The sequence below is a fragment of the Paraeggerthella hongkongensis genome (genome assembly GCF_003726035.1).
GTDB classification, from domain to species: Bacteria; Actinomycetota; Coriobacteriia; order Coriobacteriales; family Eggerthellaceae; genus Paraeggerthella; species Paraeggerthella hongkongensis.
Genome location: NZ_QICD01000009.1, coordinates 1 through 91,131 on the forward strand (window position 1 = coordinate 1; position 91,131 = coordinate 91,131).

Consider the following 91,131-nt stretch of genomic DNA (forward strand, 5'->3'; position numbering starts at 1 on the left):
GGGAATGCCGGCGGCGCCGGGCGCGGACGACGCGATCGCCGGCATTCCCTTGGCCATGACGTCGATGCCGCCGTCGTGGCCACCGCCGCCCGACAGCAGCAGTACTCCACCGGCGAGCAACGTCACGCCAGCAGCCGCTGCCACAACGCCGGCACCCAGCACCGCAGCACCGGCGCCAGCCACGAGCGCACCCGCGCCGAACGCAAGCGCACCGGCACCTGCCAACAGCAGCGCAGGTGCGAGCATGAGCATGGCAGCCGACAGCACCATTATGCCGGCAGCTGCCATCAGCCCCGAAGCCGCGACCGCGGGCAGCGACGCGGCCATGAGCGCGAAGCCGAAGGAAAGCCCCAGCACGCCGACGGCGAGCACGGCGACGCCCGCCGCCAGCACGAGCACGGCGGCGGCGAACATAAGCGCGCCGACTGCGGCCACGACGACCCCCGCGCCGAGAACGATCAGCCCCGCGCCGGCGAGCACAAGGGCGGGGGCGAGCAGGACCATCGAGCCGGCCAAGGCGACGATACTGACCGAAGCGGAAAGCCCGTGCTCGGACACAACCGGCAGCTGGGTCGCCAGGAGCGCGAACCCGGCGCATACGAGAGCGACACCGAGACCGACGAGCGCGATCGCGCCGCCGAACGCCACGAAACCGATGGTGCCTGCGGTGAGCGCGGGGCCGAGCGCCGATGCGCCGAGCGCCAGCAGGGCCACTGCCGCGACCATGCCGACCATCACGCCGATGGCGAGCGGTCCGGAAGAGGCGAGCTGCACGGCGGCCATGGCGAGCAGCGCCAATCCACCGCACGCAAGAGCAATGCCGCCGCCGAGGGCCACCATCGCGACCGCAGAAGCCATGATGCTCTTTGCGCTCGGACCCGCAGCCGCTCCCGCAGCGCGCTCGCCGACTGCCGTGGCCATGAGCCCGGCTCCTGCCGCCGCGCCGCGCCCCGCAATGGACGCGACGCTCGAAGCGATCCCCGAGAGCCCCTTCGCTGCGCCAGCTGCGCTCGAGGCGATCTTGGACACCGCGAAAGCCGTGCCTATGCCGGATATTCCGCCGATGACGGCTTGAGCTTGCGGCGGAAGCGCGACGAATGCCGAAGTCAGCGCCTCGATGGGCGATTTCCCAGCCGCGATCTCGTCCGAGAAAACGCCAACGGCCTCGTTCGCCACCTCGAATGCGGGAGCCAGCACGTCGTTCAATGCGTTCGCGCCCGCCGTGATGGCGGGCTGCGCCGTCCCCAGCAGCTCGGAGATGCCGCCGACCACCGTGGCCTTGAGGTTGCCGAAAGCGCCCTCGAAGGTGGCCGTCGACGTCGCCGCCTCCTTGGCGGCGTCGGTCATGCCGAGATCCATGATCGCCGCGTTGAACTCTTCGGCGGTTACCTCGCCCTTCTCCATCGCCTCGCGGAAGTTGCCCGTGTACGCTCCGTTCTTGAGCATCGCCTCTTGAAGCTTCCCGGAAGCACCGGGGATCGCGTCGGCGAGCTGGTTCCAGTTCTCCGTGGTCAGCTTGCCGGCGCCTGCCGTCTGAGTGAGGACCATGCCGACGCTCTTGAACGTATCGGCGTTTCCGCCCGCAACGGCGTTCAGGTTGCCCGCGGCCTCGGCGAGCTTGTCGTAGTTCGGGACGGCATTGGCGGCGAGCTGGGCGGTTACGTTCTGGATGTCGGACAGCTCGTAGACGGTCAGGTCGGCGTACTCCTTGGTCGACGCGGTAAGCGCGTCGATCTGCGACGTGTCAAGGTCGGCGAAGCCGAGGGTCTGCTTGAACTTGACGACGCTGTCGGTCGCCTGACCGGCTTCCGAGACGAGACCGGCGAAACCGATCGCCGCCAGGACCCCGGAGGCCGCGCCGACCATGCCTTTGAGCGTGGAGCCGATGGCGGACGATGCGCCTTTGAGGCCTGCGCCCACCCCGGATCCGAGCGCCTTGCCGCCCTTCCTCCCCGCCCCGTCGTAGTCGGCCCCTTCCACTTCCTTCTCGATGCGGCCCTTCATGTTGTCGAACCTGGGCAACAGCGTCACGTACGCCTTCGCGAGCTCAGTTCCCGCCATGGGCGACCTCCTCGATCTTCAGCTTCCTCGCGATCTCGCGCATATCGGTGCGGTCGAGCTTCTTTCGGACGCGCGCCTCGTCGGCCGGCGTCGGCATGGGCCTGGGCCGCTTTCTGTCGTGCTGGGCGTCCTTCGTCCGCTGCCACGCGAGCACGCGCATGCCGTACTCGATGCGGTTGAGCATGTACTCGGACTCCGACCATGCGCACTCGGGCGACGCCATGCGCGCCAGCCTGCTCTCCCGCGGCAGCTGGGCGCAGAGCGCGGCGGCGTGCTCATGGGAGAACTCGGCCCCCATGCCGTCGACGTTCAGCCCGTAGAACTGCTGGAAGTCCGCCCGCAGCTCGTCCGGATGCGAGTCGGCGGCGATGGCGAGCGTCAGGAGTTTTTTGCCGACGCCACCGCCTTCGCGGCTGCGGCGTACAGGCCCTCCATCTCGGATGCGCCTCCGCCCAGCTCAGCCATGTACTCCTCGTCGCGCCCCATGAATACGGCCTCGAGAGAATCGAAGTACCCGGCCGGGTCCTTCTCCACCCGCGCGATGCCCTTGATGACCCCGTAGTCGCGCAGGGCCCTCCCGTCCGCTTCGAACCTCTTGCCCTTGTGCTCGAACTCGATGATGTCCGGGTTTTTCGCAGCCATTCCCTACCTTCTTTCTAAACGGAAGTCTTCGCCGTCTCGGTGGATTCGATGAAATCGGTGTAGTAGTCGCCGGTCTCGGCGTCCTTGTAGGAGGTGAACGTCGCCTCCCGCCCGACGAGTTCGCCGCTCGCCACCTTCAGGTCGCTCAGCTCGGTCACGTTCGCCTCGTGCACTATGCGACGCCACTTGCGGCCGTTCTTGAGCAGGAGCTCGAACACGTAAACGTAGCGATCCGTTTCGGACCCGTTGATGTGCACGGTGATCATGCCGCCCGCGTCGGTCACGTTCTTCTCGCCGTACATGATCTCCTGGGTCATCGCCTTCATCTCAGCGAGCACCGTCGTGAACTTCTCGCTGTTGGACGTCTTGGAGGCGTCCATGACGTCGCCGTTCATGTCGCGAAGCTCCTCGACGTCCGATTCGCTGGCGAACGAGACCCCGTCCTCCGACACGAACCCGCAGCATTTGAAGGCCGCGTTGAGAGCCGTGCTGAAGTCCGTCGGCTTCGCCGTTCCGAGCGGCGCGCGGAACATGTACCCTCCCGCGACGCCCTTCCCTGCGCTGACGTTCTCGTTGCTGTTCTTCACTGCATCAGCCATAACCATCTCCTTAGGTCGAAAGCCCGCCTCGACGGGCTATTCGCTAACGTACAATTCGACGAGCAGGCATCGCCTGTGCGCGCCGCTGTCTGCGTCGCGGTCGCGGTACTCCGACGTGATCCGCGACCCGAACACGCCGTCGCGCTCCGACACGGTGCGCAGGACGGCCTTCGCGCGCTCGGCGGTCTCCGCCGCGCCCTTCCTCGATCCCGCCCAGCACTGCACGAGCACGCTCTTGACGCCGATCCCGAGCGAATCGGTCGAGCCGCCGACCAGCTCGACCGTCGCGAACTCGGGCGGTCGGTCGCCGGGGACGTCGTAATGCACCGGCACGCCGATCATGCCATGCAGGTGCGTGCAGACGGTCCTCTCCGCATCCATGCGCTACCTCCCCGCATCCAGGCTCTTCAGGAGCACTGCGTTCTTGTTCGAAGCCCGCGCCCCATGGGGCGTCGCGGCGAACGCGCGGGCTTTCGCCGCGACGGGGCCGACGTCGGCCTTCGCCATGAACGGGTCGAGGGACATGCCGTCCGAGGACGTCCTGGCGCACGCCGCCGACGCGATGGCCTCTGCTCGCGACAGCAGGTCCGACCGGACACCTCCGGACTTGAGGACGGCCCGCGCCGCCGACTGGCTCATCCTCACCTTCGCCCTACCCATCGCACGCCTCCACCTCGACGGCCATCCACCACTTGGTCGGGCAGTTCTCGCGGCAGGGGCGCGGGTCTCCGACGACCGCGTACTCTCCCGGCTCCCCGGCTATCGACACCCTGCATCCTCGCAGGCTCCTGTCGTAGCCTTTCGGGAACGCCAGAGTGAAAGCGACCTTCGTCCCGTCGGGGCGCGCCGATCCCGCGACGTCCGACGTCGCGCCGGGAGCGACGAGCACCCCTTCCACGGACTCGCTTGACAGCGACGGCACGGGGTCGCGGTCCTCGTCGTATGCGGTCTCGACGCGATGGACGACCACGCTCCTCCCTTTAAGCATTCTCGATCCTCCCGTACGGCCAGACGCAGGCGGCCTTCTGCCTGTCGAGTCCGAGCAGCTTGCGCTCAGCTTTCGAGACGTAAACCTCTCCGTAGGGGTTCCCGAGCGAGTAGGATTCGGTCATGCCAGCGGCCCCTTGGCTGTACTGGGTCGCCCCGAACGGCACGTTCGGCTCCCCAGCCCCCATCGCCCGGTACGCCATGGAGCGGCACGCCTGCATGAGCCGATCAGCGAACTCAACGCCAGGGCTCGCGTAGGATATGCCCTCGCGGTCGAGCTCGGCGGCTATCTCGCGAGTGGCGTCCATGAGCACCTCCGCGAGTGCTTTATGGTCGTCCGCGGCTCCGTAACGGGCCTCGTACTGCTCGACCGTCGCGAACGGCTCCATGTCCTACTCCTCGAAAGCGGCGACGATGGCGTTCACGATCTGCCCCTTGTTGGCCGGCTTGGGCAGCTCGACCTTCCTCACGGCTGCGAACGCGCGCAGCTCGGCGATCTCGCGGCCCTTCAGGAACTCCTTGGTCGGCTCCCACCCGTCGAACTCGGCGGTCTCCGGCAGGTCAGGTCCCCGCACAGAGTCTCCCGCATCGGCGTCGGCGGCATCGTCGCTTTCATCCTCGGCGTCGACGCTCGCGGCGCCCCCGTCGTGCAGCAGCCCGCCGGGGGCGGTGAACCCGCGACCCTCGAGAGCTTCGGCGACTTCGGGCGCGGCGTCCAATTCGATGCCGGTCGCATCGCATACGATCTTCATGCGGGCCCCTCCCTAGGAAGTCTTCTTCGGCGTCTTGCCGACGAGCTTGGCGAATCGGGCGATGTCCTTCACGATGAATCCGACCTCGAACATCACCTTCACGGCGAACATGTCGTGCTCCCAGAGGTTGAACGGCTGCCCGTCCAAGGTGATCGTCGATTGCTCGGAGATGGAGATGCGCACGCCTTCGACCGCGCCCCACATCGCGCTCGCCCACTCGCCTGCGAAGCCGAGCTGCGCCGGAGTGCCGTCGGCGGTCGAGGTCGCGGCGGTCCCGGGCTTGTACACTCCCTTCTTCACGTGCGCCGGATGCCCGAGCAGCGCGGGCACGGAGCCGTCGGCGAGCACCGAGTTGACGAAGAGCGGACGGCCCATGCCGTCCTTCTCGGTCAGCAGGATGGTCTTCGCGGCGGGGGCAAGCGCCCAGCCGTCCAGCATGCCGTCGGAGGCGGAAACGGCGGCGTCCGCAGTCACGAGGCCGAGCCAAGGATCGGTCTCGATGTCCACGGCGGCGGCGTCGGCCAGAGTGTCGAAGCTCGCGCCGGGAGCGGCTCCCGCAAGGCCGAACACGGTCTTGTCGAACTTCACGCCGATGGACTTGGGCAGGCGGTTCACGCACGCCTCGTAGAGCGCGGCCTTGTCGCGCTTGAACTCCATGCTGAACGGCTCGATCACGCCGAGCTTGTAGCCCTTCATGGACTTCGTCCCGAACGTGTGCTTGCCGGTCGCGATTTTCTCCGTCTCGGAAACCCAGCTTGCCTCGGGGTCTCCCGTGATGGTCTGGAACTCTTTTCCCTGGCCGAGCAGCGGGATCTTCGTCGCCAGCTGCATGATTGCCGATTCGTCGATGGCCTTCGCCCAGATCTCCTTGCTCACCTCGGCTGGCAGAAGGATGCCGGAGGTTTCGCGGTTGACGTCTTCTTTCGCCATGTTCTACTCCTATTCGTCAGATGATTCCCTCTATCGCGCTCGCGAAGAGGTCCTTGCTCGATTTCTCCGAGCCCGGATCGGGCGCGAATCCGTCGCTTTGAACTTCGGGGGCCGCATCGGTCGAGAAATGCTCCTTGAGGGACTCCGCATGCTCCATCACTTCCTCTTCCGTGGAGCCGCGCAGGAGGCTCGCCGGAACGCCCGTCGCCTTCGATGCGGCCGACTTCCAGCTTTCGACCCGCTCCTTCGACTCGTACTGCGCCAGCTTGGCCTCGGCATTTTCCGCGCGCTCGTTCGCCTTTTCGAGGTCGGTCTTCCGAGAGGCTTCCAGATCGTCGTACTTGTCCGCCTTCGCCTTGATCTCCGAATAGCCCTTGTACTTGGCCTTCTCCTTTGCGATGAGGCGGTTGACGTCTTCTTGCGTGAACGTCTTCGAAGCGTTTTCGCGCGCTTTTCCGGTGGCTTCCTGCGAATGGTTCTCGCCGTTCTCGTTCTCGGACACGAAATGCCCCTTTCCCCGGCCCTAGCCGGTGTCGGTGCAGGCGTTTTCCGCCGCCTGCTCATGCGTGGAGCGCGATTCGCCGCTCGCGCTGGAGCGTTGGCCCGTTTCCGGGCATGAAAAAAGCGCCCGCAGGCGCTGAATTCCTGATGTGGTATAATCAATGCATCGAAGTGAGGTACGCCCCGACGGAAACGACGGGACACGGCCTCACTTCTTCACTCGCGCTATCTTTCCATCTTGCAGAACGACCACCTCGCTATATCCTTCTCTGCGTTTTATCGCCTCAACAACATCATCGATAGAGTCAGAGCATCCATCCATAGTGACCACGATGCGGACAGGTTCATCCAGTTCAAGCTTCCGCCACTTCGCCCTAGCCCTAGCTATCTGATTGTTGACCGAGCTTCCAGCGTTCGTGACATTCTTCATCTCCCAAGGCTGCCCGTGTATCTCGAAGTCGATGTTCGCCATCGCCCTCGGATCCTCCTGCTTTACGGTCGGGCGGATGCCGTTCTTGACGAGCCAGTCAACGCCCTTCTTCTCATGGTCCTCAAGGGAGGCCCTCGGCTTCTCGTAGATCGCGCCGAATCCTTGGTCATCGAGCTGCGCCCGCTTGACCATGACCGTCCGCCTGAGCTCGCCCCACTTGTCTTTGCTGAGGGTGGTTTTCGACCATTTCGATGAGGCGATCTCGCACCTTCGTTGCAATTCCTCGATGCTATCGGCTTCTTTCACATACCGCGTAAAGTCGCCATAGCTTTCGAATTCCGTGCTGTCCCACTTGCGCTTCTTGGGCTTCCCGCCTCCAGTCTTGCAGCGCACCGTCTGTCCTTCGACATTGTCTAGGTACTTCTGGTACAGTTCGGCGGTGTCGTACCCCTCGACATCCATGCCGTTGAAACCAGGCACGATGCGGCAGTCGCAGCCAGCATGCCCGTGGTACTTTCCCTCGGCGCTCTTCTGGGAGTGATACGCGAATCCGCGAGAAGCGAGCATGATGCAGAAAGAGCACGTTTCAGCGCCCGACGGGACGCGCGCCCACTTCGGCTTGACAGGGTCGCGCAGGGCGTTGAACACGACGCAATCGCTTGCCGCCTTCTTCACCTCGTAGTCCACGCGGTCGCCCAATTCGCGAGCGAACCTCTCGGTCGACCCAGTTTCAACGACGCTCTGCACAAGCGCCCGCACGGCTCCTTCGGTCGCTGCGGCCTTGCGCCCCGACTCCGCTAGCGCACCGAGCCTGCTGCCCACGGACATCTGACGAACACCGTCGTAGAACTCCGCCGAGCGCGCAGCAGTCAGGTCGGTCATTTCTCCGCAGACCATCTCCATGACCTCGACCATGGCGGTCCGCAGTTCGGCGACGTCGTTCCATTCGACGTTGGCAAGCGCGTTCAGCACCATCTGGCGGCCAGCGGCGGAAAAGGCGTTAAGCTCCTCCGTCAGTTGGTCCAGCAGCTTGCGCGGTATCTCCAACTGGCTTCTCCTTCGGGGCTACGAGCGCCGACACCGCAGCGTTCGCCTGGGATTTCTTCTTGTCGCTCATGAGGCGGTCTATCTGCTCCTCGCTGAACCCGAGCTCCTCCAGCACCACCTCGGAATCGGCCATCCATGGGATGGCTCCCACGATCTTGATGATGGCGTCCGCCTGGCTGACGAACGAGGGGAACGCCGGGTTCTTGAACCGAGCCGTGATGGTCCGCTCCTCGTCGGTCAGAGCGTCGAGAGGCTTGTTCTGGCTCGCAGCGAGGGCCATCATCCCTATCTCGCGCAGCGCGGCGCCGTTCGTCTCGTTCAGGCTCTCGGCCTCTATGACGAGGCTTTCCTTCGCGGCGTAGATCGCCTCCGCCGAAGACGGGTTGTCGTGGACGACCCCTAGCTCCGACACGGGGATCGACGTCTCGCCCGAGAAGCGGGAGGCAAGGCTCCGCATGTACTCCGTGTGCGGCTGCATGGTGGACTGCGACAGCTGTCCGTACTTGGGCACCTCGCCGTCCTCGTTGGCCGTGACCGCGAAGATGCTGCCGATGTACGCCTCCCATTTCGACAGGTTGTCGAACACCGAGTCGTCGGCGCCGAGAAGGTACTTCTGAGGGCTGGTGAAGAACTCGGCTGACACCTCAGAGCGCAGCGATTCGCGCACCGCCGAATCCGTGATGGCCATGACCGCGCGGCTGATGCGCGACTTGCCGAACGGGCGGTCGAGGGTCGGACGGTACACGAGCGGCTCCATCATGGGACGGCCCATCTCGTGCGGGTTTCGTCGGCTGGTCCAACGGGAGCCGACCTTCTTGATCTCCCATACGTCGGTGTCGGTGTACAGGTTCACCCAGACAGGCTCCGGCTCTCCGTCGGCGACGTTGCGCTTGACGTCGACAACCGTCAGCCCGCACTTGATGCGCTTCAGGCGGTGGTCCCAAAGCGCGGCGGCGTTCGCAGCCGAGTACGCCGATATGATCGCGGCAGGCTCGCCGGCGCCGCCGCGGGACACCGTCATGAACGCGCACGAGCTCGCGAGCTCGCTGGCCGTCGCCTGCGAGTAGACGATCTTGAGCTTGTTCGCGGCAACGACGTCGGCGAGCGCGCCGACGTCGCGCCTGCCGGTCTTGAACGCGAAGCCGTCGAAGCGGCTCCTGACGGCGAGGGCGTCGACGGCCTTCGCCGGCCATCCGACTACCGCGTTGACGTGCTCGAGGGGAGGCGGTATGGCGATGCCGAGCGTGAGCAGGCGGTTGTGCGCCCGATAGTACTCGTCTCGCTTGCGGTTGCGGGAGAGCTTGTCGTTTCGCACCTTGACGAGCTTGACGAGCATCTCGGTCTCGTTCACGGGCAGGCCGTGCACGGATTGCAGCTGGTCGAGGTTCACAGCGCCTTCGACCTCCTTCCGGGACTTCTCTTCGTTGTCTTGACGCCGTAGAGGGCGAGGCTCGCAGCTTCGACGGGCGTCGGATCGTCGCCTCCCCATCCCCAGTTGCCTCCGGCGCCTATCCGGCGCTTCTTAGCGTTGACCACCGATTCGGTGAGCTGCAGCTGCCCGAAGTGGGTCACTGCTTCGTCCGCTATGTCGTCGAGCAGCCAGGCCGCAGCCGCCGATACGTCCTTCGGGGCAGCCACCTGCACGGCCTTCGGCGCGAGCGGCATGCCCTCGTATTCCTCGTCCTTGCTCATGAGCATGTTCGACAGGCTGATGGCGTTTCCGACGCCGTCGATCACGACCACGGCGACTTTATCGCGGCGCTTCCTGATCCAGTTCGCAAGCCATTTTGCTCCCGAGCTCGTCGGCGCGCGGTGAACCAGCTCGACGTGGCACGGCCCGGCCTTGGGCTTCACGGCTACGGCGAGGGAGACGGTCGCCCCGTCGATGCCGAACTTCACGCCGTAGGCGATCTTGCCGTCAGGCGGGGAGTCGGTCTCGAGCATCGCCCAATCGTCGGCGTCCACCAGCTTCTCCGCCGCATCGTCGGGCGACCACCAGCCGAACCGCTCTCGAGCGAGCGTGTCGCGCTCCATCTGCTCCACCTCGGTGGCGATGGTCGACGGCTGTATGGTGATCCCCAAAGACGGGTTCGTGGCAGCCCATATCCTCCGGTCGTTCGGATCGTCCGGTATGTCGGGGACGCTCCATTCGTCCCACGACGTCTTCTTGGACTTTCCGCAGACGGCGTCGCGCCGTATCCTCTTGAACACCGTGCCAGCGGCGTTCTCGTCCGGCGGCGTTCCCACATAGATCGTCTGCGGGTTGCTCGAAGCCGATATCGCAGGCAGAAACGAGCTCTGCTGCGCGTCGTCGAGCTCCTGGGCCTCGTCGAACACGAGGAGGTCTCCATGCTGGCCTCGGCCGCCGCTGCGCGTGCGCGCCAGGAACTTGATCCTGCCCCCGTTCTTGAGGATTATCTGCTCGCGCCCGAGCGCGGCCTTGATGTCCTTCACGTGCCGGCTCATCTTCTTCGATTCGAAGAACGCGGCCATGGACTCGAACGTCTCAGTCGCGGTCTTCTGCAGATGGGCCGTGTAGATGACCTTCTCGGAAAGCGCGATCATCCCGTAGTTGGAGCGCGCCTGCACCGTTCCGAGGGACTTTCCGTTTTGACGGGGAACCGAAAGCCCGCCGGTCGGCGAAGACCATTTCCCCAGCTCGTCCCGACCGAGCCAGGAATCGACGACGCCGACCTGCCAGTCGAACATGACCAGGCCGCCAAGCTCGCATATCTCGTCGCAGTACTCGATCTCGCTGCGCACGTAAGCGGGATGGACGGACACCGTAGGATCAGGGCTTCCCAGAACGGAGTCGGAGGACGACCTCGTTGACCTCGTCGCCATCGTCTTCACCGCCCTCCAATTCCCGTATGTCGCGCAGCGTCTCCCGATACTGCCTCGCGAGCCCCGGCACTTCCCTGCTTTCAGCCGCATCGATGTCCGACGCGAGCAGGAGCGCGAGCGTCTTCAACTGCGACAGCTGGTCGCCATCGCCCGCCGCATCCGCCAACGACCCTTCTCTAGCCATTCCGACCTCCTGAAAGGCTCGAAAAACATCCTTGTGTGTAAATAGGCACTATGCCTCCGGGGTAGCCTTGACCGGTGGGGAGGGGATGCCGCCCCCTCTGAACCAGCACGACGGCCAGCGAGGCCCGGCAGCGCACTCCGACGTCACCATTCTCTCGAATGCCTTATAGGCGCTTTAGAGCAAGCCGCAATGCTCCTGAGCGCGCTCATCGGCTTGTTCCCTCGCCTCTGGTTGCATATCCTATGGGCGGCTGCGACGTTGCCCCTGTCTATAGGGCTTCCGCCTTTCGAAACCGGGATCAGCTCGTCGACCTCGAAGCTCATGGGATTTCCAGGAGGCAGCGAGTAGTCTATGGGCTGGCCGCATATATGACATGGGTTTCCCAGGCTCCGGAGCCATGCCCTCAACTTTCGCCGGGCATGCCCGTTCTTGGTGCGGACGTTGCCCACATCATCGCCCGTCCATCGGGCTGCCATGGTTCGCGAAGCACTCGCCCAGCCCGTCGTAAGCATCGATCTCGACGATAGAGCCGATGCGCGGACGGGCATGCGGAACCGGTACGCCGCATGCCCGCAGCATGGCGCGGCTCATTGCGGTGTCGTGTCTCAGCGCAGCGCGGATCATGTAGTCGGCGGATACCATGGCTGCCTCCCTGTCTCGGCAATAAAAAAGCCGCCCATAAAGGACGGCTGTTCGGTTGTGTCTCGCTTATATAAGATTACATTAATCGAACGATCATGGACGATCATCTTACAACGGAGCGGCATTGGGGAACTCGTCGCGACGGAACGTCTCCGGGATCAAGCGGTAGAGGTCGCGCACGCCTCCGTCGCCTATCCTCCTCGCCTGGACTTCGCTGTAGCCTATAACGCGCCCGACGTAGGCCCACGTTCGCCCCTCGACCACGTGCATCCACATGGCCCACCTGCCCACGTGGTGCGGATCGCACATGTCCTGGGCGGCGGCTATCTCCGCATAGCATGCCGACACGCGGTCCGACCACTCCGTCTCCAGCTCCATTATGCGCACCACTCCCTCGCCGATCCTGTCACCGCATCCGCCGGATCGGGAGCCTTCGAACGACGCCCCCATGGACACGAGCCGCGACCGCACGTCCCTTATCCTCGACTCGATCTCGCGTATCTCGTCGTCCATCGTCTTTATATGCCGCAAGTAAGACGCGACGCATGCCCGCATGACGAATATGTCGTGGTCCAAATCTGCCTCCGGAATCCGATCGAACAAGTGTGCTTGATATTTTATCGCATAAATTATCACTGTCGACGAACATGCGAAAAACGTCGCCTCCCCTTGACGAAATTCGATAGGCGGGTATCATCATCCCCCTCTCCCGGAAAACGGACGAGCTCATCGATGCAAAGCAGTCAGAAGGAGGCGGCCTTGACGCTCATTCGCAAAACGAAAAAGGAGAAAGTTCGCTATCTCGAGTGGTTCGATATCCTCTCGCTCACCGTTATCCTATTCGGCTGGGCGATTCTCTCGTCCACTATGTCGCTCTTGGGCCTTTCGCAAGGGACGGCGACGGTCGAAGGCAACATCTCGTTCTCCGTCGCGGACAACTACAACGCCATCGCCGTCCAATCGGGGTTGCTGGCGATCGCCCTGCTGTACCTGCGAGCCAGGAACTTCGATTTCAAGGCATGGCGCATCAAGCTCGATCTCAGAGCGGTCCTCTGCGCTGCGTTCGTGTTTCTAATCGGCTCGCTCGCCTTCGATGCCTACATGGTCGTTGCGGGGTCGATCCGCGAGGCGATCCAGTTCCCGAACCCGATCGGATCTTTTTTCTGGAGCGAACCCGTTTCCAGGGTCTTGCACGCCGCGCTCAACGGAGCGTACGAAGAGCTGTACTTCCTAGGCATCTGCCTCGCGGTGAGGCCCAGGCACCTGAAGTGGGCCGTGCCGTTCTCGTTGCTCGTGCGCGCAAGCTTCCATACCTACCAAGGGTTAATGCCTGCATCGGGAATCGGCCTCGTGTTCGGAGGAGCCGTCTACCTGATCTACAGGCGGTCGAAAGACAAGAACCTAGCGCCGTTTTTCATCGCGCATTCGGCGGCAGACGTGTTCGGACTGGGAATCCTGTCGCATTTCATCGGGTAGAGCGCCGCCTCCCTTGACGTGCTCCACGCGCCACCTCGGCGAGCGCCGGGGATCGGCCGCGTACGCCTGGACCGTGCGCGGCTTGAGGCCCGCGGCCGCCGCGCACTCGCTCGCGGTCCCCTCGGCTATCAAGGCCCCGCGGTCGAACACCCTGTAACGCTGCCTCTCGCGAACCATGGCGCGGCTCCTCCCCTGCGTCGGTCGTTTTGCAGATGATACGGCACGGACGTCGGCGAGTCCAGCGCGCCCGCGCGAAGCAAGCTCGTGCCAGTTGCATTAAAGAATCAGATCCGCAACGGTTTCCCGCCCGTCTCGCTCCGCCCATCGCCCCTGCCGTTACAATGCCGGACAAGGCAGATCGACTCGAGAGGAGAGCCAATGGAAGACGTCAAGGAAAAGCTGGGAGAAGCGGCCGACAAGGCGAAGGAAGCCGTGAGCGAGGCGGCCCACGACGCGAAGAACGCCGTGAAGGACGCCGCCCACGACGTGAAGAACGCCGCCAAGGACGTCGCCGCCGACGCGAAGAACGCCGTGAAGGACATCGAGGCGGAGGTGAAGCGCAAGTAGCCGACCGCGCTCTCGCTTAAAGGAAGAGGGCCCGCAGCCTTGGATCGGCTGCGGGCCCTCTTCCTTCGTCAGCTGTACTGCCTTGTAACCCTCATCTTCACGTCTTCGACGGGAACTTTGCTCTCCCTTAGCAGGATGCGCAGGTCGTCCAGGTCGGGCAACGTCCCCTCGCCGGCGATCTCGACGACCACCGCGCCGCCCGACGCGTCGACGGAGACCGGCTCGTAGGACGATTCCCGCAGCCACTCCCTCACGGACTGAGCGGCGCCGCGCTCGAAGGAGTACTGCTCGATGACCTCGTTGCTCGCAGCGGCGAGGGGCACGGCGAGCAGGACGGTCCCGACGACCGCGGTGGCGTACCACAAAAGCCTCGCCTTCGCGCTGCTTCCGTCCTGCGCGTGCCCGGCAAATCCCATCAGGAAGAACACGGCATTGCACGAAAGCTGGATGGCGAAGAAGTTCACGGTGAATAGGAGCAGGGCCCCTGACGCGACCGCTTGGGCCCCCTGGGCGAGAGCCGCGCCCGCCACGCAGAGGGGAGGCACGATCGACACCGAGATAGCGACGCCCGGGATGGCGTCGAACACGTCGTCGCGGCCGACGGCCAAGGCTCCGACGGCCCCGGACGCAACGGCCACGACGAGGTCGACGAGGCGCGGGGAAACCCGCGACGACACTTCGCCGTTGCCGACCAGCGGGACGCCGGCCGGTATGGCGAGCGACGTAACACCGGCGACGGCGACGACCGCAGCCGCTCCCGAGAGGGCGACCAGAAGGCCCCTCGCCGCCTGGCGCCGCTTGCCCGTCGCGATGGCGAACGACGTGCCGATCATGGGCGACATGAGCGGGGCTATGAGCATCGCCCCTATCACTATGGCAGACGACTCGGCGGCGATCCCGCAGGTGGCGATCACCGCCGACAGCACGAGGCAGAGAAGGAACGCGGAGTACTGCTTGACGGGATTATCGACGCGCACCAACGTGATGCGCTCGATCTCGGGGATCCTCTCGGCGTTGGTTTTCCCTCCCGCGAATATCCTGGACACGACGCTCATCGAATGGCCTTTCGCTCGGCGGTGGATTCCTGGAAGAGAATGCTACCACACCGGCCACGGCGGCAGGCTCTCTGCGCTCATTCCGCGCCTCCGATCGGATGGCTGCAAAACGTCCTGCTGGTTGAGTGCGCCGTGTTCTTTAGAGAAGGGCGACGGGCAGCCGGGGCATACGCTCCTATATCATCGGCGATCCTCCTTCCTCCTCATTAACTCGGCGGCGAGCATCCTCGCGATCCCTGCCAGCACCCACACGCAGAACGCCGCCATGAGCGCGATGGACGCGACGAACAGCCACGCCGCCATCACATGCCCCATTCGTCCAGCTGCTCGTCGGAAGGATCCCAGTTGCTCTCGTCGGCATGCCGCTCTTCCAGCCCGCAGTACGGGCAAGCGAATGATGGCTTTCGCATGCGAGCATGGAGGCGCATATTCTTCGTTAACAGGAACTCGTGCCCGCATTGGGTGCTTACGGCAAACTTACCTTTCGCTAGCCAGCACATCCGCCATAAGCACGTCTCGCGTCCGCTCATTCGTCCACCACCTTCGCGCCGCATCCGCCGCAAAACCTATACGGATCGTGCAGCTCGCTCCCGCATACGTCGCACGATACGCTCGTGCCTTTGCGGATGGGCTTGCACGTGCGCTCCCAGCGGGTGTTCCAGGTTTCGGCTGCGTCTGCGAACGCTCGCAGCTTCTCGATCCCGCTCGTTTCATCGGCCATCATCGGCCTCCTTTCGTCTTGATGTAGTGCAGATGCCCTGCGCGTCGGCAGCTTTTGCACCGGCACCCGTAGCGGTTGTAGCCGGCGTACGTGCCATGCGACGGATGGCCGGGATCGGCGGACATCTCGGCGAGCACTTCTGCTCGGCGCTCGCGCTCCCTCTCGGCTCCCTTCTTGCGGGCTTCGCGAGAAGCGGCGCGGCATCTCTCGCATCGGCATCCGTACTTGTAGCCTGTAGCCGTCCCGTGCCTTCGGTCGCTCGGATCGGCAACCATGTCCTCCAGGTGCTTCTCGGTGCCGCGCCGCTTCGGGAGCGGCGCGGCGGGCTGCTCGACCGCCTTCTGATCGCTTCGATGCCGAAACCCCCGCACCTGCCCGTAGTGCTCCGCCATCAGGCCCCCTCGCGGCAGAATCCCGTCACCGGACCGTAGAGCGTTTTCATGCATCCCTTTTTCCCGAACTCGCCGTGCTCCGAATCGTCGGCATCGTGCTTTTCACCTGCGCCGATGCCGTAGCCGATGCGGGCATGGCCGGAGGCGTCGCTGCACGGCCGTTCCATCATGCCAGGCCCTTCCCCGCCCTCGGTCGGAACGAACCCCGTCCGAGCCTCCCCGCGCATCTCGGCGAGGGCCGCGCGCGCCTCCTCGGCCTGCAGCTCGCCGATCAGCTTGTCAAGATACCAACGGGCCTTGAACAGGTCTTCCAGGCCGTTCTTGCGGTCGTAGCGCCACAGGTACTTGAGCGCCGTGCAGCGCAGGTGGGCGGCGAACCCCTCTCCCGCCATCGAGCGCATGGCGTCGATGCACTCGATCCCTCCCTGCGTGTAGTGGTCGGGGTGGTTCACGTTATCGGTCATTTCGCAGCCTCCTGTCCGGGCCGTCGAACGCGACGACCGCGTTTCTCCTGTCGCCGAGGCGGCTCACTATCGCCTTGGCGGTCTCCGCGTTGCCGTCCGACGCCATCCGCGACGTCAGATCGATCGAGTTGTACTGCGTCGTGACGATAGTCGGCTTGCCGGTCCTGATGCGGGCGTCGAGCACGTCGAACAGCTTCGACAGCGCCCAGTCGGTCGGACGCTCCTTGCCCAGGTCGTCGACGGCGAGCAGCCCGACGTTGCGGTACCGCCCCATCACGTCGGCCTCGCGAGCCGCCCCGTCGAACACGCTGCGGAAGTCGCGCAGCAGGTCGAGCGATGTGGCGAAGAGCACCGTGCGCTCGGATGCGCTGGCGATCAGGACGGCGCATGCGGCGTGCGTCTTGCCGCGCCCGACGTCTCCCCGGAGCAGCAGCACGCCGGACGGCGAAGCCGCCCAGTCGGCGATCCTCCGGTCGCACCCGTCGAGCGACGCCGATCGGTAGCGCGAGGGCACGCTGGATCGGGCGAGCCGCTCATCGACCTTGAGCCGGAGCTGCTGCTCCTTCCAGGCGGCTGCGGCGGCCTCCTGCTCCGGCGTGTTCCTCGGCGCCTCAAAACGCCCCAGCGTACTCGCCAAGCTCATCATGGCCGACCCCCTTCCCGGCAGCGTCGCGGCGGGCCCAGTTGCGCGCCGCCGCCCTCCAGTCCCTCATCTTCGCCTTGCCGACCGTCCAGCCCTTCGAGGCGTAGAAGTCGCAGAACCGCTCCGCGTCGAGGCTCAGCCCGGCCTCCTCTGCGAAGGCTCGGACCTCGTCGGGGGTCGGGGCGCGGAACCTCGCGCGCGCCCCTCCCTCTTTTTCTGGTCTGGTTTGGATTGGTTTATCTTGGCTTGGTTTATATAGGAGGGGTTCCGAGGTTTCCAAACCCCCGTTTTCGATATTGGAAACGGGGGTTTCGCTTTCGTTCGATCCCTGTTCTTTTTCGGCTTCGTTTTCCGCTTCCCGAGCGTTTTCCGGCTCGGCTTCGGCTTCTCTAGCGTCCTTCTGAACGTCGTTCCTGCGCTTCCTCGGACGGCCTCCGGCGTTGCCTTCCCGCGCGCTCACGGAGTTGTCGACGTCCTCGCGGATCGATTCGAACAGGGCGTCGAGAGGGTATTCGAGGGAAGGCTCCGCGCCCTCGGTGCCGTAGCGCATGACGGCGAGCGCGAACGTTCCGCGCTGGTCCTCGGACGGTATCCGCTCGACGACGCGCGTGATCTTCGGGAACCATGTGAACTTGCTCGGCATCTGCGCCTCCTAGAACGGTATGTCTTCGTCGTAAACCGCCGAGCTGGCATCGACGACCGGCACGGCGCTTGCGACCGCCTGATAGCCTTCCTGGCGCTTCTGCATCAGCTCGATATCGTCCACGATCACCTCGATCTTGCTGCGCTTCTGGCCGTCGCGCTCCCACTGGCTCCAGTGCAGCTTGCCCTCGACGCACACCTTGGCGCCCTTGCTCAGGAGTCGCGACACGCTCTCTGCCCGGTTGCCGAACATGGTGCAGTCGATGAAGTTCGGGTAATCCTCCCATTCGCCGGTCTGCTGGTTCTTGCGGCGGTCGTTGACCGCCACGCCGAAGCCGAGGACCTGCATGCCTCCCGCGGTCGACCTCAGCTCCGGTTCGCGGGTCAGGTGCCCGCTGACGATCGCTCTGTTTATGCTCATTCGCATCTCCTATTCATGCATTGCTTTTTCCCGATGGATTGTAGAACCTCGCGCACGTTTCCCCAGACAGCGGGCACTTCGGCGCGTACGAGACGATGGGCGCGGAACACGCCCGCTCCACCATCGACTTGGAAAGGGCGCCGAAGCTCTCCGCCGCCCGCGCATCGCGCCCCGGAAGCACGTGGCCGTAGATTCCCAGCGTCACGTCGATCTTCGAGTGCCCGAGCCGCTCCTGTACGACCTTTATCGCCTCGCCGTGCGACAGCAGGTAGGTCGCATGCGTGTGCCGGAGCGTGTGCAGGTGGACGTGCTTGGCGAGCTTGAGCGACTTCGCGAGGGCGCGGAACTCCGCCGTGAACTCCGACGGAAGTATCCACGTCCCGTCCGGATGCGAGAACAAGGGCGTCTCGTCCGTCCGCCGGCAGCCGCGCTCGGCCATGACGGCCTGCTGCAGCGCGATCTGCGAGCGGATCGCGCCGGCGGTCTCGTCGTCGACCGTCAAGACGCGCTTGCCGCGCTCGGACTTCGGCTCCTTGTACTCGGCGGGGGCCGACATGCCGGGGACCTGCGCGACCGAGCGGGAAACCCTCACGCCCGGATGCCACGACGCCTCGCCGCCTGGGGCCATGTCCATGCCGATCCGCTCCGACCAGTCGCCGACCTGGAACCCGGCGAGCTCGCCGCGCCTGACCCCGGTGTGCAGGCACGTCCACCATGCCGCCGCGAACGTGCGCTCCATGTAGCCCTCGTCGTCCTCGACCGGCTTCGCCAGCGCGCCCGACAGGTGCGCCGCAAGAGCCGCGAAGTCGCGCTCCGATAGCGGCTTCGCCTCCGGGGACGACCCGCGCGGGACCTTGACGCCGAGGACGGGGTTGGAATCGACCACGCCGTCGCGCATGAGCGTGGAGAAGCAGCCCGACAGCATCGCGTGGAGCTTGCGGACGGTCACGGGCGACAGCGGCGATCCGTCCTTGCCCCCGCCTTTCAGAAGGGACCGGTAGAGCGCCGAGAAGTCCGACGCCGAGGCACGGTCGTACTCGATGCGGCCCACGCCGGGATGCACGTAGCAGCGCGCCATAGACCGGTACGCCGCGACGGTCGACGCCGCCTTGCCGTAGTCGGCGAGGCCGTCCAGGTAGTAGTCCAGGAGCGCGCCCACCGTGTAGCCGGAGCCCGTGCGCTTCGCGCGGCCCGCCTTCAGCTCCACCTCCTCGACGGCCCGCTCAACCTCCTCGTCGGACGCCCCCGGCGGCAGCGTCCTCGACACCTGACGCGTCTTTCCCGTCGCCGCGTCGACGCCGGCGTAGGCCCGCACCGTCGCGCCGCCCGTCCTCGGGTCAATCCTGATGCTCGCCAAGCCCCTGCTCCTTCCTGTGCTTTCGCCACCTCGCCGCGTCGGCCATGCAGTCGGCGACCTCTCCGCGCATGAACCTGCCCGTCACGCCGAGCGACCCCATCGTGCGGCCCAGCTCGTCGGCGCGGTCGTAGTCCATCGCGTCCACGACGATCAGCCAGGGGCCGACGTCGGCCGACCTATCGACCATCGACGCCGCCTCGCTCGGCCGCGTCGCGCGCGGCCATCCAGCTGCGAGCCTTCGGCGGGCGGCCCACCACCCGGCGGTACAGCTCGTTCATCAGCTCGACGCCCTCGCGCCCGTCGAGGGGCTGCCTGTGCGTCGGGTGAATGTACTTCGCGAGGTCGGGGCTGTGCATGATCGCCAAGCGCGACAGGCACGCCCAATGGTTGTGGTTGCCGAGCATCTTCGGCTGGTCGCGCATGACGGTCACCTTGCCGGTGACGCGAGCCTCCGCTTCGACGTGCCCGAGCCATGCCGCGAAGGTCGTTATGCTCGGATCGGCCGGGTACGGCTTCTCGGCCCATGCGGCGGCTTTGATCGCCCACGTGACCGTCCGATCCTCCCCTTCGCTCATGCCCCCACCCCGCATGCCAGCATGACGGCGTAGGCCGCCAGCATTGCTGCGAACGGCACGGGCAGCAATCGCATGCCCCGCTCCCATTCGTCGCGCCGTTGCCGAACCATGTCGTACTTGACGGCGCGTGTTATGCTATTTACGACCTGTTGGTCAGTTGCGCGCTTGCTTCCTACGGCTGGGCGCGCTTCTTTTTTCACCGGCATGTCGCCGTCTCCTTTCCTTCCGCGTACGCGCTTATCGCCGATACGCGGATCAGCTTCTTCGCCCGCCCGACCGGTATGTGCGGAATGGGACTCGTCCTGTCGTTGGCCCATGCGGACATGACCGAGTACGACACGCCGGCGATCCTCGCCGCCTCATCTATCGGGGCGTAGAGCGCCCCCGACTCGATCGCAGCGAAGCTCCCGTCGTCCAAAGAGACGATGACCTTCACCGCTCCGTCTTCTCCTCGCATGAGATCACCTCCTGTGATCGCCTTTTACGTTGTCGATAACACCGGTGCTCCCCGCTTCTCCCTGCTGGGAGCGGGTATTGGGCGGTGCCCTAGGTTTTCAAGGTGCAATTGCACCGGCACCGAACACCCGGAAACACGGCGGCTCTGATAGAATCCGATTTGCGAAAAGACAATCAAAGGAGACAGCCCTGATGGAGAAGATGAACGAATCGTTGGAGGGGTTCCTGAGAGAGATAACTCCGTACTCCGGGCGACCCTTCCCCTTTTCGGTCGCTTTCGCCGACAAGTACTCGTACGACGAGCTGGTCAAGAAACGAACGTTCATTCAAGAACTCGAAGCGATCGGAATGCTAAAGACAACAGAAGGAACAGCCCCCGTAGCCTCGACTATCGACCGCTATGCAACGGTCGAATTCCCCGATTACTTCACGCTTACCAGCCAGGGCGAGACATACTTCAACGAGATCGAGAAGCGAGAAAGATTGGAGACAGAAGCCAGGAAGCTCCAGTGGAGGCACGATATCGCCGTCGCGCTGATAAGCGGCGGGCTCGGCTTCCTCGGTGGTATAGCCGGTGCGCTTTTCTCGTTCGCCCAGGGCTGGTTAAACTAAATGCGATATCAGCACCGTCGCTGAAAACCCCACGATAAACCCGACAACGTATCCTCCAAGCATAAGCAGAAGCGTTCTTTTTCTCACGGCTACCGCCTTTCCAGCCGCCGTGTTTCCAGGTATTCGATTGTTAAGGTGCTTGATCGGACAGTGCTTGGCGTTAGCCACCGGCGACCGGCGCTTACAGCTTTGCGGCAAGTCTCGTGACTACCTCCGTCACCGGGTCGTTACTCCATGCTGCGAGGGTCTGGTATCCGGTGCCGATTGAAGCCAAGCTGAGAAGCATGGAGAATGCGGCTATTGCGCCGATGATGGGCGCAACCCAGCAAACCTCGGCCCAAACTGTCTCTCCGCCGTGCTTCTCCTTGCGCCAGGCAGCCACTGCGGCGACGGCGCAGACGGCGACGATCGACAGCTCAATGGCGACGGCCATCTGGGACCCTGAGATCGCGAGTTCGCACGAAGCGATCTTCGCCGCGACGTAGTCTGGCGTCGCGATCTGGCTTGCAAATTCGAACAGTTCCATTGATTTCCTCTCTACCCTGCCTTGGACTCGGCGAAGGACGGACGGTACAGCGGGCACTTCGGAACCTCCCGACCTGCCAGTTCGTCAAGGCAAAGACCCCACCACTCCGCAAGCTCCAACGCCTCGGTCAGATTGAACTCAACCTCTCCTGAGAGCTTCTTGCTCGCCTGCTCCCAAGAAAGCCCCAGCCGGTCGGCGACCGCCCGCTTCGTCACGCCGAGATCGGCGCGGCGAGCCTCGATGGCCGGGTAGTGCACGGTATCCATGCTCAATTTCCATCACCTCCCTCCCATAGCGCACTCATGATGGCGACGTCGGCGCGTCCGAAGGGCTCGCGGCCGGCCTTGACCGATGCGTTGCCGAGGCGCTTCCACGCGTCGGGGTCGCATGAGCCGAGCTCGCCGTTAGGAGCCTTCGGAAGGCCGCATAGGGCGAGCGCGATATCCGTCGTGGCTGTCACGGCCTTGCCGATAGCGTCGACCGCCCCGGCCGGCCGCACGTCGTCGCCGACCTCGAACACGAGCGCGGCGCCGACGGCCGAAAGGAGGCCGAGGGCATCGCACGCCAGGTCGGCGATAGTGGACTCGTTGAGGGGCTTTGTGTTCAATTTCATACCTCGTTTTCAGAATTAATTCCCATATATGGGATTCTGGAATCAAATCTACTTCTTTTATGGGCCAGTGTCAATAATTTTCTTGAGTTATTTATCCCATATTGTTAGTATTTGCAAAAAGGAGGTGCACTGTGGAATTCAAAGATTCATTAGCTAAGATCCTGCGAGACAGGAATCTGACACAAGCTGACCTATGCCGAATGTCAGGAATTGCTACGAGCGCGATGTCGCACTATCTGGCTGGAGACTCTGACCCAAGCCTCAACAAAGCCATCGCGATGGCCGACGCGCTTCAGATATCGCTCGACGAGCTGGCGGGCCGCGAGGTTCCCAAGCGCGTGATAGAGCAGCGGCTTCTCTCTGATTTCCGCGAACTGTCCGACGAGGGCCAGGAGGTCGCGGTGAACACCGTGTACGGGCTCCGCTCCGTTTATAAAAAACCTCATCCGAATCGAGTGGTTGCGTCGGCGTAAGGGACTGTCATGAAAGACATTGATATCAAAGCCTCCGCTTCCGCAGAGGCGAACGTGGTGAAAATCGGCGATCCTACGTTTGCGCCGACCGTGAACTTCAACTTAGGAGGAAACGGGGGGAAACCGGACAAAGAACCGTTCGTCTACCGCGTGCTGTCAGGCCCGAAAAGGGCGCTGCATCCCGCAGAGTATGCGCACGAGCTCGCCGAGGCAGCCGGCATACGGGACGAAGCCGAAGCTCGATCGCTTGTCTCGCGCGAGAAGGCCATCGCAGAAGCATGCAGAATCTGTCGGGAGGGGAATCCTTGGCTGTCCGAAAGGCAGGCCTACCTCCATGTCATGGGGCACTACGTGACTCCCGCGGAGGCCGAGAACGTGTTTGAGGTGTTCGAGGAGGCGCAAAGGATGCTCCCCGATGAAGCCGTCATCGATGAGCCGACAAGAGAGTTCAAAGATGCCGGCGTGAAGGGCGCTGCTTCGGCCTACGACGACGAGGTTCGCGAGCTATGGGCGAAGATCATCGCTGGCGAACTCGAAAGGAAGGGTTCTTATCCGAAAAGCACGATGGACGCGTTAAGGAGGATGGATGCTAGGACGATGGGGCTGTTCAAGAAGCTTTGCTCAACATGTGTTGGGAGCGCCGATGGCGTCGTATCGATGATGGACGAACCCATTCCTCTTCTGGTCTACGACGATGGATCTACCTCATCGATCAACGGCGGCCTTTTGTCGATCATCGACATATACGAACTCGAAGCCGCAGGGTTGTTCTTTACTGGACTCAACAGGACGTACACTATTGAAGCATTCGGCTTCGTGGGAATCGCCGACGTTCCGTACCAGATACTGAACGACGAGCAGAGCGACGAGGGCAAGAAGCTTATCTTTGAAAACGGCCTCCTCTCCGATGCTGGAAGCAGGCTTTCAACCCTATGCGGAACAGGAAGCTTCGAGCATCTGCCTAACCTTCTAGCAAAGCTTGTCAAAGATGCTGGAATGAAGCTTTTTCGACTAGAACAAACCGACGTCCCTGAAAAGTTCGACACCTTTGAAATATAACGCCAAGAAAGCCCCACGTATCGCAGAGCAGTACGGTCGTTTGGTTTCAATTTAGGGAGAAAATGGAGTAGATAATGCCAAGCCAATATCCATATAGCCGGCACATTTCAAACTCGTATCTCGGAAAGAGCAAAACCGTAAAGGGCATGTCTCCTAGCGAAGTCGAGACAAAAGCGCGCGTTCAAATCCAAAAATGGGACGAAGAGGAGGAACGGGCGCGCGATCGTGCAAAAAGGCAAGCGGCCATCAAAAGCGGTAAAGAGGAAGCCGCGTTCCTGAATAAAGAGCTGCAGAAAGAAATACGGTCGATAAACGACACACTCCCGAACGCTGTCCAGATGAACGTTTCCGAGCTTTGGAAAAGCGATATCTACCGCTACGACGATTTCAAGCCATTCAGCTATCACGAGCCCCCTACTTTCAATACAGCAATTTCATGCGTAGGAGGCATCCCCGACAAGTCTTTCATCGAGCATTTCAGCAAAAAGAAACGAGGATTGCGCGAAAGCCAAGAAAAGGCTGCCCGAACGAAATTCGAGCAGTTGCAAGAGGAATACGAAGAGGCCAAAAGGAAAGCGATTGAGAAATACGAGAACGATCGCGAATCGTTTTACGCGGAGCGGCAAGAACACAACGATAGAAATTATCGGATAGCGTGCGCAACCACAGATGATCCGGAGCTATTTCAAGCCTTCATGAACATGGTCCTTCGGCTTATGAGCATGCGATTGTACGGAAAGCCTGAAATGGAGGCCATCCTTTCACCTGATAAGAAAATGCTGCAAGTGAACGTCTCGCTTCTCGGACCCGATGGCATTCCGTCGATCAAGGAATACAAATACGTTGCCACAAGAAACGAGATAACCAAGACCACCCTGAGAAAGACCGAGGCAGCCGCACTTTACGACACTTACGCATTCTCAATCGTTGCATCCGTTTTTTCCTGTTTGCATAAGACTCTTTCAGAACGTAACATCGATTCGATGATAGTAAACGCCTGGGTTAGCGGCATCGATGCCCGCACGGGAAACGACTTCACCTCCTGCATACTGTCAGTCCAAGCCGCATGCGATGACTTGAGCGCAATCGACTTCGCTCGCGTTGATCCAAAAGAGTGCATTAGGGGATTGAAGGGGTTGTACGCCGGGTCCTCCCTGACAAATCTTATTCCCATCGCTCCCGTTGCAAACCTCAACAGAGAAGACTCCCGCTTCGTCGAATCGCGCGATGTGCTGTCCGGGATGGATCCTTCTCAAAACCTTGCAATAATGGATTGGCATGATTTCGAACAACTCATACGCCAACTATTCGGGAACATTTTCGAAACCGCATCCGGTGGCGAGGTGAGGATCACGCAGGCCAGTCGCGACGCCGGGGTGGACGCAGTGGCATTCGACCCCGACCCGATCAGAGGTGGAAAGTTCGTTATACAGGCAAAGCGGTACAACAACGTTGTAGGCGTCTCCGCCGTCAGGGATCTGTACGGAACGATGATTAACGAGGGTGCCGGCAAGGGGCTCCTGGTCACGACCAGCTATTTCGGAAAGGACTCGCATGAATTTGCAAAGGACAAGCCCATTCAGCTGATAGACGGATCCCATCTTCTCGGCCTTCTCGAACAGTACGGATACGGTAGATTCAATATTACGCTCGGAACGGGATTGACAGAACGATAGTAAAGCCCCGCGCATACGGGCGGCCACCCAGCGCGAGGCTTGCAGATACCAACCGAATAAACGGAAGGCAGGTGAATTGTACCATGTCTATAACATCGCGCACGCTCAAAGACGGATCGACCGTCTACGTCGTGCAGGAGTACGTCGGATTCAAGCTCGACGGCACCCGCGACCGCGAGAAGATCACGTGCCGAAGCCTCAAGGAGGCGAAGGTCGAGCAGGCGCGCATGATCGCCATGCGCGATGCGCGGAGAAACCGCTCGGGCCGCTGCACGTTCTCGCAGTACGTCGACAGATGGTACTGGCCCTCCACATCCGCGCTCGCCCCTACGAGCCGCGACACGTACCGCAGGGAGATCGAGAAGCGCCTGCTCCCCGCACTCGGCGAGACGGACATCCGAGACATAGACAGGCTCGCAATCCAGAGAGTCGTCGACGGATGCGCGACCGAAGCCGTGGCAAAGAAATGCGTCGGAGTGCTGAAGACCATCCTGAACGAGGCGAAGGGCGACGGCATCATACAGTCGAACCCCGCCCAAGCGCGCTACAAGATGCCGCCGAAGGGGCGCAAGCGCGACAACGGCGTTGTCGTCACCACGTTCGCCGGCATGCGTCCCCTGATAGCCGCGATAGACGATTACGGCGACGACTGCGTGGAGCGCATCGCCATGACGGGGCTTCACATGGGGCTTAGGCCGGAGGAGCGGTACGGTCTGGATTGCGAGGACGTGGACAATCGGCGCAGGACGGTGTCCGTCAGGCAGGCGTACGTTACCGCATCCCCGCTCGAAGGCGGAAGGCAGCTGAAATCGACGAAGACGGAGTTGTCGACGCGGCAGGTGCCGATACCGCCGACGATGGTCGAGCGCATGGCGAGGCTCGCGCCGGAAGGTTCGACGGGGCCGTTCGTGCTCGGAGCGGACGGGGGGCGGATCAGCCCGTCCACGGCGAACAAGCGATGGAACCGCTTCCTGCGATGGTGCTCGGACAACGGGCGTGTCGTCCCGCACGTCACCATAGAGAACATGCGCCACAGCTTCGCCACGTCGTTCCTGCATGCCGGTGGGAACATCGAGGACCTTTCGCGCATCCTCGGCCACTCCGACATAAACACGACGTACAAGCGGTACGTCAGGCCCAGCGTCGATGATCTCAGGCGTGGGATGGACATGATCTTCTAACCGTCCCGCCCCGTTGTCGGCGCTCGTTTCTGGGGCTAATTTGGGGTTAAAGCAGTAAAAAATATAACGATTTATGTAAAATCTTATCCCCAAATAACCCCAAAAGCGAATGTTTGTTCTTGTTTTCCGAACAGGTTAAACGTAAAAAAAATGCCGCTTGAACTGGTATTATCCAGAACAAGCGGCAATTGTGAAGTTGGTGGAGGCGCGGAGAATCGAACTCCGGTCCATACTACATAATCCATGAGGCTCTACAAGCTTAGTCGATGGTCGGGATTCGGACGGGCACGGTCCATCGACAAACGTAGCCCGACCTAGCCGGTTCGATCTTTGCTTGAGCCATACCGGCTACGTGCTCAAGCGCATTCCCCTTAGTTGATGCCGGACCGAGAGTCGGGGAAATCCCAAGGCCGACAGCCAGGCGCGATTAAGCAGCCATGGCGAGCGCCGGAGCGCTCTGAGTGTTGTTCTTGCCAATTAAATTGACGGTACCCCTGTTTAACGTGGCGAGGAGACCACGACCTGCTCCTCATTTCAAACGTACCATGTCGAAACCAGTCGCCCCCTTGCATATGCAAGGCCGCCCGCCTGTTCGGCGAAACGTCCAGGGTCGATGAGCCCCACCTTGTCAAAGTCCACGCGGCCGCACCATGTGCCTGATCGCGTCGCGAACGTCCATTCTATCCGGTGATCCCGGTTTGTCAAGCGAGGAGCCTCGAAGTATTCTTCCTGAAAGCTCGGTGGCGGCGAAACAGGCGAAGGGCCTCTATTTCTTCAAAAGCGAGCTGAAGTCCAATGCGCTTTTGATATCGTCGAACGCACCCTTCAACTCAGCCGCAACAGCGATGCCGTCCTTGTAGATGGCGTTCACGTCGTCGGTCGCCTGAGCAACGCCTTCTTTCGTAATGCCCAGATCGTACTCGTCGTCATCGTCTGCGGGCGCTTCCCCGTCCTCGTCCTCATCGTCTTCGACGTACAGGTATTCGGCCTCCTCGCCGTCCTCCATGAGGACGAAGCCTATGCGATTGCCCTCGTCGTCTTCGATATAACGGACGATATCGTCCTCGTCGAGCTCCAGCTCCACCAATTCGTACCCGTCGTCTTCATCGGAAGGCTCGTCGATGAACTCCTCGTCATCGTCGCCCACGATATGAAAGCCCTCCTCGGACAGATCGACTCCCGTCTTCTGCTCGACGACCGCCGCTAGGCCGCCGTCGTCGCCATCAGGGCTGGTCTCCCCTTCGCCGTCGGGGCCCTCTTCGGCGAAGAAGTCCTCGTAGGCCTCCTCGAGGTTCGCTTCGTCGTCGCGCGGATCGAATTCCTCGTCGCTCTGGAATTCCTCGACGTCTTCGATCTCGGTTTGCTGATCGATCAGCTCGGCCTCCGTTTCGGCACCGGCTTCCATGCTCTCCAGCTGTTCGTCCAAGCCCATGATGGCCTCCTTTTCCACTTCGTCGACCGGCGCGAGGCGCGGCTCGGCATCTAACGGTTGCGCTCCTTCAGCGCCCGCTCCACCTCGCGGCGAGAATCGCGAGCAGCCATGCTGGCTCGTTTGTCGTAGAGCTTCTTGCCGCGCGCGACCGCCAGCTCCACCTTCACGAGCGAATTCTCCTTGAAGTACATCTTAAGAGGCACGATGGCCATGCCCTTTTCCTTCACCTGCTCTTGCAGCTGGCGGATCTCCTTCTTATGGAGCAGCAGCTTGCGCTTGCGGTCCGGATCCACGTTCGCGATGTTGCCGTGCGTGTAGGGAGGAATGTGCACGTTGTGCAGCCACGCCTCCCCGTTGCGGACGAGCGCGAAGCAATCCGTCAGCTGACAGTGGTTCTCGCGCAGCGAGCGCACTTCGGTGCCCGTCAGCTCGATGCCGGCCTCCAGCGTTTCGAGGATCTCGTACTCGTGGAACGCCTTGCGGTTCTTGGCTATGGTCTGCGCTTCGCGTTTCATGGGCGTGCTACTCCCCTACTCCGCAGCGGCTTCGCAAAGCGCGTCGGCCGCAACGTCGGAACCCGCCTGGTCCTGCAGATCGCTCGCGTAGCCGCCCAAACCCGGCACGAAGCTTGCGTCCTCGTCCAGATCCAAAGCGAAGCGGACCAGCAAGCGCACCGTGGCATCCAAGTCGGACAGGCACACCACCTCGGTAGGCGTGTGCATGTAGCGCAACGGCACGGACACGAGGCCCGTGGGGATGCCGCCGCGCGTCACCTGGATGGCGCGCGCGTCGGTACCGGTCACCGCAGGCTCGGCTTCGACCTGGTACGGAATGCCCTCGGCCTTCGCCGCAGCCACCAGACGCTCGAACACCTCGGGGTTGATGTTGGGACCGCGCGCGATGACGGGGCCTTCGCCGCATACGATCTTGCCGTACTTGGTCTTTTCGATGCCGGGATAATCGGTCGCGTGAGTCACGTCGAAGGCGATGGCCACATCCGGGTTCTCGCCGTATGCGGACGTGGTCGCCCCGCGCACGCCGATCTCCTCCTGGACCGTGGCGGCCGCGATGAAGTCGCCTTGCGCACGGCCCGCCTTGGCCAGCTTCTCGAGCACGCGCGTGATCACCCACACGCCCGCCTTGTCGTCGAACGCGCGCGACACGGCCATGTTGCTGCCGAAGCGCTCGAAGCCCACGCCGAACGTGATGACGTCGCCTACGCGCACGAGCTTCTTCACGCGCTTAGCCGGCATGCCCAGGTCGATGACCAGCTGATCGATCGGCGTCACGTTCTTGCGCTCGTCGGCCTTGATCAGATGGATGGGCTTGCGGCCCACCACGCCGCGCAGAGGCTCGATCGAGTTGGAGGCGTGCACGTCCACGCGCAAGCCGGGCAAGATGGCCGCATCGACGCCGCCGACGGCCGACACCGACAGAAAGCCGTCGTCGGAAACGTAGGTAACCATGAGGCCGATCTCGTCCATGTGAGCGGCAAGCATGAGCGACGGACCTAGCCCGCGCCCGAACAGGCGCGCATGGACCGAGCCCATGACGTCGGTCTGGATCTCGTCCGCCGTATCGGCAAGGCGCTCGCGCACGATCTTCGCCACCGCGATCTCGCTTCCGGTAGGCGACGGCGTTTCCAAAAGCTGCTTGAGGTATTTCACCTGGTTTTTCTTCATGATGCTCCTTATGAGACGATGCCGCTTTTGCGCGCGGCTACCACCATTCCTTCTTCTTCGCGCGTTTGCGCTCGGGCTTCGGTGCTCGGAAATCGAGCTCCAACTGCTCGTCGCAGGCCACCGTGGTCGCCTTCTTGCGCTCGACCTTCACGATGCTCCACGACACGGCGTCTTTTCCGTACAGTTCGAGCATCTTCAGGCGCGCATCGCGCTGGTTGCCCTTGGTTCCTGCACGGGACTCGCTCTCGAATTCGAACAAGCCCTTCGCTCGAGCGTCGGAAGCGACGGGGGAAGAGTAATGGGCGATGTAGGTTTGCATATCCGTCCTTCTTGCAATGCTTGGTGCTTGTCAGCAATCTTACCACGAGCCGCACCGCTCGCGGTGTCAAGGGCGGGACTTCGAAGAACCGTCACGCCCTTGACACCGGACGATCCGAAATCAGGAGCCGTCGGCCTCCCCTTCATGGGAGGCGCCGGGCAACGCGGTACGAAGCACCTGGTCGAACGGCTCTCGAAAAGCACGTCGAACCAGGCGCTCCTTCTGAAGTCGAGATAGGCGCTTGAAGCGGTACTCCGCGCTCATGGCCTCGCGCCTCGTTGCGAACGCGGCCTGTGCGACAAGGCGCACCGGCAGACGGGAGCGCGTGTACTTCGCCCCCTTGCCAGCATTGTGCGTGCGAACGCGCTCGGCCACGTCGACCGTATAGCCCGTATACCACGTGCCGTCCGCGCACTCGATCACGTACAGGTAGTGGGCGGTGTCCGCCGAATCGGCCTGCACGGCGACGCTAGACTCGCACCTTCACGACGATCTTGCGCACATGCTTCGCCGCACCGAACGAGCACCCGGGCTTATGCCCGTCTTCGGGAGCGAACACGGCGATCTGGCCCGCACGCAGCACGATGCTGCTGCACCCCGGAGGCGTGCCGTACACGCCGAAGTCGGAATCTTCGTCGAACGAGCCGATCTCGATCATGCCTTCGAGCGGCGCGTACTGAATCAGCTCCTCACCCGAAACCACAAACTGCACGTCGTAGTAGCGGCGGTGGGCTTCCATGCGCTTGTCTGGCGCGGGAACGGTCTCGTACTCCTGCACGTTCGCGAACACGTCGTCGCCGTCGATATCGACGCGTCCGAGCGGCAACGCGGCCAAATCATCGCGCGAGAGGAACTCATAGGCTTTCCGGAAGCGTTCGGCCAGATAGTCGTTCTGCGCAGCATGCGCGAGCGGGGTAACGAGCATGGATGTCCTTTCATAGTGGCTCGCGGCAACGCCATGCTGTGGGCGCGCCGCTTCGTTCGGTATTGTTCGTGCAGCAGTATACACCTTGCTGCCGTCGACGGCGCCCGGCCCGCAAACCCTGCGGCGCCGCACGCGCGAGCCCCCGAGCCACGCGCAGCAGGCGGCCCGGCCTCACGCCCTTGCAGCGAGCCAATCCCCTCTAGTCAAGCAGTACAGCAACAGATCCTGAAGCGTCCCGTCATGGGAGGGCTCCGCTGCGTGCAGAACGCCTTCGCGCTGGAACCCGCACTTCTCGATAACCCGCCGGGAGCGATCGTTGAACGGGTAGCAGGTGCACGAGATGAGCAGCAGGCCCAGCTCCTCGAAGCCGTAACGAATCATCTCGCGCGCGGCTTCCGTCATATAGCCCCGCCCCCACGCGCGCTTTGCGAGCGCATAGCCCAGCATGAGGCAGTCGACGTTGCGGCGCTGGGAGTCGCGGATAAGGCCGATCGAACCGATGCACGGCCCGCATGCACCGTCCTCGAAACGCTCGAATATACCGAACACGTGCGGCGCCGAGGCAATCTCCTCCACGAAGAAGCGCGCGTCCTCGTGCGTGCGATGCGGCGCCCACCCGGCATCCGGCCCGATAGCGGGATCGCTGCAGTACGCGAACACGTCGTCGACGTCCGCCTCGACAAGCGGGCGCAGGACGAGCCGCTCGGTTGCAAGCGCCGGGCATTCCGCCGAAGAGGCCGCGAGCACGGCGGGCAGGGCCCGCGCATCGCGCGCCGCGCTTGCAACAAGGCACGACTGCAACTGGTTCTCGTCGAGCACGCGAATGCCCTCGGCCCGCAACTTGCGCGCAGCAACGCCGTATCCGGGAACGAGCGTGCCCGAAAAGGTGCCGTCGTAGATGCGCCCGTTGCCGCACGAAGGGCTCTTGGCTTTCAGAATGGCCAGCTGGCAACCCTCGCTGCGCACGCGATCGAGCGTGCTGGCCGCGCCCGCGGCAAACGCTTCGGTCCCGTCCCCTCCGCTGCGGTCGACGACGCGCAGCGCGCGCTCGGCGGCTACGATCTCGTACGCCGGATGGGGCACGCGCATGCCCCCGGCCACCTCCGGGCATATCGGCACCACCTGATGGGCGCTTCGCAACGCCAGCGCCTCGGCGCAGGGCTTGGACGCGCCATCGTAGCGGCACGGGGTTCCCAGCAAACACGCGCTCACCGCTATCTTCATGAAGCACCGTCCGTTCCGCCGATTCTTTCACCGCTTTGATGTCTTCCGCATTGTATCATCGGGCCGCGCGCGAACGGCACCAGCCGCGCGCACGGAACTCGGCGAAGCCCGGCACGCTTGCGCTTTCCGATTGAAGACGCGGGAAGCACCCTCGACGATCCGGCCAGCAAGGCAGATAATAGCCGTGCCAGTCCGCGCGCCGCATGGCGCCGTCCCTTCGAAGGAGTTTCGGTATGATCAACAACTTCTGCAAGAAACCGCTCTGGGAATGCTCGAAGATGCTCGCCGCCGTTGCCCAAGGGCAGAAGCCGGCCGACGTCGTGATCCGAAACGCCAAGCTGGTGAACGTCTGCACCGCGGAGATCCAGGAAGGCATCGACGTGGCCATCGCACAGGGACGCATCGCCTACCTGGGGCGCGCCGAGCACTGCATCGGCGAAAGCACGCAGGTCATCGACGCGCAGGGGCAGTACATCGCCCCCGGGTTCCTAGACGGGCACATCCACGTGGAATCGTCGATGATGGGCGTGGGCGAATACGCGCGCGCCGTCGTGCCCCACGGCACCACGGGCATCTACATGGACCCGCACGAGATCTGCAACGTGCTGGGGCTGGACGGCGTGAAGGTGATGGACGAGGACGCCCACCGCACGCCGCTCAAAACCATGATCACCACCCCGTCGTGCGTGCCCGCGGTTCCCGGATTCGAGGACACCGGCTCGTTCGTAGGACCCGAAGACGTCGCCGAGACCATGAGCTGGCCGAGCGTCGTCGGCCTGGGCGAGATGATGAACTTCCCCGGCATCCTGGGCGGAACCGACCACGCGCACGGCGAAGTGGGCGCCACGCTGGAGGCCGGCAAGATCGTGACCGGCCATTACTCCATGCCCGAAACCGACCGCGGACTGAACGCCTACATTGCCTCGGGCGTGCGCTGCTGCCACGAATCGACGCGCGCCGAAGACGCGCTGGCGAAGATGCGCTTCGGCATGTACGCGATGATGCGCTACGGATCCGCCTGGAAGGACCTGCCCGTCTTGGCCGAAGCCGTGACCGCGCACGACATCGATACGCGTTACGCCGTCCTGGTAAGCGACGACACGCATCCCCACACGCTGGTCGCCGACGGCCACCTGGACCACATCGTGCGCACGGCGGTCGAGCTGGGCATCGACCCCGTCACCGCCATCCAGATGGTCACCATCAACTGCGCCCAGTGCTTCCAGATGGACCACGACCTGGGCTCCATCGCGCCGGGAAAGTGCGCCGACATCGTGTTCCTGAACAACCTGGAAGAACTGCGCGTCACGCGCGTTTTGATCGACGGCGACGTTGTGGCTGAAAACGGCGAGCCGACGTTCGACTTAGAGCCGTTCACGTTCCCCGAATGGGTAACGCACTCCATGCGTCTGGGAATGGACATCACGCCCGAAACGTTCGCCGTACCGGTGCCCGAAGGCGCGTCGAACACGGCCGCGCACATCCGCACCATCGAAGTCATACCGGGAAAGGTGGGAACGTTCGAAACGCACGTGGACCTGCCGGTGATCGAGGGGCTTCTGGAGTCCGACACCGGACTCGACGTGCTCAAGACGTTCGTATTCGAGCGGCACCACGAAACCGGCACGTTCGGATACGGCTTCGTGAAGGGCTTCGGCATCAAGCGCGGAGCCATGGCGTCCACGGTAGCGCATGACGCGCACAACCTGCTGGTGGTCGGCACGAACGACGAGGACATGGCTTTGGCGGCGAACACGCTGGCAGCATGCGGAGGCGGCATGGTGGTTGTAGCCGACGGCCAGATCCTGGGCTTGGTGGAGCTTCCCATCGCCGGACTCATGGACGCGCTGCCCGCCGAGGAACTGAGCGCGAAGGTGCACGGATTGGAGGGGGCCTGGGCCGAAATCGGGTGCACGATGCCCTCGCCGTTCATGACGATGGCGCTCATTCCACTGGCATGCCTGCCCGAGCTGCGCTTGACGAACCGCGGGCTGGTCGATTGCACGACGTTCCAGTTCGCAAGCCTGCTGGCCGCACAGTAAACCCGCCTGCAAGAAAGCCCGGCGCACCGAAGCGACCGGGCTTTCTTTTTTTGGGAAGCGAAGGGCTCGACTAGCGAACCGCGTCGTCTTCCTCGAAGCTCATGCTCATCGAAATGCTCATCATCATGAGCATCTTCTCGACCATGAGGCTCTTGCACATCTCCTTGAGCTCATCAGGATCATCGGGAATGAGGTCGGACTCCATTTCATCGATCATGTCGAAGGCGAACGACTCGTTCAGGCCGAAGACGTCGAAGAACTCGGGGTCGAAATCCGCGGCGCTCTCGTAGCCTGCCCAATCGAGCATCTCCTCATGCTCGGGATCGGAAGGATCCGCCAAGATGCGGCACAGGTTCTCGTACCCGCCCATGCCGCCGCTGTCCTCCAGCGGAGCGCGACGCTCGCCGTCTATGCATATCGGGAAGAAGGGAACCAAGACGTCGGCCGAGGGGATCTCGTCCTCGACCTCCAGCTCCAGCTCCCAGTTGTCCCCCAGGTCGTAGGTGTACAGGATCTTGTCTCCCAGGCGCAGCACCTCGCCCACGCCCTTCTTCTCCGCATTGTAATGCGTGCCGTTTCCAGCGGGCATCGTCGCCACGTCGTCGTAGAGCTGCGGAGCATCGTAGGAAACGCCGTCTTTCTCGAACTGGTACAGATGGTAGCCAGCCCAGTCGAACGATTTCACAAGAGCCTCGTGGAGCAGGCCCAGGTCAACTTCAACGGGAACCAGGATCCTGCGCCAAATAGGAGGCTCCGATTCGAGAATGGTTGCTTTGATCTGGTAAAGGACGGGTTCGTATGCCGGCGAAGAACCGCCGTCGCCTGGAAACTCGATTATTTTGGCCGCCATGGAGGGCCTCCTTCTTGATTGTCGTTCAACAAGGGGAAGTGTAGCAGAAAGCACCGTGGAATCGTCTGGCACCCGCGTCCGGCTCGCCGTACAATGTTCTCGTGACGCTCATCGACGACATACGCGCGTACCGGCCCTTCAACCAGCAGGAGGCCGCAGACCGAACAACCATCCTTCAGCGACTGGAGGTCGACCCGCATGCGTTCGACCGCACGTCGCCCGCGCACGTGACGTGCTCGATCTGGACGGTCGACCCCTGCGCGACCAAAACCCTCATGGTCTACCACCGCATCTACGATTCCTGGTCGTGGATCGGCGGACACGCCGACGGCGAGCGCGAGCTGGCGCGCGTCGCCCTGCGCGAATTGGAAGAGGAGACGGGCATCGCGCGGGCGCGCTTGGTGCCCTGCGGGCCGGGCGGCATCTTCTCGCTGGAAGTTCTCACCGTGAACGGGCACGAGAAGCGCGGCGCGTACGTCGGCTCGCACCTGCACCTCAACGTCACCTACCTGGCCGTCGCATCTCCCCGCGACCCGCTGCACAGCAAGCCCGACGAGAACGCGGACGTGCGCTGGTTCGACCTTGCCGAAGCGTGCGAGGCCTCCACCGAGCCATGGATCCGCGACCGCATCTACCGCAAGCTCGTCGACAAGCTGGCCCTCGTCGATCCCGATGCGCTGCGCAGCGCGCATCTATCGGCTTCGCATGGAGAAGGCCCCGAATACGCGCATTCCGCGAGCAAACAAACGTTCCTGCGATATACAATGGACGTTTGATCGCGAAAGGAGCGCGTCCATGATCTCAGAGCACGAACTCGGCAGCCAATGCGCATCCCGCACGCTTGCGCGGGCGCGCTCGATTGCGGAATCGGATCGCAACATCCTGACGAAGCAGGTGCGCTACGACGGCAACGAGACCACCTTGAGCGCGTTCGTGGCAAGCAGCAGCGGATGGGACGACCGATACCGCACCTCCGTGGCGATCAACGAGAAGGACGATGCCATCCTCGACTACGCTTGCACCTGCCCCGCCTACCGCGAGTACGACGGCATGTGCAAGCACTGCGCGGCGCTGCTGCTGGCCTACAACGAGGCACCCCAGAAATTCATGGGGTACCACGCCAAGAAAACCGCGGCCACGTCGAACTGCATCGCGGAGTTCATGAAGCGCACCGAACAGCTGACCAGCGACAACGACCTGCAAGGCACCATCGACATCGAAACGACCGTGGCCTACGGCTACCGCGACTGGTCGGCTCACTTCAAGATAGCGGGCCCGCAGGGATCCTACGTCATGAAGAGCATCTCGGAGTTCGTGGACCGCATGCGCACGGGCGAGCGGTTCTCGTACGGCAAGAAGCTCGCCTTCACGCACGCCCCTGCCCTGCTCACCGAGCACGCACGCGACATCGCGCAGTTTCTGGACCGCGCGGTCTCGCTGCGAGAGCGCGCTAACGGAGCGGCGTTCTGGCGCTACCGCGGGCGCGACGAGGTGGGGCGCGATCTCCAGCTTTCCGACATCGAGGTGATCGAGCTGCTCGACCTCCTGCACGACCGGCCGTTCGTCGTGCAGGGAACGGACTACGGAACGCGCTCGATCACGCGCGCCCGCATCATCGAAGCCGATCCGAGCATCGACATCAACCTGCGCGCCGCCGACCAAGGAGGCTACCTTATTTTGCGCGGGGACGATATCGTGCTCGCCGCGCAGGGAAGCCGCATGTACGTCTGGCAAGACGACGTCTTCTACCGCTGCTCGCCGGAATTCGCGCAATGCGCCGACTTCCTGCGCAACGTCTACGACAGCGACGAGAGCAAGCTGTACATAGCCGAGGCGGACATGCCGCTGTTCTGCGCCGCCGCGCTGCCCGCCATCGAGCGGCACCTGCACGTGCGCGCGCCGCGCGAAGTGGAAGCGTACCGGCCCGTACCCTGCCAGCTGGAGTTCTTCTTCGACAAGGACGATCGGGGCGTGACCTGCGACGCCTGGGCCGCCTACGGCGAGAAGCGCTACCTGATCTGCGGGTTCACCAACGATGAAACCGCAGAGGAAACAGCGGGGCCCCTGCGCAACGAGCGCATGGAGGCGAAAGCGGTCGACCTGATCAAGCGCTATTTCAACCCGTTCGACGCCTCCATCGACATCGACGACGACGAAGCTGTGGCAGCCCTCGTATTCGGAGGCATTGCCGAATTCCGCGAGCTGGGCGCCGTGTTCACCACGCCCGCGTTCGACCGGCTCACCCGCGACGGGAAACCGCAGGTAACGTTGGGCGTGTCGTTGACGGGCAACCTGATCGACCTGACCGTGTCCTCCGAAGACCTGCCCGCGCGCGAGTTGAGCGCGCTGCTGGCCAGCTACCGCAAACGCAAGCGCTTCCACCGCCTTCGCAACGGCGCGTTTCTGGATCTTCGGGACTTCGACCTGTCCCAGCTCGACCAGCTTGCGGCCGACCTGGGCCTGACCGCGAAGCAGCTGACGTCCGGCCACGCCCAACTGCCCGCTTACCGCGCGTTTTACCTGAACGAAGAAGACAATCTTGAACGGGATCGGTCGTTCACCCGCTACGTGGAGAGCTTTCGCCACGTGGACGAGCGATCGTACCACGTGCCGGACAGCCTTGCCGACACGCTGAGGCCCTATCAAGCGGAGGGCTTCCGCTGGCTTTCGGCGCGCTGCGACGCCGGGTTCGGAGGCATCTTGGCCGACGAGATGGGCTTGGGCAAATCCGTTCAGCTGATCTCGCTCCTGCTGGCCCGACGCGACCAGACCTGCGAAACCGGTCCGAGCCTGATCGTCTGCCCCGCTTCGCTCGTGTACAACTGGCTTGCCGAAATAGAGCGCTTCGCGCCCGAGCTTCGCGCGCAGGCCGTGACGGGATCGAAGCGCGAACGAGCGCGCATCCGCAATGCCGCGTTCGACGGGCAGGGCGCGCGAAGCGATGGGCACGCGCCCGCCGATCAGCCGATCGACGTCCTGGTCACCTCGTACGATTTGCTGCGCATCGATGTAGCGGATTACGCGGGGCGTTCGTTTTTCTGCTGCGCGCTCGACGAAGCTCAGTACATCAAGAACCCCGCCACCCTCACGACGCGCGCCGTCAAGCGCATCGACGCCGCGCACCGTTTTGCCCTGACCGGCACTCCCATGGAGAATCGTCTGAGTGAGCTTTGGAGCATCTTCGACTTCCTGATGCCCGGCCTGCTTGGCCCGTACGCTCGCTTCCGCGAACGATTCGAAGCGCCCGTCGTAGGCGGGGACGAAGCCGTAGCCCGACGACTGCAAGCCGTGGTGGGACCCTTCATGCTGCGCCGCTTGAAGACCGACGTCCTTGCCGACTTGCCCGACAAGCTCGAGTCCATCGTCTACGCGCATCTGGAAGGCGAGCAGCAGCGTTTGTACGCCGCGCACGAGCAGCGCCTGCGCGAAGATTTGACCGAGCAGCGCAACAACAGGAAGAACGATGATTTCGGGAAGCGAAAGGTGGAGGTTCTTGCCGAGCTTACGAAGCTGAGGCAGCTCTGCTGCGATCCGCACCTGCTCTACGAAAACTACGGCGGCCAGGCGGCAAAGCTCGACGCTATCATGGAATTGGTCGATTCCGCCATGGACGCCGGAGAAAAGACGCTCGTGTTCTCGCAGTTCACCAGCTTTTTGGAGCGCATCGCACGACGTCTGAACGCAGCGGGCGTTGCCTACTACACCATCACGGGAGCCACGCCCAAGCAGAAACGCCTTGCCTTGGTCAATTCATTCAACGGGGACGAGACGCCGGTGTTCTTAGTGTCTCTCAAGGCCGGAGGGACGGGCCTCAACCTGACCGGTGCATCGGTTGTGGTGCATGCCGACCCCTGGTGGAACGCCGCCGCGCAAGACCAGGCAACCGACCGCGCCCATCGCATCGGCCAAACGCGCGTGGTGAGCGTGCAGCGCGTGATCGCCAAAGACACCATCGAAGAGCGCATCGTGCGTTTACAGCAAGCGAAAAGCGAGCTGGCAAGCCAAGTCGTTGGAGCAAGCGGCGTTTCACTTGCGAACCTGACCCGCGACGACCTTATCGATCTGCTGCAAGGATAAAACGAAGGCGGGGCCGGCCATCTTGCTTGTCCTAGTGAGACGAAGGGACGGGGTCAATGACTCATTTTCGGCCGCAGGCCAGAAAATGAGTCATTGACCCCGTCCCTTCGTCTCATCCCTGTGCCTAGAACTTCATGAAACGCTCGTAGCGCTGCTTCAGCAAATCGTCCAGAGGGCGCCCGCCGAGCTCTTCAAGCGTTTTAACCACGTAAGCCCGAACGCCTTGAGCAGCTGCTTCGGGGTTTTCGTGAGCAGGACCGGCACCTTCAGGAAGAACAGCGTCGACGATGCCCATCTGGCAGGCCTCGTGCGCGCTCATCTTCATGACGGCCGCCGCTTCGGGGGCGCGCGTGCGGTCCTTCCAAAGGATGGAAGCAAACCCTTCCGGCGAGAGAACCGAATACACGGCATGCTCCTGCATAGCCACACGATCCGCAACGGCCAGAGCAAGAGCGCCGCCCGAACCGCCTTCGCCCAAAAGCACGCTCACCACCGGCACGCGCATGCCCGCCAGCGCTATGAGGTTGTCCGCAATCGCGTTGCCCTGCCCGCGCTCCTCCGCTTCAGTGCCGCAGAACGCGCCCTGCGTGTCCACCAGGCACACGATCGGACGCCCGAACTTCTCGGCCTGGCGCATGACGCGCAGCGATTTTCGATAGCCTTCCGGCTGCGGGCAGCCGAAGTTTCGCTTGATGCGCTCCTTCAGGTCGCGGCCCTTTTCCTGCGCGACCACGGTGACGGCGTGCCCGTCGATCCAGCCCAGCCCGCACACGATGGCGGCGTCGTCGCCGAACGCGCGATCGCCGTGCAGCTCGATGAAACCGTCGACGAACGACTCGATGTACGACAGCGCCGTAGGACGATGCACGTTGCGCGCCAGCTGCACGCTTTCCCATGCGCGGTTCGAACGCGTCGAGGACGCAGCCTCGCCCCGAGCCGATGACGGCGCGCCGCCTTCGAGGGGAAGCCGACCGTCCACGTCGAATCCACCTCGTTTGAGGGCGCGCTCCAGACGCCTGCGCGACGCCGCATCGCTGCGCGCGAAACCGCCCATAAGGCCCGCGACGCGATCCCTCAACCGAGCCGGCGCCCAAGTCGCCTCGGTCAACGACGCGCCTTCCGGAGTGAGATCCCCGTACGTCACGGTATTGTACGTATGCGTGCCGTTCGCCAGGTTGTCGCGCACGGCTTCGTAGCTGACGAATATCTCCCGATCCCCCGGTTCGTGCCCGCTCTTCCCCGCGCCCGCAGGAGAGGTTGCCAGATGAATGGCCAGCACGTGCGCGAGCGTGCTGCGCAGATCCCCGCGTTCGACGATGGCGTCGATCAAACCGTGCTCGAGCGCGAATTCAGCGGTTTGGAAGCCTTCAGGGAGCTCTTGCTTGATGGTGTCTTTGATCACGCGCTGGCCGGCGAACCCGATGAGCGCCCGCGGCTCCGCCAAAATGACGTCGCCTTGCATGGCGAACGACGCGGTCACGCCGCCCGTCGTAGGATCGGTGAGAACCGATATGTACGGGAGCTTGGCCTCGGCATGGCGATCGAGCGCGAACGACACCTTCGCCATCTGCATGAGCGACACCAGACCCTCCTGCATGCGCGCGCCGCCCGACGCGGTGAACACCACCACGGGCAGGCGCTCGTCGGTTGCGCGCTCCACGAGCCGCGCCACCTTCTCGCCCACAACCGATCCCATGGATCCCATGAAGAACTGCGACTCCATGATGCCGATGGCAACGCGCAAGCCGGCGATGCGGCCCTCGCCTGTGCACACGGCCTCGTCCAAGCCGGTCTTGTCGCGCTGGGCGGCCAGCTTGTCTTCGTAACCGGGAAAGCCCAACGGATCGGTCTCGGGCACCGACCGGTTCCATTCGACGAAGCTGCCCGCGTCGAGCAGGTCGTCGATGCGCTCGGCCGACGACATGCGCAGGTACGTGCCGCACGACGGACAGACGTAGTGCCCTGCAGCCACGCTGGCCGCATCGAACTTGAGACCGCACGCGTGGCAGGCCCGCCAGGCTTCCGCGCCGGTTGCCGTCTTTTCCGTGGAGCAGAGCACCCAGCCGAGCAGAGGGGACTCAACGCTGAGCGGTTTGAACACGCGTACGCCGCGCGCTGCAGCGCGCGCCAGGAAGCTGTCGACCTCCGAAAGGGCAACGGCTTCGTCGCAGAGCAAGATGCAGGACGCTTGGCACTCCGAAGCGGCCTGCAGCACGGCGTACGCATTGCCGAACAGGGCGTCCGTGTACTTTTCGCCCAGGCAAACGCTCAGCGCAGCAGCCTTCACATGCGGATCGTAACGACGGTCCTGCGTATACGCCGCGCACGCCGCGAACCCGGCCTCGACCACCGCGGGAAACAAACGGCGCGCCGTCTTCGCGCGGGCCATGACAAGAGCCACGGGAGCAGGTCGATCGGTTGCGACGTCAACACCCGAAGCGCATCGGCCCGCGCCGCCGGCCTCGGAAAAAACGGACGCATCCACCGCGTCGAGCGCGTTCGGAGCATCCGGGGAAACCCCCGCCGCCTCGGCCGCCATGCGGCTGAGACGGTACACGACGTCGGCCGAGCCCTCCACGGCTCGAACCGCAGCCGCAACGTCGTGCGGCAGGACCGCTCCGTCCGTTGCGATGGTGATGTAGTTCTGCTTACGCTGCTTCATCGAACGACCTTCCGAATTCCCCGACCATCGCACAGGCGCCGCCGCGCGCTACGCCTCGGCCTTTGCCAGCACGTACTTCTGCGTCGCCGTCGCGCACACCTGGCCGTCGACGCTCGCCTCCACCTCCGCCACGCACAAGCGAGACGAGGATTTCACGATACGGCCCTTCAAGACGAGCGTGTCGCCCGGCTCCACCTGACGGCGAAACTTCGCGTTGTCGATACCGGTCAAAAACCCGATCGACCCCTCGGCCCCTCGTTCTACGAGCACGCAGAACGAGGCAGCTTGGGCAAGCGCCTCCATGATGATGACGCCCGGGAGCACCGGGTGTCCCGGGAAGTGGCCCTCGAACAGCGCCAAGCCGGGATCGACGTCAAGCTCGGCCGTCACTTCGACGCCCGGCTTGCAGGAGGTCACTCGGCTCACCCAGCAAAACGGGTCGCGGTGCGGCAGCACCGCCTCGACGACGTCCTTGCCGCAGGGATACTCGATATCCATAGGTTCTCCTTTCAACGGCGCGCTTTGCACGCCATGCGCCCGCGCGAGGCGCCTTGGCGCGCCGCGCTCCGATGGCCGTCAGGCCAGCGGGGTCCGGTACGGCGAGATAGCAAGCGAGGCGTTGTGGCCGCCGAAGCCCAGCGAGTTCGAAAGCGCCACCTTCTGGGGGTAGTTCGTCTTCGCCTCCACCACCACGTTCACCGGGCACGCAGGATCGGCTTCGGCGAACCCGGCCGTGGGAGGAACGCAGTCGTTGGCCACGGACAGAGCGCACACGATAGCTTCGATCGCACCCGCAGCCCCCAGCGTATGACCCGTCGTGCCCTTCACGGAAGTGACCGGCACCGTGCAAGCGAGCTCTTCGCCGCATACGGCGGCAAGCGCCTTGGACTCGGTCGCGTCGTTTGCGGGCGTGCCCGTCCCGTGAGCGTTCAAATGCCCTAGATCGGCAGGCGTGAAGCCCCCTTCCGAAAGCGCCTGCAGCATCGCGCGCGCCACGCCGTCGCCGCTCGGCTCGGGAGCGGTCATGTGGTAGGCGTCGCCCGTCGAGCCGAAGCCGACGACCTCGGCCAGCACGGTCGCCCCGCGCCCAAGGGCGTGCTCGAGCGACTCCAGAACCACCGCGCCCGCGCCCTCGCCCGCCACGAAGCCCGCACGGCGCACATCGAAGGGCAGCGACGCCTCGCAAGGATCGGATGACTTCGAAAGCGCGCCCAGGTTCGCGAATCCAGCCAGGCAGATAGGCGACACGGACTCTTCCGATCCTCCGGCAAGCGCCGCGTCGATGTAGCCGTGCCTGATGTCGCGCACGGCCGTGCCGATGCAATGGGCTCCCGTTGCGCAAGCAGTCACCACGTTCAGGCACTCGCCCTGCAAACCGTAGCGAATGGACAGGTTGCCAGCAGCGATGTTGCCGATCATCGTGGGGATGAACAGCGGGCTCACGCGCTTGGGACCCTTCTCAGCCAATGCGGAGAACCCGCTTTGCAGCTCGTCGATGCCGCCGATGCCCGTTCCGAACACGCACGCGATGCGCGTGGCGTCCTCCGCTTCCATATCGAGCCCCGCCTGAGCCATGGCCTCGTCGGAGGCGACGATGGCGTACTGTACGAACCGCTCGAAACGGCGCGCCTCCTTCTTGGAAAGGCCGTGCTCGGTCGCATCGAAATCGCGTACCTCGGCAGCGATGCTCACGTCATGGTCGGTCGCGTCGAAACGCGCGATCGGGCCGATGCAGCAAGCGCGGTCCATGACCGCGTTCCAAAGCGCCTCTACGCCGACTCCGGCAGGAGACACCGCGCCCATGCCGGTGATGACCACGCGATGCGTGCCGTCGGGACGGCGCGTGGCAATATCCTGGGCACCCGAATTCGCGTTCTTGCTCATAGCGACATACCTCCATCGATGCAGATAACTTGCCCGGTCACGTAACCGGCCTCCTCGCTCGCTAGAAATCGAACGAGCGCGGCAACGTCCTTCGGCTCGCCGAAACGCCCCGACGCGATGCGCGCCAAAACCGCGTCGCGCTGCTTGTCCGACAACTCGTCGGTCATGTCCGTGGATATGAAGCCCGGGGCAACCGCGTTCGCCGTGACGTTGCGGGCGGCCAGCTCGCGCGCGAGCGATTTCGTCAGGCCGATAACCCCCGCCTTGGAAGCCGCGTAATTCGCCTGACCCGCGTTTCCAGCTACGCCCACCACGCTCGACAGGTTCACGATGCGACCGTAGCGCTGCTTCATCATGCGCTGGGCCGCCGCTTTGCAGCAGTTGAACGTACCCTTGAGGTTCACGTCGATGACCGCGTCGAAGTCCTCTTCCTTCATGCGCACCAGCAATCCGTCGCGCGTGATGCCCGCATTGTTCACCAGCACGTCCACGCGCCCGAACGCCTCATGGGCGGCCTCGATCAATCCATGCGCCTGGTCGGCATCGGCGACGTTCGCCGCCACCGCAACGGCGCGCACGCCGTACTCGCTGGCCAAACCATCGGCCAGCTCCTGAGCTGCGGCAAGCCCGCGTTCGCTCGAGCAGTTCACGCACACGTCGAAGCCGGAGCGCGCCAGCTCTTCGGCCACCGCACGGCCGATTCCACGGCTCGATCCGGTAACGACCGCGCTTCGGCGCAGGGTTTCGGGTTGGTTGGTCACAGTGTCTCCTCTTCGGAATCGGAGGCGCAGCACGTTGCCACGCACGCTTCAAGGCTCGTTCGATCCTGCACACAGCAACGCGTGAAGCCCCGATCGATGCGCTTCACCAGGTTCGCCAGCACGCCGCCGTAACCCGCCTCGACGAACGTGTCCGCACCGGCAGCTGCAAGCGCCTCGATGCTTTGCTGAAAGCGAACGGGACCGGTCAAGTGCTCGACCAGGCGCGTCCGCGCGCTCGCCGCATCCAGGGGCGCGGCGGACAGATTGCAGATGAGCGGCACGCAAGGCTCGGCAAACTCCACGCCGTCCAGGTACCGCGCGAGCTCGACCGCGGCGTCGGCCATCAAAGGGCTGTGGAACCCCCCGGACGTAGCCAACCGCGAGAAGCGCCCGCCTTGGTCGGCCCATGCGGCCTCGATGCGCTCGATCGCCTCCGGCGTTCCGGAAACAACGATCTGGCCAGGGCAGTTGTAGTTCGCCGGAACCAGAACGCCGCCCTGCGCGCATTCCGCGCACAGCGCGCGCACGCTTTCCTCGTCGGCCTTGAGCAAAGCGCTCATGGCGCCCGGTTGCGTGGCAGCCGCCTCAGCCATGAGGCGGGACCGCTCGCGCACGAACGCAAAGGTCGCCTCGTCCGACAGCATGCCCGACACGGCGAGCGCGCTCACCTGGCCCAGCGAGAAGCCCAGCACGGCGATAGGCTCCACGCCGCGGGCTTCGAGCGCACGCGCCGCGCCGATCGACAGCGCGCACAGCGCCGGCTGGGCGTAGCGCGTGTCGTTGAGCTGATCGGCGCTTGCATTCGAAACCAGATCGGCTACGCTGTAGCCCAGCACGTCGGACGCGCAGGAGAACACCTCGGCCACTTCGGGAAGATCGAGAAGGCTCTCCCCCATGCCGGGCTTTTGCGAACCCTGGCCCGAGAGCATGAACACGGGATGCCTGGGAAGCATGCGCGGAACCGAAAGCGCGCCGGTGCGCGGTCCTTCCGCGAATTGCGTGTCAGCCACGACGCACCCCTTACCGAACGCGTGCGCGCCGAGCGTTCAATTGCGCCAGCGCCTCAAGGTCGAGTCCGCCGAGAGCCTGCGCCTCGGCGATCATCGAAGCCACCACGTCCGCCGCCGTCTTGCGCTCGCTCACGAGCGCAGCCGACTGCCCCGCCATCATGGTCCCGTTGTCCACGTCGCCCTCGACGGCGCGCCTGAGCGAGCCCACGTACATCGCTTCCAGCTCGTCGCCATGAGCAGCCGCGTCGCCTTCCAGCTTGCGCACCGTGCGCGCGAACCTGTTCTTCAGGCAGCGAACGGGGTGTCCGCTTCCGCGGCCGGTGACTATGGTGTCGGAATCTTTCGCGGCGATGACCTTGTCCTTGTAGGCATCGGCGATGCAGCACTCGTCCACGGTCAAGAAGCGCGTGCCCACCTGCACCCCTTCGGCCCCAAGGGCGAATGCGGCAACAAGCCCGCGTCCGTCGGCGATGCCTCCCGCCGCGATCACGGGGATCGAAACGGCGTCGCATACCGCCGGGACGAGAGCCATCGTGGCAAGCTCTCCGATATGGCCGCCCGCCTCGGTGCCCTCGGCCACCACGGCATCGGCGCCCAGACGCTCCATGCGCACGGCGAGCGCGCTTGAAGCGATCACGGGGACCACCTTGATGCCGGCGCCCTTCCACAGATCCATGTAGTTCGCCGGGCTGCCCGCACCCGTGGTGATAACGTCCACTTCAAGCTCCGTCAAAAGCCTGGCAACCTCCGCAGCGTTCGGATCCATGAGCATGACGTTCGCGCCGATAGGCTTGTTGGTTTTCGAGCGGGCGACGCCTACCTGCTCCTCGATCCACGACAGCGGCGCGCCGCCGCATGCGATGATGCCCAAGCCCCCCGCTTCGCTGACCGCTGCGGCCAGATTCGCGTCGGCGATGCGAGCCATCGCTCCTTGGATGATGGGCACCTCGATGCCCAACGTGTCCGCTACCCGCGTTCTCATGCTCCGATCCTCTTTCTCGAACTAGCTCGTCATGCCAAAAGCGGGCCCCGAAGGCCCGCGTCTTCAGCCCCTCTACTTCAAGGAATCAATATGAGCGACCAGCTGGCCCACCGTTTCGATGCCCTCCGGCTCGCCGAACTCGACGTCGCACTTTTCCTCGAGATCGCAAATGAGCTCGACCATGTCAAGCGAGTCGATGCCCAGCGAATCGAGCGTGGCGTCTTCGACGATGCCGTCGGCATCCAGGTCGAGGTTTTCCACAAGTACGTCTTTCACGATGTCGATCGTAGCCATGTTGATCCTTCCGCTTCCAAATTAGTTTGATAATCAAAGTATTTAGGCATAGACGATGATAGGGAGACTTCGCCTCGATTGCAAGTGCCTTGTCGGCCCCTCCACGATTTCTGCGCGCTACTCCTGCGCGTCGAAGAACGCCTTGACTTTCGCGAGAGCAACGGCGAACACGCGCTCCTCTTCCTCGCTCAGATCGGCTAGCGCCTCGTCGATCATCTGATGATGGAACAGGTTGTGGGCGCGCAGCACCTGACGGCCCTTTTTCGTAAGCGAGACCAGTACTTTGCGCCGGTCGTCCTCCGCGCGCTCGCGCTCGACGAAACCCTTCTTGACCAGCTTGTTAACGGCCGTGGTCAGCGTTGCCAGCGTCACGCCTAGGCGCGCGGCAACCACGTTCATCGGGCTGTGCTCGTGAAGGCCCACGGCCACGATGGTATGCACTTCGGTAATGGTGAGTCCCTGCGTCAAGCGGTTGTCCAAAGATCGCTCTTCGATGCGCAGGATGGAGTTGAACGTGCCCGACAGCAGGTCGTCGATCTCTTGTCGACGCGCGCGCACGGCGTCGTCGACCCCTGCCCGAGGCCTGCTCGAAAAAGATCGATCAAGGTCGCTCGATCCATGTGCCGTTTCCATAGCCGTCCCCTTCCCGCGCCGTCGATGCCCGCATCATACCGTATTCGCTTTGATCATCAAAGAAAATACCCGATCAGCAATCGGAGCCTCGGCGACCGCTGGACGAACTCGGCCACGGAACAAGCCTTTTGACGATGGATCCCGAACCCTTGTTTTTGAGGTAGCGGTACCCGATAACCGAGAACACGATCGCGCCGATCAGGTTCACGAACAGATCCTCCATCGTATCCAGCAGCCCGATATCAAGGTAGCCCCCTACTCCAAGCTCCTGACCGTTCACGACAACCTCTTCTATCCCGTCTATGCGCACAGGGTGCTGCGATCCCGTGGGATCCAAGAGCGCGCTCGCGATGCTGGTTACTACCGTGTCCTTTTGCATGTCCAGGCCGAACACCCGATCCATGCCGAACTCGAAGAACTCCCAAAGCACGCCGATGGTCATCGAGAAGCAAAACGCCACCACCACGCAGAAAAACGGCGAGAGCGAGAAGGCGATGCGGTCCGATCGATTGAGGATGGACACGAGGGCAAGCCCGATCGCAGCAGCTAGAAACCCGTTGAACGTATGAAGAAGCGTATCCCAAAACGGGAATATGGTGTAGAAATGCAGAAGCTCGCCCAAGATCTCGGCAGCGAAAATGAACAGCACGATGATCACTTCGAGCGTTTCGGGGATGGTGATGCTGAAGTTCACTTCAACGAACGCGGGCACCAAGAACAGCACCAACGTGAGAAGACAGAGAAAGAACGCCTCGTAATTGCCGAAGACGAGCGCAGAGGCCGCGCACGCGACCACGACCAAGCGCAGCACCACGTACACGGCGAACGTTTTCTTGTTGCTGTGCATCTGGCGCGCCATAGCCTGCGCCGTCTCCCTTATGCGCCCCATAGCCCTGGCTACCGCCCTTGTTGAACAGGACGGAAATCCAACCGCCTGGCGCGCGGATCGGCGGATGTCAGAACCACGGCAAGGCGCTGTCCCAAGCGATAGGTTGCGCCCGTGTCCTGACCGGTCAGGCGGTGCTGCACCGGATCGAACGCGAAGTACTCTGGCCCCAGGTTTCTTACGGGAACCAAACCTTCGGCAGTGTTGTCCAGCCGCACGTACAGCCCGTACGTTGCTACGCCCGACACCACGGCAGAAAACGACTGGCCTACGAACGCCTGCAAGTACTCGATGATTTTGATTTCCTGGGATTCGCGCGCCGCCTTCTCGGCCACGCGCTCCATATCCGAGGAATGCTCGGCTATCCAGGGAAGCGCCGCAACCTCCTGATCGAATCGCTCCGACCGCTTCGTCAGCTGCGCCTTCAACATGCGATGCACCACCAGATCAGGATATCGCCTGATGGGAGATGTGAAATGCGTGTACGAGCTGCTAGCGAGCCCGAAGTGGGGCTCGCACGCAGGCCGGTAAACCGCCCGCTTCATGGAACGAAGCAGCAGCGACGAGACCAACTCCCCTTCCGCGCGGGAAGCGCTGGCCTCAAGAACCTGCTGCAGCACCCGGGGATCGCCCGCCACCAGTTTGCCTTGATCAACCAGGTCGAACCACGAGAACTCCTGAAACACCGGAATCAGAGCCGCCAAGCTGTCCGCCGACGGCTGTTCGTGCACGCGAAACAAGCTTGGGAACCGAGCGTCGTTCAAGTGACGAGCCACTGTTTCGTTCGCGAAGATCATCGCCTCTTCGATCAGCGAGGTCGCGTCGGTCTTGCGCCTGAGGTCTATGGCAACGGGATGCCCCTCCCGATCGAGGCGCACGCGCGCTTCCACCGTGTCGAAGTCCAGCCCTCCCGCCGCTTCGCGCGCCGCCGAGCGCCTGCGCGCAATGAGCGAAAGACGGGCAAGGCGCCAGGCAAGCTGATCGTCGGCTTCGGCCCGAGCATCGATCATGTCCTGCGCCTCATCGTACGACAAGCGCGCGTTCGAGCGAATAAGGGCAGGGTACAGATCGTACGAAACCAACCGCGCATCGTCGTCGAGGTACAGATCGACCGTCATCGAGCGTCGCACTTCGTTCGGGCGCAGCGAGCACAGATCGCCCGACAGCTCCTCCGGCAGCATCGGGATCACCCGATCGACTAGGTACACGCTTGTTGCGCGGCGCCGTGCATCCAGATCAAGCGACGAGTTCCACGGCACGTAGTGCGAAACGTCCGCGATGTGCACGCCCAGACGCCAGCGCACGGCCTCCGCCCCGCGCCCGTCCACGAATCGCATGCTGTCGGGTGCTTCCTCCCGACGCGCCGGCTGGCTCAGCACGACTTCGCCGTTCGCCAAAACCACGGGATCCAAGGAGATCGCGTCATCGAAGTCGCGCGCATCCGCAGGGTCGATGGTAAACGTGAAGCGCTCGCGCAGATCACGGTACCCTTCGGCCAGCGCGACATCCTCGTCAACCGTTGCAGCGCGCGCCTCTGAAAGCGCGCCTTCGGAAAACGTCGTCTCGAGCTTATGCCGCGCGATCACCAAATCTATCGCCGCAGCTTCCTCGTCAGCCTTGCCGAGTACTTCTTCGATAACTCCCGTCGCCGCCGTATTACGGGAAGGAAACGTCGAAATGCGCACGCGGACAAGCGAGCCGTCCTCGATATCAGGATACTCTGAGCGCATCGTGAAAACGTCGTAAGGGATGCGCGTGTCTTCAGGAACCACGACGCCGAAAGGTTCGGCCACCTCGTAGCGGCCCACCAGCGTATCGTGCGCACGGTCGATCACGCGCAACACGCGCGCAGCCGGCTTCTCCGTCGCATGGGATCCATGCCGCTCGTGCGGCTGCTTTGCACCGCCCTTCGGCGCGGGAAGGGGAGCCAACTCCACCAGATCGCCGTCGAACGCGCCCGCCATCTTCGATTCCGGCACGAAGAACTCGCCTTCGGCGGTCTGCACGAAGCCGAAGCCGCCCGCGCGAACCATCAGGACGCCTCGAGGATGAGCGCGGGGCGTGCGCCGCGTATGCGAACGGGAACGAGCCACGGCTCTATTCCCTTACAAGCGACTGAGCGGTTTCGATAGCAAGCGCCTTTTGATTGTCGACCCCTTCGGACAGCCCCACCGCAATGTCGGGCACCACGCCCACCCGATCGATGTTGTGGCCGAGCGGGCTCTTGTAGTACGCAGCGGTGTAGCGAAGCGCTCCGCCGAAGCTGAGGTCGCGCGTGACCTGGACCGAACCCTTCCCGAGGGTGGTCGATCCCACAAGCGTAGCGCGCTGGTTGTCTTTGAGCGCGGCGGCTAGCACCTCGGCGGAAGCCGCCGTGTTCCCATTGACCAGCACCACAAGGGGCTTGTCGGTCGCAATGGTGCCGTTCGCGTTCTTCGTGGTTTCCTCGGCTTCCTTCGTCTGGATCTTGACCACGGTACCGCTCTTCACGAACAAGCTGGCCACATCCACCGACTGCGTCAAGAATCCGCCGGGATTGTCGCGGATGTCCAAGACGAACGAGAGCGCGCCTTGCGATTCCAGATCGGAAATCGCGCTGCTCACCAAGCTGGACGCGTTCTGAGTAACCTGCTTGAGCTGGATGTAGCCCACGGAACCCGAAAGCTCGGCGACGACGTTTTTCACGGTGTAGCTCGAGCACGAAAGCGTGGTGGTGAATTCCTCGCCGCCTTCGTCCTCAAGGGATGCAGCCCGCCGCCAGGTTACGACGGCGTCCTCCCCTTCGTCGCGGCGCAGGGCCGCAGCCACCTCCGTGGTGGTCCAGTCATGATCGCGATCGCCGTCGATGGCCACAACGAAATCGCCTTGGCGTACGTCAGCAGCCTGAGCGGCGGAGCCCTCGAACACGTCCACAGCGTACGCGCGCCCGTTGTATTCCGAGAACAGCACGCCGATGCCCGCATAGCTTCCCGCGCTGTCCTTCATAAGCGCGGCATAGCGGTTCGCGTCGTAGTAGCGCAGATACGGGTCCTGCGTAGTCTTGGCAAACGCCTCGAGCACGTTCGAGGTTGCCGCATCAAGATCATAAGAGTCCAAGCTATCGTTTTTGAGGACGTCCTCCACTTCGCCGACGCGCGCGCCGAGCGATCCGTACGCATCGCGCGACAAGTCGCTTCTCAACGAGGTTTGGGAATCCCCGGGAAGTCCTCCCATCCCCAAGGACTCCAGCAAGGGAATTTCGCCGCGCACGAAAAAGCCGCCGACAAATGCCAGGCACACTACGGCAAAGAAAGAAAACGCCTTGATGAGGCGCACGTTGCGCGCCCGCGCTTTACGCGCGGACGCGGCAATCTTCGAACTGTCAGTATGCTTCGCCATGACCTTCCACGCGAAACGCTACACCTTGAGGTAGCGACGCATAGCCAATGCAGAGCCAACCAAGCCGATGAACAGGCCGGAAACAATCAGCACCGCATAGATGAGCAGGAACATATTCAAGGCGATATCGAAGTTCAAGAACATGAGCGCGCTTTGCAAACGCGGCAACGCGAAGTTGCGAAGCAGCTCCAAGCACCCGACCGCCAAAAGCGAGCCGATGATAGCGTGCAGCGCGCCTTCCATGAGGAAGGGCCCGCGAATAAAGCCGTTCGACGCACCCACCAAGCGCATAATGGCAATCTCCTTGCGACGAGCAAGAATGGCAAGGCGGATGGTGTTGTTGATGAACACGAGCGCGATGAACACAAGCAAGCCGACCAAGGCGATGCCCACGTAGCGCACGTAGTTGGTCAGGGCGAACAGCCGCTCGACCGTCTTCTCGCCGTACTTGACGGAATCGGCAGGATTGCTGGGATCCTCGCTGATCTTCTGGTACGTCGCATTGCTCAGCAGCGACGAGGCAACCTGCTCGACCAACTGCGGGTCGGACAGCTCGATGTCGATCGAAGCCGGCAAGGGGTTCTGCCCGTCAAGCGTGTCGATGATGTCGGAGCTCGACGTAGAGCGGAATTTCTCGAGCGCCTGGTCTTTCGTCGTGAACCCAACCGAGGCCACGCCCTCAAGACCCTTGACGTAGCTTGAAACGCTCTGAACATCGGCTTCGGGAGCGTCGTCGGCCACATACGCCGTGATGGACACTTCGTTCTCAACCGACGAAACCACGTTTTCGACCACAAGGCCGGCAACGAAGAAAATGCCGATGATCAGAAGCGACAGGAAGATGGTGACGATGGAACCGAGTGCCGTTGAAAGGTTGCGCGTGAAGCCGGTGAGCGACTCGCGCAGGAAGTAGAAGAAACTAGACATCGAAACCGTACACCCCCCTATCCTGGTCGCGGGTCAGATTGCCGCGGTCGAGCGCGATGACGCGACGACGCATGTTATCGACCATTTCGCGGTCGTGCGTGGCAACGAGCACCGTGGTGCCCGTACGGTTGATGCGCTCGAGCAGGTCCATGATGCCGCGCGAGGTCTGCGGGTCCAAGTTGCCCGTGGGCTCGTCGCAGATGAGCAGCGGCGGGCGGTTCACGATGGCACGCGCGATGGACACGCGCTGCTGCTCGCCGCCGGAAAGCTGGTCGGGGCGCTTGTTGAGCTTGTCCTGCAGGCCCACCAGGCGCAAAACCTCAGGGACCTGCGTCTTGATGACGTGACGGCTCTTGCCGATTACCTCGAGAGCAAACGCGACGTTCTCGAACACGGTCTTGTTCGGCAGGAGCTTGAAGTCCTGGAACACGCATCCGATGTTGCGGCGCAAATACGGCACGCGCCAGTTGCGCATGGTGGACAGGTCCTCGTCGGCCACGTAGATATGGCCCTGCGTGGGCTTCACCTCGCGAATGAGCATGCGGATGAAGGTCGACTTGCCCGAACCAGAATGGCCTACCAAGAAGATGAACTCGCCCGCATAGATCTGCAGGGAGATATCGTTGAGGGCCGGCTTGTTCGGCTGCGCAGGGTATACCTTCGTCACATGGTCGAACGTGATGACCGGGGTGCCCGTTTGCTGGGGAATGTCATCGACTTCCAGCACCGGCAGCGACGCGGACAGCTGCGACGCAGTTTGCCGCACCGGCGCCGCATGGGCACCGCCGCGCCGCTGCGGGCGCGCAGGAACCCCTTGGCTGATGTCGTTCGTCACAGAATGCTCCGTTCAAATAGTGATGTACTGAGACGGCCTGATTCTAGCAGAACCGCTATCGGGCCATAACCTTCTTCACAGCTTCGACAATCGCCCGCGAACCCAGGTTGAAGTAGTCGAGAAGTTCCTCGAACTCGCCCGATTTGCCGAACTGATCGCGCATGCCCACGAACTCGACCGGCGTCGGGTTCGTGCGCGCAAGCACCTCCGCCACAGCCGATCCCAAGCCGCCGTAGACGCTGTGCTCCTCGGCCACCACTACGCGGCCCGTCTTCGCTGCTGACGCAACGACGGTCTCCTCGTCAAGGGGCTTGACGCTGAATGCGTCGATAACCTCGGCCTGAATGCCCTCTTCGGCAAGCATGTCCGCCGCCTTGAGCGCCTGCTCCACTTCGACGCCGCACGCCACGATGGTGGCGTCGGAACCCTCGCGCAGCACGTAGGCGCGCCCCAGCTCCAGCTCCACGCCGTCGGCGTAGACGGCCGGAACGGACGCGCGGCCCATGCGCACGTAGACTGGACCGGGCGTAGCCGCGGCCAGGCGGATTGCGGCGCGCGCAGCCGCATAGTCGGCCGGTACCAGCACGCGCATGTTGGGAAGCCCGCGCATGAGCGAGACGTCCTCGAGCATCTGATGGCTGCCGCCGTCAGGGCCGACGGAAATGCCCGCATGCGTCGGAGCGATCTTCACGTCCAAGTTGCTGTAGCACACGGTGTTGCGGATCTGGTCGTAAGCACGGCCCGTACCGAACACGGCGAACGAGCCGGTATAGGCCACATGGCCCGTGATGGCCAGGCCCGCCGCCACGTCGACCATGTTCTGCTCGGCGATGCCGCAGTTGAACAGGCGATCCTCGAAGCCCGCATCCGCCAGCTTCTTGGTGGTGGTGGAACCCGTCAGGTCGGCGTCCACGGCAACGACCGGCAGGCCCTCGCCGGCCAGCTCCGCAAGCGTCGCTCCGTACGCCGCGCGCGTTGCGCGCTTGACCTGGGACTGCGTTTCGTCTGCCAGCTTAACCACGGCAGGCCTCCTTCTCCTCCAGCGCCGCCAGATCGGCCAGCGCGGCCTCGGTCTGCTCGGGCGACGGCGCCTTGCCGTGCCAACCCGCTTGATGCTCCATGAACGACACGCCCTTGCCCTTCACCGTGCGCGCGATGAACGCATGGGGCTTGCCCTGACGATCTGCCTTCGCAGCCGAAAGCGCCTCGATAAGGGCGTCTATATCGTGTCCGTCAACCTCGCACGCGTCCCAACCGAACGCCTGGAACTTCGCCACCAGATCGCCCGGATCGCACACGTCGGCCGTGTCGCCGTCGATCTGCAGGCAGTTGCGGTCCACGATGGCCACCAGGTTGTCCAGATTGCGGTGAGCCGCGAACATAGCGGCCTCCCACACCTGGCCCTCCTGGCACTCGCCGTCGCCCAAAAGCGCGAACACCGTCTGGCCCTTCCCGTCAAGCTTCAAGCCGGCGGCAGCGCCCGCCGCAACGGACAGCCCCTGGCCGAGCGAGCCGGTGGACACCTCAACGCCGGGAACCAAGCTGGAATCGGGATGACCCTGCAAACGGCCCCCCAGCTTGCGCAGCGTCAGCAGCTCCTCGCGCGGGAAGTAGCCCGCATGCGCGAGCACGGCGTAGAGCGCCGGCGCGGCATGGCCTTTCGCCAGGATGAAGCGATCGCGCGCCTCGTCGTCGGGATTCTGGGAGTCGTACTCGAGGACGCTCCCGAAGTACAGCGCGCATAGGATGTCGGCGCACGAGAGCGACCCGCCCGGGTGCCCGCTTCCCGCTTCCGCGATCATGCGCACGATGTCCTTGCGCATCTCGTTCGCCCGCCGTTCAAGCTCGGTCATTCCTGTTCCTTTCATTATTGGGACACTCTCCAACGGTGATAGCCCACTACGAACTCGTCCAGATCGCCGTCGAGGACCGCCTCCACGTTGCCGGTCTCGATGCCGCTGCGGACGTCTTTAACCATTTGGTAGGGATACAGCACGTAATTGCGAATCTGGCTGCCGAACGTGGAGTCCATACGCTCGCCGCGCAGTTCGGCCAGCTCCTGGGCGCGCTTCTGCTCTTCGCGCTCGTAGAGCTTCGCCTTCAGCACGCGAAACGCGGCTTCCTTGTTTTGCAGCTGGGATTTCTCGTTCTGGCACGTGACCACGATGCCGGTGGGCACGTGCGTGAGGCGCACGGCCGAGTCGGTGGTGTTGACGCATTGCCCGCCCGGGCCGCTCGACCGATACACGTCCACGCGAACGTCGGAGGGATTGAGATCCACCTCGATGTCATCGGGAAGCACCGGGAGCACCTCCACGCCGGCGAACGTGGTGTGCCTGCGTTTCTTGTCGTCGGTCGGACTGATGCGCACCAGACGATGCACGCCGTTTTCGCTTTTCAGCATGCCGAAAGCGTTGCGGCCCTCCACCTGGATGGTAGCCTTGTCCAATCCGATGCCCTCGCCCGGAACCACGTCGAGCACGGTGACCTTCCACCCTTTGCCCTCGGCGTAGCGAGCGTACATGCGATACAGCATCTCGGTCCAGTCCTGGGCCTCCAAGCCGCCCGACCCGGGGTTCACCGTCAAAATGGCGTCTCCCCCGTCGAAGCGCTCGGAGAACCACGAGCTGATCTCCAGCTTGTCCAGCATGCCGTCGAGCGCGTCGAGCGCGGATTGGGCTTCGTCGGCGAACAGCTCGTCTTCCGCAGCCAGTTCGAACGCGGCACGCGCGTCCTCCAAAAGGGCCGCCGCCTCGTCGTACTCGCCGATCGTGTCGCGCAGCACGCTGGCCTGCTTCGACACGCTTTGGGCATGGGACGCGTCATCCCAAAAGCCCGGCGACGCGATCTCGGCGTCGAGCTTCTCAAGCTCCGCCGTTTTGTCTTCGATGTGCAGGTACCCGCGCGCGTCTTCCACGCGACGGGCCACCTGCTCTAAGTCTTTCAAGTCTCTATCAGCCATGTTCCTACAGATTCTTACCGTGGCACTTCTTGTACTTAAGGCCCGAGCCGCACGGGCACGGGTCGTTGCGCCCTACGTCGGCGAAGGGATCGTCCTTGTCCTTGACATAGGTTTGCGGCTTGGCCGCTGCGGGCTTGGGAGGCCTTGCCGGCTGGCCGTCGGCGGTCGGAGTTCCGGAGGCCGCAGCCTGCCTGCGAGCAGCGGCGACGCCCGTCTCTTCAAGCACCTGTTCGGGAGACGAATAGCTCACCTTGCCATCGAGCGGACTTTTCTCTTCGGCCAGTTCGGGCTGGTCTTGCTTCACGGCCACCTGAAGACGCAAAAGCGTGCGCAGGTAGTCTTCGTACATGCCCGCCGTCAGGCTTTGGAAGGCGTTGTACGCCTCGTTCTTGTACTCGACCAAAGGGTCGCGCTGGCCGAACGCGCGCAAGCCGATACCGGCCTTCAGGTAATCCATCTCCTGAAGGTGAGCCATCCAGCGCGTATCGATGATGCGCAGCATGACCTGGCTCTCGAGCATCTTCATGACCGACTCGCCCAACTGCTCCGACTTCTCGGCGTACACGCGCTCCAGGTAGCCCGTCAATTCCTCGGCCAAAACCGCCGGATCGTCGTCGTGATCGACGTCGCCCACGCGGAAGTCGTCGCGGCCCGTCATGTTGGCGGCCCACGCCTCCACGGCCTTGCTGTCCCAGTCGTCGCTGGGGGCCTTGGCGGGACAGTTCTCCTGCACCACGGCCTCCGCCGCGTCGCTCACGATCTGAGGAATGCGCTCGTCCATGTCCTTGCCGTCCAGGATGGCGTTGCGCTCTCCGTAGATGGCCGCGCGCTGCAGGTTCATGACGTCGTCGTATTCGAGCACGTTCTTACGAGCGGCGAAGTGCATGCTTTCCACCTGGCGCTGCGCGCCTTCGATGGCCTTCGACACCATGCCGGCTTGAATGGGCATGTCGTCGGGCATGTCGGTCTTCTCCATCATGCGCGCGATGGAGTCCATGCGGTTGCCGCCGAACAGGCGCATGAGGTCGTCTTCGAGCGACAAATAGAACTGCGTCACGCCCGGATCGCCCTGACGACCGGCGCGGCCGCGCAGCTGGTTGTCGATACGCCGGGACTCATGGCGCTCGGTGCCGATGACGGTGAGGCCGCCCGCGGCGATCACGGCGTCATGCTCCTCGGAGCAAACGCGCTTGGCCTCGGCGAGCGCATCCGCTCGCTGTTCGGCGGTGGGCGCGGGCGCCTTGCCCTCTTCCGCCTCGGCATCGGCGTCCAGCTCGGGGTCGAAGCCCCGCGCGCGAAGAACATCGTCGGCGAGCACGTCGGGGTTGCCGCCCAGCAAGATGTCGGTGCCGCGGCCGGCCATGTTGGTGGCGATGGTCACGGCGCCCACGCGGCCCGCCTGCGCGATGATATGGGCTTCGCGTTCATGGTTCTTCGCGTTCAGGGTCTCGTGCGCGATGCCGCGCTTGTCCAGCAGGCGCGAGAGCCTTTCCGAGCTTTCGATGGACACCGTGCCGATAAGGCAGGGCTGGCCGTTCGCGTTGCGCTCGGCAACATCGTCGGCCACGGCGTTGAACTTGGCATCCACCGTGCGGTAGATCAGGTCGTTCTCGTCCTTGCGGGCAACCGGGCGGTTCGGCGGGATGGCCACGACGGGCAGCTTGTAGATCTCGCGGAACTCGGCGTCCTCGGTCATGGCCGTGCCGGTCATGCCGGAGAGCTTCTCGTACAGACGGAAGTAGTTCTGCAGCGTAATGGTGGCGAGCGTCTGGTTCTCCTCGCGCACAAGGACGCGCTCTTTCGCTTCGAGCGCCTGATGCAGGCCCTCGGAATAGCGGCGGCCCTCCATGATGCGGCCCGTGAACTCGTCGACGATCTTCACTTCGCCGTTGACCACCACGTAGTCCACGTCGCGATGGAACAGGAACTGGGCCTTGAGCGCCTGCTGAAGGTGGTTCGGAAGCTGCCCGGACGGATCGGCGTAGATGTCGTCGATCCCCAGCATGGCCTCGATTCTCTCCAGACCGCTCTCGGTGGCGTTGATGGTCTTTTTCGCCTCGTCCATTTCGAAGTCCTCGTCAAGGCGAAGACCCACCATGACGCGGGCGAACTTGTTGTACGTTTCGGCCGCCTGCGTTCCGGCGCCGGAGATGATGAGCGGGGTTCGCGCTTCGTCGATGAGAATGGAGTCCACCTCGTCGACGATGGCGAAATGATGCCCGCGCTGGACGCGCGTTTCCGCTCGGGTCACCATGTTGTCGCGCAGGTAGTCGAAGCCGAACTCGCTGTTCGTGCCGTACGTGACATCGGCCAAGTACGCAGGCTTCTTCTTGTCCGGACGCATGCCGTTCTGGATAAGGCCCACCTCCATGCCGAGGAAGCGATACACCTGCCCCATCCACTCGCTGTCGCGCTTGGCCAGATAGTCGTTCACGGTTACCACGTGCACGTTGTTGCCCGAAAGGGCGTTCAAGTAGCCAGCAAGCGTTGAGACGAGAGTTTTGCCTTCGCCGGTTTTCATCTCGGCGATCTGGCCGTCGTTCAGGGCCATGCCGCCGATGAGCTGCACGTCGAAGTGCCGCAAACCCAAGGTGCGCACGGATGCCTCGCGCACGGTGGCGAACGCCTCGGGAAGCAGGCTCTTGAGGTCCTCCCCTCCCTGGGCGCGCTCGCGGAAAGCGGCGGTGAGCGCGCGCAACTCTTCGTCGGTCTTCGCCTGCATCTGCGTCTCGAGGGCGTTGACCTTAGCCACGGTCGCCTCGTAATTCTTCATCTGCTTGCCCTCGCCGAGCGTCAGCAGCTTGGATAGGAATCCAGCCATGTATGCGCCATCCTTTTCGCGGCCGGAACTGCGCCGGTCGCGCGGTCGAACGTTTGAATACAGCACGAACCACTCTAACATAACGAACCCGTCGGCATCGGCCGGTCAATAATCTCAACAGCATTTTCGCACCGCTGGCCCCGATGCGAGCGACGACGCGCGAGACTGCGGAAACAGCGTTTTTCCTTGCTTCTTTGCGCTCGACGGCTGATCATTCGAGCGTCTCTTCGCTCTCGATGATGCTACGGTACAGGCGCGTGGTCTCGATGGACGGATCGATGCCCAGCTCGTTTACCAAGTAGCGGCGGCATGCGAAGTACGTCTCGAGCGCCGCGCTGCGCTGCCCCGCTCCCATCTGGGCCTCCATGAGCGCCACGTACGCATCCTCCCGCCCGCCGTCGCGCTGCAGAGCAGCCCGGGCGAACCACAACCCCTCGCGCGTTTCGCCCGCTCCCACCAGCCGCGTCGAAGCCGCCACCAAGGCGTCCACCAACTTGTCGCGACACTCGGCCCGCCTGCCCACAAGGGCGTCATTGTTATTCTCGCTAGGAAGGATATCGTCTGAGAACCTATCATTTACCTGCGAAAACAAGTACGCCCATCCCCCGTATCCCGGCTGTTCGAACAACAGCTTGTTGCACACGTCGTCCAATTGAACAACGTCGCTGTCCAGCAGGTCGGCATCGAGGCGCAACCCGCGTTGCTGCCGAATCAGGTATGGGCAGGTGCCATCCGGCGTTTTGAGCGCGCGGCGCAAAAGACTCCAAACCCCGTAGAAATTCTTGCGCGCCGCTTCCAGCGGGCTTTCCGGCCACAGCAGCGAAACCAGTTTGTCGCGCGAGAACTCGCGCCCCCGGTTGAGCACAAGAAGAGCCAGCAACGTTTTGACCTTCTGCCTCCTGAACAGCGCATCGTCGACCCGCTTGCCCCCTATGCGTACGTCCAAGCCGCCGAACAGGTTCACCGTGAGCCTCGGCGTCGCCCCAATGGCCGCAGACGGCGCAGACATGCAAGACTGGCTTCTGAACGCATCAGGATGGGTGGTCGAGAATACGAAGCGACGCTCGGCGCGCTCGCGCTCAATGCGCTCATGCTCCGCACGCTGAGAGAACAGGGCCATCTCGACGCGACGCACGGCTAAAGACGAGCGCGCGTCAAGAGAAGGAACCGACACCGCTCCGCTTTCGCATGCGCGCTCGAGTTCCGCGCCCGCCATTCCATCGAAGAGCCGCAATGCGTTCTGCGCAAGCGTCGAGACCCGCGCTCGCACCACGGCAGCCACCTGGTCGACCGATTCCGAGGGCAACGCCTCGGCCCGCGATCGCCCGGTGCGCGCCTCAAGCTCCGCGCAAGAGAGCACCCAAGCTGCAGCATAGGCCATCATGCGCCCGCGAACGCCGCCTTCGTACCAAGCAAGCCACGCCCTAGCCCCTTCCGTGCACGAGGTCTCAAGCGCATCCTGCACGGCAGCCGCCGCCGCAAGAGACCGCCAGTCCGCATCCGGCAAAAGCCCGCCATCCTCACGTGCGGCTTCGGGAGCAAGGGCCAGCGAAGAGGCAAGGCGAACAGCGCGGCGGCGCTCCCCTTCTTCGGCGCATCGACTCAAGACGAGCGCCGCAGCGGCCCTCAATCCAACCGCGGCGGCAGAAGACCCGCTCACCCGTCGTGCAACGGCGCAGGCGGAGTCGCGATCTCCCAACAAAGCGCGACGCGCGGCTTCGGCGGCGTCGAGGGCGCAGGCCAGACCGGCCTTCTCTGCGCCAAGCGAACGATACACGTCGCACGCGGGGGCCAGGCAGGCCCCGTCGGAAAGCTCGCGGCCCCGGCTTGCCAACCACGCTGCGCGCGCCTTGCGCGATGCCAGCAAGCGAGCCGCGTCGCACGCACGCGCGAACTGCTCGCGTTTCAGCAAAGCGTCCGCAATGTGCGTCGCGAGCGCATCGGCGTCGGGAAACACCGACCTCTTCGCAAGGTCGGGCAACGTCGGCGAAAACGCCTCCGACAACTCGTCCATGGAAAAAGAGGCAGCGTCGAAGCGCTCTTTCCTGCAGTTGATTCCCAGGTAAAGATACTGCTCTGACAAAATCGCAATCGAATCGTCCTCGCAGGAGCCGAACGCCGCAAGGTCGGCAAGCGCACCGCTTTGCAGGCACAGCATCGAAAACAAGGGGAGCATCAAATCGGTAGGAAGCTCCTCCTTCGCAACCGACGCGAGAAACGCCGCGCGATCGCCGGACGTCCCCCACGCAAGCGTCGCGATGCGGCGCGCCGTCGGCATGAGGGCAGCGGGTTCGGCCTCGCGCTCGGCAGCCGTGCGCAAAGCATCAAGCTCGACATCGGTCAACAGCAAGTCCGCAGCCCCCAGCTTGAGGCGATCCCGCTGCCCATGAAAGGCGTCGCGCATGGGCAGGCAGGTGACCAGAACCTCGCAGCCACGGTCAATCAGCGCGTCCATCTCACGAGACAGCAACTCGACGCGCTGAGGGTCCAGCGAGGGCACGTCCTCGACAACGGCCAAGAACGAAGCACGGTCTTCCGAGGAAAGCGTCTTGGCAATGCGCCCGTCATCAAGATCGCGCAAAAAGCACGGGCTTTTCGCGTCGATCCAAAACACGTGCTCGAACCGGAAAACCGTTTCCGCGTACTCCAGCGCTACGAACGATTTACCGAATCCTTCGGGCGCAACGATGAACCGGGGAACATGGCGTTCCCTCAGCAACTTCGCAATGAGGTCGGGGCGCCGATAGTGGCGGGCCGAGACGAATCGCTGCGGACGACGTCCGCGACAAGCGGTCTTGGTCAGAAAATCTGGCATGCGAATCACTCCCATCGTAAGGGAGGGATGCAGCGGTTTGAAAGGGTTTTCACCGTATCACTGCGAAAGGGGCACCGCAAGCCGACATAAGTTCGATCCCGGCACCTTTTCACCGGCAAACCCATATAGGCATACATCATGCCCCCATCCCGCGAAAACCTCGCAGGCGCTCCGGAACGTCCCTTCGCCGTCGGAAAGGCCCCGTTTCGCCCGATCGCAAGCCGTCCGATTCGGAAAGGCCCCGCGCGTCGGCATGGATCCAACGGCAGGCACCTTGCTTGCTGCACGATTCTTTCCCCAATGTTGCGTTTGAGAGGCGCGCAGAGAGACGGCCTTCGATACGACCGTGCGTTTCGCCTGGTCGCGTTCTTTCGCCGCCGACGAGAGAGCCTCGGCATGCGCTCGCGCGCAACATTGGAGAAAGAATCGTGCACATAGGAACGTTGCTCGTGCACGCAGGAACGCGGATACGGCGGTTTGACGGCACCCGCGCAGCCGCAGCCCTCGCCGGCAACGGACCCGTTCCCGCGATTCGCGCAAGGTCGGCTCCCGGCGGCCCCCGCACGGCACCGGCCGGTTCGCGCAACAGGGACCGATCCCTCCTCCACGCCGGATTCGGTCGTATCCTTCAACAGCGAAGGCTCCTTCCACGGTGTACAATGCGACTACTGCATGACCAGTCTCCTCAGGAAGGAACCGCCATGATCCAGCCCGCTTCCCTCTCCGATCTGCCCGCGTTTCTGTGCGGGCACGCGCACGATGCCGCTGCGGCAACGGGCTGCACCGTGGTCATCGCGCCCGAAGGCGGCGTCTGCGGCGTCGATGTGCGCGGAGGCGGACCCGCCACGCGCGAGACCGATCTGCTCAAGCCGGAGAACATGATCCAAGCCGTGCACGCCGTTGTCCTTTCGGGCGGCAGCGCTTTCGGCTTAGCGGCGTCGACCGGCGTGATGGAAGAGCTGGCGGAACGCGGGATCGGCTTTCCCGTCGAAAGCGCGCGGGTGCCGATCGTGTGCGGAGCGTGCCTGTTCGACCTGCTCGTAGGCCAAAACGCGCATCCCGACGCAACCATGGGCCGCGCTGCCGCCCGCGCGGCTTTCGAGCGTAAAGCAACCGAGCCGCTTGAAGAAGGAAACGTCGGCGCCGGATGCGGGGCCACGGTTGGAAAGCTCCTGGGCGGCGATCGGGCCATGAAGGCCGGGCTGGGCATCTGCGGGCTGGGCATGGGAGACGTGGTGGCGGTGGCCATCGTCGCCGTGAACGCACTTGGCAACGTCTGCGAAAGCGACGGCACGTGGATCGCCGGATGCCGAGGAGAAAACGGCCTTGTCATGGATCCGCTCGATGCGCTGGCCGAGCTCGCAAGCCGCATCCAAGACGACGGAAGCCGAGCAATCCCAAGCGAAGGGCCCTGCCCGAACACCACCATCGGGCTGGTTCTCACGAACGCTCGCATAACCAAGGCGCAGGCCACCAAAGTATCGTCCACCGTCCACGACGCGTACGCCCGGACCATCAAGCCCGTCCACACGTCCGGCGACGGCGACACCGTGTTCACGTTCTCCTCGTGCGAAGCGGAGGCCGACTACGACTTGGTGGCCATGCTGGCCACCGAAGCCATGCAGGGCGCCGTCGTGCGCGCCGTGCAAACGGCGCAAAGCGCGCACGGCCTGCCCTGCGCCCGAGACATCGTCGCGCGTTAGGAGCGCGTCGTGAAGGCAGCGAAGTTCGCAAACCGCTCACTGTTCGTCGCGTCGGTCATCGTGACCGGAGCCATAGCGGGAGCGTTCGTGTGGTTTCTCCTCTTCGTCATGAACCTGGGCATCTCTTTTATATGGGAGAAGATGCCCGCGCATTTCGGGCCGTACTTCCCCCTGGCGGCCTGCTTGGTGGGAGGGTTGATCATCGGCCTGTTCACCAAGCGCTTCGGCCCTTACCCGGAAGACCTCAGCGAGGTCATGGCCAAGGTAAAGCAAGACGGCCGCTACGAATACGACAAGCTGGGAACCATGTCCATCGCAGCGCTTCTTCCTCTGTTCTTCGGCGGGTCCATCGGCCCTGAAGCCGGCTTGACCGGGGCGATCGCCGGCATTTGCACCTGGGTAGGCGACCGCATGAAGCGCTTCGGATCCGACTTCAAGCAGCTCACCTCGGTCGGCACCATGGCTGCGCTTTCCGCCATATTCACCGCACCCCTGTTCGGGTTCGCCGCACCGCTTTACGGCGGAGAGCCCGAAGGGTCCGAGCAGACCATCACCCTTCCGAAAACCTCGAAGCTGGTCGTGTACTTTTGCGCGATAGCAGGAGCGTTGGGCGCGCTCATGGGCTTGTCGTCGCTGTTCGGCGGAGGCATGTCGCTTCCGCATTACAGCAACATCCACGTCGGCGCGACGGAAGTGGTCTGGTTCCTGCCGCTTGCCTTGATCGGCGCGGCGGGCGGGTGGCTGTTCTGCGCGTTCGACGGCTGCTTCAAGCGAGCATCGGACAAGATGGGAGACCGCCCGGTGCTGAAAGCGGTCATCGCGGGGCTTGCCCTTGCAACCATGGGCATAGCGCTGCCGTTCACGATGTTCGCCGGCGAAGTGCAAACCGAGCAGCTTAACGAAGTTTGGATGAGCATGGGGGCTGTCACGCTGCTTGCAACAGGATTCGCGAAAGTGGCCATCACGCCCCTGTGCATCCGATTCGGCTGGAGGGGCGGGCATTTCTTTCCCGTCATCTTCGCCGGCGTCTCCATCGGTTACGGCATGGCGGCGCTCACGGGAGCCGACCCCGTGTTCTGCCTGTGCGCCTGCACGGCAGCGCTCGTCGGCGGCGTCATGCGCCAACCGCTTATGACCGTATTGCTGCTGTTCCTGTGCTTCCCGGTGAAAGGCGTCGTGGTGATGATCGCCGCAGCCGCATTAGGAGCAGCTCTCCCCCTTCCGAAGGGACTGCGTACGACTACGAGCTAGGCGCGATGGTAAGCTTGAAGCCCAGCGCACCCAAAACATCGACTATCGTTCCGAACTGAGGATTGCCGTCCTTCGAAAGGGACTTGTACAGGCTCTCACGCCCAACTCCGGCACGCTCCGCTACAGCCGACATGCCTCGAGCGCGGGCCACGTCCCCAAGTGCTATGTTAAAAAACGAAGGATCGTTTTCTTCAAGCGCGGCGCTCAGGTACGCAGCAATCTCCTCATCGGTCCTTAGATAGTCCTCGACGCAAAACTCCTTCGTCCTCATCTCGTTTACCTCTTTCTGCGAAAAGATTTTGCCATGCGTTTTGCCTTGACGATATCCCGAGCTTGCGAACTTTTATCCCCTGCGCACAACAGTACGATAATCGAGCTTCCCGCCCGCGTTCCGTACAAGCGGTAGCCGGGACCATAGGCTATGCGCATCTCGAAAACGTGCTCGCCGACATCCCGCACGTCCCCGAACAAACCTACCTGCATTCTACGGATGCGAATCGTCACCATAGAAGCTGCGGTTCTATCCTTGAGCCTGCGCATCCACCTGTCAAACGACGGCGTTGTTTCTACCGTCCACGAATCGTCTGCCATCTTTGCTCCTTTGTATCTTATAGGATACAACTTGCCGCGTCAAGCACCTTCGCAAAAGCATAGCGAGGCAATCTAGCGCGCAGATGGCGCATATCCAGCGCGGATCCGACCTGATTTGCCACGGATCCAGCAGCTTCCCAGCAAAAATCCAGCACGCTCCTGACGCGAATCCAGCGCGGACCGCGCGAAAGCCCAGAACGTTTCTCACGCGCATCCAGCGCGCATCGAAACAGCCTGGTCAACGAGAAACGGGGCCGAAGCCCCGTTTCTCGTTGCAAACCGTATAGCGTGCGGATGACCGCTACTTGCGCCCGAGCATCTTCGCAATGCGATCGGAATACTCGATCTCGGTCAGACCCGCTTCCTTCGCCAGATCCACCACGGGCGCGTCGTTCCAGAGCGCCTCCAGTCGGTAGTAGTCGCGCGTTTCGGGCTGGAACACGTGCACGACGAAGCTGCCGTAATCGAGCAGCGACCAGGTGCCGTCCTGCGTTCCCTCGCGATGCAGGGGCTTCAGGCGCCCCTGCGTGCGAACAGCCTCTTCGATCTCGTCGACGATAGCCTCGACCTGGCGGTTGTTCGACGCGGTTGCAATCACGAAGTAATCGGTTACGCCGATAAGCTCGCGTACCTCCTGCACCATGATGTCGGTAGCCTTCTTCTCGTCAGCGGCGCGCGCAGCGATGAGCGCGCATTCGCGAGAGGTCACCTCGGGGGTCTCGTTCTTCGTTTCGGTCACGCTATTCCTTTCTTCGGTGTTTCGCCTGCGGCTTCTCGCGCGCGGACAAGGTAATGGTTCCATATTTCGAGCGTTCGCGGATACACCCGCTTACGCCGATCGATAAGATTGAGAAGAACATGCTGGAAAGTAGCCAAAAACAGCTCCTCGAGCGAGACCCGCCCGATCAGCGCGCGCAGCTTTCCCAGCCCATCGTACTTTCTACCGGGCTCGACAGCATCGGCAACGTACACGACCATATCCAAATCGCTCATGCCGATAGCGCCCGTCGTATGCAGCTCGATGGCCCGCACGATATCGCACGGGATGCAAGGATACGCCCGCGAAAGCGCGAGCGCGGCCGTGGGACCGTGCAAAAGCGCCGGAAGGTCCCCGATCGCAGAGGAATCGACGTCGAGTCCCAGCTCTTCAGCCCGTCGGAGAATGCCCTCGTCGTCGAAGCTCTTGTCCCAGTCGTGCAGCAGCCCCGCCAAGCGCGCTTTACGCTCGTCGACGCCGTACAAACGCGCAAGCCGCACGGCGGTGTCGGCCACCCCCAGCGTGTGCTCGTACCGGGAGCGCTTGAGCCTTGCCTTCAAATCCTGCCTGCGCGCTTCGAAAAACGCGTCGGACAGCGCGTCATCCTCGCAAGGAGCAGGCACGCACGATGCATCCCGTTCGCTCATCGCAACGACCCTCCTTCCGTGCCGCCGCATGCGGTACAGCCTTGTACGCGATACAGCGCATGCGCTTGAATATAGTCGAGAACGCCCTGCATGGTCAAATAGCGAATCGACCTTCCCGCCGCAACCCGACCCCTCAAGTCACTCGAGGAGATGGCAAGCGCCGTAACTTCCAGATAGTCGACCGTGAAGCTCCCTCGCTCGGCGATGGCCTCACGATGCGATTCGGACAGCGCGTAGCCCGGCCTTGTAACCGCGATCAAACGAGCCAGATCGGCGATGGCCGCGCTTTCCCGCCATTGCAGGATGTGGTACACCGCATCGGCCCCGGTGATGAAGCACAGCTCCACGTTGGCGGGGTAATGCGCGCGCATCTGGCGCAGCGTGTCCACCGTGTACGTGTCGCCGCCGCGGTCGATCTCGATCGAGCTCACATCGAACGCAGGATTGCTGTCCACGGCAACGCGGCACATCTCAAGACGGTGCGCGGCAGGAGTCACGTTCCTGTCCTTCTTGAACACCGGATTGCCTGCGGGAACGAACACCACGCCGTCCAGCCCGTAAGCCTCGCGCGCCTGCTCGGCGCACGCAAGGTGCCCGATATGGATGGGGTCGAACGTGCCCCCCATGATACCCAGCCGAGCAGGACGCCCGTCTGTGCCCAGCTGGTCGAACCTATCGCAGATGACGGCCACTTACGCGCGCACCTGCCCCGTACCGCGCAGCACGTACTTGTACGACGTGAGCGCCGCAAGCGCGAACGGGCCGCGCGCATGAAGCTTCTGGGTGGAGATGCCGATCTCGGCTCCCAGGCCGAACTGCCCGCCGTCCGTGAACGCCGTGGAAGCGTTCGCGTACACGGCAGCCGCGTCAACGCGATTGAGAAACGCCTCCAGCGCCGCCGCGCCCTCTGCATCGGCGGGGTCGGCGACGATAGCCTCGGAGTGCCGCGTGCCGTACCGGTTCACGTGATCGACGGCCTCGTCGACGCCGCCAACGCATTTCACCGCGATCTCAGGCGCCAGGTATTCGGTAGCCCAATCCTGCTCGACAGCGGCCTGCGCCTCAATGCCATGAGCGCGCGCTACTCGAAGAGCGCACTCGTCCGCATGCAAAACCACGCCCTGGGCGCGCAGGTCGGAAAGCAGGGCGGGCAGCAAAGAATCCGCCGCAGCCTCGTCGATCAGCAGCGTTTCGGCCGCGTTGCACACGCCGTAGCGGCGGCATTTCGCGTTGAGCACGATAGCGCGCGCCATTTCCAAGTCCGCGGTAGCATGCACGTACACATGGCAGTTCCCCGTACCCGTTTCGATAACGGGAACCTTGGAATGCTCGACGCAGTGGTGAATAAGCCCCGCCCCGCCCCGCGGGATAAGCACGTCGATCACCCCGTGAAGCTGCATGAGCTCGTCGGCTGCAGCGCGATCGGTCGAGGCGATCAGCCCGATGCAACCCTGCGGCATGCCGGCGCCCACCGCAGCGTCATGGAGCACGCGCGCGACGGCCTCGTTGGAAGCGGAGGCCAGACTGCCGCCGCGCAACACCGCAGCGTTGCCCGACTTCAGGCAAATGCCGGTCGCGTCAGCCGTCACGTTGGGACGCGCTTCGTACACCACGGCCACCACGCCCAAAGGCACGCTCACGCGCGTAAGCTCGATGCCGTTGTACAGCTGGCGCTCGTCTTGGACGCATCCCAGCGGATCGGGCAGGGCGACCAAATCCTCAAGGGCGCACGCCATCGCATCGACGCGATCCGCATCCAACATGAGGCGGTCAAGCAAGCTCTCCTTGGTTCCGGCCTCGCGCGCCGCGTCCATATCGCGTCCGTTGGCAGCGATAATATCCACCGCATGCTCGCGCAGAGCCCGCGCCATTGCGATGAGCGCCCGATTGCGCTCCCCTGCAGTGGTCTGCCCCAGCGCCGCGCTTGCGGCCCGAGCAGACTCAGCAACGCGACGTACCTCGTCGCGCACGGTTTCGTCGATCATATCGTTGCCTCCTTGTCCCGCCTTGCCCATAGCCGAACCGGCCTACTCGAACACCACAAGCTCGTCACGGTGAACAAGCGGGCGTTCCGCCAAGCTTGCCAACAGGCGATTCGCCTGCAACTGCGAGCGTGTGCGTCCTATGGCAAGCGCGGTCTCATCACTTGAAAACGCCGCTTTGCCCCGTGCGAACAGATGCCCCGCACCGTCTTTGATGTCAACGATGTCGCCTGGATCGAAGCGACCTTCCACCGCGCGCACCCCCACCGACAAAAGCGAGCTGCCCTTGCTCGTGAGCGCCGCCTTGGCGCCGTCGTCCACCACCAGCGACCCGCGCGCGGAATCTCCGAGCGCGATCCACAGCTTCTTCGGGGTTATCTCGTGCGGCTTTTCAGCCGCGACGAACCGCGTCCCCACGTCTTCGCCGGCAGCCACGTCGACGATGACGTTCTCGCGACGGCCATGGCAAATGACCATGGGAATGCCCGCAACCATGAGCACGCGCGCCGCTTTGATCTTGGTGATCATGCCGCCCGACCCCACCGTGGTGCCCGCGCCGCCCGCCACGGCCATGACCTCCGGTCCGATAGCCTCGACGCACGAGATAAGGCGCGCGTCGGGATGGTGATGCGGGTTCGCGTCGTACAAGCCCTCGATATCGGACAAGATGATCATGAGGTCCGCGTCGATGAGACACGCCGTCAAAGCGGCGAGCGTGTCGTTGTCGCCGAAGCGAATCTGCTCAACCGAGATCGTGTCGTTCTCGTTCACGATGGGCACGACACCCAAGTCGAGCAAGCGCAGCAACGTGTCGCGCGCATGCAGGTACGCGTTTCGATCCGCCGTGTCGCGACGCGTGAGCAGCACGGTCGACGTCGTGATGCCATGAGGCGCGAACGCCTCGGCGTAGGCTGTCGAAAGCGCGCTCTGCCCCACCGAAGCCGCAGCCTGCAAGCTGGGCATGTCCGAAGGCCGCTTGGCAATGCCGAGCGCCTCCAAACCGCACGCGATAGCGGCCGACGTCACGATGACGGGCTGCCAGCCGACGCTCTTCGCATGGGTTATCTGATCGGCCAGCTTCTGCAGGTACGCATAGTCGATCGAGCTCTCCGAAGTGGTGAGCGTCGACGACCCTATTTTGATAACCAGGCGCTTCCCCTGCATCGGCTGCGCCGCATCGACCACACGGTCTGCTTTCATTACAGATCAAGCTCCTTGTACAAATCCTCCGCCGTGCGAGCCGACTCAAATTCGAACGCGCGCCCCACAATGCGGATCTCGTCGCCGTCTACCGCGCCTGCGCGCTCGAGCGCCTGCTCCACGCCAAGACGCTTCAAGCGATGCTGCAGGAAGAGAATGGCCTCCTCGTTCTCCCAGTCGGTCTGCACCACCATGCGCTCAACCTGCGGCCCCTCGATGCGGAACACGCCGCCGCCCAACGGAAACACCTTGAAGCGCTTGTCGCGCGCCTCGCGCTTGAGCTCCCACACGTGCTCGTACTGCACGTCCTGCTCGGCATGCGCGCGAGCAGCCTCGCGCAGCTCGTGCACCTTCGTGGCGATGGCGGCCTTCAGGCCGTCGACGCCTTCGCCCGTCAGCGCGCTGATGCAGTACAGCTTCGGATCGATGGAGCTCTGCCCGAACTCGTCGCCGTCGGCCGCAGCAAGGGAGTCCTCGCGCACGCGCTCGGCCAGCAGCTCGCACGCCTCCTCCACGCCGGGCACGTCGATCTTGTTGGCCACCACGATGCGCGGGCGATTCGCCAGTTCGTCAGCGTACAGCGCAAGCTCGCGGTTGATGATCTCGTAGTCTTCAAGCGGATCGCGGCCCTCCCAATCGCCCGTCAAGTCCACCACGTGCACGATGAGCGCCGTGCGCTCGATGTGACGCAGGAACTCATGGCCGAGGCCCTTGCCCTCGTGAGCGCCCTCGATCAGGCCGGGGATGTCGGCCACGACGAAGCTCAGATCGCCCGAGCGCGCCACACCGAGGTTCGGAACCAGCGTGGTGAACGGGTAATCGGCAATCTTGGGACGCGCGGCGCTCATCTTGGCGATGAGCGACGACTTGCCCGCCGACGGCATGCCCACCAGCGCGGCGTCGGCCATGAGCTTCATCTCGAGCTCGATCCAACCCTCCTGGGCGGGCTCTCCCAATTCGGCGAAGGCTGGAGCGCGCCTTCTGGACGTGACGAAGTGGATGTTGCCGCGGCCGCCCATGCCGCCTTCGGCCACGGTCACGCGCTCGCCATCATGCGTCAGGTCGGCTATGAGCTCGCCGGTTTCCTTCTCGTCTTCGAAGTACTCGCGCACCACGGTGCCGACGGGCACCTTCAGAACCAAGTCCTCGCCCGTGGCTCCGTGCATGCGGCTGCCTTTGCCGTGCGTTCCGCGCTCGGCCTTGAAATGGTGCTTGAAACGGTATTCGATGAGGGACGACAAGCTGGCGTCGGCCTCGACCACCACGTTGCCGCCATGACCTCCGTCGCCGCCGTCGGGCCCGCCTTTGGGGACATGGGCCTCTCGGCGAAACGACATGCAGCCTGCTCCGCCGTTGCCGCCTGTTACGTGAATGCGCACTTTATCGATAAACACGGAAGCGTTCCTTCGTATTCGTTCCGCATCTCGCATCGGGGAGCTGCGGTTTGATGGTATCCAACCTTACGGATTGTATATGAAAAAGTGCCCCCTGACGAACAGGGGGCACCGCTCAACATAAGAACGTTATGCTGTCGTTGTCAGCAGACCCTTACGCCTCGGGGCGCACATGGATCTTGCGCTTGACGCCACGCGTGAATTCGAGCGTGCCGTCGCACAGTGCGAACAAGGTGTCGTCCTTGCCGCGGCCGACGTTCTCGCCCGGATGAAAATGCGTGCCGCGCTGACGAACGATGATGTTGCCCGTCTTGACAGTCTGACCAGCGAACATCTTCACGCCCAGTCGCTGCGCACGGGAGTCGCGGCCGTTACGGGTAGACCCGAGACCTTTCTTGTGAGCCATGGTGTTCCCTCCTTGCGCTTACTCGGCGTCGTCCGACGCAGGCTTCTCGGCGGCCTTCTTGGCAGCCGGCTTCTTCTCAGCGGTCTTCTTAGCAGAGCCAACCGACTCGATCTCGACGCGCGTGAGCTGCTGGCGATGACCGCGCAGCTTCTTGTAGTTCTTGCGCTTCTTGAACTTGAAGACCAGCTGCTTCTCGCCCTTGAACTGCTCGAGAACGATAGCGGTGACCTTCGTAGCGGCTGCCTTCGCAGGATCAGCTTCTACCTTCTTGCCATCGACGACGCAGATGGCCTCGAGTTCGACCTTTGCGCCGACCTCGGCGTCAAGCTTTTCGATGTTCAGCTTGTCGCCAGGGGCAACCTTGTACTGCTTGCCGCCCGTTTTTACGATTGCGTACATGAGTGTCTCCTTGATATAAATAAACGCAAGGCGATATCTTAACAGCGTGACCGTAGCAAGTCAATGTGATCTTATGCACAATCTCCGCGTATCATCGCACTCTTCCTACGCTGTGCCTCCACAGAGCACAACGTTTATATGGTAGCAGATGTTTGGTAGATACGCACGGCAGCGTGGCGTGTTTTTTCAAATATCACACTTCCCTCAAAAGAAGGGCCGAACCCGAACCGCACGCCGAAAGCGATCGCACCCGAGCAGCCCCTTAATGGGACTCGGCCCAGCTGTCTCCGAAGGACACGTCGGCCACCAGGGGGACGCGCAGTTCGGCCACGCCCTCCATGACCTCCTTGACCATGGCGGACAAACGCTCGATCTCGTCCTGAGGCACGCTGAAATCCAATTCGTCATGCACCTGCAAAAGCAGCCGCGCGCGAAACCCTTCTTCCATGAGACGGCGCTGGACCTCGGTCATCGCAAGCTTGATGATGTCGGCCGCGCTTCCCTGCATAGGGTGGTTCATAGCCGTGCGCTCCCCGAAGCCGCGCTGGTTGGCGTTGCCGGCCTTGAGCTCGGGGATATGGCGCTTGCGCCCGAACATGGTTTCCGCGTAGCCCTTCTCCTTGGCCACGGTGATCGTCTCATCCAGGTACGTCCGCACTCCAGGGTACGCCTCGAAGTAGCGCTCGATCATTCCCTTCGCCTCGCCGAAGGGAATCCCCAGGCTCTGCGAAAGCCCGAACGCCTGCTGACCGTAGACGATGCCGAAGTTCACCGCCTTGGCGCGGCTGCGCAGCTCCGGCGTGATCTCCTCCACCGGCAAGCCGAACACGCGGCTGGCCGTAGCGGCATGGAAGTCCGCCCCCGAGCAAAACGCCGCCACCAGATGCTCGTCAGCCGAAAGGTGCGCCAGCAAGCGCAGCTCGATCTGGGAATAGTCGGCCGAAAGGAACTTGCTGCCCGGTTCGAGCGGCACGAAGCACTCGCGGATCTTGCGCCCGAACTCGGTGCGAACGGGTATGTTCTGAAGGTTCGGATCGGACGAGGACAGACGTCCGGTAGTGGTGACCGTTTCATTGAAGCTGGTGTGCACGCGCCCGTCTTCCGCGCGCATGCGGGGCAGCGCGTCGATATAGGTCGACTTCACCTTGGCAAGCTCTCGATAACGCAGGACGAGCTCCGGCAACTCGTGCTCCTTCGCCAATTCCTTGAGCACGCCCGCGTCGGTCGAGTACCCGCGCTGGTTCTTCTTGAGGGGCTTGAGCCCCAGAACCTCGAACAGGATGTGCGAAAGCTGCTTGGGGGAATCGAGGTTGAACTCCTCCCCCGCCATCTCCACGATGCGGCCCCGCAGGTCATCGAGCTCCACCTGCGTACGCGCGCCTAGCTCGAACAGGCGATCGTAATCCACCGCCGCGCCCGTGCGCTCCATGATGGCCAGAACCGCAACCAAGGGCAGGTCGATGTCGAAATAGGCGCCGCGGCTTCCATCGCGCTCCAACGCGCTGGACAGCGGCTCGACCAGCGCGCGCGCCGCAGCGGCCTGAGCGGCCGCCAACGACGCTTCGTCCTTCGCATCGGGCAGCACGCCGCCGCAGTACGCGTCCAGCAAAGCGTCGTAGGAGTACTCCGCAACCGAGGAATTCAGCACGTAACCGGCAAGCCCCAGATCGAACGCGCGCATGCTCGAAAGATCGCCGTCGGAAACGAGCGCGCGCTTGGCCGTGTCCGGCGGGTACACCCGATGCACGTCCAGCTTGACGTCGAGCGAAGCGAACGATCCTTCGCGAACGACGCGCGCGAAAGCCTCCAAACCCGCTTCGTCTTCGTACAGCGCGGTTCCCTCGCTTGTGCTGACGGCGCAGTGAAGCCCCGCGCTGAACAGAGACGCCTGCTTGGGTTCCACGAACGACACGCCCAGCGTCTCCCCGCGGCCGAGAGCGGCCGACACCAGCGCATCGGCTTCGTCGCCCGTCACAACGGGGTCCACGCTCAAAGGAGCGGCTTTCTTTTCAGGCTCCTTGCCCACCAGTTTGAGCACGCGGCTCAAATGGGCGTTGAACCGAACCCCTTCGAACGCCTCGGTCACGGCCTGCGGATCGAAATCCGGAAAACGACACGCTTCCAGGTCGAGCGGGAAGTCGAGATCGCGCACGATGGTAGCCACCTCGCGACTGGCGAAGGCGGCGTCCTTGTTCTCGACGATGCGCTCCTTCTGCTTGCCCTTGAGCTCGTCGACATGCTCGTAGAGCCCTTCCAGGCTGCCGTACGCCTGCAAAAGCTTCGCGGCGGTCTTCTCGCCGATACCGGGAACGCCGGGGATGTTGTCGGAAGAATCGCCCTTCAGGCCAAGGTAGTCGGGCACCTGCTCGGGGCTGATGCCGTAGCGCTCCAACACTTCCGCCGGCCCGTATATGGCCACGTCGGTGATGCCCTTCTTCGTGGTGACGATGCGCGTCTTGTCGGTAGCCAGCTGATAGGCGTCCTTATCGCCGGTCACCAGCAGCGTTTCGTAACCCAGCGCCTCGTCGCGCGCGGCGATGGTCCCCAGCACGTCGTCGCCTTCCCAGCCCTTGATGCGCACCACCGGCACGCCCATGGCCTCCAAAAGCTCCTCGATGATGGGAAACTGAACCTTCAGATCGTCGTCCATAGGAGGGCGCTGCGCCTTGTACTGCTCGAGAGCCTCCATGCGAAACGCCGGGCGACCCGCATCGAACGCGCAGATGAGAGCGTCGGGAGCCGCTATGTCGATAAACTTCAGCAGCATGGACAGGAAGCCGAACACCGCGTTGGTGGGACGCCCGTCGGGCGCGTTCATGGTGGGGGGAACCGCGTGGTACGCGCGATGCATGAGCGAGTTGCCGTCGATGACGGCTATCTTCTTCGACATGAATACCTCCGTCGGCGAATGTTTTGAGGGCTTAGTATAGCGCAAGCGCTCGCGCCGCGCAGTCCGCCGGGAAACGACCACGCGCCGTCTACAAGCCGGAGCGCGCGGGTTGCGCGCGAAGCGCGACGATCACGCGCTCCAAAGATAACCGACTCCGCGAACCGTCTCCAAATGCTGCGCAAGGTCGGGCCCCAGCTTCGCGCGAACGCGGCGAACGTGAACGTCCACCGTACGGCTTCCCCCGTAGTAGTCGAAGCCCCACACGCGGCGCAGCAGGGCGTCGCGCGAATACGTGCGCCCGGGATGCGTGGCCAAAAACGCAAGGAGCGCGTATTCCAGATACGTCAGATCAAGCGGGTCGCCGCCTATCGTCACCTGGTACGTGGCAAGGTTGATGGTCATGTTGTCAACCGCAAGAACATCGGAGGTGGTTCCCTCGTTTCCCGGCCACAACAGCTGACGAATGCGCGCGGCGCACTCGTCCGGCCCGGCGCCGTGCACCACGAAGTCGCTCTTCACCTGCACGGGAAGGCGAAAATCGGCCAGCTGATCCTCGTTTACGATGACCAGCAGCGAAGCCGTTCCCTCCTCCAGCATAAGCGATTCAACCTGAGACACGTTCGACAAAGAGCCGCTGCGAGCCTCGTAAACAACCAGGTCGCACGAAGCATGCTGCGAGAGCAGCTTTTTGAACTGCACGGACGAACCGGCCACAACCGCCACGTCCAAGCTTGAAAGGACCTGCTGGAACTTGTGGGCGTTGTCCAGGCTGTCGGCTATGAATATGACGGTCTTTCTCATAGAAAACCCCTCCGCTTCCCCGCGAACCGCACGGCGTCCATGCTACAGCACCGCCAGATACCGATCGCGCTCCCAAAGGGAAACATGGGCCAGGTAGTCGTTCCACTCGGCGCGCTTCGACGCCACCAGGTAGCCGTGAATGTGATCGCCGAGCGTCGTGCGCATGAGATCGGATGCAGCGAACAGCTCGATGGCCTCCCCCAAGCTTTCCGGAAGCGTTCGAACGCCGCGCTGCCGCAGGTCTTGACGCGAAAGCGCAAGAAGGCTCTGATCTTCAGCGGGATCGGGCAGTTCGAGCCCTTCCTCGATGCCCGCCAAGCCGGCGGCCAGCATGACCGCGAACGCCAGGTACGGATTCGCGCCGGGATCGGGGCTGCGCAGCTCCAAGCGGCACGCCATCTCGCGATTCGGACGGTACCCCGGCACGCGGACCAGCGTCGAGCGATTCGCGCGCGCCCAGGAGAGGTAGATGGGAGCTTCCCCGCCCGCCACCAGGCGCTTGTAGGAATTCACATGCTGGTTGGTGATCGCACAGAATTCGGGCGCGTACTTCAAGAGCCCGGCAAGGTAGTGCTTGGCAACCCTCGACAGCCCGTAGCCCTGCGAATCGGAGGGATCGAAAAACGCATTGTTGCCGTCGAGGTCGAACAGGCTCTGATGCACGTGCATGCCGCTGCCCGGCTGGTCGGCCATGGGCTTGGGCATGAACGACGCGTACACGCCGTGCTTCATGGCGATCTCTTTGACGACCAGCTTATAGGTCATGACGGCGTCGGCCATGGACAGGGCGTCGGTGAAGCGCAGGTCGATCTCGTGCTGGGACGGGCCGTTCTCGTGGTGCGAGTATTCCACGGGGATGCCCATCTTCTCAAGCGTGAGCACGGTGTCGCGGCGCAAATCGGACGCGTAGTCGAGGCTGGTCAGATCGAAGTAGCCCCCTCGATCGAGCACCTCGGTGCCTTCGGCGTCCTTGAAATAGTAGAACTCCAGCTCGGGTCCCACGTTGAACACGTACCCCATATCCTGGGCCTTCGCCACGGTGCGCGCAAGCACGTGACGAGGATCCCCTTCGAAAGGCGTGCCGTCGGGCGTGCGGATATCGCAGAACATGCGCCCCACCGCATTGGCCTCGGGGCGCCAGGGAAGCACCTGGAACGTCGAGGCGTCCGGATAGGCCAGCATGTCCGATTCCTGCGTGCGGCAGAAGCCCTCGATGCAACTGCCGTCGAAACCCATGCCGTCCGCGAACGCATCCTCCAGCTCGCTGGGAATGACGGCGAACGATTTCACGGTGCCCAAAACGTCGGTGAACCAGAACCGGACGAAGTGAACGTCGCGGCCCTTGATGGTCTTCAAGACGAAATCCTGCTGGGGGTTCGCGGTCATACGCACCTTCCTTGCTCGTCGTCCGCCGCTCGACGCGGCGGCTCCCTTTTTGCCGGCTACTTTATTATACTGCCGCTTGTTGCAAGCGCGTTACGCAGAAACGCCCGGATACCTCGCCGAATCTCCATCGAGGCGGCTGCCCTGCTCCGCTCTCGGCAACAGGCGAGCTGGCGCGGCGCCCGCGAACGCGAACGCGAACGCGAACGCGAACGCGAAAAAGGAGGGTCTCGCGCACGGCGAAGGCAAAAACACGCGAGAGGCCTCGTTCCTGCTGAAAAATTGCGTTTGCGAACGATTCCGAGCACCTTTTATATTATAAGTTATTTCATAATTGTACATAATCCCTGCTCACAAAGATGCGACCTTGATTATGTTCGAAAAAGATCATTCGCAAACGCGATTTTTCAGCAGAAACCGAGCCATCGGAGCGATTTTCGCATTCCAGACGGTAGCGCGGTAGCCGCCCCATGCGTTCGGCCTCGCTGACGATCCAAGCGGTCTCCCATCCCGCATCGACGGCATCCGCGCAGCGCGATCCCCCTGCGCGAACCAAGCTCCGGACCAAGCCGGGCGGCCGTTCGCCCAACGACCGCCGAACGACACGCCTCGATGACGAATCGCCGGCGGACGGGCCTCCCCGCGCGAAACGTACAGCGTGCATGGTACACTCAAGCCATCGGACAAGCCACCAACCAGGAGGTGCCGCATGAAATTCACCAACATCCTCGTGCCGTTCGACACGTCGGAGCATGCCCTGCGCGCGCTCGAAATCGCAAAGGGCCTTGCCGAGGAAGATCCCGCCATCAAGCTGCATGTCATCGACGTCATGTACGTATCCGAGTTCCCGCCCGCAATGGGCCTTGACGCGAACCCGTACGAAAGCCTTCCCGAGCCCATCATCGACCCCAGCACATACGACAAGCTGGTTGAAAACGCCTGCGCGCGCGAGAAGGCCAACATGGACAAGGCCATCGGCTCTATGCTGGACGGCCTGCCCAACGACGTGACCGTTATCGCCGTGAACGAACCGTCCGTGGTCGACGGCATCAACGGCTACGCACGCGACCACGGCTGCGACCTCATCGTGATGGGATCGCGCGGGCTCGGCGTACTGCGCGGCATGCTGGGCAGCGTGAGCTACGGCGTGCTGCGCTCGGCCGAGATCCCCGTGCTGGTGGCAAAAGACGCTGAATAGCTGACCGAATCGCATAGCTGCGCGGTGCCGCTTTCGCATGCGCTATACTTTCAAGCATCGAAAGGAGGGCGCATGGCGAAGCGGCCCGCAAGCATTTGCGTCGTGGTGACGGCGCACAACGTAGAAGAGTGCCTCGGGGAATGCCTGGCTTCTCTTGCCGTGCAGACGTTCCCCGATTTCGAGGCCATCGTGGTGGAGGACGGGTCAAGCGACGAAACCGCGCGCATCGCCGACGAATTCGCCCTGCAAGACGATCGCTTCCGCGTGGTTCATACGCCCAATCTAGGAGCCGCCGGCGCTCGCAACCACGGCCTTGGCCTTGTGGAATCTCCCCATTTCATGCTGCTCGACGGCGACGACGTGTTTCTGCCAACCATGCTGGAAGCCCTGCATGGCCAAGCGATACGTTGCAAGGCCGACGTTGTCGTATGCGACATCGTGCAGTTCGATCACAAGTCGAGGGAACGCACCGCCGCCCCTTGGGCGCTCAAGGAAAGCCAACTTCCCAACCTTGCCGAAACCCCCTCGTTCTCATGGCGAGACGTGCCCGGAAACGTGTTCGCGGCGTTCATGGGCTGGCCGTGGGACAAGCTCTACCGCACGGCTTTCGCGCGCTCCGCAGGTTTGAGCTTTCCCGACGATCTATCCAATAGCGAGGACATGCTGTTCACCTACCAGGCCATAATCCTGGCGCAGCGCATCGCCGTAGTCAACGAAGTGCTCATCGAGCACCGCATAGGACGCGGCGGGTCGGTATCCAACTCGCGCACGCGAGACCCTTTCGCTTTCTACGAGGGGCTATGCCGCATGAAGCGCTTTTTGCAGGAACTGCCCGATGACGCATGGCAAAGCCTTCGCCAACCTTACCTCAACTGGGCGCTCGACTGGACGCTTTGGAACATCGAAACCATGACGGATCAAGCCGTTCGCGCCAAGCTGGCGCAGCGGCTCGGCGCGAACGGCTTTCCCGAACTGGAGCTGGCCGAGCACAAGCCCGCCTATTTCACCGGCTACCCGCGGAACATGGCGCGCTACGCCTCCGTCCTGAGCGACTGGTCGGACGACAGCCCCGATCAAGGACCGTTTGGCCCTTTGGCCAGCCTTCCCTACGGAAAATTCAAGCCCTGGTGCCAAGCGAGCCCCCTTGAGAAACTCGCCATAAAAAGACGGTTGCGCAGGGCGCGCCCCACGGAATGGTAGAACGAAGCGCTCGCTATCCCTGCTCGCTCTTTTTCGCCTGGGGCAAGATCACGCGACTTTTCACCCAGCTGGGAAACGCGAGGAACAGTCGTCCCAGTCGATACGTGCGCGACCCTTCGAGTTCGTCGTACACCCCTTTAAGGGCCTTGTGCAGCTCGAGGATATGCAAATCGAAATCGACGCGGTCCTGCAGGTTCAGCCCCTTGCGATAAGCATTCATGTCCGCTTCGGTAATCTCGAACAGGTAGCGGGCGGCAACTTCACACGTGTGGAAAACGCGCGCGGCGTACGCATCGCAGAAATCCGAGGAGCACTCGTTCGCATGATCCAAGATCCATGCGCGCAAGGTCTGCTGCGTACGGAACAACCCGTCGACGTTGCGCATGCTGAAGGCGGAAGTCATGGTAGATCCCTCGCGCATCCTGCGTCGATACAAAGGCTCGTTCAGAAACGCCGCGCGACGAGGCAGCGGCATGAGCTGCATGAGAAAGAGCAGATCCTCGTGAATGATTCCCTCGCGAAAACGCAAACCGGCGCCTTCGACAACCGATCGCCTGACGGCATACAGGCACGACGACGGCCGAAACGCTTCCGTCTTTTCGAATGCCACGTACAAATCGACTCCCGACATGACCCCATGGATGGATGTACGGCTCTCCTGATCCTCGTAGCGCGTACGCCTGAGCGTACGGTTCTCGTAAAAGGTTTGCGCCGCGAAGTAAAGCTGGTCCAAATCGTCGGCGTCAACTCTATCGGCAACGACTTGCAGCGCATCGTCGCGATAATAGTCGTCGGAATCAAGGAACAGAACGTACTCCCCCGACGCATGAAGCAGGCCCACGTTGCGTGCGGCGGACTGCCCGGCGTTTTCGGGCTGCTTAAAAAACACGAAGCGCGCATCGTCTCCCGCGCAGCGCTTTGCAACCTGCAGCGTTGCATCCGTGGAAGCGTCGTCCACCACGATGGCCTCGAAATCGCAATACGTCTGACGTTTCAGCGACTCGATGCAATCGGCAACGTAAGGTTCCACGTTGTAGGCGGCGACGATGACGGAAAACTTCATAGGAGCAAGCCCTTTCCCTGGGAGCGACTCGACCATTATAGCGAACGCGAAGCCCTGCGATTATAATGGTCGGACACCTCCATCTCAAGCGAACAGGACCCTTCGTGAAGAACACCCGCGTACCCGCCCTGGCCTTCGGCTTCGGCGCCGCTCTCGTGCTGACCACGTTTGCGTTTCTCTATCTAAACCTGGAAAGTATCGAAGCCGATGCGGGGGCGAGCGAGTTCTTCCTCTCCTGCGCGGAAAGACTCGCCCTCGGGCGCAACCTGGCCCTCGTCGGCATAGGCCTAGCCGCAGGAACGGCCGCGGCATCGACGGTCTTCCTGCATAGGAAGCGCTGCCTCGAGCTCCTATACGCGTTTCGCTGGCCTATTGCGATCGGAGCGATTGCAATCGGGACCTGCCTGGGAATATCGGGCTCGTCGCTTGGCATGTGGTACGACGGGGGTGGATGGGACGGGACCCTGTTCGGAACCGCGCGCTCATGCCGTTCGGACGAATTCCTGGTCAACACGCCCATGGCATTCGCACAAGGCTTCAACGACTCGGGAGCATGGCCTTATTTCGGGGAGACGTTTCGAGGCGCAACGAGCGACATGTTCATCGTATACGGGCAGCCCGTTGCCGACCCAGCCGTGATCTTTCGACCCTTCCATTGGGGCTACCTGCTGCTCGGAGCAGAACGAGGTCTTGCCTTTTTCTGGTGCGCACGCGTAGTCATGCTGCTCATGTGCACGTTCGAAGTGGGAATGCTCGTTGCTCGGCAACGCCGAGGCTTAGCGTGCGGGCTCGCACTGCTGGTGACGTTCGCGCCGGTTATCAACTGGTGGCTGGATGTCAACGGCTACGTAGAGATGATCGTGTCGTGCGAGATCATGCTGCTTATCATCGCCGGATACCTGAAAACAACCTCTTACCGGGTGCGCATCGCATTGGGCCTGCCGTTCGTCATATGCGGAGGATGCTTCGTCCTCACGTTCTACCCGGCTCTTCAGGTGCCTATGGCGTATCTTTTCTTCACGATGGCAGCCGTCTACATCGCCCTGCATTGGCGGGAGGCCCGCCTGAGCCGCAAGGACGCGCTTATCGTTGGAGGGTTCTTCCTTCTGTTCTGCGTCGGCATGGCCTACGTGTTCGGAAAGTCATGGGACACCGTGCAGGCGGTCCTGAACACCGCCTACCCAGGCCATCGAGCCGACTGCGGCGGCGGGGCCCTGCCCTTGCTAGCTCAATACCCCCTAGACGCGCTCACTCCCTTGCGGTCCTTCGCCGACAGTCTGCGCATCGACGCCTTCGCGTCGGTCTACGACTTCTTCCCCCTGGGCATCCTCGTCTCGCTCTGGGTGGTGCTCAAGGAGGGGAGACGCGATGCGTATCTCATCGCGCTGCTGGCGCTGAACGCGTTTCTAGGATGGTATTGTTTCGCGGGCTTTCCCGAACCCCTCGCGAAGCTCACGCTCATGAGCTTGAGCACAGGCGGGCTGTACTCCAAAGCGTTCATCGTGTTCGGCCTGATCAACCTTCTCTTGCTCATACGGGGCCTCGCCCTTTTGAAAGCCCGGCCCACCCGCGCGGCGGCAACGGCCGTAGCAATCGTTGCCGGCGGCGCGATCATGGCGGGATCGGCCGCAGCGTTTCCCTGGTTCTACAACACCGCGGCCTTCGCCGCATGCGCGCTCGTGCTGATCGGAGGAATGTACCTGCTGCTGCGCCGCGCAGATGGAGCGGACGGGGCCCTTGCAACCTACCTGGCGACGCTCGCGTTGTTCATGGGCGTGATGGTGAACCCTGTGCAAATAGGAGCTGGACCCATTTTGGAGAACGAAACGCGCGAAGCCGTAGCAGCGATCAACCAGGAGCGCCCCGATTCCGTCTGGGCCGTAACCGGCGACGACAGCTCCGCTTATGCCGACCTGGCGGCCACGAGCGGAGCTGCAGTCATCAACACGTGCAACGTCTATCCCAACTTGAGCCTATGGCGATCCTTCGATCCAGCGGGGTCCTACGACGACGTCTACAATCGCTACGCGCATATCTCCATAGAAGTCGTGCATGGCGAAACTCACTTCGGAGATGCCGCATTCGACAGCTTCACGCTGTACGTCAACCCTTCGGATATCCCGCTGCTGGGAGCGGACTACCTGGTATCCACGCAGGAGCTCGGCGCGTTCTCGACCAACGAAGTGTCTTTTGCGTCCTTGGGCGAGGCCGTAAACGGGCGCACCATCTACGAAGTGCATCTGCAGGATCGAAGAAGCACGGGATAGCCCCGACGATTCTCGGCGCTCCTTTGCTATACTTGCGCCCATGGATACCACACAAAAACAAGCGCGCATGCGCAATCGCAAGCGCATCGCCGTCGTCACCATGGGCGTGAAGCTGGGCGACGAGACGCGCGGCTACACGCGATTCCGCTTCCTTTCGGATCTGCTCGTTCGCGAGGGGTTCGAAGTCGACCTCATCACGTCGTCGTTCCAGCATTGGGAGAAAGCGCATCGAGACTGCTCGAAGACGTGCTACCAGGATCTTCCGTACCGCATCGTGTTCATCGACGAGCCCGGGTACACGAAGAACCTGGACTTGGCGCGCATTCGCAGCCACCGCGTCGCCGCAAAGAACCTGCGCGCGCATTTTGATCGCACGGCAGGCGAATACGACCTGATCTACGCCGAAATTCCCCCGAACGACGTCGCGCGCGCATGCGCCGAATGCGCCGACAAGATGGGGATCCCCTTCGTTGCCGACATCAACGACCTTTGGCCCGAGGCCATGCGCATGGTGGTGAACGTTCCGGTGGTGAGCGACATCGCGTTCTACCCGTTCGCACGCGATGCGCGGATCGTCTACCGCCTGCTGTCGGGAGCTGTGGGCACCTCCGACGAGTACGCCGCCCGCCCCGCCGCAGATCGAGAGCGACCCTACCCCAAAGCCACCGTATACGTGGGAAACGACCTGGCCGCTTTCGACGAAGGCGCACGCGCTCATGCGCACGAGATCGTCAAGCCCGACGGCGAAGTGTGGGCAACCTACGCGGGAACCCTGGGCGCCAGCTACGATTTGGCCACCTTGATCGAGGCATCGGCGCTTCTTGAGAAGGATCGTCTGGAGCACGCCGCCCGACATGCATCCGAGCGCACCACGTACGGCCCGGCTCAAGAGCGGCCCCACCCGCCGGTGCGCGTGAAGATCCTGGGCGACGGGCCGGATCGCGCCAAGCTGGAGGCCCTTGCCAGCCAGTTGGAAGCGCCTGTCGACTTCCTGGGCTACCAGGACTACGCGAGCATGGCCGCATACCTGTGCGCATCCGACATCACGGTGAACTCGTTGGTGAAGTCGGCGGTCCAGAGTATCGTCACCAAGATCGGCGACTACCTGGCAAGCGGAAATCCCCTGATCAACACCGGATCGAGTCCGGAATTCCGCGCAAAGGTAAGCTCCGACGGAATCGGCCTCAACGTCGAAGCGGAAAACGCAGCCGCCCTTGCGCACGCCATGGGAGAACTGGCCGGCAACGCGTCGCTGCGCAAGATCATGGGCGCGCGCGGACGGGCCGTAGCCGAACGCGAATTCGACCAGCCGCAATCCTATCGGGAAATCGTAACCCTGCTGCGCAATTTGCTGTGATGTTTAGTTGAGCGCTCTCGCCAAATAGGCAAGGTCGCGTCACAATAGGGTTTCTCGCGCCCAATCGCACCAGCGCGCGAGGGATCGCACGGAACACGAGGAGCACGCTCTTGACCGAAAAGAAGCATATCCCGTTCTCTCCCCCCGACATCACGGATGCGGAGATAGCCGAGGTAACGGACGCCTTGAAAAGCGGCTGGATCACAACGGGACCCAAAACCAAGCAACTCGAACAAGATCTGGCATCGTACGTGGGCGCCCCCCGCACGGCCTGCTTGGCATCGGCCACGGCTGCGCTCGAGTGCGCGCTGCGCGCGCTGGGCATCGGACCGGGCGACGAAGTCATCACCTGCGCCTACACCTACACCGCATCGTGCTCCCCCATCTGCCACGTAGGTGCGACTCCCGTATTGTGCGACACCGCCCCCGGCTCCTACGAGATGGACTACGACGCCCTGCCCGCCTTGATCACGGATCGCACCAAGGCGATCATCCCCGTGGACATAGCCGGGCGCATGTGCGATTACGACCGTTTGCTCCAGGCAATCGAAAGCGCAGGCGCATCGTGGACGCCGGCGAACGATCGGCAAGCCGCCATCGGCCGCATTGCCGTAGTAGCCGATGCGGCTCACGCTCTGGGCGCGCGTTACCACGGCAAAACCTGCGGCTCGGTTGCGGACCTCACCACGTTTTCGTTCCACGCCGTGAAGAACTTCACCACGGCGGAAGGCGGCGCGCTCTCCTGGCGCCCAGGCTTGTTCGATGATGACGATTTCTACCGCGGGCTTATGCTCCAATCGCTTCATGGCCAGACCAAAGACGCCCTCGCGAAAACCAAAGCGGGCGCTTGGGAGTACGATGTTGCTTTTCCAGGCTGGAAATGCAACATGACCGACATCCAAGCCGCCATGGGGCTTGCCCAGCTTCGCCGATACCCCGGAATGCTGGAACGTCGTCGCGAACTGATAGGCTTGTACGAACGGGCTTTCGAGGGAATGGATCTGGATATCCTGCAGCACTACGGGGACGACTTCGCATCGAGCGGACACCTTATGTTGGTGCGTCTGACGGGCAAATCGCAGGAATTCCGCAACGCGCTGATCGAGCGCATGGCTGAAGAGGGCGTGTCCACCAACGTCCACTACAAGCCGCTGCCGCTGCTGACTGCCTACCGCAATCTGGGATTCGACATCGCCGACTTCCCGAACGCGTTCGCGCAATTCGAAAACGAGGTAACGCTACCGCTGCATACCTCGCTTTCGGACGACGACGCACGTTATGTTGCGGAAACGTTCCAGCGCGCCTACGAGTCCCTTGAAGCAAAGGGCGCCGTGTGATGTACGCACGATTCGGAAAACGAGCCTGCGACCTGGTCGTAGGCATAATCGCCCTGCCCTTCGTCCTATTGATCATCGCCATCTTGGCGCCGTTCATTCATTTCGAAGACAAAGGGCCCGTGTTCTACAACGCCCCGCGTGTGGGAGTTGGCGGCCGGGACTTCAAAATGTACAAGCTGCGTTCGATGAAGGTGAATGCGCCCGATCTGGTCATGGAGGACGGATCCACGTACAACGGAGCCGACGACCCGCGCATGACCCGCGTAGGCGCATTCATGAGGAAGACGTCGCTTGACGAAATGCCGCAGTTCCTCAATGTGCTGAAGGGCGACATGAGCGTAGTGGGACCCCGTCCCGACCTGCGCCGCGAGACCGAGCTTTACGTTGGCGACGAGCATTTGAAGCTTACGGTCAAACCGGGCGTGACCGGTTACGCAGCCGTGTACGGCCGCAATTCGCTGCCGTGGCACGACCGCCTGGCGCTTGACGTCAAGTACGTGCGCACCATGAGTTTTCCGTTGGACGTGAAGATCTTCTTCAAAACGTTTTCTGCAGTATTCAAGCAGGAAGGCGTATTCGTGGAAGACGAGCGCGAGCAGTCATAACTACCCGCTGGTCGCATTCCAGCAACGTTCGCATGACAAATAACGGATAAGATCCCCCTGATCAGCTGCTTAAAGGTATACTTCCTTCCTTGCAAAGCCGAACGCGACGCGATGGAAGGACAACAAGCATGGCACTTGACAACACTGAACTTGCCAAAAGCGGCATCGACTATGTCGAGGCTATGGAGCGCTTCGGCAACAACGAGGACCTGTATCTTCGCCTTGCTGTGAAGTTTCTTGACGACCCTCATTTCTCAGAGCTTCAAAAAGCCATGGATCGCGAAGACATCGAAGGGTCCCAGCGAGAGGCGCATTCCCTCAAAGGGGTGGCCGGCAACCTCTCGTTCAAGGACCTGTACCGAGCAGCCTGCAAGATGAACGAAGTCCTGAACGCAAGCGATATGGACGCCGCCTGGGAGCTGATGCCCGACACCCAAGACGCCTACGACCGTGTGTGCGATGCGTTGAGGAAGATTTCCTAAGCCCAAGCAACCGCTTCGATAAAACAAGAGGGCGACTCTTCTTCTGACCTACGACCGAAGAAGAGTCGCCAAACCGCTCCGCCTGAATCTTTTACCGCATGTCAGCCGTTTCCTTACGTCCAAACAATTCGTTCCAGTCGCTTGCAGCCAACACCGTGCCCACTAAAATAACAATGCAGCATACAATGGATATCGGGGTGGGAACCGTACCCTGCAGTACAAGCGCAAACAGGACAGCCCAGGCTGAATAGCTGATGTTAAGGGCCATGGACTTCGCCGCGCCAATAGGCGAAGAGATGCTCTTGTAGTAGAACAGGTACGAAATCGTACCTGCAAGAGCAGCCAGCGCCACAACGCCGGTCGCGAAGCTAGGAGCCGCCATCGCTGTAAAGCCCCAGGCACCGAACAGGGGCAGCACGACAATAGCGTATGCAAGAGCCGATGTCGTTTCACGAATCTGCAAAGCCGTCTCGTTATCAACCACATCATCGCGCATTCCCCAAGCACAGATGACCGCTTCGGAGCCCCACCCCAAAACACATAGCAGCGCGCCGAACAACCCCAACAGCGGATTTCCCAACTCGGAACCGCCGGATGACACGTATCCCATCACGATAATGCCAGCAAGAGCCGCCAGCAACGCGACAAACTGCTTGGGGGCCATTCGCTCTTTCAGAAACACGAAAGCAAGAAAAGCGCCAACGGCAGGATAGAACGACGAAATAATAGCTGTATAGCCCGCACCAATGTTGTTAATAGCAATAACGTAGCCGGTCATGCCCACCGGACCGCCCAACAACGCTCCAAGGATAACCGCTTTGCCACTACGCGTCTTAAGAGCAGCAACCGTATCCCCCAAGCGACCCTTAGCCCCCATGTATACAAACATCCAAATTGCGCAAAATATATCATGAAGCGCAGCACTTGCTATAGCTGCAAACGCAAGCGCCTCGGCGGTGCCGACATAGGGCGTCATGGACAAGCCTATGCCCAGAATCACCGTATCAAGGCCCCAAAGCAAACCGCTCGTCAAGCCAAACTTCATACTTTTGAAACCCTTCACAACGTTCCCCCTTGATCGCTCCCCTGACGGTACCAATCCAGCACCTTATCCAGATAGTCCTTCGCATAGCGGTAGTAAATATAGAGCCATTCGCCCACCATGTCGCCCTCGGCTTCTTTGAGCAAGGACCACACGTACCAACACCATCCGGCAAGGGCGACAAAGGCGAAGTTGTGCCTTTGCTCCTCCATCGAGGGTTCGTGCCCAAAGTAATAGGAAAGCGCACGAACGGCTTCGGCTTCGTCAAGCTGGCAGCACACCACGAACGTGCCAAAGTCGCTGGCGTAATCGGACATGCCCGAATATTCCCAATCGATGAGCGACATCTCATCCTGCTCGTCAATCAAGAAATTCAGCATGAAGAAGTCGTTGTGGGTCAGACACACGCGCGTGTCGTCCGCGTCAACAAGGCGCTTGAGTTCTTCTGCCTTTGCAGCCATTTCGGCATAACCAGGTACTTCAATTCGACCCGTCTTCCGCTCAAGCAGACGCTCGTAGCGCTTCCCTTCTTCAAAGAAGTCGAACGACCGATCAACGCTCGCGCCTGACCCATGAAGGCGCCGCGCCATTTCCATGGCTCGTTTAACTTGCGCAGGATCACGGGGATCAAGCTGACGGCAATTCGGAATAAAGCGAGACAGCTTCCATCCTCTCTCAGGGTCTTCGACGATGAACGTACTGTCGAGGCCCAAATCGCGCGCCACCCCCTGAGCCACCATTTCAGCCTGGCGATCGATGATCCCTTCGGTTCCAATACCCGGATGGCGGTACACGTACTCGGCGTCCCCAACGCGAATATGGCACGAAAGGTTCGTAAGGCCCTGCTTCAGCGGGTATACATCGCGAATGTCGTCTTTGCTGCATCCGAGCGCAGACACTATATTGTCGAACGCCTCGGAGTCGACGTTCCTAAGAAAATAGGGATCGAATTCGCGCAGCTCGTCAAGCGTGTCAAATTCGAACACAGTGCCCGCTGGATACTCGCGCGCAACCATGTCCAACTCTGCGATATGATCGACGTAGAGCTCTTCCCATAACTTGTCCACCGTAGCGGGAGCCTCGTACTCGTCTGCAAGAATGCGGGCGAACGTACCGGAAAACGCTTTGTCAAAGTACACATGGCCGAGCATAATAAGCGCATCGCGACCGCCTATTTCAACCGACACAATGCGGTTGCCCGACCCTAGACGCATGCACCATTCTTTTGTAGGACCTGCTTGATATTGGGCTGCGTAATACGCCTTCCATACATACGGTTCGAAGGGATTCTCCGCAAAGTAATTATCTGACGAGCAGATGAACGTATTGCGCAAGCGCTCGCGAACAACCATGAGGGACGAGTGATTGTTTCGAGAGGCGTATTCATCGTTCACCGCAATGGACACGCCAAACTTCTCCTCGAGATAGAAGAAGTACTCTTTTTTATACCCCACCACTACCGTTATGTCGTTGATACCCGACTCCTGCAGCTGGCGAATTTGACGTTCAATCAGTATCTCGCCGCGAACATGCAGCAGTCCTTTGGGCTTTTCGTAGGAAATAGGCGCAAACCGCGATGAAAGCCCCGCCGCCAAGATAATAGCGTTGTCGACCTTGTAAGGCAGCAATGTTTCTCGACCTGCATCGGTAAGAGCACCGGCTGCGATCAAGCCCCCGTCTGAAAGCGTTTTGTACGCCGTATTGACCGACCCCAACGACAACCCCGCATGAGCAGAAATTGCACGTTGGCTCATGCCAGGCTCCCTCTCAAGCGCAGCAAGCACCGAAAACTCATTCTTTGTGATCAATCGTGCATCCTCTCATGCATATCCGGGAATCAATCCATTCAACGTTCATTTTTCAAGATAGTATAAATGATTTGAACGGAATGTTCAGATAATGGGCATTTGTACGAAATTTGAACACAACTAGACGCGAAGCCTCCCGAAAAGGAAGGCTTCGCGTCTAAACAATGATTGCCTGGATTAGCTAAGATCAGTAAGAGAGCAGTCTGCCCAAGGAATCCATGATCTTCGCTCCGTACGTCTTGTCTGCAGCCCACGTGCCCGACAGCTTGTTGACCGTCGGTGCTGATCCGCGCTTGTCGGTCAAGTACTTGAACCGAGGATCGACACAGGGTTGATTAAGCGGGTCGGTCGAAGCATACCCTTTCAGATGCTGAACCTGAGCCAAAAGCCCGGTCTTCACATCAGGGAACGAGTCTCCGGGAACACCATTACCCGTTGCGCCGATCCCTCCAAAATTGCACTGGATCTTTCCATCTTTATCTACATCGCCTCCGAACTGCAGCCAACCCGTCTCTAGCATAGCCTGGGCAAACAGCACCTCCGCACGAACGTTCTCAGCTTTCGCCTGATCAAGAAGAACCTGGCAGAAATCGGAAATGGTAGGAGCTCCTCTTGTGGCGTACTTGTACGAAGGATACGCAACGCCCTGCGCGCTGTAGTATGCAACCATCTGCTGCACCGTAGTGGACGAAGGGCCCATGACAGAATCCGAAGGAAGCAGCGCTCCCGATGCGTCAAAGCGATATGCCTTGCCATCGATGGTCACGGCTCCGGTGACCATCACGCCGGATTCGTTCAGATAATAGCGCTTGCCCCCCAGATCGAGCCAGCCGGTCTGCATGGCGCCGGAGCCGGACAGGTAGTACCAGGCCCCGCCGTCCTTGAGCCAGCCGCCGGGCCTCATCGCGCCGGAGCTCTCGAAGAAGTACCGCTTGCCGTCCGAGGCCTTCGCCCAGCCCGTGGCCATCCTGCCGGACTCGGGGTCGAGCCAGTACCACGTCCCGCCCTGCTTGAGCCAGCCGGTCTGCATGGCGCCGGAGGCTGACAGGTAGTACCAGGCCCCGCCCGAGCTCATCCAGCCGCCGGACCTCATCGCGCCCGATCCTTCCAGGTAGTACCACGTCCCGTCGGGAGTCTTCGTCCAGCCCGTGGCCATCCTGCCGGACTCGGGGTCGAGCCAGTACCACGTCCCGCCCTGCTTGAGCCAGCCGGTCTGCATGGCGCCGGAGGCTGACAGGTAGTACCAGGCCTCGCCGTCCTTGAGCCAGCCGCCGGGCCTCATCGCGCCCGAGCCGTCGAAGAAGTACCACGTCCCGTCGGGAGTCTTCGTCCAGCCCGTGGCCATCCTGCCGGACTCGGGGTCGAGCCAGTACCACGTCCCGCCCTGCTTGAGCCAGCCGGTCTGCATGGCGCCGGAGGCTGACAGGTAGTACCAGGCC

At 62.7% G+C, this 91,131-nt stretch carries 96 protein-coding genes and 1 other RNA gene; 19 read left to right on the plus strand and 78 right to left on the minus strand.

Annotation, left to right across the window (positions count from 1 at the left end; genetic code table 11):
• The 18 genes from DMP08_RS12535 to DMP08_RS12450 form a co-directional block, all read right to left on the minus strand.
• The coding region (locus tag DMP08_RS12535; RefSeq protein ID WP_211328400.1) for a tape measure protein at positions 1–2,061 on the minus strand (2,061 nt) is incomplete at its 3' end.
• On the minus strand, positions 2,048–2,359 hold the full coding sequence (locus DMP08_RS05940; RefSeq protein WP_123192036.1) for a DUF5361 domain-containing protein: 312 nt from the start codon (positions 2,357–2,359) through the stop codon (positions 2,048–2,050). The genes DMP08_RS12535 and DMP08_RS05940, both read right to left, overlap by 14 nt.
• Before the next feature lie 80 nt (positions 2,360–2,439).
• Positions 2,440–2,703, minus strand: a complete 264-nt coding sequence (locus tag DMP08_RS05945; RefSeq protein ID WP_123192037.1) for a hypothetical protein — start codon at positions 2,701–2,703, stop codon at positions 2,440–2,442.
• A gap of 14 nt (positions 2,704–2,717) precedes the next feature.
• On the minus strand, positions 2,718–3,302 hold the full coding sequence (locus tag DMP08_RS05950) for a phage tail tube protein (protein ID WP_123192038.1): 585 nt from the start codon (positions 3,300–3,302) through the stop codon (positions 2,718–2,720).
• 36 nt (positions 3,303–3,338) lie between these two features.
• Positions 3,339–3,683 (minus strand): hypothetical protein, encoded by a 345-nt coding sequence (locus DMP08_RS05955; RefSeq protein WP_123192039.1) that lies wholly within the window; start codon positions 3,681–3,683, stop codon positions 3,339–3,341.
• A gap of 3 nt (positions 3,684–3,686) precedes the next feature.
• Positions 3,687–3,947: a hypothetical protein gene (locus DMP08_RS05960; RefSeq protein ID WP_148042332.1), complete on the minus strand. Its 261-nt coding sequence runs from the start codon at positions 3,945–3,947 to the stop codon at positions 3,687–3,689.
• A 7-nt stretch (positions 3,948–3,954) separates the two neighbouring features.
• Positions 3,955–4,290, minus strand: coding sequence for a hypothetical protein (locus DMP08_RS05965; protein ID WP_148042333.1), 336 nt, complete (start codon positions 4,288–4,290; stop codon positions 3,955–3,957).
• Entirely contained in the window at positions 4,283–4,678 is a 396-nt protein-coding gene (locus tag DMP08_RS05970; RefSeq protein ID WP_123192042.1) for a Gp19/Gp15/Gp42 family protein, read from the minus strand. Before DMP08_RS05970 ends, DMP08_RS05965 begins: the two co-directional genes overlap by 8 nt.
• A gap of 3 nt (positions 4,679–4,681) precedes the next feature.
• Positions 4,682–5,041 carry a hypothetical protein gene (locus DMP08_RS05975; RefSeq protein WP_123192043.1) on the minus strand — a complete coding sequence of 120 codons (360 nt, stop codon included), beginning with the start codon at positions 5,039–5,041 and terminating at the stop codon, positions 4,682–4,684.
• Between the two features lie 12 nt (positions 5,042–5,053).
• Complete coding sequence (locus tag DMP08_RS05980; protein ID WP_123192044.1) at positions 5,054–5,971, minus strand: phage major capsid protein; 918 nt, start codon at positions 5,969–5,971, stop codon at positions 5,054–5,056.
• Between the two features lie 16 nt (positions 5,972–5,987).
• A complete protein-coding gene (locus tag DMP08_RS05985; protein WP_123192045.1) occupies positions 5,988–6,473 on the minus strand; it encodes a DUF4355 domain-containing protein in 486 nt (161 codons plus the stop codon).
• 207 nt (positions 6,474–6,680) lie between these two features.
• Positions 6,681–7,949, minus strand: coding sequence for a VG15 protein (locus DMP08_RS05990; RefSeq protein WP_123192046.1), 1,269 nt, complete (start codon positions 7,947–7,949; stop codon positions 6,681–6,683).
• Entirely contained in the window at positions 7,903–9,339 is a 1,437-nt protein-coding gene (locus DMP08_RS05995) for a phage portal protein (RefSeq protein WP_123192047.1), read from the minus strand. The genes DMP08_RS05990 and DMP08_RS05995 overlap by 47 nt, the downstream gene beginning before the upstream one ends.
• A complete protein-coding gene (locus DMP08_RS06000; protein ID WP_161555426.1) occupies positions 9,336–10,793 on the minus strand; it encodes a terminase large subunit in 1,458 nt (485 codons plus the stop codon). The genes DMP08_RS05995 and DMP08_RS06000 overlap by 4 nt, the downstream gene beginning before the upstream one ends.
• The gene (locus DMP08_RS12440; RefSeq protein ID WP_161555427.1) at positions 10,741–10,977 is read right to left on the minus strand and encodes a hypothetical protein; all 237 of its coding nucleotides are present in this window, start codon (positions 10,975–10,977) and stop codon (positions 10,741–10,743) included. The genes DMP08_RS06000 and DMP08_RS12440 overlap by 53 nt, the downstream gene beginning before the upstream one ends.
• Before the next feature lie 143 nt (positions 10,978–11,120).
• On the minus strand, positions 11,121–11,489 hold the full coding sequence (locus tag DMP08_RS12800) for an HNH endonuclease signature motif containing protein (RefSeq protein WP_420541189.1): 369 nt from the start codon (positions 11,487–11,489) through the stop codon (positions 11,121–11,123).
• Entirely contained in the window at positions 11,428–11,619 is a 192-nt protein-coding gene (locus DMP08_RS12445; RefSeq protein WP_161555428.1) for a hypothetical protein, read from the minus strand. The genes DMP08_RS12800 and DMP08_RS12445 overlap by 62 nt, the downstream gene beginning before the upstream one ends.
• A gap of 108 nt (positions 11,620–11,727) precedes the next feature.
• The gene (locus DMP08_RS12450; protein WP_161555429.1) at positions 11,728–12,195 is read right to left on the minus strand and encodes a hypothetical protein; all 468 of its coding nucleotides are present in this window, start codon (positions 12,193–12,195) and stop codon (positions 11,728–11,730) included.
• 183 nt (positions 12,196–12,378) lie between these two features.
• Here DMP08_RS12450 and DMP08_RS12455 point away from each other — a divergent pair, with 183 nt between their 5' ends.
• Both DMP08_RS12455 and DMP08_RS06015 read left to right on the plus strand, forming a co-directional pair.
• A complete protein-coding gene (locus DMP08_RS12455) occupies positions 12,379–13,095 on the plus strand; it encodes a CPBP family glutamic-type intramembrane protease (protein WP_161555430.1) in 717 nt (238 codons plus the stop codon).
• A gap of 378 nt (positions 13,096–13,473) precedes the next feature.
• Entirely contained in the window at positions 13,474–13,662 is a 189-nt protein-coding gene (locus DMP08_RS06015) for a hypothetical protein (protein WP_123192051.1), read from the plus strand.
• A 68-nt stretch (positions 13,663–13,730) separates the two neighbouring features.
• Here the strand turns inward: DMP08_RS06015 and DMP08_RS06020 are convergent, their stop codons facing one another.
• From DMP08_RS06020 to DMP08_RS06075, 13 genes are all read right to left on the minus strand, one after another.
• Entirely contained in the window at positions 13,731–14,717 is a 987-nt protein-coding gene (locus tag DMP08_RS06020; RefSeq protein WP_114565915.1) for a DUF389 domain-containing protein, read from the minus strand.
• A 180-nt stretch (positions 14,718–14,897) separates the two neighbouring features.
• Positions 14,898–15,020 carry a hypothetical protein gene (locus DMP08_RS12730; RefSeq protein WP_280176549.1) on the minus strand — a complete coding sequence of 41 codons (123 nt, stop codon included), beginning with the start codon at positions 15,018–15,020 and terminating at the stop codon, positions 14,898–14,900.
• 223 nt (positions 15,021–15,243) lie between these two features.
• Positions 15,244–15,441 carry a hypothetical protein gene (locus DMP08_RS06025; RefSeq protein WP_147269842.1) on the minus strand — a complete coding sequence of 66 codons (198 nt, stop codon included), beginning with the start codon at positions 15,439–15,441 and terminating at the stop codon, positions 15,244–15,246.
• Positions 15,438–15,830, minus strand: coding sequence for a hypothetical protein (locus DMP08_RS06030; RefSeq protein WP_114565917.1), 393 nt, complete (start codon positions 15,828–15,830; stop codon positions 15,438–15,440). Before DMP08_RS06030 ends, DMP08_RS06025 begins: the two co-directional genes overlap by 4 nt.
• A complete protein-coding gene (locus DMP08_RS06035) occupies positions 15,830–16,294 on the minus strand; it encodes a DUF3310 domain-containing protein (protein ID WP_123192052.1) in 465 nt (154 codons plus the stop codon). The genes DMP08_RS06030 and DMP08_RS06035 overlap by 1 nt, the downstream gene beginning before the upstream one ends.
• Positions 16,284–16,940 carry an ATP-binding protein gene (locus tag DMP08_RS06040; RefSeq protein ID WP_123192053.1) on the minus strand — a complete coding sequence of 219 codons (657 nt, stop codon included), beginning with the start codon at positions 16,938–16,940 and terminating at the stop codon, positions 16,284–16,286. Before DMP08_RS06040 ends, DMP08_RS06035 begins: the two co-directional genes overlap by 11 nt.
• Positions 16,906–17,580, minus strand: coding sequence for a hypothetical protein (locus tag DMP08_RS06045; protein WP_123192054.1), 675 nt, complete (start codon positions 17,578–17,580; stop codon positions 16,906–16,908). The genes DMP08_RS06040 and DMP08_RS06045 overlap by 35 nt, the downstream gene beginning before the upstream one ends.
• Before the next feature lie 9 nt (positions 17,581–17,589).
• Positions 17,590–18,000: a single-stranded DNA-binding protein gene (locus DMP08_RS06050; protein WP_123192055.1), complete on the minus strand. Its 411-nt coding sequence runs from the start codon at positions 17,998–18,000 to the stop codon at positions 17,590–17,592.
• Between the two features lie 13 nt (positions 18,001–18,013).
• Positions 18,014–19,357: a tyrosine-type recombinase/integrase gene (locus DMP08_RS06055; RefSeq protein WP_123192056.1), complete on the minus strand. Its 1,344-nt coding sequence runs from the start codon at positions 19,355–19,357 to the stop codon at positions 18,014–18,016.
• On the minus strand, positions 19,338–19,544 hold the full coding sequence (locus DMP08_RS06060; protein ID WP_123192057.1) for a hypothetical protein: 207 nt from the start codon (positions 19,542–19,544) through the stop codon (positions 19,338–19,340). Before DMP08_RS06060 ends, DMP08_RS06055 begins: the two co-directional genes overlap by 20 nt.
• Positions 19,534–19,932, minus strand: a complete 399-nt coding sequence (locus DMP08_RS06065; protein ID WP_123192058.1) for a hypothetical protein — start codon at positions 19,930–19,932, stop codon at positions 19,534–19,536. The genes DMP08_RS06060 and DMP08_RS06065 overlap by 11 nt, the downstream gene beginning before the upstream one ends.
• Positions 19,929–20,138: a hypothetical protein gene (locus DMP08_RS06070; RefSeq protein ID WP_123192059.1), complete on the minus strand. Its 210-nt coding sequence runs from the start codon at positions 20,136–20,138 to the stop codon at positions 19,929–19,931. Before DMP08_RS06070 ends, DMP08_RS06065 begins: the two co-directional genes overlap by 4 nt.
• Positions 20,129–20,389 carry a hypothetical protein gene (locus DMP08_RS06075; protein WP_123192060.1) on the minus strand — a complete coding sequence of 87 codons (261 nt, stop codon included), beginning with the start codon at positions 20,387–20,389 and terminating at the stop codon, positions 20,129–20,131. The genes DMP08_RS06070 and DMP08_RS06075 overlap by 10 nt, the downstream gene beginning before the upstream one ends.
• 191 nt (positions 20,390–20,580) lie before the next feature.
• Here DMP08_RS06075 and DMP08_RS06080 point away from each other — a divergent pair, with 191 nt between their 5' ends.
• Complete coding sequence (locus tag DMP08_RS06080; RefSeq protein ID WP_123192061.1) at positions 20,581–21,000, plus strand: hypothetical protein; 420 nt, start codon at positions 20,581–20,583, stop codon at positions 20,998–21,000.
• Positions 21,001–21,181: 181 nt separating this feature from the next.
• Here DMP08_RS06080 and DMP08_RS06085 read toward each other — a convergent pair whose 3' ends face one another.
• From DMP08_RS06085 to DMP08_RS06095, 3 genes are read right to left on the minus strand one after another with little or no spacing between them, the layout of a single operon-like run.
• Complete coding sequence (locus DMP08_RS06085; protein WP_123192062.1) at positions 21,182–21,526, minus strand: hypothetical protein; 345 nt, start codon at positions 21,524–21,526, stop codon at positions 21,182–21,184.
• 11 nt (positions 21,527–21,537) lie between these two features.
• Positions 21,538–21,792, minus strand: coding sequence for a helix-turn-helix domain-containing protein (locus tag DMP08_RS06090; RefSeq protein WP_123192063.1), 255 nt, complete (start codon positions 21,790–21,792; stop codon positions 21,538–21,540).
• A gap of 2 nt (positions 21,793–21,794) precedes the next feature.
• Entirely contained in the window at positions 21,795–22,139 is a 345-nt protein-coding gene (locus DMP08_RS06095; RefSeq protein ID WP_123192064.1) for a hypothetical protein, read from the minus strand.
• Positions 22,140–22,270: 131 nt separating this feature from the next.
• Between DMP08_RS06095 and DMP08_RS06100 the strand changes: the two genes are divergently transcribed.
• From DMP08_RS06100 to DMP08_RS06115, 4 genes are all read left to right on the plus strand, one after another.
• Entirely contained in the window at positions 22,271–22,612 is a 342-nt protein-coding gene (locus DMP08_RS06100; RefSeq protein WP_161555431.1) for a helix-turn-helix domain-containing protein, read from the plus strand.
• A gap of 9 nt (positions 22,613–22,621) precedes the next feature.
• The gene (locus DMP08_RS06105) at positions 22,622–23,671 is read left to right on the plus strand and encodes a DUF2806 domain-containing protein (protein WP_123192066.1); all 1,050 of its coding nucleotides are present in this window, start codon (positions 22,622–22,624) and stop codon (positions 23,669–23,671) included.
• A 146-nt stretch (positions 23,672–23,817) separates the two neighbouring features.
• The gene (locus DMP08_RS06110) at positions 23,818–25,347 is read left to right on the plus strand and encodes a restriction endonuclease (protein WP_161555432.1); all 1,530 of its coding nucleotides are present in this window, start codon (positions 23,818–23,820) and stop codon (positions 25,345–25,347) included.
• A gap of 83 nt (positions 25,348–25,430) precedes the next feature.
• Positions 25,431–26,528 carry a tyrosine-type recombinase/integrase gene (locus DMP08_RS06115; RefSeq protein ID WP_123192068.1) on the plus strand — a complete coding sequence of 366 codons (1,098 nt, stop codon included), beginning with the start codon at positions 25,431–25,433 and terminating at the stop codon, positions 26,526–26,528.
• A 197-nt stretch (positions 26,529–26,725) separates the two neighbouring features.
• Here DMP08_RS06115 and ssrA read toward each other — a convergent pair.
• The 8 genes from ssrA to DMP08_RS06155 all read right to left on the minus strand — a co-directional run bounded on the left by ssrA (position 26,726) and on the right by DMP08_RS06155 (position 32,110).
• Positions 26,726–27,094, minus strand: a transfer-messenger RNA (tmRNA) gene (ssrA, locus tag DMP08_RS06120).
• Between the two features lie 200 nt (positions 27,095–27,294).
• Positions 27,295–27,960 (minus strand): hypothetical protein, encoded by a 666-nt coding sequence (locus DMP08_RS06125; protein ID WP_123192069.1) that lies wholly within the window; start codon positions 27,958–27,960, stop codon positions 27,295–27,297.
• Between the two features lie 50 nt (positions 27,961–28,010).
• On the minus strand, positions 28,011–28,475 hold the full coding sequence (gene smpB, locus DMP08_RS06130) for an SsrA-binding protein SmpB (protein ID WP_123192070.1): 465 nt from the start codon (positions 28,473–28,475) through the stop codon (positions 28,011–28,013).
• A gap of 15 nt (positions 28,476–28,490) precedes the next feature.
• Complete coding sequence (locus DMP08_RS06135) at positions 28,491–29,642, minus strand: M42 family metallopeptidase (protein ID WP_123192071.1); 1,152 nt, start codon at positions 29,640–29,642, stop codon at positions 28,491–28,493.
• Positions 29,643–29,679: 37 nt separating this feature from the next.
• Positions 29,680–29,961, minus strand: a complete 282-nt coding sequence (locus DMP08_RS06140; protein ID WP_114567564.1) for a hypothetical protein — start codon at positions 29,959–29,961, stop codon at positions 29,680–29,682.
• Between the two features lie 120 nt (positions 29,962–30,081).
• Positions 30,082–30,423, minus strand: a complete 342-nt coding sequence (locus DMP08_RS06145) for a GIY-YIG nuclease family protein (RefSeq protein ID WP_123192072.1) — start codon at positions 30,421–30,423, stop codon at positions 30,082–30,084.
• Between the two features lie 7 nt (positions 30,424–30,430).
• Positions 30,431–30,886 carry a NanQ anomerase/TabA/YiaL family protein gene (locus tag DMP08_RS06150; protein WP_114567566.1) on the minus strand — a complete coding sequence of 152 codons (456 nt, stop codon included), beginning with the start codon at positions 30,884–30,886 and terminating at the stop codon, positions 30,431–30,433.
• Positions 30,887–31,057: 171 nt separating this feature from the next.
• Entirely contained in the window at positions 31,058–32,110 is a 1,053-nt protein-coding gene (locus tag DMP08_RS06155; RefSeq protein WP_123192073.1) for a GNAT family N-acetyltransferase, read from the minus strand.
• Positions 32,111–32,343: 233 nt separating this feature from the next.
• On the opposite strand from DMP08_RS06155, the gene ade reads away from it, so the two are divergent.
• Positions 32,344–34,152 (plus strand): adenine deaminase, encoded by a 1,809-nt coding sequence (ade, locus tag DMP08_RS06160; RefSeq protein ID WP_123192074.1) that lies wholly within the window; start codon positions 32,344–32,346, stop codon positions 34,150–34,152.
• Positions 34,153–34,222: 70 nt separating this feature from the next.
• Here ade and DMP08_RS06165 read toward each other — a convergent pair whose 3' ends face one another.
• On the minus strand, positions 34,223–35,002 hold the full coding sequence (locus DMP08_RS06165) for a plasmid pRiA4b ORF-3 family protein (RefSeq protein WP_123192075.1): 780 nt from the start codon (positions 35,000–35,002) through the stop codon (positions 34,223–34,225).
• 101 nt (positions 35,003–35,103) lie between these two features.
• Between DMP08_RS06165 and DMP08_RS06170 the strand changes: the two genes are divergently transcribed.
• The gene (locus tag DMP08_RS06170; protein WP_123192076.1) at positions 35,104–35,778 is read left to right on the plus strand and encodes an NUDIX hydrolase; all 675 of its coding nucleotides are present in this window, start codon (positions 35,104–35,106) and stop codon (positions 35,776–35,778) included.
• Positions 35,779–35,797: 19 nt separating this feature from the next.
• Positions 35,798–39,079 carry a DEAD/DEAH box helicase gene (locus DMP08_RS06175; protein WP_123192077.1) on the plus strand — a complete coding sequence of 1,094 codons (3,282 nt, stop codon included), beginning with the start codon at positions 35,798–35,800 and terminating at the stop codon, positions 39,077–39,079.
• A gap of 124 nt (positions 39,080–39,203) precedes the next feature.
• On the opposite strand, the gene DMP08_RS06180 is transcribed toward DMP08_RS06175, so the two are convergent.
• The 18 genes from DMP08_RS06180 to DMP08_RS06265 all read right to left on the minus strand — a co-directional run bounded on the left by DMP08_RS06180 (position 39,204) and on the right by DMP08_RS06265 (position 61,929).
• Positions 39,204–41,741 (minus strand): acetyl-CoA carboxylase carboxyltransferase subunit alpha, encoded by a 2,538-nt coding sequence (locus DMP08_RS06180; protein WP_123192078.1) that lies wholly within the window; start codon positions 41,739–41,741, stop codon positions 39,204–39,206.
• 48 nt (positions 41,742–41,789) lie between these two features.
• Entirely contained in the window at positions 41,790–42,239 is a 450-nt protein-coding gene (gene fabZ / locus DMP08_RS06185; RefSeq protein WP_123192079.1) for a 3-hydroxyacyl-ACP dehydratase FabZ, read from the minus strand.
• 78 nt (positions 42,240–42,317) lie between these two features.
• Positions 42,318–43,625, minus strand: coding sequence for a beta-ketoacyl-ACP synthase II (gene fabF / locus DMP08_RS06190; protein ID WP_123192080.1), 1,308 nt, complete (start codon positions 43,623–43,625; stop codon positions 42,318–42,320).
• The gene (gene fabG / locus DMP08_RS06195) at positions 43,622–44,386 is read right to left on the minus strand and encodes a 3-oxoacyl-[acyl-carrier-protein] reductase (RefSeq protein WP_123192081.1); all 765 of its coding nucleotides are present in this window, start codon (positions 44,384–44,386) and stop codon (positions 43,622–43,624) included. Before fabG ends, fabF begins: the two co-directional genes overlap by 4 nt.
• On the minus strand, positions 44,383–45,396 hold the full coding sequence (locus tag DMP08_RS06200; protein ID WP_337959667.1) for an ACP S-malonyltransferase: 1,014 nt from the start codon (positions 45,394–45,396) through the stop codon (positions 44,383–44,385). Before DMP08_RS06200 ends, fabG begins: the two co-directional genes overlap by 4 nt.
• A gap of 10 nt (positions 45,397–45,406) precedes the next feature.
• A complete protein-coding gene (locus tag DMP08_RS06205; protein WP_123192082.1) occupies positions 45,407–46,378 on the minus strand; it encodes a nitronate monooxygenase in 972 nt (323 codons plus the stop codon).
• 72 nt (positions 46,379–46,450) lie between these two features.
• Positions 46,451–46,672 carry a phosphopantetheine-binding protein gene (locus DMP08_RS06210; protein ID WP_123192083.1) on the minus strand — a complete coding sequence of 74 codons (222 nt, stop codon included), beginning with the start codon at positions 46,670–46,672 and terminating at the stop codon, positions 46,451–46,453.
• Between the two features lie 117 nt (positions 46,673–46,789).
• Complete coding sequence (locus DMP08_RS06215) at positions 46,790–47,305, minus strand: MarR family winged helix-turn-helix transcriptional regulator (protein ID WP_244596834.1); 516 nt, start codon at positions 47,303–47,305, stop codon at positions 46,790–46,792.
• Positions 47,306–47,378: 73 nt separating this feature from the next.
• Positions 47,379–48,194 carry a DUF2238 domain-containing protein gene (locus DMP08_RS06220; RefSeq protein WP_123192084.1) on the minus strand — a complete coding sequence of 272 codons (816 nt, stop codon included), beginning with the start codon at positions 48,192–48,194 and terminating at the stop codon, positions 47,379–47,381.
• A gap of 8 nt (positions 48,195–48,202) precedes the next feature.
• The gene (locus tag DMP08_RS06225; RefSeq protein WP_123192085.1) at positions 48,203–50,284 is read right to left on the minus strand and encodes a ribonuclease R family protein; all 2,082 of its coding nucleotides are present in this window, start codon (positions 50,282–50,284) and stop codon (positions 48,203–48,205) included.
• A gap of 4 nt (positions 50,285–50,288) precedes the next feature.
• Positions 50,289–51,569, minus strand: coding sequence for a S41 family peptidase (locus DMP08_RS06230; protein WP_123192086.1), 1,281 nt, complete (start codon positions 51,567–51,569; stop codon positions 50,289–50,291).
• Between the two features lie 18 nt (positions 51,570–51,587).
• On the minus strand, positions 51,588–52,496 hold the full coding sequence (ftsX, locus tag DMP08_RS06235) for a permease-like cell division protein FtsX (RefSeq protein WP_123192087.1): 909 nt from the start codon (positions 52,494–52,496) through the stop codon (positions 51,588–51,590).
• The gene (gene ftsE, locus DMP08_RS06240) at positions 52,489–53,331 is read right to left on the minus strand and encodes a cell division ATP-binding protein FtsE (RefSeq protein ID WP_114567582.1); all 843 of its coding nucleotides are present in this window, start codon (positions 53,329–53,331) and stop codon (positions 52,489–52,491) included. The genes ftsX and ftsE overlap by 8 nt, the downstream gene beginning before the upstream one ends.
• Positions 53,332–53,386: 55 nt before the next feature.
• On the minus strand, positions 53,387–54,352 hold the full coding sequence (locus DMP08_RS06245; RefSeq protein ID WP_123192088.1) for a transketolase family protein: 966 nt from the start codon (positions 54,350–54,352) through the stop codon (positions 53,387–53,389).
• Entirely contained in the window at positions 54,345–55,184 is an 840-nt protein-coding gene (locus DMP08_RS06250; protein WP_123192089.1) for a transketolase, read from the minus strand. Before DMP08_RS06250 ends, DMP08_RS06245 begins: the two co-directional genes overlap by 8 nt.
• Before the next feature lie 14 nt (positions 55,185–55,198).
• Positions 55,199–56,293, minus strand: coding sequence for a peptide chain release factor 2 (gene prfB, locus DMP08_RS06255; protein WP_123192090.1), 1,095 nt, complete (start codon positions 56,291–56,293; stop codon positions 55,199–55,201).
• A gap of 4 nt (positions 56,294–56,297) precedes the next feature.
• Positions 56,298–59,114 (minus strand): preprotein translocase subunit SecA, encoded by a 2,817-nt coding sequence (gene secA / locus DMP08_RS06260; RefSeq protein ID WP_123192091.1) that lies wholly within the window; start codon positions 59,112–59,114, stop codon positions 56,298–56,300.
• 211 nt (positions 59,115–59,325) lie between these two features.
• A complete protein-coding gene (locus tag DMP08_RS06265; RefSeq protein WP_123192092.1) occupies positions 59,326–61,929 on the minus strand; it encodes an AfsR/SARP family transcriptional regulator in 2,604 nt (867 codons plus the stop codon).
• A gap of 701 nt (positions 61,930–62,630) precedes the next feature.
• Here DMP08_RS06265 and DMP08_RS06270 point away from each other — a divergent pair.
• Both DMP08_RS06270 and DMP08_RS06275 read left to right on the plus strand, forming a co-directional pair.
• Positions 62,631–63,632: a P1 family peptidase gene (locus DMP08_RS06270; protein WP_123192093.1), complete on the plus strand. Its 1,002-nt coding sequence runs from the start codon at positions 62,631–62,633 to the stop codon at positions 63,630–63,632.
• A 9-nt stretch (positions 63,633–63,641) separates the two neighbouring features.
• A complete protein-coding gene (locus DMP08_RS06275) occupies positions 63,642–64,883 on the plus strand; it encodes a chloride channel protein (protein WP_123192094.1) in 1,242 nt (413 codons plus the stop codon).
• Here DMP08_RS06275 and DMP08_RS06280 read toward each other — a convergent pair.
• The 13 genes from DMP08_RS06280 to DMP08_RS06340 form a co-directional block, all read right to left on the minus strand.
• Positions 64,873–65,154, minus strand: coding sequence for an addiction module antidote protein (locus DMP08_RS06280; protein ID WP_123192095.1), 282 nt, complete (start codon positions 65,152–65,154; stop codon positions 64,873–64,875). The genes DMP08_RS06275 and DMP08_RS06280 overlap by 11 nt on opposite strands.
• 5 nt (positions 65,155–65,159) lie before the next feature.
• Positions 65,160–65,474, minus strand: a complete 315-nt coding sequence (locus DMP08_RS06285) for a type II toxin-antitoxin system RelE/ParE family toxin (RefSeq protein WP_123192096.1) — start codon at positions 65,472–65,474, stop codon at positions 65,160–65,162.
• 301 nt (positions 65,475–65,775) lie between these two features.
• Complete coding sequence (gene rsfS / locus DMP08_RS06290; RefSeq protein ID WP_244596838.1) at positions 65,776–66,213, minus strand: ribosome silencing factor; 438 nt, start codon at positions 66,211–66,213, stop codon at positions 65,776–65,778.
• Entirely contained in the window at positions 66,210–66,878 is a 669-nt protein-coding gene (gene yqeK, locus DMP08_RS06295) for a bis(5'-nucleosyl)-tetraphosphatase (symmetrical) YqeK (protein ID WP_123192098.1), read from the minus strand. Before yqeK ends, rsfS begins: the two co-directional genes overlap by 4 nt.
• Positions 66,875–67,570, minus strand: coding sequence for a nicotinate-nucleotide adenylyltransferase (gene nadD, locus DMP08_RS06300; RefSeq protein ID WP_123192099.1), 696 nt, complete (start codon positions 67,568–67,570; stop codon positions 66,875–66,877). The genes yqeK and nadD overlap by 4 nt, the downstream gene beginning before the upstream one ends.
• Positions 67,571–68,863, minus strand: a complete 1,293-nt coding sequence (locus DMP08_RS06305) for a glutamate-5-semialdehyde dehydrogenase (RefSeq protein WP_123192100.1) — start codon at positions 68,861–68,863, stop codon at positions 67,571–67,573.
• 42 nt (positions 68,864–68,905) lie between these two features.
• The gene (gene proB, locus DMP08_RS06310) at positions 68,906–70,060 is read right to left on the minus strand and encodes a glutamate 5-kinase (protein WP_244596839.1); all 1,155 of its coding nucleotides are present in this window, start codon (positions 70,058–70,060) and stop codon (positions 68,906–68,908) included.
• Entirely contained in the window at positions 70,060–71,454 is a 1,395-nt protein-coding gene (gene obgE / locus DMP08_RS06315) for a GTPase ObgE (protein ID WP_123192101.1), read from the minus strand. Before obgE ends, proB begins: the two co-directional genes overlap by 1 nt.
• A 154-nt stretch (positions 71,455–71,608) precedes the next feature.
• Positions 71,609–71,860, minus strand: a complete 252-nt coding sequence (gene rpmA, locus DMP08_RS06320) for a 50S ribosomal protein L27 (RefSeq protein WP_123192102.1) — start codon at positions 71,858–71,860, stop codon at positions 71,609–71,611.
• Positions 71,861–71,878: 18 nt separating this feature from the next.
• Positions 71,879–72,259, minus strand: a complete 381-nt coding sequence (gene rplU, locus DMP08_RS06325) for a 50S ribosomal protein L21 (protein ID WP_123192103.1) — start codon at positions 72,257–72,259, stop codon at positions 71,879–71,881.
• Positions 72,260–72,521: 262 nt separating this feature from the next.
• Positions 72,522–75,149 (minus strand): DNA polymerase I, encoded by a 2,628-nt coding sequence (gene polA / locus DMP08_RS06330; protein WP_123192104.1) that lies wholly within the window; start codon positions 75,147–75,149, stop codon positions 72,522–72,524.
• A 129-nt stretch (positions 75,150–75,278) separates the two neighbouring features.
• The gene (locus DMP08_RS06335; RefSeq protein WP_123192105.1) at positions 75,279–75,950 is read right to left on the minus strand and encodes a winged helix family transcriptional regulator; all 672 of its coding nucleotides are present in this window, start codon (positions 75,948–75,950) and stop codon (positions 75,279–75,281) included.
• A 42-nt stretch (positions 75,951–75,992) separates the two neighbouring features.
• The gene (locus DMP08_RS06340) at positions 75,993–77,336 is read right to left on the minus strand and encodes a glutamine synthetase family protein (RefSeq protein ID WP_123192106.1); all 1,344 of its coding nucleotides are present in this window, start codon (positions 77,334–77,336) and stop codon (positions 75,993–75,995) included.
• Positions 77,337–78,042: 706 nt separating this feature from the next.
• Here DMP08_RS06340 and DMP08_RS06345 point away from each other — a divergent pair.
• Both DMP08_RS06345 and DMP08_RS06350 read left to right on the plus strand, forming a co-directional pair.
• Entirely contained in the window at positions 78,043–78,531 is a 489-nt protein-coding gene (locus DMP08_RS06345) for a universal stress protein (RefSeq protein ID WP_123192107.1), read from the plus strand.
• Positions 78,532–78,603: 72 nt separating this feature from the next.
• Positions 78,604–79,731: a glycosyltransferase family 2 protein gene (locus DMP08_RS06350; RefSeq protein WP_123192108.1), complete on the plus strand. Its 1,128-nt coding sequence runs from the start codon at positions 78,604–78,606 to the stop codon at positions 79,729–79,731.
• A gap of 13 nt (positions 79,732–79,744) precedes the next feature.
• Here the strand turns inward: DMP08_RS06350 and DMP08_RS06355 are convergent, their stop codons facing one another.
• Positions 79,745–80,794, minus strand: a complete 1,050-nt coding sequence (locus DMP08_RS06355) for a glycosyltransferase family 2 protein (RefSeq protein ID WP_161555433.1) — start codon at positions 80,792–80,794, stop codon at positions 79,745–79,747.
• 104 nt (positions 80,795–80,898) lie between these two features.
• Here DMP08_RS06355 and DMP08_RS06360 point away from each other — a divergent pair, with 104 nt between their 5' ends.
• The 5 genes from DMP08_RS06360 (at position 80,899) to DMP08_RS06380 (ending at position 86,842) form a co-directional block, all read left to right on the plus strand.
• Positions 80,899–83,061 (plus strand): DUF7657 domain-containing protein, encoded by a 2,163-nt coding sequence (locus DMP08_RS06360; protein ID WP_123192110.1) that lies wholly within the window; start codon positions 80,899–80,901, stop codon positions 83,059–83,061.
• 67 nt (positions 83,062–83,128) lie between these two features.
• Positions 83,129–84,418: a glycosyltransferase gene (locus DMP08_RS06365; protein WP_170158410.1), complete on the plus strand. Its 1,290-nt coding sequence runs from the start codon at positions 83,129–83,131 to the stop codon at positions 84,416–84,418.
• 110 nt (positions 84,419–84,528) lie between these two features.
• Positions 84,529–85,755, plus strand: coding sequence for a DegT/DnrJ/EryC1/StrS family aminotransferase (locus DMP08_RS06370; RefSeq protein WP_123192111.1), 1,227 nt, complete (start codon positions 84,529–84,531; stop codon positions 85,753–85,755).
• Positions 85,755–86,360: a sugar transferase gene (locus DMP08_RS06375; RefSeq protein ID WP_123192112.1), complete on the plus strand. Its 606-nt coding sequence runs from the start codon at positions 85,755–85,757 to the stop codon at positions 86,358–86,360. Before DMP08_RS06370 ends, DMP08_RS06375 begins: the two co-directional genes overlap by 1 nt.
• A 128-nt stretch (positions 86,361–86,488) precedes the next feature.
• On the plus strand, positions 86,489–86,842 hold the full coding sequence (locus tag DMP08_RS06380) for an Hpt domain-containing protein (RefSeq protein WP_123192113.1): 354 nt from the start codon (positions 86,489–86,491) through the stop codon (positions 86,840–86,842).
• Between the two features lie 91 nt (positions 86,843–86,933).
• Here DMP08_RS06380 and DMP08_RS06385 read toward each other — a convergent pair whose 3' ends face one another.
• The 3 genes from DMP08_RS06385 to DMP08_RS06395 all read right to left on the minus strand — a co-directional run.
• Positions 86,934–87,905 (minus strand): DMT family transporter, encoded by a 972-nt coding sequence (locus tag DMP08_RS06385; RefSeq protein WP_244596840.1) that lies wholly within the window; start codon positions 87,903–87,905, stop codon positions 86,934–86,936.
• Positions 87,902–89,692 (minus strand): phosphotransferase, encoded by a 1,791-nt coding sequence (locus DMP08_RS06390; RefSeq protein ID WP_123192114.1) that lies wholly within the window; start codon positions 89,690–89,692, stop codon positions 87,902–87,904. Before DMP08_RS06390 ends, DMP08_RS06385 begins: the two co-directional genes overlap by 4 nt.
• Positions 89,693–89,879: 187 nt before the next feature.
• The coding region (locus tag DMP08_RS06395; protein ID WP_211328402.1) for a glucosaminidase domain-containing protein at positions 89,880–91,131 on the minus strand (1,252 nt) is incomplete at its 5' end.

Coding starts and splice junctions, on each gene's coding strand:
- DMP08_RS05940 (WP_123192036.1), bottom strand. CDS start 2,359: ATGGGGGCCGAGTTCTCCCATGAGCACGCCGCCGCGCTCTGCGCCCAG.
- DMP08_RS05945 (WP_123192037.1), bottom strand. CDS start 2,703: ATGGCTGCGAAAAACCCGGACATCATCGAGTTCGAGCACAAGGGCAAG.
- DMP08_RS05950 (WP_123192038.1), bottom strand. CDS start 3,302: ATGGCTGATGCAGTGAAGAACAGCAACGAGAACGTCAGCGCAGGGAAG.
- DMP08_RS05955 (WP_123192039.1), bottom strand. CDS start 3,683: ATGGATGCGGAGAGGACCGTCTGCACGCACCTGCATGGCATGATCGGC.
- DMP08_RS05965 (WP_148042333.1), bottom strand. CDS start 4,290: ATGCTTAAAGGGAGGAGCGTGGTCGTCCATCGCGTCGAGACCGCATAC.
- DMP08_RS05970 (WP_123192042.1), bottom strand. CDS start 4,678: ATGGAGCCGTTCGCGACGGTCGAGCAGTACGAGGCCCGTTACGGAGCC.
- DMP08_RS05975 (WP_123192043.1), bottom strand. CDS start 5,041: ATGAAGATCGTATGCGATGCGACCGGCATCGAATTGGACGCCGCGCCC.
- DMP08_RS05980 (WP_123192044.1), bottom strand. CDS start 5,971: ATGGCGAAAGAAGACGTCAACCGCGAAACCTCCGGCATCCTTCTGCCA.
- DMP08_RS06000 (WP_161555426.1), bottom strand. CDS start 10,793: ATGGCGACGAGGTCAACGAGGTCGTCCTCCGACTCCGTTCTGGGAAGC.
- DMP08_RS12440 (WP_161555427.1), bottom strand. CDS start 10,977: ATGGCTAGAGAAGGGTCGTTGGCGGATGCGGCGGGCGATGGCGACCAG.
- DMP08_RS12800 (WP_420541189.1), bottom strand. CDS start 11,489: ATGCTTACGACGGGCTGGGCGAGTGCTTCGCGAACCATGGCAGCCCGA.
- DMP08_RS12445 (WP_161555428.1), bottom strand. CDS start 11,619: ATGGTATCCGCCGACTACATGATCCGCGCTGCGCTGAGACACGACACC.
- DMP08_RS06015 (WP_123192051.1), top strand. CDS start 13,474: ATGGAAGACGTCAAGGAAAAGCTGGGAGAAGCGGCCGACAAGGCGAAG.
- DMP08_RS06020 (WP_114565915.1), bottom strand. CDS start 14,717: ATGAGCGTCGTGTCCAGGATATTCGCGGGAGGGAAAACCAACGCCGAG.
- DMP08_RS12730 (WP_280176549.1), bottom strand. CDS start 15,020: ATGGCGGCGTGGCTGTTCGTCGCGTCCATCGCGCTCATGGCGGCGTTC.
- DMP08_RS06025 (WP_147269842.1), bottom strand. CDS start 15,441: ATGATGGCCGATGAAACGAGCGGGATCGAGAAGCTGCGAGCGTTCGCA.
- DMP08_RS06030 (WP_114565917.1), bottom strand. CDS start 15,830: ATGGCGGAGCACTACGGGCAGGTGCGGGGGTTTCGGCATCGAAGCGAT.
- DMP08_RS06035 (WP_123192052.1), bottom strand. CDS start 16,294: ATGACCGATAACGTGAACCACCCCGACCACTACACGCAGGGAGGGATC.
- DMP08_RS06040 (WP_123192053.1), bottom strand. CDS start 16,940: ATGATGAGCTTGGCGAGTACGCTGGGGCGTTTTGAGGCGCCGAGGAAC.
- DMP08_RS06045 (WP_123192054.1), bottom strand. CDS start 17,580: ATGCCGAGCAAGTTCACATGGTTCCCGAAGATCACGCGCGTCGTCGAG.
- DMP08_RS06050 (WP_123192055.1), bottom strand. CDS start 18,000: ATGAGCATAAACAGAGCGATCGTCAGCGGGCACCTGACCCGCGAACCG.
- DMP08_RS06060 (WP_123192057.1), bottom strand. CDS start 19,544: ATGGTCGATAGGTCGGCCGACGTCGGCCCCTGGCTGATCGTCGTGGAC.
- DMP08_RS06065 (WP_123192058.1), bottom strand. CDS start 19,932: ATGAGCGAAGGGGAGGATCGGACGGTCACGTGGGCGATCAAAGCCGCC.
- DMP08_RS06070 (WP_123192059.1), bottom strand. CDS start 20,138: ATGCCGGTGAAAAAAGAAGCGCGCCCAGCCGTAGGAAGCAAGCGCGCA.
- DMP08_RS06075 (WP_123192060.1), bottom strand. CDS start 20,389: ATGCGAGGAGAAGACGGAGCGGTGAAGGTCATCGTCTCTTTGGACGAC.
- DMP08_RS06080 (WP_123192061.1), top strand. CDS start 20,581: ATGGAGAAGATGAACGAATCGTTGGAGGGGTTCCTGAGAGAGATAACT.
- DMP08_RS06085 (WP_123192062.1), bottom strand. CDS start 21,526: ATGGAACTGTTCGAATTTGCAAGCCAGATCGCGACGCCAGACTACGTC.
- DMP08_RS06090 (WP_123192063.1), bottom strand. CDS start 21,792: ATGGATACCGTGCACTACCCGGCCATCGAGGCTCGCCGCGCCGATCTC.
- DMP08_RS06095 (WP_123192064.1), bottom strand. CDS start 22,139: ATGAAATTGAACACAAAGCCCCTCAACGAGTCCACTATCGCCGACCTG.
- DMP08_RS06105 (WP_123192066.1), top strand. CDS start 22,622: ATGAAAGACATTGATATCAAAGCCTCCGCTTCCGCAGAGGCGAACGTG.
- DMP08_RS06110 (WP_161555432.1), top strand. CDS start 23,818: ATGTCTCCTAGCGAAGTCGAGACAAAAGCGCGCGTTCAAATCCAAAAA.
- DMP08_RS06115 (WP_123192068.1), top strand. CDS start 25,431: ATGTCTATAACATCGCGCACGCTCAAAGACGGATCGACCGTCTACGTC.
- DMP08_RS06125 (WP_123192069.1), bottom strand. CDS start 27,960: ATGGGCTTGGACGAACAGCTGGAGAGCATGGAAGCCGGTGCCGAAACG.
- smpB (WP_123192070.1), bottom strand. CDS start 28,475: ATGAAACGCGAAGCGCAGACCATAGCCAAGAACCGCAAGGCGTTCCAC.
- DMP08_RS06135 (WP_123192071.1), bottom strand. CDS start 29,642: ATGAAGAAAAACCAGGTGAAATACCTCAAGCAGCTTTTGGAAACGCCG.
- DMP08_RS06140 (WP_114567564.1), bottom strand. CDS start 29,961: ATGCAAACCTACATCGCCCATTACTCTTCCCCCGTCGCTTCCGACGCT.
- DMP08_RS06150 (WP_114567566.1), bottom strand. CDS start 30,886: ATGCTCGTTACCCCGCTCGCGCATGCTGCGCAGAACGACTATCTGGCC.
- DMP08_RS06155 (WP_123192073.1), bottom strand. CDS start 32,110: ATGAAGATAGCGGTGAGCGCGTGTTTGCTGGGAACCCCGTGCCGCTAC.
- ade (WP_123192074.1), top strand. CDS start 32,344: ATGATCAACAACTTCTGCAAGAAACCGCTCTGGGAATGCTCGAAGATG.
- DMP08_RS06165 (WP_123192075.1), bottom strand. CDS start 35,002: ATGGCGGCCAAAATAATCGAGTTTCCAGGCGACGGCGGTTCTTCGCCG.
- DMP08_RS06175 (WP_123192077.1), top strand. CDS start 35,798: ATGATCTCAGAGCACGAACTCGGCAGCCAATGCGCATCCCGCACGCTT.
- DMP08_RS06180 (WP_123192078.1), bottom strand. CDS start 41,741: ATGAAGCAGCGTAAGCAGAACTACATCACCATCGCAACGGACGGAGCG.
- fabZ (WP_123192079.1), bottom strand. CDS start 42,239: ATGGATATCGAGTATCCCTGCGGCAAGGACGTCGTCGAGGCGGTGCTG.
- fabF (WP_123192080.1), bottom strand. CDS start 43,625: ATGAGCAAGAACGCGAATTCGGGTGCCCAGGATATTGCCACGCGCCGT.
- DMP08_RS06205 (WP_123192082.1), bottom strand. CDS start 46,378: ATGAGAACGCGGGTAGCGGACACGTTGGGCATCGAGGTGCCCATCATC.
- DMP08_RS06210 (WP_123192083.1), bottom strand. CDS start 46,672: ATGGCTACGATCGACATCGTGAAAGACGTACTTGTGGAAAACCTCGAC.
- DMP08_RS06215 (WP_244596834.1), bottom strand. CDS start 47,305: ATGGAAACGGCACATGGATCGAGCGACCTTGATCGATCTTTTTCGAGC.
- DMP08_RS06220 (WP_123192084.1), bottom strand. CDS start 48,194: ATGGGGCGCATAAGGGAGACGGCGCAGGCTATGGCGCGCCAGATGCAC.
- DMP08_RS06230 (WP_123192086.1), bottom strand. CDS start 51,569: ATGGCGAAGCATACTGACAGTTCGAAGATTGCCGCGTCCGCGCGTAAA.
- ftsX (WP_123192087.1), bottom strand. CDS start 52,496: ATGTCTAGTTTCTTCTACTTCCTGCGCGAGTCGCTCACCGGCTTCACG.
- DMP08_RS06250 (WP_123192089.1), bottom strand. CDS start 55,184: ATGACCGAGCTTGAACGGCGGGCGAACGAGATGCGCAAGGACATCGTG.
- prfB (WP_123192090.1), bottom strand. CDS start 56,293: ATGGCTGATAGAGACTTGAAAGACTTAGAGCAGGTGGCCCGTCGCGTG.
- secA (WP_123192091.1), bottom strand. CDS start 59,114: ATGGCTGGATTCCTATCCAAGCTGCTGACGCTCGGCGAGGGCAAGCAG.
- DMP08_RS06265 (WP_123192092.1), bottom strand. CDS start 61,929: ATGCCAGATTTTCTGACCAAGACCGCTTGTCGCGGACGTCGTCCGCAG.
- DMP08_RS06270 (WP_123192093.1), top strand. CDS start 62,631: ATGATCCAGCCCGCTTCCCTCTCCGATCTGCCCGCGTTTCTGTGCGGG.
- DMP08_RS06280 (WP_123192095.1), bottom strand. CDS start 65,154: ATGAGGACGAAGGAGTTTTGCGTCGAGGACTATCTAAGGACCGATGAG.
- DMP08_RS06285 (WP_123192096.1), bottom strand. CDS start 65,474: ATGGCAGACGATTCGTGGACGGTAGAAACAACGCCGTCGTTTGACAGG.
- yqeK (WP_123192098.1), bottom strand. CDS start 66,878: ATGAGCGAACGGGATGCATCGTGCGTGCCTGCTCCTTGCGAGGATGAC.
- DMP08_RS06305 (WP_123192100.1), bottom strand. CDS start 68,863: ATGATCGACGAAACCGTGCGCGACGAGGTACGTCGCGTTGCTGAGTCT.
- proB (WP_244596839.1), bottom strand. CDS start 70,060: ATGAAAGCAGACCGTGTGGTCGATGCGGCGCAGCCGATGCAGGGGAAG.
- rpmA (WP_123192102.1), bottom strand. CDS start 71,860: ATGGCTCACAAGAAAGGTCTCGGGTCTACCCGTAACGGCCGCGACTCC.
- rplU (WP_123192103.1), bottom strand. CDS start 72,259: ATGTACGCAATCGTAAAAACGGGCGGCAAGCAGTACAAGGTTGCCCCT.
- polA (WP_123192104.1), bottom strand. CDS start 75,149: ATGTCGAAGAAGATAGCCGTCATCGACGGCAACTCGCTCATGCATCGC.
- DMP08_RS06335 (WP_123192105.1), bottom strand. CDS start 75,950: ATGAGAAAGACCGTCATATTCATAGCCGACAGCCTGGACAACGCCCAC.
- DMP08_RS06340 (WP_123192106.1), bottom strand. CDS start 77,336: ATGACCGCGAACCCCCAGCAGGATTTCGTCTTGAAGACCATCAAGGGC.
- DMP08_RS06345 (WP_123192107.1), top strand. CDS start 78,043: ATGAAATTCACCAACATCCTCGTGCCGTTCGACACGTCGGAGCATGCC.
- DMP08_RS06350 (WP_123192108.1), top strand. CDS start 78,604: ATGGCGAAGCGGCCCGCAAGCATTTGCGTCGTGGTGACGGCGCACAAC.
- DMP08_RS06355 (WP_161555433.1), bottom strand. CDS start 80,794: ATGAAGTTTTCCGTCATCGTCGCCGCCTACAACGTGGAACCTTACGTT.
- DMP08_RS06365 (WP_170158410.1), top strand. CDS start 83,129: ATGCGCAATCGCAAGCGCATCGCCGTCGTCACCATGGGCGTGAAGCTG.
- DMP08_RS06375 (WP_123192112.1), top strand. CDS start 85,755: ATGTACGCACGATTCGGAAAACGAGCCTGCGACCTGGTCGTAGGCATA.
- DMP08_RS06380 (WP_123192113.1), top strand. CDS start 86,489: ATGGCACTTGACAACACTGAACTTGCCAAAAGCGGCATCGACTATGTC.